Origin of the sequence: Collinsella phocaeensis, from assembly GCF_900119895.1 — a bacterium.
GTDB classification, from domain to species: Bacteria; Actinomycetota; Coriobacteriia; order Coriobacteriales; family Coriobacteriaceae; genus Collinsella; species Collinsella phocaeensis.
In genome coordinates, this window is the sequence record NZ_FQLR01000004.1 from 114,491 (window position 1) to 229,833 (window position 115,343).

Genomic DNA, 115,343 nt, shown 5'->3' on the forward strand with positions numbered 1-115,343 from the left:
CGACGGCGTGGTGGTCACGCTCGGCGGCCAGACGCCGCTCAAGCTCGCCCGCATGCTGCAGGAGTCCGGCGTGCGCATCATGGGCACGCAGCCCGGTGCCATCGATCTGGCCGAGGACCGCGAGCGCTTCAGCGCGGTGCTCGACCGCCTGGGCATCATGTACCCGCCCGCGGGCATGGCGACCTCGTTCGAGGAGGCCCAGGACGTGGCCGCGCGCATCGGGTATCCGCTGCTCGTCCGTCCGAGCTACGTGCTGGGCGGCCGCGGCATGATGATCGCCTACGACGCCGAGCATCTGCGCGAGTACATGGCAGAGGCCGCGCGCGTCTCGCCCGACTACCCCGTCTACCTGGACCGCTTCCTTGAGGGGGCGATCGAGTCCGACGTCGACGCGCTCTGCGACGGCGAGGAGGTCTACATCGGCGGCATCCTGGAGCACATCGAGGAGGCGGGCATCCACTCCGGCGACTCGGCGACGTGCATCCCGCCGTTCTCCTTCTCCGCCGAGCTGCAGGGGCGGCTGCGCGACACCACGCGCCGCATCGCCCGGGCCCTCGGCGTGCGCGGTCTCGTGAACGTGCAGTACGCCATCAAGGGCGAGACGGTCTACGTGATCGAGGCCAACCCGCGCGCGAGCCGCACGGTGCCCTTCATCTCGAAGGCGACGGGCGTGCCGCTGGCGAAGATGGCGGCCCGCATCATGGCGGGCGAGAAGATCGGCGAGCTGGGGCTGCCCGACGACGCGCGCGAGCTCGACCGCTTCTGCATGAAGGAGGCCGTGATGCCCTGGGGCCGCTTCCCGGGCGCCGAGGTCATCCTGGGGCCCGAGATGAAATCGACCGGCGAGGTCATGGGCATCGCGAAGAGCTATCCGGAGGCGTACGCGAAGACGCAGCTCGCCATCGACTACCGCCTGCCCACGCCTGCGGACGGCAAGGTGTTCATCTCGGTGTGCGGCCGCGACAAGCGCCACATCCTGTCGCATGCGCGCATCCTGCGCCACCTGGGCTTCGATATCGTCTCGACCGAGGGCACCGCGCGCGTGCTCGCCGGCGGCAACGTGAAGTGCGAGGTCGTGGAGAAGATCAGCGGCCCGCATGGCGGGGAGCGCGAGAACGTCGGCGACATGATCGCGGAGGGAAAGATCGCGTTCGTGATCAACACGCCGTACGGACCGGGTTCGCGCAGCGACGGCTACCTGCTGCGCACGGAGGCCGTGCGGCGCGGCGTGACGTGCCTCACGGCGCTCTCGGCGGCCGGTGCCTTCATCGCGGCGGTCGAGGCCGCGCGCGAGGACGGCGAGGGCGCGGCAGCGCCGGGCGCGGGCATGGACGTGATCGCGCTGCAGGACCTGGCGTAAGCCGGCCGAAGAGAGGCTGCTTGGGGAGGGCGGGCGCGCACCCGCCCTTTCTCGTTTCGCGGCGGAGCCGCCGCGAGCGGGGAGCGCATGCGCGTGCCGCTCGCCCCCGCCGCAGAAATCATGATTGCTGGCAAAGGGAGCCCTACGGGGACCATGCGATCGTTTGTGCGCCGGAGAGTCATGATTTGCAGGCGGGGAGGGGCGGGCTACTGCACGCTTTATTAAGCTAATGTAAAGATATTTTAATACCAGTTGGTAAATCAAAAGGTATATCGAGTCAACAAGTAATCTGGTTACTACCAGTTGATGCCGTTTGTCGGAAAATCGCTACCGGTCACGGCACGCCGTCCGCCTTCTGCCGGGCTCTTCCCATATACCCACTATCCTTGGGTGGTTTGAAACGGAGGGCATATGCCGTGCGGCGCCGATCGCCGCACGGGGGATGGCTGCATCGGCCCTCCGCGATCGAAAGGAGGTGCGGATGAGAAGAGGAAGGCTCGCAGTGGCCGCGGCTGTCGCCATGGTCGGCGCGCTCGGATTCACGGCTCCCGTCTTCGCGGCGGGCTCCGGATACGGTGCGGTATCCGTGAAGCAGGACGCCGGAAGCGTCACTATCGGCAACAACGCATTGACTCGTACATTCAGCACTGCCGGGAAGAAACTGACGACGACCGAGATCAACAACGTGCTCGGCGGTTCCCGGTTCGTTCCGCAAGACGGTTCCGAGGAATTCTACATCGAGCAGCTTGTCGAGAGTTCGCGCGTGGAGCCGGGCGGCGCGCTCACCAGCGTGAGGCCCCAGGGAGCCTCCGTTGCGCCGAGTGCTACGGTTGAGGTCTCCTCCACGATGGATGAGTCCGGTAACAAGGCGGCAAACGCCATCGACGGCGACCCCTCGACGTATTGGTGCTCCGTCGACACCGCTGCCGACCAGTGGATCGTCATCGAGTTCGATGGCGAGAAGACGATCAAATCCTTCGAGTACACGCCGCGCGTGAGCAACGGCTCCTGGGACTGCACCGGTCGCATCAAGGCGTACGTCCTCGAGCGCAAGCAGGGCGACCAGTGGGTCGAGATCTCCCGGGGCGCGTTCGATCCTACCGGCACCACCGTGGTCGAGCTCAAGACCGAGGTGAAGGCCGCTGCGGTCCGTCTGCGCGCGACCGAGGCGTACCATTGGGACGCCGGAAAGGCGAACACAGCGATCAACGTCGCCGAGCTCGACGTCAAGGACGCCTCCGGCGCGAGCGTCCTTGCCTCCGCTCCTGCCGCCGGCTGGTCCATCTCGTCCACCTCCGTGCAGAACGGCGACGGCGGCGGAGCCGCCGCGCTGATCGACGGCAGCTTCGAGACCTACTTCCACTCGCGTTACAGCGAGAACGGTACGGGCAGTCAGGGCGAGATGCCCGTCGACATCACCATCGACCGCGGCGCGGGCGCCACGTCGTCCTTCCAGACGGTTGGCTACGCCGGCCGCAAGGGCAGCGCTACCTCGAACGGCAACGTCAAGAAGTTCGAGCTGTACGTGTCCAACAGCGAGGGAGACCTGTACGAGGAGGCCAACAAGAAGGGCTCCTTCAAGGTCGACTACGTCGAGGCGTACGACGGCGCGACCCCCAAGATGATCTACTTCGGTCTCGATAAGGCGCAGACGGGCCGCTACGTGGGCTTCCGCGTCATCGAGGGGGCCAACGGTGCCTTTGCCGCCGGCTCCGAGATCGACCTCTACAAGGAGAAGTTCACCTCGGTTCCCGAGACCGACGCCAAGGGCCTCAAGGCCAGCGAGCTCGAGCTCGTCAAGACCGAGGTTTCCGACACCACCGAGCCCGCGGGCAAGATGATCACCTTCACGTTCGCGCCCGCGCAGTTCGGCGGCGGCCAGGCCACCGTGGTGGAGAAGGTCGTCATGTACGACGGCGACCACTTCATGCGCAAGTTCTTGGAGGTCGAGCTCGAGGACAAGACCGCCCGCATCAACTTCATCGATGGCGAGCATCTCGTCACCGCGGAGGACGACACCACGTGGTCCGTGCCGAAGAAGTCCGGCGTCGTCGCCATGGACACCGCCAAGGCGACCCTCGGCCAGCCAATCTACGTGAACGGCCTGTTCGTAGGCTCCGAGTTCCCCGAGACCGACACCCAGATCGCGGACGGCCTCGGCCGCACCCGCTACTGGACCGGCAAGAACTTCGAGGACTTCGAGCGCGATAACCAGCTCACCACCGATGGCAAGTACGTCTCCTGGCAGACGGTCTGCGGCGCCACCCACTCCGACGGCTCCGACATGAACCTCGTCCAGAGCGACTTCTTCGCCTACATCACGAGCATCTCGAAGCCCAGCGAGTTCCGTATCCAGTACAACTCCTGGTTCGACAACATGATGTTCATCGATGACGAGAACATCATCGAGTCCTTCCAGGCCGTGGACAAGCATCTGTCCGAGACGGGCGTGCGTCCGCTCGAGTCCTATGTTGTGGACGACGGCTGGAACCAGTATCGCAAGACCGAGAACCAGTACACCACCGGCGATGACCTGCGCCGCAACGGCTCGCTCGGCGGCGACCTGGGTATCAACACCACCGGTTTCTGGCAGTTCAACAACAAGTTCCCCAACGGCCTCACGCCGTCCTCCGAGCTGGTGAACAAGCTCGGCTCCAACTTCGGCGTGTGGATCGGCCCCCGCGGTGGTTACAACTACTACGGTAACCTCGCCTCCATCATCCAGGAAGCGGGCAAGGGCTCCTCTGCCGGCGGCTCCATCGACGTCGCCGACCAGCGCTACGTCGACAACTTCACCGACATGGCCGTGAAGTGGATGGAAGACTACGGCGTGAACTACTGGAAGTGGGACGGCTTTGCCGACGGCGGCCAGTACGGCGACTTCGCCTCCGGCGAGGGCGTCGTGGGCTACGACGAGGACCACCAGCACATGTACGGTGGCCCCAACGGCTACTACCACGCCACCGACCTGTGGGAGAAGTGGATCGTCCTGTTCGAGCGCGTGTGGGAGACCGCCGACGCCGAGGACATCGAGGACCTCTGGATCTCGCTGACCTGCTACGTCAATCCCAGCCCCTGGTTCCTGCAGTGGTCCAACTCCGTGTGGATCCAGTGCGTCGCGGACCGCGGCGAGCGTTGGAACTCCGTCCTGAACAACAAGATGGACAACATGCTCACCTACCGCGACGGTTGCTACTACGATTTCGTCGAGCAGCATGAGTTCCAGTTCCCGCTGGCCAACCTCTACAACCATGACCCGATCTACGGTAAAGAGGGCACCGGCATCACCTCGACGTCCATGAACGGCGAGCAGTTCCGCAACTACCTGTTCATGCAGGGCACCCGCGGCACCGCCTTCTGGGAGCTCTACTACTCCGACTCGCTCTTCGACGAGGAGAAGTACCTCATCAACGCCGACTTCCTCGCATGGGAGGAAGAGAACTTCGACATGCTTCGCAACGCGAAGATGATCGGCGGCAACCCCGATACCACCGCGACCCTTTCGGGTGGCGTGAGCCAGGCCGCCGGCACGCAGGATGCGTACGGCTTCGCCGGCTTCGACACCGACGGCACCGAGGGCATCATCTCGATGCGCAACCCGGCCGCCGAGACCAAGACCATCACCTTCAAGCTGGACGATGCCATCGGCGCTAAGGCCAAGGGCACCTGGTACAAGGCGATCGATCACTCCTACACCGCCAATGGTGACGCCATCGCCGAGTCTGACGACTCCTACGCCGCCGGTGCCGAGGTGACCGTGACCCTCAAGCCGGGCGAGGTCCAGATCTGGCACCTCACCCAGAAGGCCGACACGACCGCTCCCGAGCTGTCGAACATCTCCTTCGTGGACGAGAGCACCGTTCGCGTCCAGACCTCCGAGCACGTCTCCGGCGCTGCCTTCGAGGTTACCGTGAACGGCGAGAAGGTCGAGCTGGGCGAGAGCGCTGTGACCGCCTACGCCGACCTCAAGACCTTCGACATCGCGCTGCCCGAGGCTCTGGCCGACGACGCGACCGTCGAGGTCAAGGCGACCGCCGGTACCGACTCGGTGAACAACAGGCTCGCCGGTACCGTGAGCGCCCAGCACTACACCGACGGCGTTGTCGCGCAGGACGACGCCATCGCCGCGGGCACCGAGCTCTCCTCTGCCAAGCGCAGCGTCGAGGGTGCCAACGGCTTCACCGTCACCGCTACGGTTGACGGCGCCCTGAAGAACGCCACCGTTCTGTCCCAGGGCGACCAGTGGTCGCTGTCCGTGAACGCCGAGGGCAAGGCCGTCTTCACCGTTGCCGGCGTCTCCGCCGTGTCCGATGACGCGCTCGTCGAGGGCGACAACGTCATCACCGGTGTTCGCGAGAACAACGGTATGGTGAAGATCTACGTCGACGGCGAGATCGCCGGTTCCGACTATGACGCCGACACGGTTGGAAAGGCTATGGAGGCCGACGCCGTCGTGGCCGGCGTCGATGCCACCAACGTCGCCGTGTACGACAACTCGCTGGGCTACGACGAGGTTCCGGCCTCTCCGCTGGCCGAGCTCATCGCCAAGATCGAGGCGGAGCAGGGCAACTTCACCGAGGAGTCCTGGACCGCTGCGAACATGGATGCCCTGCTCGAGGCCGGTAAGGCCGCGCTCGAGGGCGACGATGCCGCCGTGAAGCAGGAGGCTTACGACAACCTGCTCGACGCGCACGGCAAGCTGGTTCCCCGCACGGTGACCAACCTCGCCACCGGCGCGGACCTTTCCGCTGCCTGGGTCGACGGCACCACGGATACCCCGGTGACCAACAGCGGTCGCGCGCTCACCGTGGCAACCGATGGCAACATCGACACGAACAGCTACGCGATCTTCGGCAACGATGCCAAGGCCGACGGATCCTACATGCAGGTCGACCTCGGCGAGACGTGCCGCATCGACGCTGTGAACCTGTGGCGCTATTGGCAGGACGGCCGCACCTACAACGGCACCGCGCTCGTTGTGGCGAACAAGGCCGACTTCTCCGATGCCCAGGTGCTCTACTACTCTGGTGATCAGGACCTGTACGGTCTCGGTGAAAACGCGCTGACCGACGACGAGCTGTATGCCGAGTCCTCGAACGGCAAGGTCCTCTACGGCGACGCCGAGGGCGACCAGTCCGTCGCCGCGCGCTACGTGCGTCTCTACGGTCACGGCGTGAAGAACGGCGGCAAGGAGAACCATGTCGTGGAGCTCCAGGTCATGGGCGCCCGCCTTTCCGCCGATCCGTACGACCTGGCGGGCCTGAAGGCGCTTATCGCTCAGGCTGAGACAGCGCTGGAGAACAAGGACGACTACACAGCCGACTCCATCGAGGCGCTGAACGCCCCGCTGGCCGCTGCCAAGGAGGTCGTCGAGACCATCGAGGGCGGTGCGACCGACAAGCCCCTGAGCTACGTCATCAACGCTCGCGAGGCGCTGAAGGCCGCTATCGACGCGCTCGAGCTCGTCGAGCCCGAGCCCCAGCCGGTCGAGTACACCGTGACGTTCGATTACGGTTACGAGGGCGCCGAGGCTGCGACTGTGAAGGTCCTCGAGGGCCAGAAGGTCGCCAAGCCCGCTGATCCCGTCCGTGATGGCTACACCTTCAAGGGCTGGATGCTCGACGGCAAGGCGTACGACTTCGATGCCGAGGTGACGGGCGACATCACCCTCATCGCGGCATGGGAGAAGGTCGTGGATCCGGATACCGATCCCGAGAATCCGGGCACCGACCCCGAGAACCCCAACAGCAAGCCTGGCGGCCAGGGCGGCAAGCCCAACGGCAAGCCCGGCTCCGACGACGCGCTCGCCAAGACCGGTGACGCCTCCATGGCGATCGCCGGCGGTGTGGCCGCGATGTCGGCGGTGTCGCTTGCCGGCGCCGCCGCCGTGCGCCGCCGCCGCAAGTAGCGACGGAAGCTCGCGCGCGGCCGCGTGACGGTATGCGCGGTCGCGGGGCCCCGCGGCGGATGGGCGCTGAGCCATCCGCCCGGGATGCTCCCGGTGACAAACCGATCTGTAGGGAGGCGGGTGCCATGCGCTCGCCTCCCTTCGCCTGTTTGGCCGTCTGCGTCTGCGCCGTTCGCATGCGAATGCGCGGTTCGCGCGGCTCCGACCCCGTTGCTCGCCCGCCTGCCGCCCGCAGGCGCTCGGTCTCGGCCGGGCGCGTTTCGGCCGCCTGGCCGCCCGCGTTCGTCCCGCTGGCCGAATGGGGCGTGCGGGGCGCGCGCTTCCCGAGTAGCGTGGACGGGGTATCCATCGACCCGAAAGGCCCGACATGCCCCAAAGCACCGGTAACCCCTGGATGTTCATGATCATGATGGCCATCGCCGTCTTCCTCGGCGGAGGCGTCTACTGGCTGCGTCAGCGTCGCGAGCAGAAGCGTGCCGCGCAAGAGCGCGCCGCCTCGACCGCGCGCAAGAAGCGCCCGCACAAGAAGAAATAGCGAGGCCTCGGGCTCATCCCGATCGGCGTCCTCGCTGCGCGGCCGCATCGCTGCGCTCCACCCGTCGCCCTGCCCCCTGCCCGGACACGACAAGCAGACCAGTTCGCGCGATGTGAGCGCCCTGCCAGCGGCGCCTGCCGCCGACCGGCATGCAGGGCGTCACTGAAAAGTTGTATACCAACAATACCAGTATGAATATTGATCGAAAGGTGTAGACCAGTAAACCACCAGCTACTTGTATCAAATTGACGATACAAGTGTCTCGGTAAACGGTATATCGAAACCGTTCACCGTTTTCAGAATCTAACCAAGCCGGTGAGCTAATAGGATTCCCCGTTCCATTGATCGGATTGCTGGTAGTAACCAGTTACATTCCGGCAATACCAGTGCGCCTGCGCGCACGTGCACCAAGGGGGAAGAACCGAAAGGAGCTTGGATGCATAAGAGTTCGATTCTGAGCCATCGCTGGATAGGGGGCACCGCGGTCGTGGCCGCGACGGCGCTCTCCATCGCCATCGCGGCACCGGCCGCCGCCGCCCCGCTCGCGGGCGTCGAGTCCGCCGCGGTGAACGCCGAGCGCAACTACGTCGTCGACGTGAACTTCGCCGACGGCATCAAGGGCAAGATCACGTTCCTCGAGGACGGCATCTTCCGCTACAACATCGATCCCTCCGGCGAGTTCTCCGCGTACGCCGCTCCGCGCGACGAGGCCCACACGGCCCGCATCCAGGCCCAGCCGGATGCTTCCAAGAAGTACGCCCATCCGCAGGCGAACGTGTCCGAGAAGGACGGAGCAATCGTCATCACGGCCGGCACCACCACCATCTCCCTGGACAAGGCCACGGCGAAGATGACGGTCAAGTCCGGTGACAGCGTGGTCATGGAGGAGGCGGCCCCGGTCGATCTCTCCGACGGCTCCACCGTCCAGACGCTCGTGAAGCACGACGGCGAGGACTTCTTCGGCGGCGGCACCCAGAACGGCCGCTTCATCCACACCGGCAACTCGATCAACATCAAGAACGAGAGCGGCTGGGTCGACGGTGGCGTCGCCTCCCCCAACCCGTTCTACTGGTCGAGCGCGGGCTACGGCGTCCTGCGCAACACGTTCGCCGACGGCGTGTACGACTTCGGCAAGACCGAGGGCGCCCAGGCGGTCGCCTCGCACGGTGAGAACGAGCTCGACGCCTACTACTTCGTCGCGGACGCCGCGAGCGGAAAGTCCACGGCGCCCATCGCCCAGGAGCTGCTGCAGGCTTACTTCAAGGTGACGGGCAATCCCGTCCTGCTGCCCGAGTACGCCTTCTACGTCGGCCACCTCAACGCGTGGAACCGCGACATGTGGTCGGCGGAGCAGAAGGACGGCTACGGCGCCTGGAACATCAAGGGCGGCACGCCTGCCGCCGAGAACGGCGGGGAGACCAAGTACGAGAAGGGCGGCACGGGCACCTCGATGCAGGCCGGCTCGATCGTCGAGTCCCTCAACGGCCACGGCCCCACCGAGCAGACCGAGAACATCCCGGAGGGCGTGACCTTCTCCCGCGAGTTCTCCGCCCAGGACCGTCTCGACAGCTACCTCGAGAACGACATGCCGCTCGGCTACTTCCTGGCCAATGACGGCTACGGCGCCGGTTACGGGCAGAACGGCTTCGGCAAGACCGGCGGCGTGAACCCGGACGGCACGAGCTCGCCCGAGCGCCTGGCCGCGGTCGCCGCAAACGTCCAGAACCTCAAGGAGTTCACGGAGTACGCCAACAGCAAGGGCGTTGCCACGGGCCTGTGGACCCAGTCCTACCTGAGCCCCGACAGCAACCCCAACACGCAGTGGCAGCTGCTCCGCGACTTCTCCTCCGAGGTCAAGACCGGTGGCGTGACCACGCTGAAGACCGACGTCGCGTGGGTCGGCCCCGGCTACTCCATGGCGCTCGACGGCACCAAGACCGCGTACGACATCGTGACCGAGCAGGCCGGCTTCCGCCCCAACATCATCACCCTGGACGGCTGGGCGGGCACCCAGCGCTTCGGTGGCATCTGGACCGGCGACCAGACGGGCGGCAACTGGGAGTACATCCGCTTCCACATCCCCACGTTCATCGGCCAGTCGCTGTCCGGCAACCCCAACGTGGGCTCCGACAACGACGGCATCTTCGGCGGCCAGCCCGTCATCGCCACGCGCGACTACCAGTGGAAGTCCTTCGCCCCGCTCATGCTCGACATGGACGGATGGGGCAGCTACGTCAAGGCCCCGCAGACGCACGGCGACCCCTACACGGGCATCTCCCGCATGTACCTTAAGCTGAAGAGCCAGCTCATGCCGTACATCTACACCACCGCAGCCTCCGCCGCGAACATCGACACGGGCAACGGCGACGCCGGCATGCCCTTCGTCCGCGCGATCCTGCTGTCCGACGACTCCGCGTACGCCGCCAGCACGGCAACGCAGTACGAGTACACGATGGGCGAGGACTTCCTGGTGGCCCCGATCTACCAGAACACCGACGGCGACGACGCCAACAAGGGCATCGGCGACGGCGACGACGTCCGCAACGGCATCTACCTGCCCGGCACCGAGAAGGACATCTGGATCGACTACTTCACCGGCGACCAGTACCGTGGCGGCCAGGTCCTGAACAACTTCGAGGCTCCGCTCTGGAAGCTGCCGCTGTTCGTGCGCGCGAACGCCATCGTCCCCATGTACGAGCCCAACAATAGTCCCGACCAGGTGGACCGCACGGTTCACAACGTCGAGTTCTTCGCCACGCAGGGCGACAACGAGTACACGCTCTACGAGGACGACGGCACCTACGTCGAGAACAAGATCGACGAGTCCGATGAGGAGTACGGCCGCGAGGCGACCATCTCCTACGGCTCCAACGTCAAGACGAAGTTCACCTCCAGCGCGAAGGGCGATACCGCGACGTTCAAGGCGGGCAAGTCCGAAGGCGGCTACGACGGCTATGACAGCAATCGCAGCACCACCTTCGTGGTGAATGTCTCCGCGAAGCCCCAGGAGATCGTCGCGAAGAACGGCGACGAGCAGCTCAAGGTTACGACGGTGGCATCCCAGGAGGAGTTCGACGCCGCCAAGCCGGCAGCCGGCGAGGCCGTGTACTTCTACAACGAGAAGCCGAACCTCAACTACAACGCCACGGCCGAGAGCGAGTCCGTGCGCAAGGAGGGCTTCTCCAGCACCGAGATCGTCACCAACCCCAAGGTGTACGTGAAGTTCGCCAAGGCGGACGTGAACGCCGTCGAGCAGACGCTTGAGGTCACCGGCTTCGCCAACGAGGGGGCGCTCTCGGGCACCGAGCTCGATACCAGCCTCAAGGCGCCGGCAAATCTCGCCGCGCCCGCGGACGGACTCACCCCGACGAGCATCAAGCTCACCTGGGATGCGGTCGCGGGCGCCGAGGGCTACGACATCGAGATCGACGGCATGCTGAACAGCATCCCGAGCGGGAAGACCGGCGAGTTCACCGTGACGGACCTCGCCTACAACTCCGAGCACGAGTTCAAGATCCGCACCCGCGGCGGTAAGGGCTACTCCGAGTGGAGCGCCCCTCTCAAGGTCAAGACCCTCGAGGACCCGTGGCGCAACGCGCCCGCGCCCGTCGACGTCGCCTGGGAGGGCGGCGAGCACTGGGGCGCGCTCAAGCTCGCGTTCGACCATGACGACAAGAGCGGCAGCGCGTTCCACTCCACCAACGGCGGAGAGGCCATCGGCATGCCGATGACCATCGACTACGGCAAGGTCTACGCGCTCGACGAGTTCGTCTACACGCCGCGCCAGGACAACGGCGGCAACGGCAACGTCTCCAAGATGAAGATCGAGACGAGCGTCGACGGCGCCCACTGGCAGGACCACGGCGTCGCCGAGTGGGACAACAAGGGCGAGGGCAAGATGAAGCCCAAGACCGTGAAGCTCGAGGGCACCTCCGCGCGCTACCTGCGCCTCACCGTTCAGGAGTCCACGGGCGGCTTCTTCTCCGCGACCGAGCTCGCGCTCTACAAGGTCGACAAGACCGAGGGACAGGAGACCGGCTCGCTGAAGGCCCCGGCGACCGTGGGCAGCGAGGACGAGCAGCACATCGACAACTGCGTCGGCCGCGAGAACCGCGGTACCGGCGTGGCCGACTGGAACTCCCACGTCGCCCAGTCCTCCGCCGACTTCAACCTGAACGGCGCGTACGACGTCTACGACATGTCGTTCACGATGTCCAAGCTCGACGGCGGCACCAAGAAGGAGGGCAAGGTCGGCGGCTCCATCGCCGTCGCGCCCGAGAAGGCTTCCGTCAAGGCGGGCGAGACCGTCACGGTCGCCGTGCGCGTCGACGGCGCCAAGAACGTCAACGCCATGGGCGCGCTCGTCAAGTACCCGGTCGCCGACTTCGAGTTCGTCAAGGGCAGCATCCAAGTGACCGACGGCGCCAAGGGCATGGTCAACAAGTCCGGCAACTACACCTTCGGCGAGGAGCTGGACTCCGTGAACATCGCGCTCGCCAACAAGGGCGACCAGGAGCTGTACGCCGGCTCCGAGGACATCGCGACCTTCCAGCTCACCGCCAAGCGCGACTGCGAGGTGGCCCTCGACAGCCAGGCGTGGCTCATCGGCCCTGCGCAGGACTTCGTGACCGCCGGCGAGGGCGAGGTCGGTCCGCAGATGAAGGAGCTCGGCCAGGACGCGTTCAACATCAGCCTCACCAACGAGGGCTATCCCACCGATGACGGCACGAACGTCGAGAAGCTCGTCCAGCAGAACAGCTACGACGGCCTCTTCAACGACAAGGAGAGCGACCGCGAGTTCGAGTTCAAGTGGTTCATGGGTGCCGACCAGCCCTTCGACATGAAGGTCGGCCTGCCGGCGAACCTCACGTTCGAGCTCAAGGAGCCGCGTGCGCTCGCCAACGTGGAGCTGTTCAACGGCGCGGCGAACTCCAACGGATCCATCAACAGCCTCGAGGCGGTCATCACCTTCGAGGACGGCACGACGCAGGAGTTCAAGGGCGGCGACTTCGACACGAACCAGCCCCAGTACACCTTCGAGATCTCCGAGGCCAACAAGGCCAAGGCGGTCGCCAAGGTCGAGATTCGCCCGCTGACCTCCACGGGCGTGGCGACCGGCATCGAGAACCCCGAGAACCGCATGCTCACCATCGGCGAGATCAACTTCAACTACATCGAGGGCGACCAGAAGCCCGAGGCCGAGGCGGACAAGTCCGCGCTGGCGGCCAAGGTCGCCGAGCTCAAGGACCTCGCCAACGACGGCTACACGGACGAGTCCTGGGGCGCGTTCCAGAAGGCGCTCGAGGCGGCCCAGGCCGTGCTCGATAACGCCGAGGCGACGCAGCAGGATGTCGACGGCGCGCTCAAGGCGCTCACCGACGCCCACGCCGGTCTGGTGAAGCCCGAGGCGCCGCAGGTGGACAAGTCCGCGCTTGCGGCTAAGGTCGAGGAGCTGAAGGGCCTCGCCGGCGACGGCTACACGGCCGACTCCTGGAAGGCCTTCGCGGACGCGCTCGCTGCCGCCCAGGGCGTGCTCGATAGCGCCGACGCCACCCAGCAGCAGGTCGACGATGCCCTCAAGGCGCTCGAGGCCGCCCATGCCGGCCTCGTGAAGGACGAGGGCCAGGGCGGCACCGGCGGCCAGGGCGAAGGCCAGGGCCAGGGCGGTTCCGACAACACCGGTTCCGGTGACGCAGGCGCCCAGGGCAAGCCGAACGGCAAGCCCGGCACGAGCGGCGATCTTGCCCAGACCGGCGACGCGACCGCGATCGCCGTGGGTGCGACCGGCGTGCTCGGCGCCCTTTCCGCCGCGGTGGGCGCTCTGATCCATCGCCGCCGTCGCGACTAACGCGGCGACCTCGTCGATCCGACGGCTATGCGGGCGGTCTGCACAAGACGGCAGGCCGCCCGCCTTCCCCGTTCAAACCGGGGTCTCAAATTGGGGACAGGCACCGATTTGAGACCCCGATGCGGCGGCCCGCCGCATCCCGCGTTCCGGTTCGGGCGCGCGGGGCGAATATGTCGCCAGGTACCGCTGCGAGAGCCCGTGCGGCCATCCGTGCCGGCGCTTGGCAACCCCGCTTGCGCCGGGTCGCCCGGCCCCTCGCGCGTCCGCGCATATTCGCCCTGCCTGCCCGCACCGTCGCTCAAAAAGGGGACAGGCACCAATTTGAGGGCGCCGACCTGAGGACCCCTCATCGCGCGCCGGTGCGATGCCCCGCAACTCCCATGAACATCGCATGGGCCGGATGGCTCTTCCGGGCGCTCGGCTATACTGGGGGAGTCTATCGAGCATCTAGGAGGCAACCATGTCTGAGACGGAAAAGACCCCGCTTGTCGGCATCATCATGGGTTCCAAGTCCGACCTTCCGGTGATGGAGGGCTGCACGGCGGAGCTCGAGGCCCTTGGCGTCCCCTACGAGCTGGTCGTCGCCAGCGCGCACCGCAACCCCGCGAAGGTGCACGAGTGGGCCGAGACCGCTGCCGATCGCGGCATCAAGGTGATCGTCGCCGCGGCCGGCAAGGCCGCGCACCTCGGCGGCGTCGTCGCCGCGTTCACCCCGCTGCCGGTCATCGGCGTCCCCATGAAGACGAGCGATCTCGGCGGGCTCGACTCCCTGCTGTCCATGGTGCAGATGCCCTCCGGCGTGCCGGTGGCGTGCGTCGCCATCAACGGGGCGAAGAACGCCGCCATCTTCGCGACGCAGATTCTCGGCGCCACCATGCCCGAGTACCGCGACGCCATCGCGAAGCTCAAGCGGGAGATGGCCGAGGCCTAAGGGCAGATGAAGTCCCGCGGGCGCGCGCTCAGCCGCGCGCCCGCATTCTTTTGGCACGCATGAGCGGGTACGGCTCGGAGGGAGAGGCGTGACGATGTTGCATTCCGATCGGGAGGGATTGGTCGGGGGCCGCGGCCCCGCGCCGGCGCCGCGCGCCGCATCGAGTTTTGCGGACCGCACGGAATCCGATCTGTTCCCGGAGCTCTCCTCTCCTGGCCGTACCGCGCAGACGACCCCTGTCCCGGCGCCCCGCGTTCGCATGGTGTCGGCGGGGACGCATTTCGCGGCTCCCGTGGCCGATGGGCCCGGAGCGCGCGCTGCCGGGGAGGCTTCGGCGAGCGGGCGCCGCGCTCCCGCGCCCGCCGCGGTCTCGGATGACGACAACGCATGGGTTCCGCGGCCCGTCGGCGCCCGCTTCGCTCCGTCGAAGGCGGGGGCGGCGCCCGGATCCGCCGGCTCTTCCGCGCGCGAGCGCATTGAGCGCCAGGCGAGCGCCAACCCGTTCGATACGGCGCAGTTTCTCATCGCCGCCGGATGTGCCCCCGCCGTGCCGGTGCCGTCCGCTCCCGCTTCCTTCGCGCCGGCTTCCGCAGCGCCCGCTGCTCCGTCCGCGCCGGTGAAGCCGATGCCGGATGCGACGCCCGGACGGCTCCATCCCGCGGGTGGGACGGCGGCCTCACCGGCTCCGTCGCGCGCCGTCCCCGTTTCTCCCGCCCCCACCGCCGCCCCAGTCGCTGCGGGCGGGGCCTCCCCTCGATTCGCGAACAGCGCCGCGTCCAGCGCTGCCTATGCCATGACTCGTCATCCAGAATCCGTCCGTAACGCTGCGCCCGCCTCGCCGGACCCTGCTCGCTCGGTCCCTGTCGGCTCCGTCGCGAACATGCGCCCCGCCGCACCCGGCTTCGGTGCGCCCGGTCGTGACGTCCCGGCTCCCGCGCACCCGGCCGATGCGGCCTTCGATGCCGCCGCGACGGGCCGCATTCCCGTGCCCCGCGCGTCTGTCGCCCCCGCCGTCCAGGCGTCGGTTGCCGCACGGGCTGCAGCGGCGCCCGGGCGGGCATATTGCGCATCGGCTTCCGGCTCCGGTGCCGTTCCGCCGCGCGGGCCCGTGCCGTCCGGCTCCGCGTCCGGCTTCCAGCCGCCGGAGCCTCCGCGCAAGAAGAAGGGCGGTGCGCTCTCCATCGTGCTGATCGTCGTGGGCGTGGCGCTCCTGCTCGTTGCGGGCGGCCTGTTCATCAAGGCCCAGATCGGCTACAAGCAGGCGGAATCCACGTACGCCGGACTGCAGCAGTACGCGGTTTCGGCTGACAGCGGAGACGGCGTGCCCGATGTCGATTTCGACGGCCTTGCGGCCATCAACCCGGATATCGTCGGATGGATCTACGCCCCGGGGACCCCGATCAACTATCCCGTCGTGCAGACGGACGATAACACCACGTACCTCACCAAGCTGTTCGATCTTTCGGGCAACGGGTCGGGGACCATCTTCATGGATATGGACGACACGGCCCCCGGCATGGTGGACCAGCAGACCACGCTGTACGGGCACCACATGAACGACGGCAAGATGTTCAAGGTCGTGGACAACACGCTTGACCAGGCGTCGTTCGATGCGTTCCCCTTCGTGTACTACATCACCCCGAGCGCCACATACAAGCTGCGGCCGCTTATGACGGCGCAGGTCGAGGATACCTATGTGGACGCCCGAAAGACCAACTTCACCGGTGAGGGCGAGTCGCTCCGGGCCTATCTCGAGGACATGCTCGCGCACGCCAAGGCTCAAGCCGACGACGCCGCGGCGCGCATCGAGGATACGGATCAGGTGATGAGCCTCGTGACGTGCGCCGGCGAGATCATCCCGCGCACCACGCGCGCCGTCATGGTGCTTACGGTCGAGGAGGTCACGGCCCGCCAGTAGCCGCGGCTATATCGAGGGGCGGGCCGTGCCAAAGGGGACGTACCCTTTGGCACGGCCCGCTCTTTTGAGATGACGACGGTCGCCACCGGGGCGCACCTCCCCGGCACGGCATCGGGCGCTTTGGGCCTAAAGAGAAGCCCGGCACCGCACGGCGCGGCACCGGGCTGTGTCGTTGAGTGGGCGCTCCGGCCGGCCTTAGGTCTCGGGGCGGTCCATACGGCTGGAGACGTCCGGATGGATGCTCATGCTCTGGAAGCGATGGGCCATGTACGCGTTGTCGAAGTGGTCGGCGTAGAACTGCTCCACGGGCGAGGTGGGCGCAAGGCCGCTCGAGCGGGTGAACCAGCAGTCCAGCGCCTGGATGGTCATGCAGGCGTTGACGAGCATGAGCGCCGCGGCGATCGTGGTGAGCGAGTAGCGGAGCTTCCAGGGAATGAGGTTGATGAGCGCGAGCAGGCGCGGCAGGCACAGCTTGATCCAGAAGACGCCCAAGATGCCCCACATGATCATGAAGGGCGTGGAGGTGCGGCTCGCGAAGATGATCGCCATGGGGTCGGGCACGCCGGGCAGCAGCTCGTAGGAGTAGCTCCAGGCGATCGCGCCGAACGACGTCTGCATCCACCAGCTCACGCTGGCTTCGAACACGCCTCCCACAAAAGCGCTCACCAGGAAGATGAACAGGAAGTTCTTACGGTAGAAGCGGTTGAGGATGATGGTGAGCAGCACGGCGCCCACGCCGTAGATGGGGGAGAAGGGCCCGAAGAGCAGGCCCGCGCGGTCCTGGTACACGCCGGGGTCGACCCACACCATGTGGAAGATCACCTCGATGATGAGGCCGAGCACGCAGCACACCATGAAGACCCAGAACAAGTTGAAGAAGTTGAGCTTGATGTAGCCTTCCCCGGAGAGGTCGCGGCCGAGCATGCCCTCGGCGGCCGCCTCGCGGTCCTCGAGGTCGCGCAGACGGCGCTGGAGCTCGCGCTCCTCGCGGAGCGCCGGATCGACCGAGATGGAGATGGCGGCGAGAATGGCGAGCTGGATGGAAGGGCGAATAAGGTGCAGCCCGAAGCCCTGAAGCATCACGTCGACGATGATCTGCGCGATGCTCAGAAAGATGAGGACGTACGACCAGCGGGCCGCATCGCGGCGATAGCTCTTAAGCAGGGTCCAGCCGAAGATGATGGATCCGACTGCCGAGACGAACGAGATGACGAAGCCGATCGCGTTGACGGCCACGGTGAGGGTGAGGTTGGTGCCGATGATGGCGGCTTCGGGGTCGGTGAAGATGAGGTAGGCGCTGATGCCGAAGAAGGCGCCCAGCAGCGGCAAGGAGATGACGCCGCCCAGCAGGCAGATGACGCCGTAGACCTTCATGAAGAGGGGGACCTCGCGGCTATGGAGCGGGGTGGGGGTCTCCGGATCGAGGTCGTTGCCCGGAAGGTCGTAATCGATCCTGTTTCCGGTCTTGTCGTCAGCGGTGATGCGCACGGTCGCGGTGTCTGATGTGCTCAATGAACTCCCATTTCGCCTGCGAGGATAGATTTGAGACACTATACCGCATATGGGTGTTGCGTCGCTGAGCGGGTCGCGCCACCGCTTGCGGCTACGCACCCGGCAGGCGCGCCGCTCCATCGGGTGTACTGCCCTCTCGCTGGGTGCAAACGGTAGCACAAGTCGACAAAACTCCACCGATCCCGGTAGTTTTTCCGACTTGTGCTACCGTTTCCGGCCTCCCCGCGATTCCTTGCCTCAATTTGGGGACAGGCACTTTTTTGAGGTTCCCCGCCGTTTCCTCAGCTCCGCGCCCTTGCGGGTTCGAATCCATGCGCGTTCCACTAAAAAGCGAGCCCGAGGGACTCGCTGCACGACAGAACCTGGCGGAGAGAGGGGGATTCGAACCCCCGGGACGCTTGCGCGCCCAACGGTTTTCAAGACCGCCGCATTCAACCGCTCTGCCATCTCTCCGTGAGAGGTAATGATAGCATCGAATCATGTGTAACGGGCAGACGGGAGGGCATTGTGACGGCACGGGAGCATGATGAGCGCTATATGCGCGTCGCGCTGGAGGAGGCGCACACCGCCGCCGAGCTCGGCGAGGTGCCCATCGGTGCCGTAGTTGTCTACCAGGGGGAGATCGTATCCCGCGCGCACAACCTGCGCGAGCGCAACGAGGACCCTTCCGCCCATGCCGAGTTCACGGCGATGTGCGAGGCGGCGCGCACGCTGGGCCGTTGGCGCCTGACGGGGTGCACCGTGTACGTGACGCTGGAGCCTTGCTGCATGTGCGCGGGGCTGATGGTCAACGCCCGCATCGACCGGTGCGTGTTCGGCGCGCCGGATCCCAAGGGCGGCGCGACCGGGTCGCTGTTCAGGCTCCATGCGGACGCGCGCCTCAACCACGCGTTCGCGGTCACGCCCGGCGTGCTGGGGGACGAGTGCGCCGCCCTGCTGCGCGAGTTCTTCGGCGATGTCCGCCGGCGCCGCGCGCTCGAGGGCGATCGGACGGCGCCCGAGGACGTGCCGTCGGCGCCCGCCGTTCCACGGGAAACATCGGCTGCGTCCGCCCCCTCCGTGCTGCTCGCGGTCGACTCGTTCAAAGGGTCGGCGACGAGTGTGCAGGCGGAGGGCTGGATCGCGGAGGGTATTCGCCGGGCATGTCCCGATGCGAGCATCGTGCACCTGCCGTTCGCCGACGGCGGCGAGGGTACGCTCGACGCGCTCTCCTCGTCGCTCGGGGGCGAGGCGTGCACGTGCTCGGTGCCGGGTCCGTTTGGGGACGAGGTCGCCGCACGGTACCTGCTCGCGGACGTCGACGGCGTAGCCACCGCGGTCATCGAGTTGGCGCAGGCGGCGGGCATCGGGCACTCGCCCTGCACCCACGATGCCGCCTTGGTGGCGTCGACGTTCGGCGTGGGGCGCCTCGTGCGCGCCGCCGTCGAGCGCGGCGCCCGCCGGCTCTGCTTCGCTCTCGGCGGCAGCGCCACGACCGACGGCGGCGCCGGTATGCTCCGGGCCCTCGGCGCGAGGCTGCTCGACGAAGACGGCTCGGAGGTGCCTGCCGGCCTCGCCGGGCTCGAGCGCCTGGCCTCCATCGACCTCGCGCCCGCGCTCGGACTGCTGTCCGGCTGCGAGCTCGTGGTGCTGTCGGACGTGGACAATCCCCTCGCGGGCAAACGGGGCGCGGTGCGCGTCTTTGCGCCCCAGAAGGGTCTCGGGGCGGGAATGGACCCCGATGAGCGCGAGCGGGCGCTTGCGCAGGCGGACGCGTGGATGGTTCGCTACGGCAGGCTGCTCGACGCCGCCCGCGCCGCGCTGGAAGCGGCGTCTGGCGAGGACGGCGGCGCGGCGGCATCGGAGGCGTCGCGACCCCGCGCGTTCCGCTCGGTTATCGGCGTGCCCGGGGCGGGCGCGGCGGGGGGCGTGGGCGCGGCCCTGCTCGCGCTGTCCGCGCGCTTGGAGTCGGGTGCCGAGGCGGTGCTCGATCTCATCGGTTTCGACGAGAAGCTCGCCGATGCGGACCTGGTGGTGACGGGCGAGGGGTTCATGGATGAGCAGACGGCGGCGGGCAAGGCGCCGATCGCCGTGGCGCGCCGGGCGCACCGCGCGCACGTGCCGGTGGCCGCCGTGGCCGGCGGGCGTGCCGAACGCCTCGAGTCCGTGTATGCGCGCGGAGTCGATCTGGTCGTCGCCGGACCGCGCCGCCCCATGTCGCTCGCGGACGCCCTCTCCTCCAAGGAGGTCGAGGCGAACCTTGTTTGCGCGGGCGAGGAGGTCGCGCGCGCCTATCTGCTGGGGCGCTGAGAACCGTCCACGCCCCGCACCCCGGTCTCTTCTTCTGCCGCTCGCCGGTCGCCTGCCCGTCTCCGTCGTTCATGCGGGCGTCTTGTCGTGCGGCTGAGGGCGTGATAGGATGGCAAGACGCGCCGCGCGCGTTCGATGGGTTCGGGTGACGATATGTTCCGAATCTGGTCAGGTCCGGGAGGAAGCAGCCATAAGGAGCCTCTGCCGGGCACCCGTTCCCATCGAGCGCACGGGCGCTTTTTAATATGAGTTGAACATTGTCAAGTGGCAAAAAGGCCCTGCCCTCCGCGGAGCTACCGCGGAGGGCAGGGTCCATCTATCTTCACCCGGTGGCCGCGCCGCTTGAGGGCGTGTCTGCTCGACGCACGTTCGGCACTCTAATATCCGCGGGTCGGAACCGCATCTCGTTGCTACGGCTGGGGGCCTCCGGCTCGATCGCAGTCTTGAGGCGGGCGTGGCGGTCTCCCGCCGCCCAGAAAAAGGACTGGAACGGCCTCCCAACGGCCTCGAGCGCGGCGCGCCCCGGGGTCGGACTCCTATCTCACCGCGGGAGCTACCGGGCCATGAGCGCTATCGCCCACACCCAGCAGGCCATCTCGCGGGCCGTCGCGCAGTTCGCCACGCACGGCCTCTTGCCCGCCTCCGACATGGCGGCGCGCCTGTCCCGCAGGCGGCGGTTGCACTTCGCGGCGTGCCTCGACACGGCGGGCTCGACCCCGTGGCCCGGCCTCGGCCTCTTGGGGCGCCTCGTCGACATCGGGACGTGCCAGGACGCCTCGACCAGCGCGCGCCGCACGTGGGAGTTCCCCGCGCGGGTGATCCCGCCGCGCGACTCCGTCTCGCCGCTCGAGCGCTCCGGGGGGGCCAGGCCGCACCACGAGGCGAACGACGGCGCGGTCGGGAACCTCGAGAAGTCGCCGGCCTCGGCGGCGAGCAGGAAGGCACTCGCGACGTCGATGCCCTTCACCAGGCAGAGCGCGTCGACGACAGGCGCCCACCCGGGGCGCGCGGCGGCCTCCTCCACCTTGCGCTCGAGCTCCCTCTTGGCCTCGGCGCAGCGCTCCACGGCGTCCATGTAGTGCCCGTAGGCGGCCGCGTCGTCGGCCTCGCCGAACTCGATCGACCTCGCCCACCTCCAGTACGCCTCGGTCCAGTTCGACCTGCGGCGCCCGGCCGGCGTCGTCTCGTCGAACACCAGGCCGTGCCTGAGCAGGAACTTGGACATGCGCTGCCTGGCGCGCTGCAGGTCGTCGCGGGCGTCCTCGAGCGCGCGGGAGAGGTCCCGGGCGGCCTCGGTGCGGTCATCGGGCACCCACACCTCGACGACGTTGCGGCAGGCGAGGAGCCTGGCCAGCCACTCGGCGTCGCGCCGGTCGTTCTTGCGGCCCCGGTCGGCCGCGGGCCGGTGCATCTTGGAGACGGCGCCCACGGCGCAGTCGGGGCCGAGGGCGCGCAGGGCGCGGCACAGGTGGAAGCCGGTCGGGCCGCTCTCGTACACCGCCTTGGGCGACTCGAACCCCAGGACCCACTCGGCGACCGACGCCGGGTCGTAGCCGAACCTGGCCCGGACCACCTCGCCGGTCATGGGGTCGAAGGCGCATGCGGAGATGCTCCTCGCGTGGACGTCGAGACCGATGGCTGTGACATAATCGAACATGGCGGGCCCCTCTCCGTCGCATGTGGCGCGCGGCCACGGTTGGCGTTACGACCATTGTCGCCCGACCCACGATAGAGCTACAAGGGGAGGGGCTCCCAATGTTCAACTCATATCGTCTCATGCCGGTCGAGCCCGGAGCGCCCCGTACGTGCGGCCGCCCCGATCGGAATGCGCGGAACGGCCGCGCCCTCGATTGGCGCTCTCGATGGGACATGCGCTTCCGCCCGCGCCCCCGGTGCACAGGGCGCCTCGCCGGCCGCCGCCCGCGCATCACGCGTTCGTAACGCGCGCGCAAGGCCGCCGTCACATCTCCCCGTCCTCCTTCGCGCAGACGACGACCCGGAGTACAATGCGGGACGTTACTTTGATGCGCATGCGCTATGAGTCGCGGGGATATCTATGTTTCAACTGTTCAGGCGATTCGCCGGACCCTATTTGTTCCAGATCGTCGTCGGGCCTGCCTGCAAGCTGATCGAGGTGCTCTTCGATTTGCTCACGCCCCTGGTCATCGCGCGCATGATCGACGCCGCCGTGGCCGCGCGCGACGTCGACGCGCTGCTCCGCTACGGTGTCCTGCTCGCCGGCATGGCGGTGGTGGGCATCTGCTTCACGCTCGTCTGCCAGAAGATGGCGGCGCTCGCCTCTCAGGGCATGGGCACGGCCATCCGCGGCGCGCTGTTCGAGCACGTCAACGAGTTGTCCTACGCCGAGCTCGACCGCTTCGGCACCCCATCGCTCATCACGCGCATCACCAACGACGTCAACCAGGTCCAGCTTGCCATCGCGCTCGGTATCCGCCAGCTCATCCGCTGGCCGTTCCTGGCGGTGGGCTCCATGGTCGCCGCGCTGCTCATCGATGTCGAGCTGGGGGTGATCTTCTTGGAGGCGACGCCGCTCATCGGTTTCGTGTTCTGGTTCGTCATGGCGCGGTGCGTCCCCTATTTCCGGCAGATGCAGCAAAAGCTCGACCGCATCGGCCTGATCACGCGCGAAGGCCTGTCCGGCGTCCGCGTGGTGCGCGCCTTCGTACGGGAGGAGCACGAGCGCGAGCGTTTCGCCGAGGCCGCCCGCGAGCAGGCCGCGACGGCCATCGCCGCCGGCCGCCTGTCGAGCACGCTCAACCCGGTGACCTTCCTGGTGATGAATCTCGCGGTCTGCGCGATCCTATGGCGCGGCGGCGTGCGAGTCGACGCGGGCGGGTTCACGCAGGGCCAGGTGGTGGCCTTCGTCAACTACATGACGCAGACGCTGCTCTCGATCGTCTACGTGGCCAACCTGGTGGTGGTGTTCACGCGGGCCTCGGCGTCCGCCGCCCGCGTGAACGAGGTGCTGCGGTGCGTGCCCGGCATCGCGGACGAGGCGACCGCGCCGGTGGATTTGTCCGCCGTCGCGGCCGGGGCTGACGAGGCGCTGGCCCTGCGGCTCGACGGGGCGACGTTCTCGTACCCCGACGCCGCCGCCCCGGCGGTCGAGGACGTCTCGCTCGAGCTTCGCTGCGGCGGGACGCTCGGCGTCATCGGCGGTACCGGTTCGGGTAAATCCACGCTCGTCTCGCTGCTTCCCCGTCTGTACGATGCGACGGCGGGCGCGGTCGAGGTCATGGGCGTCGATGTCCGCTCCTGGCCCTTGGACCAGCTCCGTCGTGCCGTGAGCATCGTTCCGCAGAAGGCGGAGCTGGTGAGCGGGACGATTCGCTCCAACCTGCTGTGGAGGGACGTCGAGGCGGATGACGCCGAGCTTTGGAGCGCACTCGAGGCGGCGCAGGCCGGCGAGTTCGTGCGTGCGCTTCCCGACGGTCTCGATGCGCACGTCGAGGCGGGCGGCGCGAACTTCTCCGGCGGACAGCGCCAGCGCCTGACGATCGCGCGAGCGCTCGTGGGCGCGCCCGAGGTGCTGATCCTGGACGACTCGTCCTCCGCGCTCGACTTCAAGACCGACGCCGCCCTGCGCGCGGCCGTCCGCGGGCTTGCGCGCGCGGCCACGACGCGCTCGGGCCTGCCTCTGACGTGCGTGATCGTGAGTCAGCGCGTGTCGAGCGTGCGGGATGCGGACCGGATCTGCGTCATGTCGCACGGACGCGCCGTGGGCCTGGGGCCGCACGCGCAGCTGATGGAGGGGTGCGGCCTGTACCGCGAGATCTGCGCGTCCCAGCTGAGCGAGGCCGAGATGGCCGCCGTCGGCGCGGGCGCGCCCGCCGCGGAGCCCCGTCGACCTGGGTGCTGCGCAACGGAAGGGGATGAGTGCCGCGATGCCTAATCCGTATGCTTCCACCGGTTCGGTCGCAACGGTCGCCGCATCGGTGTCTGGAAACGACAGCCTGAACGATTTCGGCGGAGGGCCCGAGGGGTCCAGTCGCGACTCCCGCGTCCCGCGCATGGGCGCGCGGCAGGTGGTTCGCCGCCTTCTGGGCTATGTCGGCCCGCACCGCATATCGCTGGTCGTATCGTTTGCCGCATCCGTCGCCTCGATATGCCTGCAGCTCTACGTGCCGATTCTCATCGGGCGCGGCATCGACTGCATCCTGGGTCCTGGCGAGGTGGATTTCGATGCCCTGGCGGGCGTGCTCGCCATGCTCGCGGCTGTGGTCGTCGCGGCGGCGGTGACGCAGTGGCTGCAGGGCTACTGCGTCAACCGCCTTGCCTGCGAGACGGCGCGCGACCTGCGCCTGGCGGCGAGCGCCAAGCTCTCGCGGGTCCCGGTCTCGGTGATCGACGGGCATGCGCACGGAGACCTCATCTCCCGTGTGGTCAACGATGTGGACCAGGTGGGAGACGGCCTGCTGCAGGGTCTCACCCAGCTCTTCTCCGGCGTGGTGACCATCGTGGGGACGCTGGGGTTCATGCTCGCCACGAGCGCCCCCATGGCTCTTGTCGTGGTGCTTGTCACGCCGCTCTCGGTGTTCGCCGCCACGGCGATCGCCAAGTGCTCCAACAGGAGCTTCACCGAGCAGCAGCGCATCCAGGGCGGCCTGGGAGCCTACATCGAGGAGTACGTGGGCGTCCAGCGCCTCGTTGCGGCCTGCGCGTACGGCGAGCGCTCGCGTGCGGGGTTCGACGCCCTGAACGCCGAGCTCTACGCGGTCGGCGAGCGCGCTCAGTTCCTGAGCTCGCTGTCCAATCCGGGGACGCGCTTCATCAACAACATCATCTACGCCGTCGTGGCGGTCCTGGGATGCCTCGGGGTGATAACCGGGTTCCCGGCGCGGCTCACCGTGGGCGAGGTGCAGGTGTTCCTCTCCTATGCCAACCAGTACACCAAGCCGTTCAACGAGGTGACGGGCGTGATCGCGCAGATCCAGACCGCATTCGCCTCGGCGCGCCGCGTGTTCGCCCTGCTCGATGCGTCCGAGGTCGCCCCGGACGCCCCCGGTGCCCCGGAGCTCGCCGACCCGCGGGGCGCGGTGGCCTTCGAGCACGTCGACTTCTCCTACGTCGCGCACCGCCCGCTGCTGCGCGACATCTGCATCGAGGCGGAGCCCGGCGCGCGCGTAGCGCTCGTGGGCCCGACGGGGTGCGGCAAGACCACCCTCATCAACCTGCTGCTGAGGTTCTACGACGTCGACGCCGGCGTGCTGCGCGTCGACGGCCGCCCGGTCGGGGAGTACGCCCGCGCGAGCCTGCGTCGCTCGTTCGGCATGGTGTTGCAGGAGAGCTGGCTGTTCGAGGGGACGGTCCACGACAACATCGCGTACGGCAGGCCGGAGGCGACCCGCGCGCAGGTCGAGGAGGCCGCGCGCCGCGCACGCGCGGACGCGTTCATCCGCGCGCTGCCGCAGGGCTACGACACGGTGCTGCCCGAGGGCGGGGGCTCGCTGTCCCAGGGACAGCGCCAGCTGCTGTGCATCGCGCGCGTCATGCTCACCGACCCGGCGGTGCTGTTGCTGGACGAGGCGACCTCGAGCATCGACACGCGCACTGAGCTGCAGGTCCAGGCCGCCTTCGACGAGCTCATGCGCGACAGGACGAGCTTCGTGGTGGCGCATCGCCTCTCCACGGTGCGCGACGCGGACTGCATCCTGGTCATGCGCGACGGGCGCATCGTCGAGCGCGGCCGCCACGAAGAGCTGCTCGCCGCGGACGGTGCGTACGCCGCGCTCTACCGCTCGCAATTCGCCTGATTCGGCCGGCATCCGTCGGTGACGGCATGAGGCGCCCCCGCTCGGTGCGGCCGTTGGCCGCGGAGCGGGGGGCGCCTCGCATGTCTCAGCCGCGGACAGGCTAGTCCTGGGGCTTCTCGGGCAACGGCCCGGTGAAGGAGGGGCCGAGCGATGAGGCCAGGGTGTTCCGAATCGACTCGCCGTGCGCCTGGAGCGCGTCGTGCAGCTGCTGCTGGGCGCCGGCGTCGTCGAGGTGGATGGGCAGCACGTCGGACACCGCGTCTTCCACCAGGCCCACGTAGGTGGTCGCGGCATCGGCGGTGAGGTGCGTGCCGTCTCCGTCGAACAGCTCGCCGCGGCCCTCGCTGTAGCCGAACCAGTCGACGACGCGCACGTTGTCGTAGCGCTCGGCTGCGCGCTTGAGCGTGTCGTTCGTGGGTCCCACCCATTGGCGCGGGCTGCGCGTGGTGATGAAGACCACGGTCCGCTCGGTGCCCGCGATGCCCATGAGCTCGTCGATCTGCTCGTCGCTCATGGGGCCGTTCGTGCCCAGGGCGAACACGAGGATGCCGCCCGCCAGGCCGCGGTCCACGAGGTCGCGGTAGATGTCGATGCCCGTCGAGAACTGGCGGCTCACCTTGGCGTCGATGAGGCCGTGGGGGAAGGCCTGCGCGAACGCCTGCTCGGCGCGGACGGATACCGAGTCGCCGATCCAGACGATGTCGTACGAGCCCGCCGGCCAGGCGCCGTCTTCTTGCCCGGAGGGCGTCCCGGCGCTCTGCGCACCCGCCTCGTCGCCCGCTTCGCCCTGCCCCTCGTCGCCGTTGAGCAGGGCGGCGCCCTCCTCGGACATGGCGTCGGTCTTGGGCACGAAGACGAGGCCGGCCGCGGCGGTAAGGCAGATGACGGCGACGGCGGAGGCTAGGGCGATAGCCCTGGCGCCGGGCTTGCGCGCACGCAGGGTCTCGGGCCTGAAATCCCCTGCCTTGACGCGCGCGATGAGGGCTCCTGCCGCGCCGCGGCGGAAGGGCGTCTCGATGAAGCGGTACGAGAGCTCCGCCGCGCCCACGACGACAGCGATCTGCAGCAGATGGATCCACCACGGCTTCACCGTGATGTCGGAGACGGGGTTCATGAGCAGCAGCAGCGGGTAGTGCCACAGGTAGATGCCGTATGAGCGCTTGCCGAGCCAGACCAGGGGCTTCGCGGAGAAGAGCCGGGCGAGCGGGCTGCCGTCGCGCAGGCACGCGGCGATGAGGCCGCAGGCGAACAGCGATGCGAGCAGGGTGCCCCCGCGGTACTGGAAGGCGGTGTAGCCGTTGGTGAGCACCATGATGAGGCAGAGGCCCGCGAGGCTCGCGAGCCCCACGATGTCGAGCCCGTGCCCGCCGGGCACCGCGCCGTCGACGCGCTTCCGGGCGCGCTCGGGCACGAAGGCGAGCCAGGCGCCGAGCAGCAGGGAGAAGATGCGGGTGTCGGTGCCGTAGTAGACGCGGCTCGGGTCGGCGGCGGGGTCGTACAGCACGCTCATCGCCAGGGCGCTCGCGGCCGCCACGACGAGCACGCCGCGGCGCACTGCGCGCTTCCGGCAGCCGAGCCTGAAGGCGACGACGAGGGCGAGGGGCCAGATGAGGTAGAACTGCTCCTCGATGGCGAGCGACCAGAAGTGCGTGAGGGGAGACGGGTCGCCCAGGGCGTTGAAGTAGCTCACGTCGCGCAGGATCTGCCACCAGTTGTTGAAGAACAGCAGAGACGGGAGTATGTCGCCGCGCATCTTGGTGAGCATCACGTGGTTGAACAGGGTGCACAGCGCGGCGGTGACGACGATGACCGCGACGATCGCGGGCATGAGCCGGCGCAGGCGCCTTACCCAGAAGTCCTTGAGGTCGATGCGTCCCGTGCCGTCGTGCTCGACGAGCATCAGATGGGTGATCAGGTAGCCGGAGAGCACGAAGAACACCGTGACGCCCTGCAGTCCGCCCTGCGCCCAGGTCACGTTGAGGTGGTAGAGCACGACCGCGATGACGGCGAGCGCGCGGATGCCGTCGAGCGCGGGGATGTAGCGCGGTTTGGGGCGCGCGGCAGCGGTCGCCTGCCCGGCCCCCTCGCTGTGGCGCGATGGGGAGTGGAGGGGCTGCTCGGGCGCCGGGTGCCGATGCTGTTCGGTTCCGTCGTGAGTCATATGGGATGGGTCCAATCGGGGACGCTGGGTCTGTGGCAGAGATATTCTGCATTGTAGCCGTCTTGCCGGGTGCGCGCCCAGGGCTGCATCGGGCCTGCTATATACTCATATGGGTGATGTGCGGCCGTCGGAACGCGGCCGCTAGCCGCGCGTCCGCGCCCGTGCGCGGCGCGCCCGCCATCGGCAGGGAGGTTGGTATGTGGAGGTCCCCGGATACAGGCGACCGCAAGGTCTCGGTTGACGAGCGCCGCGCGCTGATCGTCGAGGAGGTCATGCGCCGCGCCTCGCTGCAGGTGTCCGATATCTGCGAGCGCTTCGGCGTCTCGGAGGTGACCGCGCGCAACGACCTCGACAAGCTCGAGAAGAGCGGCAAGCTGCGGCGCACGCACGGCGGCGCGGTTCCCATCGCCCGCGCGGTGACGGTCTCCTGTCCCGACCGCCGCATGAACGTCAACGTCGAGGCCAAGCGGGCGGTGGCGGAGTGCGCGGCGTCCCTTGTGTCCGATGGCGATACGCTGCTCGTGGACACGGGAACGACGACCTTCGAGTTCGTGCAGCTCCTCAACGACAAGAACGACCTCACCATCGTGACGAGCGACCTCTCCATCGCCTCGTTCGCCGATTCCAACCTGCCCCGTGCGCAGATTCTGCTGCTCGGCGGCATGCTGCGCAAAAACCATCGGTATGCGACGGGCGACATCACCACCGGCGTCATGGACAGCCTGTTCGTCGATCGCGCCTTTCTCGCGACCGACTCGTTCAGCCCCGAGGGCGGTTTCACCACGGACCACGTGGGGAACGCGAGCGTGAAGTCGCACATGCTGAGCCATGCCCGCGAGCGGATCATGCTCATGGATGCGAGCAAGGTGCGCGATCCCGGGCTCGTGCGGTTCGCGGGAATCGATGACTTCGATATCGTCGTGACCGACTACGACCCCGAGGGCGTGCTTTCCGACGCCGTGACGGAATCCGAGCGGTATGTGCGCCTTATCGTGACCGGTGCCGAATAGGGCCGTGGCCAGCGTACCTATCGCTTCGAGACCCTCGGGCCCATCGGTTCCCGCGCGGATGCGACGGGTCCTTCTCCGCCGCCCGAACCGGTGGCGTCGCGCGCGAGATGCAAGGAGGCGCCGCGACCATGGGCCGCGGCGCCTCTTCTGTGCGCTGATGCTGCGACGGGATCCCGGAGCGGGCGGTCCGGCTAGAACTTGACCTGCGGGACCTCGCGCGCGGCCTCGGCCGCCTCGAAGCCCGTGCGCTCCTTGAACTGGAAGATGCCGGCGAAGATGTTGCCGGGGAAGGTCTGGATGGCGTTGTTGTAGTTGAGGACGCAGTCGTTGTAGCTCTGGCGCGCGTAGGAGATCTTGTTCTCGGTGTCCTCGAGCGAAGTCTGGAGCTGCGAGAAGTTCGCGTTCGCCTTGAGGTCGGGATAGGCCTCGGCGACGGCGAAGAGCTGGCGGAGCGCGCCGGTGAGAAGGTTGTCGGCGTCCATCTTCGCGTCGGGGGTGGTGGCGGATGCGGCCGCGTTGCGGGCGGAGACGACCGCGTCGAGCGTCTCCTTCTCGTGCGCGGCGTAGCCCTTCACGGTCTCCACCAGGTTGGGGATCATGTCGTTGCGGCGCTGCAGCTGGGTGTCGATGTTCTGCCACGCGTTGTCGATGCGGTTGCGCAGCGTGACCATGTTGTTGTAGATGCCGGCGATCGCGATGGCGATGGCGACGACAACGACGATGCCGATGATGGCCGGGATCATTGAAGCTCCGTTCCCGGGGAGTCCCCGTGGGTTCGATGCGGCGTGGCCGCGGTGCAGATAGATGAAGTATACCCGGTTGAAGCTGGCTGGAGTCGTCGAGTTGGGGGGGCGCGCGATGTCGGCCGGGGCCCGCCGAGAGCACGCCGAGCTCGACCGTCGATGTTGTCGGGGTTGGCCGCGCGGCCTGGCTGGCGCCCGCTGCCGCGCGCGATCAAGTTCTGGGCCGGCTTTGCCGGCCGAGGGTCCCGCCGTGGGTGCCGCCGTGCGCCCCGATGCCGCCCGCGCCGCCCGCCGCCCCCGTGTCGCAGCCTGCCTGCAGCCGGTCGGCGATGCAGCCGGTCGGTGCCTGCGCGCCGCGGCTCATCATCCGCTGACGGACGCTTTCGCATCGGTCGGCGAGGGGGTGCGCTGTGAAGATGCTATTGTTATCAGATGTGTGATAAACGATAGATGTAACTTAACTGCCGTGTAACGAGACGGTGTAAATATAGGAAAAGGGGCGACCGATGGACCTTCGCATCGAAAAGACCTACAAGGCGCTGATCACCGCGTTCGGCGAGCTGCTCGAGGAGCGGCCGTACGAGCAGATCACGGTTGCGATGCTGTGCGAGCGCGCCATGATCCGACGGACCACGTTCTACAAGCATTTCGCCGACAAAGCGGAGTTCTTCGTCTTCTTCGCCGACAACATGCGCTTCGAGCTGATGAGGATCGGCGACGAGGGCGCCGAGAAGATGGGGGGCGTCGGCGGTCTCGACAAGCATGCCGCGGTGTTCCACCAGCTCGCCGACTACCTGCTGAAGCACGAGGCGGCGATGGACAACATCTTCGCGAGCTCCATGGTGGGCGCGATGACGATCGTGATCTGCGAGAAGGCGGCGGAGGTCCTGCGCGAGCGCTACGCCTCGCAGGCAGAAGACCCCGAGTCGGAGGAATTCCTCGCGGCATGCGAGTTCGCTGCGGGCGGCATCATCCGCCTGCTGCAGATGTGGTGGGAGTCCGAGGGCCGCGGCGAGAGCGAGGACCGCTTCGTCGAGGCGTCCGTGAAGCTCGTCGCGCGGACGCTCGCGGAGCCCGCTGCGGAGCGATAGCGGGCGGGAGCCTGGGCGGCGGGCGAGCAAGGAGGTTGCGCGCCGTTCGATTCTCGTACGGCATCTCTGGCCAGCGGTTTCGTTCCAAGGGCACGAAAAATCTCAAATCGGGGAAATTTTTCGCTTGCACTCATGTCTCGTTAGGGTACAATTTCCCCTGCATTACACGGAGAGTTGTCCGAGCGGCCGAAGGAGCACGATTGGAAATCGTGTAGGCGCCAAAAGCGTCTCCGGGGTTCAAATCCCCGACTCTCCGCCAGCATCTTCTTCATGGCGCGCCCTTTGGACGCGCCATGTTTCACTCCATGCGGAGGAGTGGCAGAGTGGTTGAATGCGGCGGTCTCGAAAACCGTTTACCCGGTGTTCCCGGGTACGAGGGTTCGAATCCCTCCTCCTCCGCCATCATCGATTGAGCGCAGCGAGCCCGAGCGGCTCGCTTTTTTGTGCCCCGTGCCCGGATTCGAACCCGGAAGGGCGCGGAGGCGGCCGCGCTTTGATGCCGCGCGACCTCGGGATGGCGCCCACCCCAATCCGAGGCCCTTCGCCCCGGGCCGTCTCAATGTAGGGACAGTCCCTACGTTGAGGCGGGGGCAGCGCAGGGGCGAGGGAAACGCTTAAAGGTCGCTTAATCCCGTGGCTGCCTGGTTGGCTGCGGCTCCATGCGGATACACTCAGGGCATGTGAAACCGAAGGAGTGACGATGTACGCACAGCAGCTTGGCTTCGCATCTTCGTGGAAGATGCTGACCCGTGACAAAGGGTGGATCAAACCGATGCTCGTCCTTACGATCGTGGGATGGATCCCCGTCGTCGGGCAGATGGCGATCTTCGGATACGCGCTCGAGTGGGCGCGCTTGACCGCTTGGGGCGTCGACGCCGCGCCCAAGCAGCGCGGCGTGGATGTCGGCAAGGTCATGCGCACCGGCTGCGTCGCGTTTATCATCTCGGTGCTCATGAGCGCCGCGGCCACTATCGTGGGCGCGGCTCTGTTCGGCTCGTGGGCGACGGCGTTCGCGCTGCCGATGGGCTCCGGGCTTCTGGCCATGCTCTACACCGGGATCATGAGCGGTGTCGGGGCGCTTGGAAGCCTGGGCGTGCTGGTGATCGGCCTCGTGCTCGAGGCCTTCATCATGGCGGCCATGCTGCGCGCCACGATCTACGATTCGTTCGGTGCCGCCTGGCGTGTTGACCGGATCTGCCAGATGGTCGCGCGCGACCCCGGCGGCTTCGCGCACGTCTACGCGGTCTCCCTGATCGGCGGATTCATCAATTGGGCCTATTCCGCGCTCGTCTCGCTCATCGGAACGGCGGTGATGGCTTTCGGGGCGGTCGGCATCGGGTTCGCGTTCGACCGGGGCGTGGAGCGCATGGTGCTCGGGACGGCTCCGGGGATAATCATGGTGGCCGTCGTCTGCGCGATCGCCCTGCTCTTCGTGGGTTCCGTTATCGCGACCGTCATGCAGCTCCTCGCGGTCAACGCGATGGGCCAGTGGTTCTGTCGGTTCAGCGTCGATCGCTGGGGCGTCTCGTCCGCCCCGCTTCCGGACGGGGTTCCCGCAGCGATGGGCGACGCCTCCTCCTCGACACCCCGTCGACCGGAGGAATCCGATGCGGTCGGTGCGGAGCAGGCACAGGGCGAACCGGCGCGGCAGGCGCAGGACCAGGAACAGGATGTCCCGATGCATGCCGTGCCGGTCCAGGAAGCCCCGGTGACGTGCGGGCAGGCTCGGGAAGATGCCGCTCCGGACGCCTGTGAGGCGGATGGCGCGGACCCTTCGCAGCCCGATGCGGGGCAGCCCGAGGATGCTGTCCGTGCGGAGGCGAATCAGGGACGGGACGCGTAGTTCCGTGTCAACCGATCTGCCGGCGACGTGTCGGCGGGACGATGCGAAATCGGATGCAGGCGCCCCGGCGGGACGGTCCGCCGGGGCACAGTTGTGAAAAGCGGATGAGGTTCACGTGCGGATGCGGACCAGATACGTGAAGCCCACGCGCAAGCTCGCTCGTTCGCGACCTCGTCGGGCGGGGGCGTTTTGCGTGGCGTTCGATGCGTGTCGGGACTGTTTCCCGAGCGGTTGGGGGAATGGGAGAAAAACGTCCGGGCGCCATGCGATGCTGAGGGGGCGCGACGCGGTCGGGGCTGCGACCGGCTCCCTGATTGTGTGGAGGTCATGAGGTTGTACCTGCGGTTAGTTGAGGGCAGAGGCCGGTTGGTCTAAAGTATCCTAGTCCTTTCCTGCTTCGGGCGCACCTTCACGACCCGAAGCCTTATGCCCAGAGGAGGTGACCAAATGAAGGCCTATGAACTGCTGTTCTTTGTTGACCCCGCTCTCGATCCCGAGACTCGTCTCGCCGTGATGAAGCGTATCGATACCACGATCGCCGAGGGTAACGGTAAGGTCGACAACGTTGACGAGTGGGGCAAGCGCAAGCTCGCCTACGAGATCAACAAGCTCACCGAAGGTGATTACACCCTCATCAACTTCCATGCAGACCCTGCTCAGATCGCCGAGCTCGATCGCGTCCTGCGCATCACCGATGCCGTGGTTCGTCACATGATCGTCCGTCGCGACGACCAGGAGTAAGCATCGCTTTGGAAGATGGATCGCCGGCGCCGTCGCCGGCATCCGCGCATGAGAGGTAGTGAAAGCATGAGCATCAACCGAGTCAACATCTCCGGTAATCTCACCCGCGACCCCGAGCTGCGCGCCACCGCGAGCGGCACCCAGGTGCTCTCGTTCGGCGTCGCGGTCAACGACCGTCGCCGCAACCCGCAGACCGGTGAGTGGGAGGATTACCCCAACTTCGTGGACTGCACGATGTTCGGGACGCGTGCCGAAGCCGTGAGCCGCTATCTCTCGAAGGGGTCGAAGGTCGCGATCGAAGGGAAGCTGCGCTACAGCTCCTGGGAGCGCGACGGCCAGCGCCGCAGCAAGCTCGAGGTCATCGTCGATGAGATCGAGTTCATGAGCCGCGGCGGCGGCCAGGGCGGTCAGGGCGACTACGGCAATGCCGGCGGTGGCTCCTATGGCGGCGGTTACGCCGCGCCCGTTCCGCAGGCGGCTCCTGCACCCGTGCAGGCGCCCCCGGCGGTCGACGTCTACGATGATGACATTCCGTTCTAAGGTCCTTCGGGAATCTTGGTAACGGCGTGACTCGCCAAACGTAAGTGAGCGGCGCTCGCGGAACATGTGGGCTGCGCGCGCCAAACGAAAGGTATTTTGACATGGCTAATGATTATTCTGCACGTCAGCCGCGTCGTAAGTACTGCCAGTTCTGCAAGGAGAACACCGAGTATATCGACTACAAGGATACTCAGCTTCTCCGTAAGTACATGACCGACCGCGGCAAGATCAAGCCCCGTCGCGTCACTGGCGCTTGCACGCAGCATCAGCACGACATCGCGAACGCCATCAAGCGCGCTCGCGAGATGGCTCTCCTGCCGTACGCTGTGCCCGTGGTCTCTTCCCGCGGCAACCGCGACCGCGGCTAGGTTTTCGAGGTCTGACTGAGTAGATGATGGACCAGGACCAGGCGCCCATGCAGATCGCCCCGTTTCCGCCTTCCCGTGGGCCCAGGCCCGCGAACATGGCGGGCTCTGCGGCCTTCATGCTCGCCGGCGCTTTTGCCGCCACGGTCATGCCGGTGCTCGGCGTCGCCCTGATGGGCTACGGTGCGCGCGGCATGTACGAGGCGGGCGGCACGAAGGGTTTCGCCCTGGCCGCCCTCGTCGGCGCGGCGGCGGTCGCCGGCATGGTCGCGTTCGAACCGCTGCTCGCGACCGGCACGCTTTCGGGCGTGCTCGCGGCGCTGGGCGCCGTGTGGTGCATGCGGCATCGCGCGGCGACCACGTTGAGCGTGAGCCTCGTTATCGCGGCTTGCGCTGGCGTGGGTCTTGGCGTCGACGCCTTCCTGCTTATGCAGGCCGGAGCCTCCTCCGTGGGCGCGGAGTATACCGCGCTCATCATGGAGACGGCCCGCGCGACCTTGGGTCAAGGCATCGAGGCCGATATGGTCCTGAGGCAGGCCGAACCCGTCTTCCAGGCGATCTGGCCCGTGCTCTACGTCGTGAGCGCGACCATGAACGTCTTGTCGGCGGCGATCGGTTCGCACCTTATGGCGGCGCGCGCGTACGGGGATCCCCGTATGCCTTCGATCGCTCGCTACGACGCGCCTATGTGGGCGGTCGGCGTGCTCGCGATCTCCGTCGCCGGGCTCGGGGTGTCGTTCTCGCCCGTCCCGTACGCAGAGGTTCTGCGCACGGTCTGTGCGACGGCGCTCCTTAGCGTGAGGATGATATTCACCCTGCAGGGGTTCGGCGTGGTCCTGTACCGCCTGAACGCCCGCCGGGCGGGATGCTTCTTCAGGGTGATCCTGCTTACGCTGCTCATTCAACTCGAAGCGACGCTCTTTGTCGTGAGCGTCGTCGGCCTGATCGACGTGTGGGCCAATTTCCGCAAGCTTTCGCGGAGCGGCTCGCACGCAAGGGCACAACAGTAATCATTGCACTGCGGGAGCGGTGCTATCTGCAAGGAGATCTCATGAAAGTCGTTCTTCTGGGTGAGATCAAGGGCAAGGGTGGCGAGGGTGACGTCGTCGACGTCGCTCAGGGCTATGCCGAGAACTACCTGTTCCCTAAGAAGCTCGCCGTTGCGGCTACCAAGGGCAACCTGAAGCAGCTCGAGGAGCGTCGCAACAACATCGCGAAGCGCGAGGCCGTTCGTCTTGAGAACGCCAACGCGCTCAAGAGCGCCCTGGACGGCAAGTCCGTCACCGTCGACGCCAAGGTCGGCGACGAGGGCGTCCTGTTCGGTTCAGTGACCAGCTCCATGATCGCCGACGCGATCAAGGCCCAGCTGGACATCGAGGTCGATCGCAAGCGCGTCGAGCTCGGTAAGCCCATCAAGGTCGCGGGCACCCACGCCGTCACCATCTCGCTCTACCGCGAGATCAGCGCCGTGGTGAACGTCCTCGTCGGCGTTTCCGCCGAGGAGGAGGCCGAGGGGGTCGAGGCCGAGGCCGAGGCCGCTGAGGTCGCTGAGGCCGTCGAGACCGAGGCTGCCGCTGAGTAGCCTGCGTCTCTTCGTCGCATTGAAACGGCTCGGATGCTTGCGCGTCCGAGCCGTTTTTTCATGTGCCGGCAACGCTTGGCGCGCCCTGCGGGTCGCTAGAGCTCGATCTTCAGGGTGACCGGACAGTGGTCGGATCCGAAGACATCGCTCCGGATGCCTGCTGCCTGGACCCGATCGGCGATGGAGTCGCTCACCAGGAAATAGTCGATACGCCATCCCGCGTTGTTCTTGCGCGCGTTGAACCGGTAGCTCCACCAGCTGTAGGCGCCCTCGAGCCCGGGGTTGGCCGCGCGGAAGGTATCGGTGTACCCCGCATCGAGCAGGTCGGTGAATTTCGCGCGCTCTTCGTCGGAGAAGCCGGCGTTGCCGCGGTTGCTCTTGGGGTTCTTGAGGTCGATTTCGTTGTGGGCGACGTTGAAATCCCCGCAGGTGACTACCGGCTTGCCGGTCTCCTGCTCGAGGGAACGTAGGAAGGCGCGGAAGGCGTCGTCCCAGGCCATGCGCGTGTCGAGCCGCGCGAGTTCCCCCTGTGCGTTGGGGGTGTACACGTCGACGAACCAGAACCGGTCGAATTCGAGGGCGCAGACGCGACCCTCGGTCGCGGCGACGGCGACCAGCTCGAGCTCGTCGTCGGATAGCCCGGCGGCGCGGCCGGCCTCGAGCACGGCGTCGGCGTGCCGGACGGCGAGTGGCTCCTCGTGCGTGAACACCGCGGTGCCTGAGTAGCCCTTGCGCTCGGCGTAGCTCCAGACCTGGTGGTAGCCGGGCAGATCGAGCTCGACCTGGCCTTCTTGCAGTTTCGTTTCCTGCAGCGCGAGGATGTCGGCATCGAGCTCGGCGACGATGTCGGTGAAGCTGGGGTCTTTCTTGAGCACGGCGCGCAGGCCGTTGACGTTCCAAGACGCAAGCGAGTAGGTGCGCGGGGCATCGTGGGCGGTGTCCATGTCGGTCCTTTCGATATGGTTGCGAGGGCGCCGTTTTGCGTCCTCGGCGTGCAGAGATGGGATTGAACGCGGGCGGCGTCCCTGGCCGTCGCGGTCGAACCTATAATAGGGGAATATGTGCTCGGTTGATGCCGGGCGCGCGTGCAGCGATCTGTATGGAAGCAGTCCGAAAGGCGGAGTACCGACCGTGTCGAATATCATGAGCCCCGCGGAGGAGCGCCTCGAGCGCTCGTTCCGCCACGTCCGCACCTGGTCCGTCCTGCTGTGCCTAGCGGCCATCGCATGCCTGCTCGTCGCGGGCGTTTTGGCGGCGGTCGTCGGGGCGGTCTTCATCGAGGAAGAGCGCCAGGCGACGGTATCCCTCATCGCGATATCGGTGGGCGCCGGCGTGGGCGGCCTCGCCGTGACGGTCGTGTCGGCGCTCTCGATGGGAGGCAAACTCCCGCTCATGCTGTCTGCCGCGCTTTCGATCGTGCTGTCCGCCGTCTCCCTGGCCCTTGCCGCGCTGGTGGCCGTTCGCGGCCTCGAGGGCGTGTTCGGCCTGACGGTGTCCTGCGGCACGCTGGGAGTCATGGCGCTTGCCGCCCTCGTGCTCGCTATCGTGCTGATCCTTGCCAACGGGACGAAGAAGCGGCTCCTCGCTTCTGGGGCCATGCCGTATGAGGGCTATGGCTCGGAGCAGCGGGAGGACGCGTACGATGCGGATCCGGATGCCGCATACGGAGCCGTGGAAAGCGGTTCCTACGGGGACGCCTATGAATCGCCCGAGCCCTATCGCCCCTCATCCTATGCGCAGGGCCCGTCCGCATACGGCGCCGCCCAGGTCGAGCGGGCGACACCCGTCGCGGATTCCGCGTACGGCGAGCCGGCGTACGCCCCTGCACCTTCGACTCCGGTCTCCGCGGTGCCGTCTGCGCCCGCGCCCGCCGTCGATGCGGCTGCGACCCGCATGTGGACTCCGTCGGAGGCTCCTGCTTCCCAGCCCGCCCCGGCGGCTGCCTCTTTTGGGGATGAGCCGGAGGCCGCGGCCGATCCGTTTGCGTTCAACCCGGATTACTCGGCGCCCGGCGCGCTCGGCTCCTTCGATGCGTTCGATTTGGACGACGGCGATGAGGAATGGGCGCCCGTCGTGGCCCGCAACCGGCGTCAGGCGGACGACGAGGACGACTGGGCGTTCTAGCGAACGCAGCTGCGCCCAAGATGAAGGGACGGGAAGATGGCTCGAGCAATCACGGATCCCGCGGAGGCCTCTTCGGCCCTCGCCAAACTGTTCGAAGCGCACGACCATGCGGTCTTCTTCGGCGGTGCGGGCGTGTCCACCGCGAGCGGTATTCCGGACTTCCGGAGTGTGGACGGCCTCTATCGCCAGCATTTCGCCTATCCGCCCGAGACGATGCTCTCGCACTCCTTCTACGCTTCTCACACGGCGGAGTTCTACGAGTTCTACCGTGAGCGCATGATCGCGCTCGACGCCCGGCCCAACCGGTGCCACACGAAGCTCGCCGAGCTCGAGGCGGCAGGCAAGCTCGATGCCGTGGTGACGCAGAACATCGACGGCTTGCACCAGGCCGCCGGCTCGCAGGTCGTCTGGGAGCTGCACGGGTCGGTCCACCGCAACGTGTGTCAGCGCTGCGGGCAGACCTACGATGCGGCGTGGGTCTGCGCGCGCGAGCACGAGGACGTGCGCGGCGTGCCGGAGTGCCCGCTGTGCCGCGGCGAGATCAAGCCCGACGTCGTGCTCTACGAGGAGCCGCTCGACGAGCGCGTGATGGCCGGGGCGATCGATGCGATCTCGCGGGCGGACCTGCTCGTGATCGGCGGGACCTCGCTCGTCGTCTACCCGGCGGCGGGACTCACGCGATTTTTCAACGGGGATACCCTCGTCATCGTGAACCGCGACTGCACGCCGCAGGATGGTGACGCCGACGTGCTGATCGCCTGCGACATCGCCCAGGCATTCGATTTCTAGGGAGACTGCTGCCCCTCATCATGCGGCGGATACAATAGGGACGGCAAATCCGGCGCCCTTCCGGCGCCTTGTGAAAGGACCTTCATGGCACACGACACCAAGATCTGGCGCTGCGGCAAGTACGAGCTCAAGTTCGACCGACCGCGCATCATGGGCGTCCTCAACGTCACCCCGGATTCATTCAGCGACGGTGGCGAGCACCTGGACACCGATGCCGCGATCGCGCACGGCATCGCGATGCTGGATGCCGGCGCCGACATCATCGACGTCGGCGGCGAGTCCACGCGTCCGGGCTTCACGCCCGTCTCCCCGGACGAGGAGGCGCGTCGCGTGCTGCCCGTTATCCGCGCGCTCGCGCAGCGCGGGGCGATCGTATCGGTGGACACGCGCCACGTGGAGGTGGCGAAGGCCGCCGTGCGCGTGGGTGCGTCCATCGTCAACGATGTCACGGGATTCACCGACCCCAAGATGGTCGAGTTCGTCACATCGAGCACCTGCGGCGTCGTCGTGATGCACGCGGGCGAGGTTTCGGAGCCGATCGCGCGAACCCATAAGGCCGTGCAGCTCGATACCTCCGCCGCCGCCTTCGTGGCCGAGAAGGCCCGCGCTGCCGCGGCCGCCGCGGCCGCGCCTTCGAATGGCAAGAAGTCCAGGGCCAAGTCCGGGGTGGGCTCCGTGACCCGCCTTGCCGGCGGGCTCGTGCAGCCTCAACTGCCGTTCGGCGACGCTGCGGAGGCGAAGGAGGACGAGGGTCGCGAAGAGGCCGAAGCGCCAACGGCCGAGACGCCCGCTGCGGCCCCCGAGGTCGCCGAGGCCCCCGATGCCGCGGAGCAGGTCGACCGCCTCGCCGCGGTGATGGCTCGGTCCGCGCGCCGCGAGGAAGCCTATGTGGGCACCTCGCAGCTGCGCCGCTTCACGCTTCCGGATTCCGCGCCCATCATGCGCCGCGTCATGGGCTTCCTGTCCGACCAGGCCCGTGCGCTCGTCCATGCGGGTGTCGCGCGCGAGCGCATCTGCATCGACCCGGGCGCCGGATTCGGCAAGACCGCGAACGAGGACATCATCATCCAGCGCGAGACCGCGAAGATGGCTTCGCTGGGGTATCCGCTGCTCTGCGCCGTGTCGCGCAAGCGCTTCGTGGGGGCGGTCTCTGGCGTGACCGTGGCCGCCGACCGTGACGCCGCCACCTACGGCGTATGCCTTGCCGCGATCCAGGCTGGCGCGAACGTCGTGCGCGTGCACGATGTCGCCGGATTCGCTCAGTTCCTCAACGGCTATTGGGCCGTCGCCCGCCCTCATCCCCGCCGTGCCTTCGTGGCGCTCGGTTCCAACCTGGGCCATCGCCTGGACAACATACGCGCCGCCAAGGACCTCATCGCCGAGATCCCGCTCACCTGCGTTTCCAACTGCTCTCGCATTTACGAGAGCGAGCCTGCCTACGAGGAGCACCAGGAACCCTTCGCCAACGCCGTGGTCGAGGTCCGTTCCGAGCTCGCGCCGATCATACTGCTCGACGAGCTGCTGAAGATCGAGGACAAGCTCGGCCGCGACCGCACGGCCGCCGCGAAGGCGAACGGCCCGCGCACCCTCGATTGCGACCTGCTGTGGATGGAGGGGGAGGTGCACGGCGGCGAGAAGCTCGTGCTGCCGCATCCCAAGATCGGCGAGCGCGATTTCGTGCTCGTCCCGCTCGAGGACCTCATGCACGACCCGGCGCGGTTCTTCCGCTACGAGGGCGTCGACGTGAAGGAGCCCGAGGAGCGCGTCGGGCACGTGGTCCGCGAGCTGGGGGTGCTGTAGATGGGCGCCGCGTGCGAGCGGGACGCGGTGCGCGCGTCGTGGGAGGGCGGCTCGACGCTCTGCGTCCTGCCGTCGGTGGGCTCGACGAACGATGTTGCCATCGGGGCGGCTCGCGATGGGGCGCCGCACGGATGGGCGGTCTGCGCCGAGCGCCAGGTCGCGGGCCGGGGCCGTCGCGGCCATGCCTGGGCATCCCCGAAGGGAAGCCTGTACCTCTCGTGCGTGCTGCGCCCGCGGGTGTCCATGGCACAGTTCATCGCCTTGCCGGCGGTGTGCGCCCTGGGGGTCATGGACACCCTGCACGAGCTCGGCCTTGCGGGGCGTGTGGGCATCAAGTGGCCGAACGACATCGTTGCGCGCCGCTGCGCGGACGCCGGCGCCGGGGACTACTCGCTGCCTGCGGGGGAGGTCGCTGCCAATGCCCTGAGCGTCGGCGCGCCGTTCGATTCGAAGCTCGTCGGCATTCTTGTCGAAGCGAAATCTGCGGCCGAAGGACCGTTTGCCGTGGTGGGGATGGGTATGAACGTGGTGCCCGTCGAGGTCGATCCGAATATGGACGATCGGCCGGCGACGGGCCCGCGCCCGCTGGCGCCCATTTCCCTCGAAGAGCTGCTCGCATTTTCCGACGATCGACCCGGCGGATCCGTGCCCTCGGTTCCGGAGATTGCTGAGACCCTGCGGGCCGCCGTGGTCGCCCGCGTTGATGCCTGGGCCGCCGAGCTTGCGGCATCCGATGCGGCCGCCGGCCCGTTCGCGCCGATCCTCTCCGAGTACTTCGACCTTGTGCCCATGTTGGGCCATCAGGTGGTTGCGCTCACCCCGGACGGACATCCTCTTGCGGTCGGGGTGTTTACGGGGCTCGACGTCTGGGGCCGCGCGACGCTTGCTGCACCGGATGGGGCCGAGCAGGCGTTTCCCTCTGAGGCGGTAAGCCTGCGCGAAGTGTGACCGCATTTGCCGGTGCAGCCGGGCTGGTTGGCGGCCCCGCCGCCCGCTATGCGCCGGGGCACCAGGCCGCGTACGATGCGGTGCGGCCTGGTGCCCCGGCACTCCTTTGTGTGCGGTAGGGGGTCAGACTAGTAATAATAATGAATAACACCCTAAGTTTTTGGACAAAAGTGGCAAATATATAAGTCAATAAGGCGTCGAAAGGGCTTATTGCGGCACGAAGGCTTCAATCCTTGCGAAATCCGACATTTCTCATGCCCATTTAATGAACATCTGTCGTCTAAAAGGGCCGAGTATGGACCGAAAGACTGGATTGGACGTATATATTTGCCACTTTTTGCCCATGCTGCCAGGGGGTTAAGTAAAAACAAGAGGACTTGCTGGAGAAGCGTGGATTCGACTGAATATGCGCGCCGGGACGCGCCGTTCTGCCTGGTGCGAGCGGGTGACGAGGATCCATGCAGCGCCCGCAATATCCCTACAGCTCGCGCGCGTGCAGGCGGCGGTGGATTTCGCGGATGCCGCGCAGGGTGAGCTGGCCGTCGATGATATCGAAGAGATCGGTGCATTCCGCAACGATCCCGGCGAGTCCGCCCGTCGCGATGACGATCGCATCGGGGGCACCGAGCTCGGCCTTGATGCGGGCGACGAGGCCTTCTGCCATGGCTGCGGTGCCCACGACCAGGCCGTTCTGGACGGCTTCGACGGTGTTGCGGCCGATTGCATGGGCAGGCGACTCGAGGGGAACGCTGGCGAGCCGCGCGGCGCGCGCGGTGAGCGCATCCATGGAGATGCGCAGTCCCGGAGCGATGGCGCCGCCGATGTAGGCCCCGTCGGCGTTGACGACATCGATGTTGGTTGCGGTTCCGAAGTCGACGACGATCGCTGGTGCACCGTGGAACGCGGCGGCGGCGACGGAATTGGCGATGCGGTCGGCCCCGACTTCGGAGGGGTTGTCGGCGACGATGGGCGTGACGGCGGCGGTGTCGCGTCCGACAGCGAGGAATTCCGCGTCGATTTGCGCGGCGACGGCTTCCCATTCGCGCACGAGCTGGGGGACGACGCCGGCGAAGGCAATCGCCTCGACCGAGGAGAGGTCGTGGCCGTACATGCGGAAGAAACCGAGCAGGCGGACATGGATCTCGTCCTTCGTATGCGCGCGGTCGGTGGGCATGCGCCACGAGCTGAGGAGCTGGTCGTCACGGAACAGGCCGATCGCGGTCTGCGTGTTGCCCATATCGACAGCGAGGATCATGGTGCCTCCAAGATGCATGACGGGCCGAGCCCGGTGTGACTGTTGTCCTAAGACATTGTATAGAAGCATGGGCGGGTGCGTTGTTCGCGGTGTGCGCCTTGGGGAATTCGGGCACAAGCGCCCCGGCGACGGCTCTGGTCCGTGTGTGGCCCGGTAACGACCTGCTCGTTTTCGATATATGTTGAACATGTGAAGAAAAGGCATATATCGATCGGGCTATTGTCAGGAATGGTTGCGCTACGTAATATATCTTCTTGCGCACGAGATGCGCCCAGACATTGCGGGGTGGAGCAGTCTGGTAGCTCGCCGGGCTCATAACCCGGAGGTCGTAGGTTCAAATCCTGCCCCCGCGACCAAGAACTTAGAGGTCAGCTGCTTAGTCGGCTGGCCTTTTTTCTTGTTGTGGCAGCCTGTTTTGGGGCTTGTGGCAGGGTTGTGGCAGTAAACCATGGCAAACACTGAGAATCAGGCAGCGGGAAGAAGGCCGAAGACGTCCTTCGGCAGCTCGGCTAAGTCGCCCCATTTCTCCGAGGAGCCTCCGTCGTCTCCCGGTAGGAAGTGCGCATAGATCTTGTACGTAATCTCAATGCTTTCATGGCCGAGCCTGCTGGACACGTACTGAATCGGAACGCCTTTCTTTAGAAGCAAGGAGGCATGGGTATGACGAGTTCCATGCAGCGTGATGTTGAATGACTTGTGCTGGGCGAAGCGGCTGAAGTCGCTCGTGAATTTCGACGGGCGGTAGAGCTCGCCGAGGTCGCTGCAGAACACGGGGGTGTCCTCGCCCTGCTCGATGTCGTTGTACATCAGGCGATAGAGCTGCATTTGCTTGTGACGGCGCAGGAACTCGACCGTCCCCTCGGGAATGGTGACGTCCCTGTACGAGCGGTTGCTCTTGGGCAGCTTCTCCTCCAGGGTCTCACCGCAGTAGGTGTCCGTCGCGCGTGCCTCGGCGAGTGCGCGGCGGACGCGTATGACGCCCTCATCGAGGCTGACATCGCGCCACCTGAGTGCGCACAGCTCGCCGCGCCTCATGCCCGTGTCGAGCGCGAGGTTTGTGGCGGCGGCGAAGCGGTAGTCCGGGCATCCGAGCAGGGCGACCTTCATGCGGCACACCTCGTTTTCATCGATGACCCGAACCTCCTTCGTCTCCTTGGATGGAACGTCCACGAGCTCGCAGGGGTTGGACTCGATGTATTCGAGGCGGCGGGCGCGCTTGAGCGCGGTCTTCAGGAAAGACAGGGCCTTCTGGCAGGTGTTGCCAGAAAGGGGCTTGCCGTTGAGGCCGCCGCTTTGGCGCATCCACGCCAGCTGGTCCTCGATCATGTAAGGCTTCAAGTCTTTCAGCAGGGTCGTGCCGAGTCTCGGTGCCCAGCGCGTCTCGACGATGTCGCGGTAGCCGCGAATCGTGTTGGCGCTCAGGTGCTTCACGTCGTGCAGGTAGGCGACGTGGTCGCGCAGGAACTCCTCAAGGGTGATGTTGCTGCGGTCCACGCGGGTGCGGGCCGTCATGAGCTCTACGCGCCACTCGTCCAGCAGGCGCTTTGCCTCGGTCTTGGTGCGGCAGTGGACGGTCTTACTCAGGCGCTTGGAGGGCTTGCCGTCCTCGCTCACGCTAACTCTGAGCAGCCAAGAGTCCTTGCCGCGCTTCACGGGTGCGTAGCCTTCGCTGACTGTTCTCATATCTGTTCACCTCCTTCAAGTGCGTTGAGGGCGGATAGATCTATCTCAAACCGATTACTCGGTAATGAGCCCTTGGGACTTCTTCTTGCTATAGGAATTGGCGCAGCTGCGTTTGCAGAAGCGGGTCTTCTGGATCACCTTGCCTGGCTTCTCCTCGCGGTACTTCTTGAAGATTCGTCCGCAGTTGTCACAGATGCGCCATTCGGCGGGGTCGTCATAGAGGAGGCCAAACTGGGAGATGATTGCCTCGGAGAGGCATCCGTAGGAATGCGTGCTCGCCGGTCTACGGTGGGTCTTTTTTCGCGCATGGGACCAAGCGGCGAGGGGTCCACCGTTGTCATCTTCGGCTTCGTCGGGAGTTCCACCTGTTCCATCAAAGCGGTAAGAGAGAAGAGAGTTCGCTAGGAAGGAGATTGCGGTATTTGATGCGATTACCAGTCCATCCGCAAGGGTTGATGTATAGCTCTCCCGCGTGTTGAAGCCCGCATTTTCACCTTGTTGCACCATCGACTTGAATTCTGAACTCTCGAGAATGAGCGTATCGTATGACTTAAGGCGAGTATTTTTCAATAGAGTGTCGGTGTTGGAGAGAAGGAAAAAGCTAATGCCGTTCTGTGCCATGTGCGAGCGGTCGCAAAGGTAATCGGCAACTTCGTTGGCACCCCAGGTGTCGGTGTTTTCCAAGCCATATGCGACGGCGGTAATCAGGGCAGTCGATACCTGAAGGGCACGTATTGTCTGAATTACCTCCGCCTCGGAAATGGCTCCCACGACCGAGCGGTCATTTAGATGGATGCGGCGAGCTTCCTCGGAGAGAAAGTATGGTCTGCGCCCCAGTAACGTTTTGTCGTCTTCCGAGTAAGCGCTACTGAACAAGGGGATGCCTGCGGCGGATGCGCTCTCGCTGGCCAGAATGTCCCATTCGCTCTTGAGCGGCTGAAAATCTGTCTTGAAAAGCTTGAAACGGCTGCGGAAAAGAGTGAGGCGTTGAGCGCCATCGTAGCCGCTGGAAACGGGAAAGCCGTAACGCTCGCAGAAGCGAACGATGCTTTCGGTGCGATCAACGTTGACCTTCTGGAGGCTGCTTGCAAAAAACTCGTTTTCCAGATGCTCGAATTGCATGACAGTGGGCTCGCCATGCTCAACATAGTATGCGAAACGCTCGCCGTCGGCGCTGGTTCCCCACAGGCGATCAAAGCTGTAGCGCAGCCACGGTTTTACTGTCTTGATGTCGAGCTTGATGGGCTGGCGGACCGATAGGGGTAAGCGCTCATAGTTAACTAATGGACTCAAAACCTAATCCAATCCAACTATTGACTTTAGTTCCAAGTGTATGATACCACAGAATGGATTCGAAACACATATAAGTCCATAATTTGGAGGATAAATGGAAAAGGTAGAACATAAGGGACCTTGTCTCCCCGACGTGCTCCATGTGGCCGACGTCGCCAAGTTCCTCGGCTTGCACGAAAAAACCGTTTACACGTATGTTCGCGAAGGCAAGATTCGTGCGATCCGCTGTGGGCGCAGTTATCGCATCCGTCGCGAGTGGGTCTATGACTTTCTCGATTCCGAGAGCGCTTTCAAGGGCTAGGTCCTTTATGGGCGGGGCGTGGACGAGAAATTATGAAACCGAAGCAGATGTCGTTGCACCGATTCTGGCGAAATGCGGAGGTGCCGCTGGCGCTCTGTATCTCTGGCTTCATTCGCGCGTTTTTGCGTGCAGAAACAACATCGGGATAAGCATGGAGAAGCTTGCTGAGGCAATCGGAGTGAGTCGCAAGACGCTGTGGAGCGCAGCAAATGCCCTCAAGGACCACGGGGTTATAACTTTTGAGACGAGGCGGGGAAATGGCGGCGGAACGGTGTTTCACCTAACCAGTCTTTCGGAGTTCAAATGTGAAGCAAGAGATCCGTTAAAGGTGGAGGGCGCTACACGTTGCAGGGGCTCAAATGGGAATGAGGCTACGCATCAAACTGGAAGTCCGGGACGCCTAACTAAGAGCGGAGACTTTTATTTAGACACCAACAAAGAGGGGCCCAAATATGACCCGTTGATTTCTCTGCTGGACCGCGTGGATGGGGAGATGCCATGAACGAGAAGCTTGTCGTCGTGAAGAACACAATCTCCAGCGAAGACTTCGTCGCCCAAATGAAGAAGATGGGATGTGCGGGCAATGGCGGTGGGGCGAAGGAGTTTGACCTCGAAGAAAAGCTCGTGAAAGCGGGCGTGCCCGAGGTGGTTATCAAGGTCATGGCGTCCGAGGGCTTTGACGAGTGTCGCATTCCTCTGGCAGTGAAAAAATGGGTAGAGGGATACTCTGGAAAGGGGACTTCCTCGTTGTGGCTTAGCGGCGGGAGCGGCGCAGGCAAGAGCACTGCGGCGGCATGGGTGGTTAAAGGGATTGTTGAAGCGTCGGGGGAGCCCGAATCATTGGCCGACGGTTGCATATTCGTGGCTGTTTCCGATTTGGTCCACGGGACGTGGATGGGTTCAGGTCTTTACGGCGAGGGGAATAAGTGGAGGCTCATCGAGCCGCTGACGACCTGCCCCCTTCTCGTCCTAGACGATTTGGGCTCGTGCGTAAGGCAGGGAAGGGAAGAATGCTCGGTCGTCCGCGAGGTGGTTGATAAGCGTTGGGGCCATATGCTGCCTACCATCTATACCACCCAATATGGACTTGAGGAGTATTGCAACTCGCTCGTGAAGGCGGGCGCAGACATTCACGATACAACTTCAATGGCCAACAGGATCATTGCTTCTCTTGGCAATTACGTGGGAAGAGACGACAGGCTGGTTAAACAACACTTCGTCCCGATTCATTGGCCCGGGTAAGAGGACGTGATGCGCGCTTCCTGCCTTAGAATTGGGGGAGATCAGTTCTACGGAGGTATCCATGGCAGGGACTAAAGCCGACGCCGAGGCGTTCGCCAAGCGCTGGGCCAACAGGGGCGACGAGACGCAGGAGGGTCGCTCCTACTGGATCGACCTGTTCCAGAACGTGCTGGGCGTCGAGGATGCTATCGAGCGCCTGAAGTTCGAGGTTCCCGTGCACACGGACTCCGGTTCATCCCACGCGGGTTACATCGACGTCCTCATCCCGAGCGCGAGCGCACTCGTCGAGATGAAGGGCAGGGACGTGGACCTCGACAAGAAGGAGGTCCGTCAGGGCCGCGAGGTTACGCCTGCCGAGCAGGGCAGGGGCTACGCCGTGGGCCTGCCTCTCAACCAGCAGCCCCGCTACGTCATCGCCTGCAACTTCCGCGAGATCCGCGTGTACGACCGTAACGTCAACCCGCTGTGCGTGGGAGACGAGTACCTGTCCTTAGAGTTGGGCGACCTGCCCAAGAACCTCCCCGCGCTTCAGTTCCTCAAGGGGTCCGGAGAGGCCCCGAAGAGCGTCCAGCGCGCCGTCTCCATCGAGGCGGGCCGCATCATGGGGCAGATCCACAACGAGATCTCCGGCCTCTACCACGACCCCGACAGCGAGGAGAGCCACCATGCGCTGTCGGTGCTGTGCACCCGCATCATGTTCCTCATGTTCTGCGAGGACGCGGGCCTGATCGAGCCCGGCCTCTTTCGCGACTACGTGGCCTCCGTGGACGGCGCGCACTTGCGCGGTGCGCTCATCGAGTTGTTCCAATGGCTGGACACCGACGATGAGGCCCGCAAGCAGGAGTACCCCAGCGAACTGCTGGCGCGCTTCCCCTACATGAACGGCGGCCTGTTCCGCGAGCGCGTCCAGATACCGCAGCTGAACGACAAGGTCCACTACGAGATCCTCGTCTCCGGTTGTCAGGAGTTCGACTGGTCTGGAGTGGACCCCACCGTCTTCGGCTCCATCTTCGAGGGCGCACTCAGCCACGACACGCGCCGCAGCGGCGGCATGCACTACACGAGCCCTGAGAACATCCACAAGGTCATCGACCCGCTGTTCCTCGACGGGCTGAAGGAGGAGCTCGATGGCATCCTGTCCGAGCAGAGCCCCAACACCCGCGAGCGGCAGCTCCGCTCCTTCAACGAGAAGCTGGGCTCGCTGACGTTCCTCGACCCCGCGTGCGGGTCGGGAAACTTCCTCACCGAGACCTACGTGTGCCTGCGCAGGCTGGAGAACACGGTCCTCATGGAGCTGCAGCGCCTCGAGGCGGCCAGAAGCAAGAAGGTCGCCGAGGGCCAGGTCGGCATCGACTTCGCAGAGGAAGGGACGGGGGAGGACCCCGTCAAGGTGACGCTCTCCAACTTCCACGGCATCGAGATCAACGACTTCGCCTGCTGCGTGGCGCGCACGGCACTCTGGATCGCCGAGAAGCAGGCCGACATCAACACCGCCAAGGTGACCAAGCGCGTCTACGATGAGCTTCCGCTCAAGGAATATGGGACCATCGTGAAGGCCAACGCCCTCCAGCTCGACTGGAGCGAGGTTGTCCCGGCGAGCGACTGCGACTACATCATGGGAAACCCGCCGTTTCTCGGGCATCAAGAGATGTCTGAGGCACAGCACGCCGACATGGATAATGTTCTTGGCCAGTGCAAGAAGCATGGCAAGTTGGACTATGTCGCGGGTTGGTACGCGAAAGCAGCGGAGTACAAAGCCGAAGGCGGTTTGCGAGCTGCGTTTGTATCCACGAATTCAATCTGTCAGGGAGAGCAGGTTTCCATCCTTTGGGACTATCTCTTTGGGCTCGGGATGCGCATCTCCTTTGCACACAAGAGCTTTATCTGGAATAGCGAAGCTACGGATCAAGCGCACGTTCACTGCGTAATCGTCGGGTTCGGCAATGATGAACCAGCGGCCCCAACCCTGTTCTCGCGGGCTGGCGCTAGGTCTGTGTCCCAGATCAACGGTTATTTGTTCGAGGGCCCCTTGCAATCCGTTGCCTCTAGGTCTAAAAACGTCAATGACGAGTACGCCGGAACGAAGCTGGTAAAGGGAAGCCAGCCCACCGACGGCCAGAACCTCTTGTTCGGCAGGGAGGAGGGCGAGGCGTTCTTGGCGCGCAACCCAGACTGCGTGGATCTTCTCCGCAAGTACATAGGGGCGGATGAGTTTATAAAGGGCAACTACCGGTATTGCCTCTGGCTTAAAGACGTTCCCCCGACGCGATATGTCAACAACAGTGAGATAATGGACAGGCTGGCTGCCGTGAGAGAAATGAGGCTCAAAAGCAAGACGGCTTCTGTCAGGAGAGATGCCGACACACCTTTCCTGTTCACCCAGATTCGTCAGCCCGATACCGACTACCTGCTATTCCCAAGGCATTCGACGGGGCGACGGATTTATCTTCCTATTGGCTTCGTGTCTGCGGATGTCATAGCAAGCGATGCCGCCTCCTTTATCCCCAATGCCGATCTATATCAATTCGGGATTCTGTCATCCCTTTTTCACAACGCTTGGATGAGAGTGGTTTGCGGGCGTCTAAAGTCCGACTACCGTTATTCACCCGCCGTATACAACAGCTTCGTATTCCCGGAGTGCGGGGAGGCGCAGCGGGAGTACATCTCTAGCTGCGCTCAGGCTGTGCTGGATGCGCGGGAGCAGGCGGGGGAGTCTTTGGAGACGCTCTATAACCCGGACAACTCCATTGTGTTCCCCGATTTGATGCGTGCCCATCGCGAGCTCGACGCCGCTGTTGAAGCCGCCTACGGCGTCGATTTCAACGGCGATGAGGAGAAGATCGTCGCGCACCTGTTCAAGTTGTACTCGGAAAAGGTATCCGCCAATGAAGGATGACAATCCTGAGGAGAGCGTGGCATGGAGGAATGTCGGGATCCCATCATGCCACGAGGCCTTTCAGTGGTTCCCAAAATGTCAGTGGCACGCTTCGTTGCCCGGAGCAAGCCAAGCAATGTCGGCTTTTCGAGAGGCGATGCAGCCGCTGCCCAAGGTTGCATATCAGGATCTCATCCCTTCGTCGTTGCATGAAACGATGAGGTCAATTCGTGGCGTTTACAGCGAAGCGCTATCTGGTGCGCTTTCCGATTTCGTGGCTTCCACGCGTTTGGCGTTAGATACGTCGTCGATTCTGCGGTCAATTTCCGAATCGCTCAATCCTCTTTATGAGCGACTGTCGTCGTTAGACCTTGCGCTTGACTTGCAGGGGCTGAGAGATGGGTACATTGGTTGGGGGAACCTTGGTTGGATCGTTGCGGACGCCATGACCTTTTCAGAAATACGCGCAGTTCCGCAGACGCTGGTGGAAGCCGATAGGCTATGCATGCGTTATTTTGATCATGGGGGCTTGAATCAGCTGTTCGACCGCCTGCAACTTAACTCCAATAAAAGGAAAGATTTGGACGAGGCCATTAGTCTGTTTACTGACCGTCGTTACAAGCCTTGCGCAATGATGTTGTGCTCCCTAATTGAGGGAGAGTTAATCAAACTTGGCGGTCGCGCCCAGGGAAAGAATCGAAGGAGCGGACGAGTCACCATCGATAAGGTGGCTAGGCAGATTTCCAAAGAAGAGACCCTCCTTGCATTCGAGTTCGAGAACTACTCAAGAGTTTGGGCATACTTTTTTCGATCGGGAAACGACTTTGATCGAAGCCGAGAAGGTGAGCTCAACCGCAATTTCCTCATGCATGGGATGATGTACAAGCCTGTCCGAAGAAAGACGTGCGTGAAGTTGTTCAGCCTGCTGGATTCGACGACTTGTGTGCTGCCGTTAATCGCTGGCGTGTAGTCGCGCCCCATGACGGTGGCATCCTCGGAAGACAGGCGGTTACTCATCACCGCTTAGACCCCATTGAGGAGGGTGCTGGGTCTGTATTATCTGCTGGTCGTTCGAAGTGCTTGTGGCGATTCGGTTTGGAGGTTCGAGTGCTGGGCTTTCCCACGAACCAGCGCCCGTCCTGACGCCATATCGTCTTGAGCTCGCTCGTGTGGCCCATGAACACGTCGAACCTCTCCACGAGGTTGCCGAACACCACCCGCCCGTGCGTCACGTGGCGGGCGGTTGACTTTATTGGCCAGCTCCTTCCGTCTGGCCATATGAGCCTTTTGGGCACATCGACATCGTCGTTGAGGCCCTTCGGCGGACACTCGACCCCCACGTAGACGCGGTCGCATTCGCGCGGTATCCCGCATGTGCCTGACAGGTCCTTTCCCTTGAACAACCCAATCACTTCCCTTCGGGGCGATTGTAGGCCCTCGTCCGGACGCGGCTGAGACATGCGGCCCGCAGGGGAGGCCGTGCCAGAGGGCGCACCCGGTGGAGCTTCCGCCCGCGCGCGTCAAGGGGCCGCACGGAACCCCGCACAAACCTGCGCTTCGCTTCGGTTGGTGGAGGTTGCCGTGCAGCTCCCTTGACCCGCGCGGGCTCCAGCTCGCGGCTTCAGGAAAGAAGCCATAGGCGCGGCAAGCAGCGCCTACGGCTTCTGCCTGCGAGGCGGAGAGGATTGGCCGACATGGCCGGAAAGGAGACCGATATGCAGGAGCTCATGCCGAAGGGGGTGGCGGAGACGGTGCCGCCGCTGTACGCGACCGAGCACGAGGACGACCCCGTCGCGCGCGTGAAGCTGTTCGGCCGCGCGTGGACGTGGTACGTGACCGAGTACGACCCGGCCACGGGCGAGGCGTTCGGCCTCGTCGAGGGCTTAGCCGACGAGTGGGGGTACTTCTCCATCCGCGAGATGGAGGCCCTGAACCGCGCCAAGGGCTTCGGCGTTATCGAGCGCGACGAGCATTTCGAGCCCGCGCCCGTGCGCGAGGTCAGGCGCTAGCCAAAAGACGGAGGGGCCGAGGAGGCCCCGCCCATCGCTGCGGAAAGGATGAACGGGAATGAAGTTAGAAGAGCGGAAGGGCCGCTACGTCGTCTACGAGAGGAGCCTGCTCCACTCGTACAGGAGCGCCCTGCGCGACGGCATCGCCTACGGGGCGAGCGACGACCCTGACGAGGCCATGGGGCTGCTGGACACGGTGTTGGAATACGGCCTCAGCGGATTCGTCTACGACACGGAGAGGAACGCGGTGCGCGACCCTCTGCGCTCGGAAGGGTGGATTTCGCTGTGACCGCCACGGGGTGCCGCGCCTCCCGGCGCGGTGCTCCGGGCCCGCAAGGGGCCCTGCGCCCGCTCGGCCTGCGCTCGGATGCGGGAATCCATCGCTTCGGCCTCGCTCTCGCTGCGCGGCGCGGGGACGCTCCCAGAGGTCGCCTCCCCACGCCGCTCCGCTCACGCCGCCGACGGCCCGCGAACGGCTGCATTGGGTGGCTCCCAGAGGTCTCCACCATTTCGCCGCGTCGCGCGCCGTCGGCTCTCGCTGCGGGCTCCCGAACGCTCCCTCAGGGTCGCCTTCGGAAGCCCTCCGCTCGCCATCCCTATGGGCTGGCAAGATATGCATTGCGACGTACAAACCGTCGTTCCTCCGGTTTGCCCGCCGCAATGATCTTGCCCTGCGCACGGGCGCAGGGGAGGGCGAACCGCTCGCTACGGCTCGCTCCCGCCGGGTGATGGACCGCTCGCTACGGCTCGCTCCCATCAGCTCAGCACGACACCGTCTTTGCTTTCCCGATGTGTGAGAGAATTCGAAAAGTGGCTGATTTGGGAGGTTCCAGTGGGGCTTAAGCGATTGAGTGTTTCTCCTTACGATTATGTCGTTGTTGACGTTGAGACGAATGGGTTTAGGAGCAAGGAGCACGACCTGCTGTCTATCTCTCTGTATAAACCCGATGACGGTCTCGAATATGATCGGTTCCTGCCCCTTGATTTGAACGAAGCCGTTTACACGACCGAGGTAAACGGCATCACGAAGAGCAAGCTGGAGGGGAGAACCCATCTAACGCAAGACGAGCTGGATGGCCTCTTCGAGAGGTTCGAGCTCGGTTCAAGGACCCTTCTTCACTACGGGAACATAGACGAGAAGTTCATCCGCGAATACTTCAAGCGGCAAGGTCTGAGAGGCTTCGAGAGGCTGCGCTTTTACAATTTCAAGAGGATGGTGTGTTCCAGTAAGTTCTCCGACGGGAGCCTCACTAAAGACAGGCTCTGTGGCGCTTTCGGCATCGATGGGGTTACGGAGGTTCACACCGGCATCAACGACTGCAAGCTGGAGTGGAGACTGTTCGAAGCCTTTGGCGGGAATTACATCCTTGCCACAATGCGTGCCTTCCACTGGCAGTTCAGCGTTTTGAGCCCGGACTACATCATTCCGGTTAGCTACCTTTCCGCCATTCCCAATCTCTCCCGGCTATACGAAAGGCCATACATCGCCTACGAGGCGGAGGAGGTTTTCCGCCTCCATGTCGCGGGTGAACACGTCAGGCGTTTCGGCTCCAATTTCTCGGGAAATACCGTTGAACATCTGATCAACGTCATGTCGGGGGCTGAGGTCCAAGACAACCGCGAGTTTTTGAAGGAGAACTACTGCAAGAACAGGCGCATAGGCGAGATGGAGCACGACACTCGCCCAGTATTTATGCGCATGAACCAAGACGGTACGGTGACCGCAGTGGATGAAAGCCATAAGGAGCGAGAATCTGAGCTCAATGCCTGCCTGGCCGACATGAGGGCTCAAATCGAGCCCATGATTGACTTCATCAAGAAGTCGGTTTTCAACGACGGTCCCATCATGTCGCAGGAGCTGATCGTTTGCCGCGACCTCGGAATCATGGCCATGTGCGACCTGTCTTCGAAAGATGCCGTTTTGGAGATCAAGACGACATCCTGGCATCCCGAGAGCTATGCGGAGCAGCTGTATTACGAGGCGAATGGCAGGTCGGCGTACCTCCTCACAATGGAATGGGGAGACGGTGAGGTGGATTTCGTCGTCAACTCGGTTCGCGTGGGACCGGGGGAGAAGCCGAACGACAAAAGAGCGGCGGCGATCGACCGTCTGGGCAAGTCGCTTAAGGATAGCGGTCTTGAAGTTGCGGAGTACCGCTCGTCGGTTAAGCCTATTCGCGTGCGATGCAGGTCGTGTGGCAAGGAATGGGACGAGAGCCGCTACAGAATCGTCAACGGGAAAAGCTTCTGCTCCGTTTGCCATCCCGAGATGGCGGCTGTGCGGAGTGGCGGGCGGGGGCGCGACGACGCGCAGCGACGGCAGCGATTGACCAAGGAGGAGGCCCTATCAATCCGGGCACGAAGGTATGCCGAAAAAGTCTCCTCCCGCAGCGGAGGGGGGCTTCGCGTGGTGGAGTCAAGCTATGTTGGCAGTAAGGACCCTGTGACAGTCGAGTGCCTGTCTTGCGGCAGACTCTGGCAGCCCCGCGCGGACCATCTGCTGTCGAAATGCTATTGCTCAAAGTGCCTCAGGCCCAATCGGGGCTGCACAAAATAATGGCAGGCGAGCGGCGGTCGCCTCCCTCGGGGCAAACCGCCGCCTTCTTTAACCCGGGCGCATAGATTTAGCACATTTAACCCGGGCGCATAGATTTAGCACATGTCCCGCGTGATGTAGTCCATGGTGCGGTACAGCTGCATGCACAGCTTTATCGCGCGCATCACCCCGTGGTAGGTGAACCGGATCGTGCGCCCCGTCCTGCGGTGCGTGACGTAGCCGAGCCTCGCCCCGTTCACCTTGCGCTCGCCGCCCAGCGACTTCGAGTGGAATCGGTACTGGAGGTCTCCTCCCCTCGAGCGCTTGAGCTTGATGCCGTCCTGTGCGAGGCGGCGCGACAGCTCCGCCATGCGGTCGGGGCAGTCGGGGATGCGCCCGACCTCCTCGATGCGCTTGGCGACCGCGCGCCGCACGCGTTCGTTCTCGGAGCGCCCGGCCTGCCCCTTGCGGGCCATGTCGCGCTCCGCTGCCCCGGGCTGCCTTCCGTGCACGCGGGAGTTCGCCTTGCCGCGTTCGAGCTGTTTCAGGCCGTATTTCTCATCGAGGGCCCTCACGGTTTCGGCGCGCGACTTCGCTGCCACTCGAGCAGGGCCCTCGTTGAGGCGCAGCCCGGTGGCTAGGTCGCTCCTGTTTACGGCCAAGTGTGCGGAGAACCTGTCCGTGCCGTCGGAACTGCAGTGCTCCCTATGCAGGACGACGAGGCATTCGTGGGTGCCGTACCGCGTCTGGATGTAATCGCGGGCGTAGTCCATGCAGAGCTCGGGCGTCATCTTGCCGCCGTTGCAGCTGCATTCGTCCGGGTTGAAGTTGAGGGTAATATGCTGAAGGTAGGTGCAGCGCGCGCCTGCCTTGCCCGGCGCATTGTGGCCGAACTGCTCGCGCGTGGCGTGCATTTCCTCGAACCACCTATCCTCGTCGATGATGTTCTGGGTGTCGTGTGCCAGTACCTTCTCTCGGTTCCAATCGAGGTACGACCTGATGTTTCTAAGGTGGCGCTCGCTGCAGACTGACACTTGCTTCACGGCTGTCATCTTCCTCCTTCCCCGGGGCTATAACGCGCCCCACTCGTCTTCGTCGGCGGCGTCGGCGTTTGTTTCGGGGAAGTCTGGGCACCAGGTGGGGACGCATTCGTTTTTGCGGCGCTCCGCTCGCCCATCGAGCATCTGCTGGTATGCCAGCCTCCTCGCGCGTTCGTGTTCGCGCGTACCAAGGTCGAAGTGGCCTTTGGTCGGTGTCTTGGTGCAGTCTGTCAGGGGCGCGCGGAACGTGCCCGACCGCTCCGCCGGGATGCCGTTCTCGCCCATCTTGACCACGATCGCACCGTCCCGGTCGGGGTTCATCTCCGTCCATTCCCAAGGGTGGATAAGGTCGTCGGCGTGTTCGGAGAAGCTGGTCGATCCAGTGCTCCCGCCCGCGCCCCGGCTCGTGCTCGTTCCGCGTGTGTGGCGTGTGGTCTTTCCGACGAGCTCCGAGAAGAAGTTGCGATCGTCGGCGTCGCCGAGCTTCATGGCGACCTTCACGCCGCAGTTCGACAGGATGGCGGGCCGCCCGCTCCTCTCGCCGTACTTCTCACCCAGGAGGCTCAGCGACTGCACAGCCCCGATCCAGAACGCCCCGTAGGAGCGGCCCAGGGTGAGCAGCTTCACAAGCGGCTCGACGCGATCCATGGCGCACCATTCGTCCCCGACGAACGTAATGGGGCGCAGCTTGCCGCCGGAGCGGTCTCCGATGGAGAAGATGGAGGTGATGAGCTGGGTAACGAAGATGGTGCAGATGGCGTTGTACGGGCTGCCCGACTCCAGGACGTGGAGGAAGACCGCCGTCTTCTCCGTGAGAGTGCGCTCGGGGTCGATGTCGTCCCCGGAAGTCATCCACGCCACGGGGGCGGAGGAGAAGATGCGCAGGCGGACCTTCATGGTCGAGATGATGCTGCGCAGCTCGTTGCCGCCGGAGGACAGCAGCTGCGAGGCGCGGCTGCGGGCGGGGTGCCCGTCGGGCAGCTGGCGCAGAAATGCCTTGAGAGGAGCCGTCGGATCGGCCCCCTCGCCCTCGGTGCCCCGGCAGAGGACCTCGTTGACGGTCGCGAGGTGCTTCGCCCCGGCGGGGCACTCCTCCGAGCATGCGACCAGCAGTATCAACGCGGAGCAGCCGCTTCGCGCCGACTCCGTCCAGTGCGAGGAGCCCTGCCCGCGCTCCTCCGGGAAGAGCGCCATGGCGATGGCGTCCGCCGCCTGCTCCGCCCCTTGGGAATCACCTTTCTCGGCGAGTTTGACCACGAGGCTCATGGGGTTGAAACGGTGGCCGCGATAGGGGTTCTGGGTGTCGAGCAGCAGCACGTCGTAGCCGCGCCGCTCCAGCTCGGGCCCCGTGATCTCGATGAGCTCGTTCTTCACGTCGGTGACGGCGATGGAGACCGGCTCGGAGCCGTTGGCCCCGTCGCCGTAGGTGAGCAGGTCGATGGTCGGAATGAGGCAGAAGCGCGTCTTGCCCGAGCCCGTGGAACCGTCGAGCAGCACGTGGCGCTCAGGCTCGAATAGGTACTTGCCCTTGGCGAAGCCGTATACGAAGCCGCGCGCTTTGGGGCTTGCCTTGCCGTCCCATGTGACGGAGCCCTTGATGAGCTCGGCTCCCGTCTTGATACGGGCGCTGCCGAGGACGCCTCCGTCCTCGCCGCGCCCCTTCGCCTGCTCCATCGAGAAGAAGAGCAGCGAGATGAGGAAGAGCAGCGCGAGCGTGGCTGCGGTGCCCGCCGGATGGGCGGCGAAGCCGCCCGACAGCCACCAGTCGGGAACGGCGGTGAGATCGAAAGTGGGGATGGTGGTGACGGTGCCTCCGCTCAGAAGGTAATCCGCTGGCTGGGCAAGTGCAGGGCAGCAAAACGCCCCGAGTGCCAGAGCGCTAATGAGGGAGGGGATGAGGATTTCCATTTCTCCCCCTAACCGCGCGCTGCGGAGATAAGCGCGCAGATGTTGTCCGCCGCTACGGAGACGCGGCGCACCGCGCGATCGGTGCTGGCAGCGGAGTCCCCGTCTGCCCCGAAGGTATTGAGCGCGCGAGCGCACTGGTTCAAGTTCGACCCGGCGTGCTTCAGATCTGCGAATGCCTTGCGGAGCTCGGCGATGTCGATGTCCAGCGTGGGACGGGCCTCGGCGTCGCCAAGCAATCTCATCCGCGCGAAGGCGGAAATGCTCATGCCCGCCTTGCGCGCACGTGAGCGGATACGGGTGAGCTCGTTCTCGGTGACGCGGACGTAAATCCGCCTACGGCGTCCGATTGCATTGCGGTGCTTGTCGCCTTTTCGGGCGATGCTCGACTTGTCGTTCATGGAAGTAATCCTTACGTCGGTTGTGGCAGAGCCTGTGGCAGGATTTGTGGCAGCAGGTCCGCTCCCACGGACTACCACAGGCTCCCTAGAATTACTTCCCGTTGCCGTCTTACGAGGTAGATACCCCTAATCAACTCTCATGCGTTTGCATGGCCTACGTAGAAAATGCCCCTCATAACCCGGAGGTCGTAGGTTCAAATCCTGCCCCCGCGACCAAAATCCCAGCTCGGAGGCATTTTCCTCCGAGCTTTTTTCTTTAGAAAACACCAAAATGGTCTTTGAAATGGTCTAACTCGCCGGACGCCCCGACGGCGCCTGCGCGGGCTCGGGGCGCACCATCCCCGCGAGCACGGACAGGTCGATGTCCGCCGTGTAATACTGTCTGTTGACCTCGACCGAGTGGCCGAAGTACGCCGAGCGCACCTCGGCCGGCACCCCGCGGTCGCGCCACTCGCTGTTGAGCGTGGCCCTCCATACATGGGACGCCACGTTGCGGAGCAGCGGGATGCCGAGGTCGTCCGCCAGCTCGTCGTACAGGGCGCGCACCGCCTTCTGCGCGTTCGAGCTGTCCCACATCGCGCCGGGGGCAGCGGGGGCGCCGAACACGTAGGGGTCGCCGTCGGCGGGGAGCCTGCGGACGCGCTCCCTGATGCGCTCGGCGACGCGCTCGTCGTCCACGAAGCACATGCGCCCCCGGCGCGTCTTCGAGGCCTCGTCGGTGATCTCGAGCAGGAGCATCCCGTTTGCCTCCGCGACGCACGAGCGCGTCAGCCTCCTGATCTCGACGATGCGGAGTCCGCATGTCGCCTGGGTGAGGGTCGCGTCGATGACCAGGAGGCGCTTCGCCGTCCGCTCTTCGGCAGTGTAGCGCCCGCGGGCGCCCCTGGGCATCGTCGGGTCGATCGAAAGCAGATGGTCGACGACCCTGAGCCGCTGGTCGCGGGTGAGCGCCTGGCCGCCCTTGGGCTTGCTGCCCTTTCGCTGGTCCCCCGTGTAGTCGGGATTGAGCCCGATGGCCTCGTTGACGGAGATGACATGGTCGGACTTCAGCTCGGCGACGACGTACTTTCTGACGACCTTCTGAACCTGCTTCGCCGTCGCGGTGCCGTGCCCGCGCTCTATGCTGAGGAGGGCCTCCTCGAGGGCGTCGGAGGTGGCGGCGTCGGCGATCGGGTAGCGCCGCGCCGCCTCGGCGTACAGCCGCAGGAGCTCGACGTACTTCTTCCTGGTCCGTGGCCTGAGCTTCGAGTCGGGCTTCGCCTCGATGGCGGGGATTGTCTCCTTCAGGACGTAGTCCCGCATGCCGTCGCTGCTTCGCCACAGGCTCGTGCGCGGCCGGCCGTGCGTTGCCAGGAACTCCTCGGTCTTCGCATGGGCCCGCCGCCTGAGCTCCGCCTGCGAGCAGCTGCCTTGAACCGTGAGTTTGGCGGGCCTCTCGCCGTTGAGCGGCCGGACCCGCCATTGAAGGACGTAGCCGCCCTGCGGCCTTTGCCGGCACGAGCACGAGTCGATCGTGCTCTGCCCCGGCTCGAGCGCCATGCTTCTCATCAGGAACCCCTCCTAGCGACGCGGATGCGACGGGGCTCCCGTGCGGCGGCCGGACCGGGCGCCGCGTGATGTGGCCGCCAGACCGGTCGCGCAGTCGACGGTGCGGGAGTCGATCCACGAGATGACGTCCTCGCGGCGGTACCCCACGGGGGAGCGCTTCGCGCCGAGGCGCACGTAGTCGGGTCCCTTGCCCGCCGCGCGCCAGTTCGCGAGCGTGCTCGCGGAGATCCCCAGCATCGCGGCCGCCTCCGCTGAGCTGAGCAGGCGGCAAGGGTCGTCCTGATTCGAGATGGCGTTATCGTGCGTTTTCATTCCTGGCCTCCCCGGCAGCGCGTTCGTGCGCCGGGCAGCGGTTCCATGCGGGCGCCATCCGGGCGCCCCCGCCCCCGGCCGGGGAGGTTGTCGAGAAGCCTTGCTGCCCCCACCGGGCGTCGCTTCCGACGTGGCTCCGACCTCTTTTCTAGAACCCCGGCCGAGCCCGCGATTCTGTCTCACGCGCGAACAGGGCTGGCGCCGATACAATGCGTCAAGGGAGGCCGTAACCTCGGGGTACAGTTGCGCCGGCCCCTGAGCGGGGCTGCGGCTGACCGGTGTGCTTGGAAGGGCCCCGCCGGTCCACGGCAAAACGGAATACCCTCAGCGGGCTTCAAAGTCAAACCGCGGGAGGCTTAGGGGGCCTGTCGTTTTTTCGTTTCGGAAGGCTTCCGGCGGGGCGGGATGAGGCGCATCGGCCCCGTTCGGCCGCCCGTCCACGGCGGGCTTACCGGAGGGCGATTTTTCGCCATCGCCCGACAGGCGTCCATAAAACGAACACAAACTTCGAATATCAGCTGCTAGGGACCGGTGCGCGCGACGTCTCGAGCGGCTGCTGATTCGGTTTTGCAGGGAAAAAATTCCATAACCGCAGGTCAACTCTCTATCAACGATGAAAACCGCGCAAATAGTCAACTGTAAACAGGGCTATACACAAAATAAACACAACATGCATAAATGCGGGTCAGCGTTCGATTCCGCGCCCCGTCTCGGCCCCGCGGCGCGAGGGCCCATGGAAACCTCTGTTCGATGGGGGTACTGTCTGGCGCAACGACGACAAGACGCCCGTCGGCGCACCGACGGGCCCGAGACGGATGGGAGGCGACGGAGATGGACATCGAGGAGAGCAAGGGCTGCGGCTCGCGTTTGCGGACGCGGAGGAGCGGAGGCCGCGCCCCCGAGCTCCCCGGTTGCCCCGTCGCGTTTCAAAACCCCGCTCGCCACATCGGGCCTAATTGTCGCAAGGTGCCTGTCGCTACCGCGTTCGAGGTTTTCTGCGCGCGGGCGGCCCAGGGCTTGTCTTTGGGCCGCCCCGCGGCGATTTTCCCAGCTACTGCCCCATGCCCTGTCCGCCGCCGTGCCGTCGGCGGAACGTCGCCCGAAAACCCTGCCCGCCTGCCGGTCGATCGGCGCGGCAAATGGCGCGTCAATTACGCGACAATTTGTCAAATTGCCGCGCGCCGTCGGCTAATTGCCGCGCCCACAGGGGGTGAGCGGCATGCCTGAGACCCCAGGGGCTCCAGAAAAGGAGGGCTTCGAGCGCTTCATCAAGGAGGCGGACCGGCCTGCGTGCCCGACGTACTTCGTCAAGCTAACCGATAATTTCGTCGCCATGACGATGCTCGAGGACGAGGCCCCGCACCTCGACGTGAGGGGCGGCGGCAGGTCGAACATATTCGGGGAGCTCAGCCGCGCCGACCAGGAGGAGATCATCAGCCAGCCGGGGTTCCCCGCCGACGAGGGGGAGAACATCCGGAAGCACTGGCGCACCTGGGACGAGTACGCCCGCAAGGACGAGGACGGCAAGTTCCACGGGGTGAAGCTCGTTCCGGGCGGCAGGGAGGCGGTAGACCGGTTCGCCGAGGAGTGGCGAGCGAAGCATCCCGGCGGGAAGGCGCGCCGGGCGGGAGGCGCGCGCGGGCGGAGGAAGGGCGGTCGCGGCGGCGACCAGCGGTCGACAATCCTGATGTTCTCCATGCGCCCGCCATCGAAGCTCGAGGACCCCTCGTCCGCCTACATCGGCTGGACGGACGAGGAGAAGGCGGCGGCGGAGGCGGCCCTCGACCCCGCGGGCGGCGACGCCCGTCCGCTCGCGGAGATCTTCTTCTCGAAGGTCGGAGACGGGGACGACTGCGAGGTGGCCGACTGCTACGCGATCAGGCACGACCGCGACATGCATCCCCCCCATCTGGGACTCGGAGACCGAGAAGTACATCCTCGACGCCCCGAAGGACCCGCACCTGCACGTCTACATCCGCTTCAAGGGCAGGGAATCGGGCCTCACCGCCGCAGGCCTCGCGAAGCGGCTGGGGATCCCGGAATCCCAGGTGGAGAAGGGGAAGACCAGGGGCCGCTACGCATGGTCGACGCAGTGCGCCTACGCGATACACGCGCTCGACGGCGACGACAACCCCGAGAAGCACCACTACGAGCCCGAAGACGTCATCACGCTCAAGGGGAAGCCCTACCCGGAGGTTTACTCCGAGAACAGGTTCTCGTGGGAAAGGAAGCGCGCGCAAAACGTCGAGTCATCCGCAGTCGACGAGCAGTCGCTGTCCGCGCTGCGCGCCGGCATCGCCGACGGCACCATCTCCAGGGAGGACATCATGATCAAGGAGGAGTGCTTCCGCGCCTACGCGACCCCGAAGGGGCGCGCCTCGGTCGAGTGCGCGTTCCAGGCGCGAAGCGAGCGCCGCATGTTCCTCGCGGCGCGGGCGCTGAGGAAGGGGGAGTTCACGAAGACCGTCGTCTACGTCCAGGGCGCCGCGGGCACGGGCAAGACGGAGATGGCGCACGGGTGGTGCGATTTCCTGGAGGCCCGCTTCGGCTGGGACACGTACCGCGCGGCGGCGAAGAACGCCCTCGACGACTACGCCGGCGAGGAGGTGATGCTGCTCGACGACGTCCGCGCACAGGCGATGACGGCGGAGGACTGGCTCAAGCTCCTCGACCCGTACCACGCCAGCCCCGCCTCGGCCCGCTACAGGAACAAGGCGAGCATCGCCCCGCGGGCGATCATCATCACCTGCTCGAAGCCGCCGGAGGAGTTCTTCTGCGCCTGCGCGGCGCGCGCGGACGGCGGCAGCGCGAACGAGGCGATGGACCAGTTCTTCCGCCGCCTCCTCTGGCGCCTCCTGGTCTTCGACCCGTCGACGTACGGCTACTACAACATCGAGGCCTCCCATCCGAAGCTCGCGGCGCACCCCGCGAAGGTGAGCCTGGAGATCACCAAGCCGAACGGGGACTTCGAGATCCTCGATTTCGAGAACCTCAACCACACGCTGAACCCGGCCCCCGGCATGCTCTCGCCCTACGCCGCGACGGAAGGGGTCATCCGCGACGTGGCGGTGAAGTCATCCGGCAAGGGCCTCTCGGAGGACGAGGCCAGCGAGCTTTGCGCGGAGGCGGCCCGCTACGTGCACAGGCGCTTCTTGAAGCTCATGGACTCGGGCGCCATCCCGAGCCTGCCCGGCCCGGACGAGGGCTGCGCCCTCGAGCTGCCGGAGGCGACCGCCTCCCGGCCGACCCGCCACGGGCTGCCCGACGGGCCGCCCGTCCCCCGCGCGGCGGAGGGCGACGGAGGGGAGGAGCCATGACCGGGCGCGGGCCGAACCGCGGCACCCGGACAGCGCGGCCGCCACCGGGCCCCGCGGCCCGGACGGCCGCAAGGCGACGACCACGGCGAAGCCGAAAAAAAGAAAGGGCGCACGGACCATGAACAAAAGACTCTCGATGGCGGGCATAGGGCACTTGATACATCCGAGCGACCGGCCCATCGACTGGGATCAGCTGCTCGACTTCCACCGGCTCAAGCGCGAGCGAGGCATCAAGGTGACCGCGGCGTGCGAGCCCTTGAACATTTTCGAACGATTCACGCTCGATTGCCTGATCTACGCGGAGGAGTTCGACGAGCGGACGAGCTGCATGCCGCGTTACCGCTCGACCTCGAGTAACCGAGGAAGATCTGCCGAGTGGTGCATCAAGGCTCTCGTGACCGCCATCCACCTCACGAACGATCCCTACAGGAGGGAAGCGTACAGCGCCAAACTCCGGACGATCAAGAAGCATGCGGACGAGGAATGGGCCTCGAGGACCGCGCGCAAGGCTCTCGATTACGCCGAGCGCGGCGACAAGCTCCTCTTCTATGAGGAGCATTTTGACTGGAGGGAGGCCGAGGCCACACTCGAGGGCTTTCCCCTCGCGCTTCGCATGGCGGGGAGCGAGGGGGAGCGCGAGAAGCTCGTCGAGGCGCGCAGGAGGCTCCGGGCCCTCCTCAACGAGCAGGCTCGCGAGGCCCGGCGCTACAAAGCGCGCATGCGCCGCCCTCGTTAGGAGGCACGGTCCATCAGGCAATCCGGCACGGATGAAAGGGGAAGGAAATGAAATCCACGACCGACTCGCCCAAGAAGCCCGGCGACATCGGGTACGGGCCCGACGGGGGCCTCATCCTCTACGGCTACATGCCCGAGGGCTACATCAGCGCTCCCGAGGAACCGATCCCGCCCGAACACCTCGGCGACGTGTTCGGGCCCTACGGGTTCTACGACGACCCCTACGATCTCTACGGTCCCGACTATATCGACGACCCCGACTATCTCGACGATCCCTACGGTCTCGGCGACCCGCAGCCCGGCGTCGGGGACGTGTCCGAGGGCTTCGGCGAGAACCGCCCCGGTCGTCAGGCCTAGGCGGCCGGCCGCCCCGCCCCTCTCCGGGGGGGGGCGGGGCCCGGTGCCGCGACACCATGAAAGGAGGCCATCGTTATGGCGAAGAAGACCGACGACGAGCTCATCGAGCTCTACGCGAGGAGGCTCTCGGAGGCGCGCAGGCGCAAGGCGGAGGCCGTGCGCCGCGCGGCGGAGCGCCGGGCGCGCGACATCGCGGCCGCGGCCGACCGCATGACGGTCGGCGCGTTCGACCGCCTCTGCCGTGAGGCGCACGCGAGCCCCGACGCCCCACTGGCGGAGGTGCTGCTCGAGGCCCGCGAGGGCCGGGGCGCGGACGGACCCGAGGCTCCCGCCGAGCGCCCTCCGGGACCCGGCCCGGCGTGAGGCCGGCCGGCCCGGGGAGCCCCGCTCCCCGGCCCTCCCCGTCCGCGAGGCGGACGGGCGCGGCGCCCGCCCCGTGCGGGCGGCAGCGTTGCCACGGCAACGCTGCGTACTGCGTTACGTGGCGTGGGCACGCCACGGGGGACCCCCGCGCCGCCGCCCTGTGGCGGCGCGCGCGGGGGAGTTGGCGGACGAGTTATCAAGGAGGACGCCATGAAGACATCTCTTCACAACCAGCGCGGCGCTCTGGGCGCCGCGAGCGGCCGCCGGCCGCAACACAACGACGCCCTGATGTACCTCTGGGGCGTCGAGCGGTTCCATGCCGACGCGCTGCGTCGTGAGCGCCTAGACCGCGCGGCACCCGAGGACGGGCGCCCGGTGGACGACGGGACGCGGGCGGAGAAGGCGGACGAGCTCTAGGGAGGACGCCATGAAGGCATCTCTTCACGCCCAGCGCGGCCCCCGGGGCGGCAAGGGCGGCTACCAGCCGCAGCACAACGACGGCTCGATGTACCTCTGGGACGGAGCGCGGTTCGGTGCCGGCAGGCCGCTCAACTTGCACTGGGACGAGACCATGCCCGAGGGCGAGTGGCTGACGGGCGGCGAGCAGGCCGGGCGGACCGGCGCCGCCGTCGACTCGTTCTACGAGTCGACCCTGCGCGCCGAGTACGCGAGGAAGCTCGCCAGCGCCGGCTGGCGCAAGAACCCGTCCCGCGTCAAGGAGTTCGGCGACTACTGCAACGACGCGCGCCACCGCCTGTTCGAGACGATAATCCAGGTCGGCGACGCGGAGGAGTCGCCCGGGGAGGGCTGCCTCGAGGCCGCCCTCGACGGCGCGCTCGGGCGGATGCGCGAGCTCGGCGCCCGGATCGTCGCCGTCGACGTCCACCTGGACGAGGCGACGCCCCACGCGCACGTCCTCTGGGCGCTCATCGACTCCGAGGGCGAGTTCAACGTCGACCGCACCCTCCGCGAGCACGGCGTCGAGCCCGCCGAGGCGGCCTCGGGCGGCAAGCGCGACGCGAGGCGCGCGACGCGTCTCGCGGCGTTCACCGCGAGCGTGCGCGAGGCGATGGAGGACGCGGCCGACGAGTGGCTCGCCGAGCACGGGATGGAGGCGCTCGACCGCGAGCGCGACCCTCGGCGCAAGGGCGAGACCCTCCCCGAGTACAAGGGGCGCAAGCGCCGCGAGCGCGCGCAGCGCGAGAAGATCGAGCGGATGCGCGAGGATGCGGAGGCCGTGCTCGACGGCGCGATCGAGAAGGCGGACGAGATCGTCCTCAAGGCGTGGGAGGAGGCCTGCGAGATCAAGGCGGGGGCGCTCTCGGACCGGAGGCTGGCGCGGGGGGAGGCCGAGTCCGCCCGGGCCGCCGCCCGCGAGCTCTCCCGGCGGGAGGCGCGGGCGAGCGTCCTGCTCGACGGGTACGAGCCGCCCGCCTTCGCGCACCTCGTGAGGCCCGAGCAGATGCCGCCCGACATGCACGCCCTATGGCTCTACCTCTACGGGCCGAGGCTCGAGGGCTACGAGCCCGACGACTCCGAGGTCCCCGACCGCTACTGCACCTGCGTCCTGCCGGGCTCCGACGCCCCGGCCGTCGACCCCGACGCCGTCGAGGACGACTTCGACGGGCTGCTCGACGGGCTCTACGGCGACCGCGACGCCTGCGCGAAGGCCTGCGGGGAGGAGGGCGTCTGGCTCTTCGACGCCATCCCGGAGGACTACGAGCTGGGCGAGTGGTTCCTCGACGAGGAGGGCCGCGTGGACCCGGACGTCTGGGGCGACGCCCTCGACAGCTACGCCTCGGACGCGATGGACGCGATCGGCGTCCCGCTCCGCCTCGGGCTCGACCCCGAGCTCCCGCACCCCGGCCTCGCCGAGCGGGAGGCCGCCGTCGAGTCCCGCGAGCGGGAGGTCGCCGAGCGCGACCGCGCGGCCGCCGAGGAGGAGGCGCGTGCCCGCGACGCCCGCGAGCGCGCCGAGGCCGAGCTCCGGGAGGCGGAGCGCCTCCGGGCGCTGGCGGGCAGCGCCTGCGACGTCCTCCGGCGGGGCCTCATCTTTCTCGCCGACCGCTTCGGGCGCGACCGGCTCACCGGCGGGCAGAACGAGGTCGGGCGCGTGCTGTCCGGGCTCGTGAGGAGGATGGGCACGCGGGAGTTCGAGGGCGCCTCCCGCGAGTTCGAGGAGCTGGTGTTCCCGCCTCGCGCGCCCTCGGCGCCCGCCCCCTCGGCCCCGTGCGCCGAGCCGCAGGACTCGCCGGAGCTCTAGGGCGCCCGTTTTGGCCCCTCACGCCGCACTGGCGGCCCGCCGACCCGGGGCGCCTGCGGGCGCACCCGCGCACCCCCCGGGCGCGCCGCCGGCGGGGCGTGAGGGCCCTTAAAACGGAAACGGCAGCTCAGGGCACCCGAAATGCGGTGCAGCGCCGCCGGCGCCGACCGGGGCCCGCCCCGCCGAGGCGCAAAACCCCGGGTCAAACGCGTGTTCGCGAATGTCGCCGGGCCGACCCCTCCGGCGGGGGGACAATGTCAGCGAGAAAGCCAGCGAGGGAGACGAAGGGAGGTGACAAAGATGCGCAAATACGATTTGGAGACGGTCGCCGACAAGTACCCGCGCCTGGCGTACGCGCTCAGCACGGCGAGCCGCGACCGGCTGGCGGAGCTCTGCATGGACCTCATCACCTACATCGGGCAACCGGCGCCCGAGCTCATCGTCAGCTTCATCCTGGAGTGCTACCTCAGCGAGGACTCCCTGGCGGAACGCCTCGAGCGGCAGGAGAAGCGTTGCGCGAGGCTCTTGGAGGAGAACGAGCGGCTCAGCGATCAGCCGGGCGGCGAGTGCGCCTAGCGGGCTGGGGGCGGGGCCGCTTCGTACCGGTCCCGCCCCCAGCATCGGGCCTCGAGCTTGTGAGCCGAAGACTCCCCTGGGCGATACGCCCGACGAACGCGCCGGCTTTTGGCTCGCGGCACGGACAGCATCGCGCCTGATAAAAAATGGAGCGGGCCCCGCGCTGCGGGACGCGCCGACGCGCGCAAGAAAAAGCGGGGCCGATAATCGACCCCGCCTATTCCGCTCAGCCCGCGCCCCTACTCGGGGGCGGTATAGGCGTAGATGCTGCGGGCGGGCGTGCCGTCCTCCCAGCACAGAGCGGAGGCGACCGGCTCGCCATTTTGATAGAACTCGATGAAGGGGAGGTACTTCCCCTCCGCCTCCCACAGGAACGGGCCGTCCACGGAGTACGTGATGGACGGGTCGTCGGGCACGCTGAGCCCGGAGCGAGCCTTGGCGACGAAGGCCTCGTCGACGGACGGTGCGCCGGAATCCTCCGCCTCGGCGGTCTTGAGCGCGATGGTCGCAAGGTCGGGGTCGGTCACGCCGTTGACGATGGTGACGAAGTCGTCCCCTTCGAAGCGGCCGTCCGTGGCGAAGAAGGGCGCGCCGACGCCGAAGAGGTACACCGCAGTCCCGTCCGGCGCGGGACCGACGTCCGTGCTGTACTGCTCCAGCCGGGGGCCGCCCACGATCACGGTGTCGCCGCCAACGTTGCCGTCCGCACCGACGTTCGCGCCGGTCACATGGAAGCGGTACTCGACGGCCCCGTCGTCCGCCTCCGTCGGGCCCTCGACGAACCACGTGTTCGGGCCGCCGTCCTCGCTGTAGGTCCAGCCGTCGGGCACGTCCACGTAGAACCATTCGGTCTCGTAGTCGTGCTCGGCGACGGGCTCGGCCTCCTCTTTCGGAGCCGCCTCCTGCCTGGCCGCCGATCCCTCCGCCGGCCCCGATCCCTGCGAGCCGCTCCCCGCGGCGCCCGGCGCGCACCCGGCGAGCCCCAGTACCGCGACGAGCCCGAGCGCCGCCGCCCTCCTGCTCCCTGTCATGATTTGCTCCTTTCTGCCCTTGTCGACAAAAAAGGGGCCGACGATAGAGCGTCGGCCCCGCGCCCCGTCCCTCAGCCGGCAACGGCCGGGGCGAGCGGATTCTCGGCATACCGCCGCGCACGGCGGCATCGTCGTTCGCCGCGACCACGTCGTGCTGGGGCGTGGCGGCTAGACGTCCTTCTCCACGAGGACGTATATCGCCTCGGCTCGCGGCGCCTCGCTTCTTGCCCCGACCTCCGATACGAGGTCGACGGTGGCCCCCGGCTTCACGTACTCCGCGTAGACGTCGGCGTAGCTGAACGACGTCCACAAGTCGTCGCTCCCCATTTTCAGAAGGGCTCCGCCCGGGCCGCCGTTCCCGTCCTCCGCGCGCAGGAAGACCTCGGCTTTGCGCCACCTGTCCTCGGTGTTGTTCGTGATAGTCCCGCTCAGCTTCCCGTCCGGCGCGATGTCGATGGTGAGGTCGCACTCCTCCGGGGTGAGGATGTCGTAGTTCTGCTCGAGCTGCTCCCAGCCGCCGGTCTCAATCTCGATGTCGCTTGCATCCTCGAGGCCGAACTTCTGCTCGTCACCGTTTTCGGGCGTGTAGGAAGCCACCGTGCCGTCCCCTTTCTCGGCGAGCAGCACGACCTCGTTCTCGCCCGGCATCAGGTAGGCGATGGTCCCGTTCGTGCCGTAACCTGGCGACCAGCAGGAGAGCTTCATCTCGAGTTGCGTCTTGTCCTTGTCGCCGTACTCGTCGACGATCTCGAAATCGCCCGTCGCCGTGATCTCGACGTTCCGCGCGATTTCGTCGGTGTTGTTGGTGACGGTGAGCTTCACGCAGCGGCCGAGGCCCTCCTCGTCGTCGGCCTTGATCCCGCTCACCTCGAGGTCCTCGTACGCTTCCTCCTCGACGCCCGATTCGGCCTGCTTGGTGACATGGGGGTCCTCCTTGGGTGCCGCGAGCGCGCGGATGCACATGAAGCCGCCCACCGCGACGAGCGCGATGGCGACTGCCGCGATGAGCGGCCTCTTCGATCGCTTTTTCTTCATGGGAGCGGGTGCGAGACTGGGCTCCGATGAATCGTCCGGCGTGGATTCCACGTTGACGGTCGACTCCTTCTCGGTGAGGGGCGAGCCGCAAGACGGGCAGAACGAGGAGCCTTCCGGGGCCTTCTTTCCGCATTTGGGACAGAACATACTGCCTCCTTTCAAGTTGGTAAGGGGCCCGGCGCATGGGCGGGCCCCTCGGAATCGGATGTCTTTACAGTTGGTTCCTGCGACGGAAGTGCGCGCCCGCGCCCATCGCGGCCATGCCCGCGAGCACGACGCCCGCGATCATGGCGCCCGCCGCGTCGCCCGTCTGCGGCAGGTCGTCGCCGGACTGCGCGGCCTTGGCCGTGGCCTCGGGCGCGGCCACGTCGTAGCCGGCCTGTGTCATGCCGCCCTGCTCCGTGCCCTGCTCGGGCTTGCCGGGCGTGACCTCGGGCTGCTCGGGCTTCTTTTCGGGCAGCAGCGCCACGAGCTCGTCGTAGGCGGCCTGCGCGTCGGCGAGCGCCGCCTTCTTCTCGGCGAGCTCGGCTGCGGTGGCGTCCTTGTCCTTGAGCGCGGCCTCGTAGGCGGCCTTCGCCTCCGCGAGGCGGTCGGCGGCCATCTCGGCGAGCACGGCCTTCTCCTCGTAGGCGAGGTGCGCCGCATCGAGCGCGGCCTTCACGTCCGCGTCGTCGGAGGTGCCGCCGTTCAGGACGGCGTCCTTCACCGCGTCGGCGTCCGGCAGCGCGGCAGCCCACGCGTCGGCCTTGGCCTGGGCTTGCGGAAGCGCGGCCTCGGCGGCCTGCTTGATGCCCGTCTGCTCCTCGATGTCGGCCATGATGGCGTCCACGAGGGCGTCGACCTCGGCCTTGGCCGCCGCGGCCTCATCGGCCGTGTTCTTTGCCGCGTCGCGGTCGCGCTCGAGCTGGGCGACCTGCTGCCTCTTGGCCTCGAGTGCGGCCTCGGCGTCGTTCAACGCCTCGGTCTGCTCCGTGGTGGGGCCGGCGGCCTCTGCTGCGGCCTTCTTCTGGTCGTAGTCGGCCTCGGCGGCCTCGATCTGGGTGTTCAGGGCCTCGATCTGGGTGTTGAGGTCGTCCACGAGCGCGTTCGCCTTGTCGTAGGCGTCGTCCGCCTCGGCCGCATTGGCCTGGGCGGCATCGAGCGCCGTGGCGGCGTCGGTGAGGCTCTTGTAGGAGGCCTTCGTCTCCTCGAGCTCGCGCGCGGCGGTCTCGGAGGCGTCGCGCAGGCCCTCGAGCTGGCCCTGGGCCTGGGTAAGCTGGCCCTCGAGCTCGGACTTCCGGCCGTTGAGCTCCTCGACCTTCTGGTTCACCTCGGAGGTGACGTTGGTCAGGTTCTCCTGGGCGTCGGACTTGGCCTGCTTGGCCGCGTTCAGCTCCTGCTCGGCCTTGTCGTAGGCGGCTTGCAGGCCGTCCTCGGTCGGGCGCGCGCCGATGGCGGCAAGGTTGTCGTTCGCCTGCGTAAGAGTCTCATTGGCAGACGTGACGCCGTTCTGGGCATCAGCCACCTCGCCCTCGGCCGCGGCCTTCTGCTGCTCGAGCTCGGCGAGCTTGGCCTGGAGCTTCTGAAGCGTCTCGTCGGACGCCCCGCCGTTCTCGGCGGTTTCTTGGATGGCCTCGTCGATGAGCGCGAGGATGTCCTCGGGGTAGAACTCGAACTCACCCTTGAACAGCAGGTCGGTGAGTTTGCTATAGCCACCTTCGGTTATTCCTGGCCAGCCGGCATAGATCTGGTTGTCGGTGTCGTACACCTGACCGTAGGTGCTGCCGTACCGGTTGCCACCGGGCACGGTGTTGATGGCCGCGCCGGTCATGCGGTAATCGGGGTTCATGAGGTTCAGGTAGTGACCGACCTTGGAGTAGGTGTCATTGTCGACTTCGGATTGGTGCTGCATGTAGACCGACCAGGCGGTGGCGTCGGTGGTCGTCCAGCCCTTCTCGGCGCAGAACTTCTCCCAGATGGATTTCTCGGAGTACCAGCTGTCGACGGCACCCTTGCCGTTGGCATGGCCCCAGGCGAGGTTCTCCGCGATGCCGAAACCGTATGGGTTTTCAACGTAGCCGTCGGGAGTCTTCTCGGCCATGTGATTTTGGACGTGGTCGATGTGAGATGCCGACCAGTTGGCCTGGAGCATCGAGGCGGCCATGAGGTTGATCGAGATCTGGATGGGCTTGAGGCCCGCGGCCTCGCGCAGCTCGTTCGTGTGCTGGATGATCTCGAGCGACGCCTTGACGTTGTCGAGGTCGGTCGCATCGCCCTCCTTGCCCACATGGGTGTAGTCGGAGAGCAGCGTGCCGTCATCGAGCTCGTAGTCGTAGAAAGGACCGCCCGTGCCGGTGAGGAGGTGATAGGCGTCGGCCAGATAGCCACGTTCGATATCGACGGGCTTCCCGCTGCTGGTGGTGAACTTGGCGTTGTACCACTCGAGGAAGTCGACGAAGTCATCCATCATGGCCTCGGTGCCCTGGTCGATGCCCCCGGTGATCTCGTCGATCTGCTTCTGGACGCCGTCGATCTGGCTCTTGAGGTCGGCGACCTTCTGTTGCGCCTCGGTGAGCGTCTGCTTGGCGGCCTCGACGCCCTGCTTGGCCGTCTCGACGGCCTCCTGGAGGGGCTTGGCCTTCTCGTCCCACTGGCGCTGGGCCTCGGCGAGGTCCTCGAGCGCAGCCGCGGCGATATCGAACGCCTCCTGCTTCTGGTTCACGAGGCCGTTCGCGGCATCGAGCGCGTCCTGCGCCTCGGCCACCTTGGCCTGCTCGGACGCGATCTGGGCGTCGATGCCCTCGATCTGGCCGGGGAGCGTGGCGATCTTGTTCTCGGCCTCGGCGAGCGCGGCCGCGGCGGCGTCGGCGGCCTGCTGCTTCTCTTGGATCGCCGATGCGGCCTCGGCCTCGGCTTGCGTGCCGGCGCCGGCGACGGCCGTATCGTAGGCCGTCTGGGCTGCGCTCAGCTTCTCGTTGGCGGCGTCGAGCGCGGCCTTGGCGCTCGCGATGGCCCCCTCGTCCTCGCCGTCCTTGACGGCGTCGTAGGCGGCCTGGGCGTTCGCCTGCTCGCCGGTCGCGGCCTCGAGCGCGGCCTTCTCGTCGGCGACGAGCTCGCCCTTGATGGCCTCGACGGTGGCGGCGTAGTTCGCCTTCGCGCTCGCGAGCGCCTCGTCGGCCTGTGTCTTCGCGGCCTGCTTGCCCGCGAGATCGCTCTGGGCTGCTGCCAGCTCGCCCTGCTTGGAGGCCAGCTTGGCGTTGAGCTGATCGAGCGCGGCCTTCGCCTCGTCGGCGGCCTGCTGCTTGGCCTGCTGGTCCGCGACGGCCTCGTCGTAGGCCTTCTTCGCCTCGTCGTAGGCGGCCTGCTCGTCGGCGGTCGGGTTCTCGCCGAGCGCGTCGAGGGCCGCTTGCGCCTCCTTCAGCGCCTCGTTGGCCTCATCGAGCGCGGTCTGCGCTTGCGTCTGGTTCTTCTCGGCCGCTACCTTGTCGGTCTCGAGGCCCTCGAGCGCGGCGCTCGCATCTGAGGACTGGCGGTTCAGGTCCTCGACCTTCTGCTGGGCGGCGGCGAGCTCGGCGTTGAGCGCCTCGATCTGGCGCTCGAGCTCGGCGACCTTCGCGGCGTCGGCCTGGCTCGCGGCGGCAGAGGCGCCGTCGTAGGACTGCTTCGCGTTCGCGACGACCGTTGCCTGCTGGGCGTCGGCGCCCTCGGCGCGGGCGGCGTCGGCCTTTGCCGCATCAAGGGCCTTCGCGGCCTCATCGATCGCGGCCTTGAGCTCCTCTGCCGTCATGCGGCCCTCGCCCTTGATGATGCGCTGGGCGGCGCTACTGAAGCTCGTGTCGACGGTGACGCGCTCGATCGCGGGCGCCTCAGCCGCCACCGCCTGCGAGATGGGCGCGAGCGCGCTCGGCGCCACCATCGCGACGGTCAGCGCGCCTACGAGGGCGCGGCTCCCCAGCTTGTTCATATCGACTCCTCTCTGCGCCTTGGGCGCCATGTGTCTCGGTTGGTACTTTCCCATCCGGCTTTCTCTCCCTCGCTTGTGGTTCGCTATAGCGAACCTAATAGTACATGGTTAATGATAGCGAACCGGTGGACTGTTTCAAGCGGTTACGCTCGGGAAATGGAAAAGAAGGAGCGCCGCCTGAGGCTCGGCAGGAACATCAAGGCGAGGCGCATCGAGGCCGGACACTCGATGCGCCAGTTCGCCGCTATGGTTGGGACCTCGCACAACTATCTATGGGAGATCGAGACCGGTCGCGTGAGCGTCGGCTTCGACATCTTGTGCGTCATCGCGGACTCCCTTGGCGTGAGGGTGCGCGACCTCGTCGACTTCTAACCCGCCTCGTCCTCGAGCTCGAGCGCGATCTTCGCCGCGTTCGCGATCCCGGCGACATACCCCCGCACCCATGCGGGGTCGCTCGAGTCGTCCGAGGCGACCGCCGCCAGCTCCTCGAGGAGCGCCCGGGCGAGGCGCTTTCCCGCTTCCGCTTCCATCACAGCTCTCCCTTCTCGTCGGCCTCGGTGTAGAAGGCCACCTCGGGCTCGAACGCCGGGTCGCCGTAGGCCGCCTCGATCTCCTCCGGGGACATCGCCGCGACCTCGGCCGCCGACCACCGCCCGTTGTCCGCGAGCATCCACGCCTTCTCGTGCCATGCCGGGCGTCCGCCCCAGACCTCGCGCCAGTCGTCCTCGGAGACGTACTCGCCGAGGTCGTCGATCCGGTAGACGCCCTCGAACGGCTCGAAGGCCCGCCGCACGCGCGCCCTCAGCTCGCCCGTCACCGCCAGGATGCCGTCCATGGTGTCGCGGCCTATGGGCCCCGCCTTCCCGTCTTCCAGCACAGCTGTCGGCCTCCTCCCTAGATCGCGCGGACCGGCACCCTGCGCACCGTCGGCGTGAGCAGGTAGTTGTTGATGTTGCCCGACCAGCCGGCGTCGTCGGCCCCGTACATCGCCACGTAGGGCACGCCCGAAGTGTCGAGCCCGTTCACGACGCGGCCGTCGCCGACGCCGGCCACCGGGTACGCCTCGAAGCGCCCGTCGACCCGCCGCATGAACACCTCGTCGCCCGGGACGACCCCGGAGGCGGGCACCTCCTCGGCGTCGAGGTAGGCCCCGAGCCTCTGGTCCTCGGGCTGGGCGGCGTCGATGTCGCGCAGCATCTCGGCGCGGGGGTACACGTCCTGCTCCTCCTCGGGGCGGACCTCCCGCATCCCCGCCGGCTCCCAGCCGGGGCCGTACTCCGTCGTCAGGCGGCGGGCGATGCGCCACCCCTCGATGACGTAGATGCCGTTGTCGCCGGGGTCCATGCGCGCGTCGCCCTCGTAGCGCGAGATGCCCACGGAGAGCCCCTCGGCGCCCATGTAGTTGCAGATGACCTGGCAGAGCCTCGCCCAGCCGTAGGTGTCGCTGTCCGGTGCGCGGAAGCCCCTCAGCTCGCAGTACTCGAGGAACGCCCCGACGGAGTCCCTGCCCCCGTTCCAGTGCAGGTAGACGCCCAGGTCTCGCTTCTTGGTTGTGATGATCGCTCGGTTTCCCATCAGGCAGCCCCCTCCGCCTCGTCGTCGAACCAGACTCCCGCCCTGCGCGAGACCGCCGCCGTCGAGGCGCCGGTGAACTCGACCGTGACCGCGTCCGCGCTCACGGTGTGGGGCGGGGTGCGGAACTCCGCGCAGAAGAGGCGGGCGAGGGCCCGCGCCCTCCCCTCGGCCCGGGCCTCGGCGAGCCCGTCGCCGCGCTCCTCCTCGACCGCCGCGACGGTCCACGGCGTCGAGGCGCCCCTGACGATGATGGCGGCGCCCAGCGCCCCGGTCGCGGCCGGGCGGTACGCCCTCGGGCTCACGTCGAGTCCTCCCATGGCGAGCGCCGTCGCGGCGACCTGCTCCGCCGCCGTCGCCGCGCGCAGCGTGATCGCCCTTGCTCCCCTCCGCATGATCTTCTCCCTCCGTCGGATCGCGGGGCTTCCGCCCCCTGTCGGGAGGGTGTCCGTGAGCGCGGCGGGGCGCAGCGCTCAGATGATGAAGGCTGCAGGATTAAGGCGACGCAAGCTCATTGGTTCCAGGCTAACCGATCAAAAGTGTCTAATTTTAGTTAGACATCTCCCTTCGTCGGATCACGGGACCTCCGCCCGGGGCCAGAGCGGAGGCGCAGCCCATGGGAACGGGCCAGCATGATGAAAATATGTATACTGTTTTCATCAACGAGAGGGGGCGGATTATCAACGGAAGCAGGAAGGGTTGGAGAGGGCCAGGGAAACTGACCCTTGCAGAGTTTCGATGGCATTCGGATGGCGACGGGGTCGAAAGAATGGTCTCCAAAATGGTCTAACTCGCCATGATTTTCAGTGATCCAGCGTGATACGGCGTGAGACTAGTTTGATGAATCTCAGCAGGTAAACAGCGGTGTTAAGCGTGATACCTCGGGATACTTAATTATGTTCTGCATTGCCCGGAGGTCGTAGGTTCAAATCCTGCCCCCGCGACCAAGAATGTGCAGCTCGGGAGCCGAAAGGCTCCCGAGCTTTTTTGTTACCGTTCCTCGACCCATGCGGGTGATTCGCGGCTTTGGTCGGCCGCTGTTGGCCTCATGAGGCATGTGCGCCCCCGGATCGCTGCCTGCGTTCGACGCGTGCTCCCACGAGGCGCTATGCTCAATCCTGCGGAATGAGGCTCTCCGCTCGGGGCGTACTCCCCGAAAACCGCCCTGTTGGCTGATGGCTTCTGCTTGTGTGGACCCACGTCTTCGGGAGGCCATCCATGTCGTCTGCGCGCACCGCGGCTTTGGGCCGCTTCATTTCCAGCCTGATCGTCCCGTGCGCCATCGCCCTGCCGATGGGCGTCGCCGTCGGCGCCGTCGATGCGCTGTTCGGTAGGACGCTGCTGCCGGCACTGCTGGGCGCGAGCGCGACGTCGGGCGCACTGGGTCTCGAGAAGTTCGCGGTGGCGTTTTCCCTTCCGGGCGCGATCGACGCTGCGCTGCTGGCGAGTACGCTCGGGCTCGGTGCCGTGTTCGGGCTGGTGGGCGCGGGGTTCGCATGGCTGCTTGCCCGTGCCAAGGCGTGGTCTGCATCGATGTTCATGAGCCCGTTCTCGCGCGTCGCCGCGATGGGGTCCGCTGTCGCCGTCGCGACCCTGCTGTTGTTCGGAGGCAGGTACGCGGGGCTGGGCACGAACCTGATCTCCGCTGGGGTCGCGGGGGAGGGCGTCTTGCCGCTCGACTGGCTCGCCAAGCTGCTGCTCGCCGTGGCGACGTTGGTCGCGGGCTACCAGGGCGGCGAGGTCACCCCGCTGTTCTCCATCGGCGCGAGCCTGGGGTGCGTCCTTGCCGTCCCCTTTGGGATCGATGCGGCCCTTGCCGCCGCCCTGGGCTATGCGGCGGTGTTCGGCGGAGCGACCAACGCGCTGCTCGCGCCGGCGCTCGTCGGGGCCGAGGTGTTCGGCTACGAAGCGCTTCGGCTGTTCTCCATCGCATGCGCCGTGGCGTGCGCGGTCAATTTCAATCAGACGATCTACTCGGGTCAGCAGCGATAGCTCCAGGTGTGCGCCCGGGTATCGGGACCTCGGCCTCTGGCGCCTCCGTGTTATCCGATTGCGGCCCCGCTCGCCGGCCGGCCTCCCGACACGCAGGGGTCCCATACCGGCGATGCCGTCCCCGCGTTGCCGCCCGCCGAGACCCGTCTCGCCGCAGGCAGAATCTCCGTTGCAGCGCATTCGTCAGCACGATACGGTGCAGTGCGATTGTGGTCGAGAGAGAAAGGAAGCCACATGAATCGTCTTGAGGGCAAAGTCGCCGTCGTCACCGGTGCTAACTCCGGCGTGGGCGCCGCTATCGCCAAGCTGTTCGCCGCCGAGGGCGCGAAGGTCGTCATGAGCGCCCGTCGCGTCGCGGCGCTCGAGGAGGTCTCCGCCGAGATCGAGGCGGCCGGCGGCGAGACGCTCGTCGTCCCCACCGACATCTCCAAGCCCGAGGATCCCGAGAACCTGATGGCCGCCGCCGTCGAGAAGTTCGGCAAGATCGATATCCTCGTCAACAACGCCGGCGTGCTCGAGAAGGGCCTCAAGCCCATCGACCGCTTCACCGACGAGGACCTCGACTGGATCGTCGAGACCAACCAGAAGGGCACCATGCGCTGCATGCGCGCCGCCACCAAGCGCATGGAGGCCGGCGCCTCCGTGGTGAACATCGCCTCCGTCGCCGGCGAGAAGGGCTGCGGCGGCGCCGTGTACGTCTCCACCAAGGCCGCCGTCATCGGCGTCACCAAGCACACCGCGCTGCGCTTCCAGTCGGCGGGCATCCGCTGCAACGCCATCTGCCCGGGTAACATCATCACGCCGATGACCATGGGCACCAACCCGGCCGACCTCGATCCCGACATGATCGGCGCCATGATGACCCACAGCAACATGAAGACCCCGTCCTGCACCGCCGAGGACGTCGCCAACATCGCGCTGTTCCTCGCTTCCGACGAGTCCCGTGCCCTGACCGGCCAGATCATCGTGAGCGATTTCGGCTCCATGCTGTAAGGGGTTTCGCGCGCCCGCGCAAAGCGCACGCTCGATAGAGGCTGCCCAGTCGCCCTGGAGGAAACGACCTCCGGGGCGATTTTCATGCGGGCGGGCACGCGGCACGGCAATCCGATCGGCGGCGTGCGCCTCCCTGCTTGGCGTTAGCGCACGGGACGAGGAGTTTCCGCCCGCCGGGCCGGATTCCGATGCGCCCTGCGGATCCGTCGCGCCGTCATGCGTCTCCCTTGGGGGCGTTGCTCTCCGCCGGGCCGGCGCCGTTCATCGCCCCGTGTCGATAGGGGATGGCAAGGGGGCGCACCTCGCGCGCCCCGAGCTCCATGAGGATGCGGACGATCACGGGGGGCAGGGCCACGGCACCCGGTTCCGGGAGCGCGTCGGACACGGCGTGCGCCTCGGTCGCCGGGAGGTCGCTTGCGGCCCTGCGGGAATCGACGGCCGCCGGGCGCGGCGGCTCCGCGCCCCCGAGCCCTTCGATGCGTGCCAGCCCGTCCCGGTTCGCCTCGACCTGGGCGACGCCGTCCGCAAGGCGGACGCGGACATCGGGGAGGCCGAGGCGGTGCAGGTAGTCCTCGCAGGCCCGCACCGTTTCGAGCTTCGTGGCCGTAAGGGCCTCGCCGCAGGGGACGCGCGTCGCGAGGCAGGCCCCCGCCGGCAGGTCCCAGACCTCGTGTCCCCAGGCGCGCAGCACGGAACGCTCCTCCGCTTTGGTCCAGCCGGTATCCATGAGCGGCGAGCGAATGCCAAGCTCGCGCACGGCCCGCATACCCGGCCGGTAGTCGCCCGCGTCGTCGGCGTTGCTGCCGTCGAGCACGACGTCGCAGCCGTGGGCCCGCGCCGCCTCGAGCACGGAGCCCATCAGCAGGCGCTTGCAGCGGTAGCAGCGGTCAGAGGGGTTCGCGGCGACTTCGGGGGCGGAGAGCGGGTCGAGCTCGATGTGCATGATGGGCAGGCCCAGACGCGTCGCCTCGCGTGCGCAGCTTTCGAGCTCCGGGGTCCCGACGAAGGGCGTGACGGCGTGGATGAGGAGCGTGCGGTCGGGCACGGTCCGCGCGCAGGCGGCCGCGAGGAAGGTGCTGTCCACGCCGCCGGAGAACGCGATCGCGATATGCCCCAGCGAGGCGAGCTCGCGCGCGAGGCGGGTAAGCTTGCCGTCGGTCTCGCTGTGGGCGCGTCCGTTCCGCTCGGAGTCGGTGCCGCCCTCGGCTGCGAACGGTTTCGCGTGCATCTGGGTCCCCGTGTATTCCATGCCCGTCCTCTCCATGAAGCTAAGGACACGATACCCGTTCTGGAGTCCGCGTGCACCGTCGTCCTTTGAAGTCTGGAGGGCCCGCACGAGAGCTCCCGCACGTCGTAGGGAGGCGCCGCAAGGGGGCGGGCGTCCGGGGTGCGCAAGGGGCACGCCGGAAAGGCGCGTCCCTTGCGGCGCGGTCGGGTCTTACGCCCGGCACCTGCGCCGGGGGCCGTGCACGGCGGCTTGGTATTTGCCATAATCGGGAGGGAGGGGGCGCAGGGCCGGTCGCTGTGCGCGCCGTCGCCTTGTGCGCCGTTTGACCGCATCGAATCGGGGGAAGCCATGTCGGATCTGCGTTCGTTCGAGCCCGCGCGGTCTTTCGATGGCATCGCCGGCACGGTGCACGCGGCGCTCGATGCGTATTACCACAAGAACTACCTGCCCCTGTTGCGCACGGCCGATGACGACGTGATGTTTATCGGGGCGGGACCGGATGTCGTGCGCGGCAAGCGCGAGCTCACCTGGGCATGCGGACAGGATATCCCCACGCCGAGCTTCCATATGAAGAACGCGTATTTCGACGTGCGGCCGATGCCGGCTGGAGTCGACCCCGACGAGGCGGAGCTCGCGGTGGTCACGGGGTTCTACGACCTGTTCTCCGAAGGGGACAAGCCCATGCTTACCGCGGTTCATCAGAGGCTGACGGTGCTCCTACGCCGAAAGGAGGGCGTGTGGATGTCGTTCTACGTGCACTCCTCCAACGAGTGGAGCGAGCTTGTGGACGACGAGGTGTTTCCGGTTCAGATCAGCTCCCAGACGTATCAGTACGTGCGGAGAATCATCGAGCAAAGCGAGTACGGCCTGGTGTCGGGGCCGCGCCCCGGTCCGGTGGTCATCGAAAGCAAGGGGACGGTGCAGACCGTGGACCCGGGCGAGCTGATCTACGTGCGCGCGACGGCGAAGACGTGCGAGGCGCATATGGCGGGTCGCACGGTGCCGCTTCCGTGTTCGATCTCCAAGATGGCGGCGGAGCTCGAGGGCTCGCAGTTCATGCGCGTACACCGGTCGTACCTGGTGAATGCCGATTACGTGCGCGGGCTCGAGGGCGACGAGCTGGCGCTCAAAGACGGGGAGCGCATTCCGGTGCCGGTCCGTCGCCGTGCGGAGGTGCGCGACTGGGTGATCGCGACGGCCGTGGGCCGCGAGGCGGGCTCGCGCGACTAGCGGAGGCAAAGGTGGCCTGCCGCGGGCGATCTCGGTGCGGGCAGTTTTGGGCATGGCTCGAGTTGGAGCAGGCTGCTCTCGTGTGCATGGATTCCTATGTAAGTGAGGGGTATGTCACTTGTAGGACTTGCTGTCCATTCAGTTTGAAGAAACGACATGCGCCATGAAAGCGTCTCCGAGAATTGCGGGACGTTTTGCGCTCCGGCGCGGTATGTAGACGGGGGGCGGTGTAAAGACGACGGCTCATGAGGTTCGTCGATGGCGCATGGAAGGTGAGCGAGGAGCCGACCTGTACCGAGGCGGGTCGCGAGGAGCGCACGTGCTCCACGTGCGGCGAGAAGGAGTCTCGCAAGATCCCGGCCCTCGGCCACGAGCTCGAGGCCGTCACCGAGGTTGCGGCGACCATTGACGCCGTGGGCACTAAGGCGCACTACAGGTGTTCCGCGTGCGACGAGCTTTTCCTCGATGCCGAGGGCAAGCAGGGCGTGGACGCGGCGGACCTCGTGATCGAGAGGCTCGAGGCCGTGACGGTTACGTTCGATGACTGCATCGATCCCAAGGACGACCACGTCGTGGTGCGTATCGCCAAGGGCGGTGTCGTTTCCGCCGAGGATCTGCCGGAAGACCCGCAGCTTGCGGGCTACGAGTTCTCCGGTTGGTTCCTTTACGATGCGGCGGCTGGCACCTGGGGCGACGCATTCGATCCGACGGAGCCCGTGACTTCCGATCTGCTGGTCGGCGCTCAGTGGAGGAAGCTCGATGACGGCTCCGGCGAAGGCGGATCTACCGAGAAGCCTGCGGACAAGCCGACGAAGCCTACGAACAAGCTCGGCTCCAAGCCCGGATCGGGCGACAAGGACGCGCTTGTCCAGACCGGCGATAACGCCTTCGCGCTGATCGCCGCGGCGTTCTCGGCCGGAGTCGCTGCGATCGGTGCTGGGCTGTTCTCGCACCGTCGCCGCAGCGAGTAGGGGGCGCGGCGTAGCGGCGCGCCCGTGACGCCGCTTTGCGCTCCTGCTTGGGCGGGCGCAAAACCCAGGAGATTTCTCGAGGGCCGTCGCCTGAGGGCGACGGCCCTCATTCGTTTCTGGATCACAACGTCATCCGGTACTGAAGCGCATGGGAATCTCTCGCGATGGCGCGAGGCTTCTTGGCATGACGACTCGTTCACGCGCAACTAGCCGGATGTCGAAGGGCGGAGTTTTGCGCCCGCTGCCCGCTGTCCAATACGACCCTTCCTGCCAGGCAGCTGCCGCGAACGTTGGCGACGCATGATTACACCAATATGCAAAATATAGGCGTACTTCGATTCATATATGCATTATATATACAAGTTACTGAAAGCAGAGGGTTAAAGCTAAGGTGTGCCTCCCGACATGTGGTCAAAAACCTCGTCGAGTCGGTATTGCTAGTGATTTTATAACATTCTGTGGTGCGCCGACGGGGGCTCTGGACGCCCGACGGACGACGAAATCAGCCTTCAGTTTCGCGCGGAGGTGCGGAATTAGGCAAAAATCCGGCATGTATTGGCGTTTCGTCTTAGATTGGGTACCGACTCGACGAGGTTTCGTGCCACCCTCACCGAAATGCGTGCGATCGCGTGCGATTGAACGGGCGATGCGCCTCTGTGGGCTGCGCTTTTGCGGTGACGAGCACTCGTGCCCCCCGCTCGCTGCTGTCTTGTGGGCGTTTTGCGCATGTGCACACCTTTCTAGCTGCTGTGATGCCGCTCCCGTTGCCGGCTTGCCCCACACTTGGTTATCATGTCATCCGGTGAAAGGGGATTCTACCGTGCGTTTTGCTTTCGACATGCTCTAGCTGGGCCGAACAGGTCCCGTCTCGCGCAGCGCGCGAGCGCATCGTCATGTCCGCACGCCACCGCCGCGCGTCTCGCGGCGCCACCGCCCTACAAAAGGAGATATATCATGCGCGATAAGCTCGAGAAGATCATCATCGCCTACCAGGAGCTCGAGAAGAAGCTCTCCGATCCGTCCGTCGCCGGCAACATCAAGGAGTTCACGCGCCTCAACAAGGAGTACGCGCACCAGACCGACCTCGTGAACGCCGCGCGCGAGTACATCGCCGCGCTCGACGACATCGACGTCGCCAAGGAGATGCTGCGCGAGGCCGCCGACGCCGAGGAGAAGGAGATGCTCCAGATGGAGATCTCCGAGAACGAGGCGAAGCTCCCGCAGCTCGAAGAGGACATCAAGTTCATGCTCATCCCGAGCGACCCCAACGACGAGAAGAACACCATCGTCGAGATCCGCTCCGCCGCCGGCGGCGACGAGGCTGCCATCTTCGCGGGCGACCTTTTCAAGATGTATCAGCGCTTCATCGAGTCCAAGAAGTGGAAGATGACCGTGCTCGATTCCAGCCCCAGCGAGGCAGGCGGCTTCAAGAGCATCGAATTCAAGATCGAGGGCGACAAGGTCTACTCCGTCATGAAGTATGAGTCGGGCGTCCACCGTGTCCAGCGCGTCCCCAAGACCGAGAGCCAGGGCCGTATCCAGACCTCCACGGCGACGGTCGCCGTGCTGCCCGAGGCGGAGGAGATCGACGTCCAGATCAACCAGTCCGACCTGCGCATCGACACCTACTGCGCTTCCGGCCCCGGCGGTCAGTGCGTCAACACCACCTACTCGGCGGTGCGCATCACCCACCTGCCCACCAATACCGTGGTCCAGTCCCAGGAGCAGCGTTCCCAGATTCAGAACCGCGAGGTCTGCATGCAGATGCTGCGTGCCCGCCTGTACGAGATGGAGCTCGAGCGCCAGCAGGCCGAGCTGGGCGCCGAGCGCTCCAGCCAGATCGGCCACGGCAATCGTTCCGAGAAGATCCGCACGTACAACCAGCCGCAGGACCGCGTGACCGACCACCGTGTGGGCTACAACTCCACCTATAACGGCGTGCTGCTGGGCGATGGCCTGTCCGACGTGATCGAGGCCCTGGCCGCCGCGGACCGCGCCGAGAAGCTGGCGCAGGCGGTCTGACGTCCCGCTGCGCCCCTGCGGACCTCATCCGGGGCTGCTGACACGCTCAAAAAGGGGACAGGCACCTTTTTGAGGACGGCGCGAGGCCGCTGCAACTCGAAGTCTCGAAGCCCTTCCGGCGCATGTGCCGCGGAAGGGCTTCGTCATACGTCAACCGCCTCTCAAATAAGTGCCTGTCCCCAATTTGAGGGGTTCGACCGGGTGGGCGGTCTCAGGTTTGCAGGCAATTTCCTGCTCAAAAAAGTGCCTGCCCCCCCTTTTGAGCGCTGGCGTGCGGTTCGAATGTGTGTCGATTGCTAATCAAATCGGTGCTCGCCCCCACATTGAGCGGGCCGGTTGGCGGCCCCGTGCCGTTTATCCTACTGATACGGGGAGTTTTGGCGCGAGGGGCATCAGCAATCGGGCTACACGCTATCATGGGAATGTTGCGACCGTGCGGACGTGAGCCTACGGAGCGACGCCCTGCCATACGTTCCCGATGGCGTATGCGCGCCGCCGCCGACGGCGCGCCTGTGACGATTGCCCAGCAACGCCCCTCCTGCGCGGGGGTGCAGAACCAAGAAGGGTCTACCCTATGCCTCAAAAGAAGAACATGCGCATCAAGCGTGAAGCCCCGGAGGCAAAGCCTCAAACCAAGGCGGAGCGCCGCGCGGAGCACAAGGAGAAGATGTCCAAGGGCGCGAAGATCGTGCTCGTGGCCATCGGCTGCGCCGCGATGCTCCTGTCCGTCTCCGCTGCCGCCTGCTCGGGCGTGCTCAACCAGGCGCAGACCAAGGAGGAGTACACCCTCACCGGCGGCGTCGCCGCAACGGTGAACGGCGTCAACATCAAGGAGGACACGGTCACCAAGCAGATCATGGCGGTGCGCACCTCGCTCGGCTACGACAAGGATGATGACTGGGCCCAGTACCTGGTCGATAACAGCATGACTCCGGAGTCCTACCGCGAGCAGGTCATCGATTCCTATGTCGAGAGCTATCTCAAGCAGCAGGCCGAGAAGGAGTACGACATCACCGTAACCGACGAGGATCTCGAGAAGTCCTGGCAGGAGGCCGCCGAGGCCTCGGGCGGCGAGGAGGCCTTCACCGAGCAGATCGAGACCTACGGCTTCACCAAGGACAGCTACAAGGAGAGCCTGCGCAGCAACCTGGCGAGCCAGAAGCTCAAGGAGGCCGTCGCCGGCACCGAGGATCCCACCGATGACGAGATCGTGGCGTACCTCAACGAGAGCCTGGACGTCTACAACGACGCGCGCCGCTCCTCCAACATCCTGATCAAGGTCGCCGAGGACGCGAGCGAGGAAGAGGACGCCGAGGCCAAGGCCAAGGCGCAGGAGGTGCTCGACAAGATCGAGTCGGGCGACATGTCCTTCGCCGATGCCGCCAAGGAGTACTCCGAGGACACGGGCTCGGCGCAGGACGGCGGCGATGTGGGCTGGGATAAGCTCACCACCTTCGTCACCGAGTATCAGGACGCCCTGTCCGGCCTGTCCAAGGGCCAGGTGAGCGGCTTGGTCAAGACCACGTACGGCTACCACATCATCGAGTGCACCGATGTCTTCAAGGTTGATGGTGAGGTGGAGAAGGCCAAGGAGGTCCCGGAGGAGATCCGTACCTACATCTCCAATATCTTGAAGACGCAGGCTGAGAGCACCGCGTACAGCAAGTGGTGGACCGAGTACAAGGAGAAGGCGGACATCGTTATCAACGAGATGCCCGAGAACGTTCCGTACAACGTGAGCCTGAAGGGCGTCGAGCCCACAGCCGAGGGTTCCTCTAACTAGCAGATAGGCACAACGATGGGTGAGCCGGACCCGGACCTGCCTCGCAAGTCCGGGTCCGGCCTCCTGACGATGCGGAGGCGAGCTTTCGTTTTCGCGAGCGAGAGAAGGGATGAGACCATGACGAACGAAGAGCTGCACGAGCAGATGGTCGCGGCCATGAAGGCCAAGGACAAGACGCGCCTTTCCATCATCCGCCAGGTGATGGCCGAAGTGAAAAACGTCGAGGTCAACGAGCGTCGCGATGCCACCGAGGAAGACGTGAACGGTATGATCAAGCGTCTCATCAAGCAGACCGGCGAGACGCTGGAGATGTCCATCAAGGCCGGCACCAACGCCGAGCGCACCGAGACCCTTACCGAGCAGGTCAAGATCCTCGAGAGCCTGCTGCCCGCCCAGCTTTCCGGCGACGAGCTCGTCGCTCTCATCGAGTCCACGATCGCCGAGCTCGGGGCGACGTCCAAGAAGGACATGGGCCGCGTGATGGACGCGCTCACCAAGGCGACCGGCGGTAATTTCGATAAGCCGCTGGCGGCCCGCGAGGTGGGTTCCCGCCTGGCGTAGGACGCCGCTTTCGAGGCGAATCCCTGCGCGTTGCATAGATACGCACGAGGGCGCGGGGCACCCGGACGGTGCCCCGCGCCCTTTTTGGGCAGATGTGACGGGCTCGGTTCTCGTTTCGGCGGGTTGCCAGGCAGCGGGGCTGTCTGCGCGCCCCCGTACGGCGTCTCAAGGGCCTTGCAGAACCTCTCCCCCTCGAAGTGAGTGGTTTTTCTCGACAGGCCCGTGTACACTCCGCCTAGGGAAAGTGCCCAACTGCGGATATCTTGGCCCAAGAAGGCTTCAGGAGTCGTCGCGCCGACGGGTTCGGGAAAATCCACTCACTTCGGGGGGGGGACGTCGCAGGGGCAAAGTCCGGCCCTCAGAATGCCCCGAATTCGTGGCACCCATGCGCCGCGTGGGCCCCATGCGACGTGCATTTTGCGCTCCGCATGGTTGTGTGGAGTTGGCTCCACAAGAACTTCCCAGCAAACACTCCACTACGCTAATGTGTATAATCAACAGCGCTATGGGTATAAAACGGAGACGTTCGTAAAGTTCGGAGTATTTTTTATCGGATAAAACCGCAGCTGGTATCCTTATCCGAGCGTGTAACAACTCGATTTCCGAACCGTTGCGGGGTCCCTTCGGGCACAACCCCGCCCAACGCGACCGTACAATGTATTCCACCGCGCCGCACTCCGCTGCTCGCGCAGCGGCGGATTCGTCTACCGAAGCGGCCGGAGAGTCAGGAAGGAACGCCATATGGCCGATATGATCGAGATTCGGGGTCTCAACAAATACTTCGGCGACCTGCACGTGCTGAAGGACATCGACCTCACCGTCAAAGCGGGCGAGAAGCTTGTCATCATCGGGCCGTCCGGCTCCGGCAAGTCCACGCTCATCCGTTGCGTCGACTATCTCGAGGAACCCACGAGCGGCGAGGTCATCATCGACGGCACGACCCTCACCAAGAAGAACCATCTGGAGATGGCCCGCAAGTACAGCTCCATGGTCTTCCAGCAGTTCAACCTGTATCCGAACATGACGGTCCTGGGCAACCTCACGCTCGCTCCCATCAAGCTGCAGAAGAAGTCCAAGGAGGAGGCCACCGAGGCGGCCATGAACGCGCTCAAGCGCGTCGGCCTCGCCCAGAAGGCGGGGGAGTACCCGCAGAACCTCTCCGGCGGCCAGCAGCAGCGCGTCGCCATCGCCCGCGCCATGTGCACCAAGCAGCCGATCATCCTGTTCGACGAGCCCACCTCCGCGCTCGACCCCGAGATGGTCCAGGAGGTCCTCGACGTCATGATCGAGCTCGCGCAGGAGAACATCACCATGATCTGCGTGACGCACGAGATGGGGTTCGCGCGCCAGGTCGCCGATCGCGTCGTCTTCATGGACGACGGCCAGATCCTGGAAGAGGGCACGCCCGACCACTTCTTCGAGAACCCGCAGAACCCGCGTTGCCGCGAGTTCCTCGCGAAGATCCTGCACTAGGCGTTCGGGTCCTTCTGTCGACAACCGCATCGCCGGGGCATCGACGCCAAGGCGCTCGCGGGAGGTCCGTCTGCCGCGTGCCGGGCTCGCCCGTCCGCACCAACCTTTCGATCCTCTGCCGATCCCGCCGGATGGGACGGAGAGATAACAGGCACCCAAGGGAAGGGGTACATCATGAACATGTCTCGTCGCCAGTTTGTGCAGGTCTGTGGCCTCGGCACGCTGACCGTCGCTGCCTCCGGCGCCCTCGTGGGCTGCGGTGGCGGCTCCGGTGACAAGGGCTCCGCCGCTTCCGATTCCAAGCTCGAGGCCATCAAGAGCCGCGGCAAGCTCAAGGCCGGCGTCAAGAAGGATGTTATCGGCTACGGCTACCTCAACACCTCCACCAACGAGTACGAGGGCCTCGAGATCGACCTGTGCTACCAGGTCGCGGCGGCCGTCCTCGGCGTCTCCTACGACGAGGCCAAGGAGAAGAAGCTCGTCGAGTTCACCGACGTCACGCCCAAGACCCGCGGCCCGCTCATCGACAACGACCAGCTCGACATCATCTGCGCCACCTACACCATCACCGACGAGCGCAAGAAGAGCTGGGACTTCTCCGAGCCCTACCGTGTCGACCACGTGGGCATCCTGATCAAGAAGGGCTCCATGTCCTCCATGGCCGACCTCGACGGCAAGGTCATCGGCGTGTCCCAGGGTTCCACCACCAAGGACATGGTCACCCAGATGCTCGCCGACGAGGGCTTCGACGCCACCCCGACCTTCCAGGAGTTCCCCGACTACCCGTCCATCAAGAGCGCCCTGGACGCCGGCAACGTCGACGCGTTCGCCATGGACCGCTCCACCCTCAAGGGCTACACCACCGATAAGGAGGAGCTGCTCCAGCCCGAGATCGAGTTCGGCGCCCAGGAGTACGGCATCGCCACCAAGAAGGGCTCCGACCTCTCCGCGACCGTCGACGACACCGTCAAGAGCCTGCTCGACGACGGCTGGCTCGACGAGGAGATCGAGACCTGGGGTCTGCTCTAAGGCCACATGACCGAGCCGCGCCGGCGCACGCGAGCCGGTGCGGCCCCTCAAGCCCGGGCGGCCGCCTTGCCGCCCGGGCGTTCGTACGTATAGGCAAACGGAAGGATTGGCATGCTAGAAGGACTTCTCGATCCCCTGCGCTGGGAGATGACCTTCAGCGAGATGGATACCCTTTGGAACGGGTTCTTCTTCACGCTGCAGGTCGTCGTCGCGGGCCTCGCCCTCTCCCTCGTCCTGGGTACCATCCTCGGCGTGTTCTCGACCACGCGCTCGCGCGTGCTGCGCGCCATCAGCCGCATCTACGTCGAGTTCTACCAGAACACGCCGCTGCCGGTGCAGGTGTTCTTCATGTACATGGCCGGCCCGCAGCTGCTCCAGCAGATCACCGGTGCGCCGAGCCCGGTCCGCATCTCGTCGTTCGTGCTCGGCTTCGTGGGCGTCGGCCTGTACCATGCCGCCTACATCTCCGAGGTCATCCGCACGGGCATCGAGGCGGTGCCGCGCGGCCAGATGGAGGCGGCGCTGTCGCAGGGCTTCACGCGCGTGCAGGCATATGCGTACATCATCCTTCCGCAGACCTTCAAGGTCATCCTCCCGCCGCTGTGCAACCAGGCGCTCAACCTGGTGAAGAACACCTCGGTGCTCGCGCTCATCGCCGGCGGCGACCTCATGTACAACGCGGACAACTTCGTGTCCTCCTACGGGTACCTGCAGGGTTACATCATGGCGTGCCTGCTGTACTTCATCATCTGCTTCCCGCTCGCGATCCTCGTGCAATGGCTGGAGAAGCGCTCCAAGGAGCGTCCGCGCGCCAAGAACATCCCCGGCGTGACCGACATCGCCCAGGCCGCCTCGACCGCGAAGGAGGCCTAAACCATGGAGATCTTCAACCAAGCGAACGTGAGCTTCATCCTCGGCGGTTTCGCCAACACCATCGAGATCTCGGTGCTCGCTATCATCTTCTCCCTGCTCTTCGGCACCATCCTCGCCATGGTGAAGCAGTACGGCCCCAAGCCGCTCTCGCTGCTGGTGAGCGCTTACATCGAGCTGTTCCGCTGCACCCCCAACCTGCTGTGGATTCTCTTCATCTACTTCACGGTGAAGGGCGACTACGTGTTCACCTCGGTGCTCTCGTTCACGATCTTCACCTCCGCCGTCATGGCCGAGATCGTGCGCGGCGGCTTCAACTCGATCCCCAAGAGCCAGTTCGAGGCGGCGCGCTCGCAGGGCTTCGGGTTCTTCGGGACCATGTGGTACATCATCCTGCCCCAGACGTTCATGGTGATCATTCCCGCCCTGTTCTCGCAGTGCACGACGGTCATCAAGGACTCCTCCTACCTGGCCGGCGTCAACGTCATGGAGTTCATGTACACCACGAAGGTCGTCATGGCGCAGGCTGCCGATCTTTCGCAGGTGCTGATGCTCTACGGATTCATGTTCGCCCTATACTTCGTATTGAACTTCGGCATCTCTCTGATCGTCCGCGCCTACCAGCGCCGCGTGGTCGCCGCCGCCTAGCGCGCCGCCGGGCTTCGCGGCCCAGCGTGCTGCGCCATGGGGCGAAAGGGCTCCGCGGCATGCGGGGAGGAGAGCCCCGCGGACGGTCGGCGGCACCCGTTTCGGGTGCGAGGACGCAGCTGTCCACGGGCGCCTCGCGCCGACGATGACAGGAAAGCTATCGAGCCGTCGGGCGCGCCCGACAGAAGCGGATGGTGTGATATGGGAAACGCAGGCAGCAGGAAGATCGCGAGCAAGCACTCCAAGAAGCTTGCGAGCGCGCTGTACGATAACGAGAACATGGGCGCGCCGACGCTCGAGGCCGATCCGGACTACCCGGTCGTCATCACGCTGGCGCGCGATTACGGCGCCGATGCGCACGAGATCGGCATCGCGCTCCAGGAGCGCCTGGGTATCCCGCTGTACGACAACGAGCTGCTCATCCGCGCCGCGCAGCGTTCGGAGACGGTGGTGGACAAGGTCGCCGTCTACGACGAGCGCATTTCCGCCGAGATGATGGCGTTCTTGCCGGACCGCTTCGATTCGCGCACGGTGGGCGACCAGCTGTACGGCGCACTCAAGCAGGTCATTCAGGACGTGGGCTTCACCGAGTCCTGCATCATCATCGGCCGCCTGTCCGACTACATCCTGCGCGATAACCCCAACTGCATCAACGTGCTCGTCACGGCGCCGCTTGAGGAGCGCGTCGCCCTCGTGGCGAAGCGTCGCGGCATCGACAGGCGCCGCGCGCAAAAGGTCGTGAAGGGCATGCAGAAGAACCGCGAGCTGTTCTACAAGCGCTATTCCGCGGGCAAGGCCAAGCTGCACGGCGGCAAGGACCTGGTGGTCAACCGCGCGCTGTTCGGCTGCGAGGGCTGCTCCGACATCATCGCGCGCGCCTACGAGGTCAAGATGCGCGAGCTCGGCCGCGCGTAGGATTCAATCGCCGCGCATGCAGCGTCGTCGCGGCCGCCTCGCAGCGCCGCTTCAGACGATAGGGAAGACCCCGAAGGGTATCGAGTCGTTCGGGGTCTTGTTGTGCGCGCGGCGCGGTGGCGCGATGCGATTGGGTCGCGATGCCCGGCGCGCGCCCGTGCGCAGGCGCCGTGCTGGCCGCAACGCATGGAACCTCCCCTTCTCTGGACGACACAGTGCGCTCAGGGGAGGGGAGGCTTCTTTGCCTGTGCCGCGCATCGGCGCGAGCCAAGGTCCCGCGTCGATCAGTAGTGCGCGACGTCGCCGGCGGCCTTGATGCGCTCGATGACGGGCGCGGCCTCTTCGCTGGTGAAGTAGCGGTACGTGGTGTCCGGAACGAGCGCGCGCAGCGCATCGAGGTCGCCGACTTGAAGCGCGCGGCGAACGTTCGAGGCGCTGATCGGCGTATCTCCCTGGGCGAGGCGGGGAATCACGGTGCATGCGACGCCGGCGCGCGGCAGCTCCTCGCACAGCACGCGGTTGTAGATGGACGTCACCTGGCTCGTGGGCTCCTCGCCCACGAAGCGCTCGGTGATGCCCAGCGCCTCGGCGATGCGGCAGAAGACCGCGGCGTCCAGGCGTGCATGGCCCTCGTTGACGGTCGCGGCGTCTTTGAGGAAGTAGCTGGGAAACGTGGCGGACGAGATGATGTAGGGTCCCGAGGCGTGCACGACCGCTCCGGGGAGGTCGGCGCAGCCCTCGCACACAAGGCGCTTGCGAACGGAGAAGGGAACGAGGCTGGCGTCCTCGCTCACCACGAACACGTGGAGCGTGTCGCACGAGGCCATGGCGGTCTCGATGAGGTGCCGGTGCCCGCGCGTGAACGGGTTGGCGTTCATCACCACGGCGGCAGAGCGGCCGTCGCGCCGCGTCTTGGCGAGCGCAGAGAGGTACGAGGCGAACCCGTCGTGGCGGTTCTCGAGGAATACGAGCGTGCCGTCGACGCGCGCGATCTCGTAGAACCCGAGGTCCAGGAAGAACTTCGCCGCCGTGACCTTCGTGTAGACGAACAGGTGCATGTTGCCGCGCTCGTACTGCTTCTCGATGAGATGGCCGACCAGCTCGTTCATGAGGCCCTCGCCCTGATGGGCGGAGCTCACCGCCATGCACCGCAGCGTGTTGCCGAAGCAGCTGCCCGTGGCCACGACGCGGTAGTCCTCGTCGACGATGGCGCACGTGTAGTCGAGGTTCCCGTCGCGCTCGATGCCTTCGGCTTCAAGCAGCTCGTCGACGCGCGCGATCATGCAGGCGTCGCTCGGGTAGACCTGGGTGATGGTGTAGTCGGACATGAAACTCCTTAGCAATCGGGGGCGTATGCCTTCAGCAGGCCGCATCCGTGCGCCATGGGGCATACCATGAGGGGCGCGCTCCGTTGGCGCGCGACGCGCGCGGGCGCATGGACCTAGGCGCGGCATGCGCCAAGAGGGTGCGTCCCTCATGGCGCGCAACTCGTGTCGGCGCGGCTACGCGCGGACGGGCCGGTACTGCTCCTTGATGAGGTCGACGAGGAGGCGTACCTGGGGCAGGCGCTCGGCCTCCTTCTGGCAGTCGATGTACATGCGGCGGACGAACGGCTCGCCGTTGGCAAAGGTGCAGGGTGTCACCGCGCCGTCGAGGTCGTCGAGGATGATGTCGGGCAGCATGGCCCAGCCGACGCGGCGGCGCACGAGGTCGGCGCAGATGGTGAGGCTGTCGACCCGTATGTGGTTGGTGGAATTCGCGAGGTCGTTCTCGTGAAGCCAGCGTGTCATGAGGGTCATCTGCGCCGAGTCTGTGGAGTGGCTGATGTGGAGTAGCTCGGAGAGCGGCGTGTCGGCGTGCTCGCGCGCGCGGGCGACGCAGATGCGCTCCTGCGCGAGCAGGTACTGCATGCCGTCCCAGGGCAGGTCCCCGCGAAGGACAGCGAGATCGAGCTCGCCGCTCTGCAGGTTGCTGTAGAGCTTGTAGCTCTGACCCGTGCGCACATCGAGGTTTACTCGCGGGTAGCGGCGATGGTACTCGGTGAGTATGGACGCGAGGTGCACCGATGCATAGTTGATCGAGAAGCCGGCGCGGAGCGATCCGCAGACCTCGTCCTGCGCGGCGTCGAGTTCGCGGCGCAGGGTGGAGAGCTCATCGCTTGCGCGCTTGGTGCGCTCGAGCACGACCTCCCCCTCGGGGGTGAAGCGCACGCCCTTGCGCGTGCGGATGATGATATCGCAGCCGAGCTCGCGCTCGATGGCCTTGATGCGCTTGGAAAGGGCGGATTGCGTGAGGTAGAGCTGATCGGCGGCACGCGTGATGTTCTGGCAGTCTTTAAGGACGTTCAGCAGCGCGAAGTCTTTCTCGTCCATGATGCGACCTTTCTGCAAAGAGAACAGCAAAAGAACAGTTCATGAAAAACTGTGTTCGATATCAGGCAAATTACATTCCTGTAACGCATGGTCATAGTATCGAATCATAGAAATTCAGATATGAGATAGATTCATGTCAATGGATGAATAGAAGGAATAAAAGCATATAGATACAACAGAAATACAGTTAAATGGTCGAGCAGGTGATGTAAACGGCATATTTTGAGAAAAATCAAAACAGTAGAAGAACATGCCAATATGGAATGCACAAGCATGAAGTAGTGGAAATTATAGAACGCCACGAGAAGCCTATGATGGTCCCCGAAGATACCGCGCGGACATACTGCGCGCGTGCGAGAGAACTCGTCAGAAAGGAGTGCGGATGGTTATCGAGAAGAGCGCCATGGCGGGCACGCTTGAGTCCAGCGACGCCCAGGTAACCGTGGAGCCTGCAGACGACCTGCAGATCAGCGTCTCGAGCAGCGTCCTCAACCAGTACGGCCGTCAGATCAAGGCGACCGTCGAGGCAACCCTGGAGCGCTTGGAGGTCACGAGCGGTCACGTCACCGTCGTGGACAAGGGGGCGCTTGACTGCACCCTCAAGGCGCGCGTCGAGTGCGCCGTCTTCCGCAGCTGCGATATCTCTGCTTCCGATGTCCCCTGGGGAGGTGTCATCCGCTAATGACCCAGCACGTCACTCGCCCGAAGCCGGAGAAGAACCGCCTGCGTCGCACCATGATGTTCATGAACGCGCAGAAGCCCGGCCTCATCAAGGATGCCTACATCTACGGCGCCGACACCATCATGCTCGACCTGGAGGACGCCGTCGCGGAGAGCCAGAAGGACGCCGCCCGCTTCAGCCTCTACCATGCGCTGACCACCATCGACTACGGCGACACCGAGGTCCTGGTCCGTATCAACGGCCTTGATACGCCTCATTGGCAGGAGGACATCCGCGTGGCCGTCGCCGGCGGTGCCGACGGCATCCGCATCGCCAAGTGCGAGAGCGCCCAGGACGTCAAGACCGTCGAGGAGCACATCCTCATGGCCGAGCGCGAGTTCGGCATCGAGGAGGGCCGCACCCTCATCATGGCCGCACTCGAGAGCGCCAGGGGCGTCGTCAACGCGTACGAGATCTGCACCGCTTCCGACCGTCTCTTCGGCGTCGCGCTGGCTGGCGGCGACTTCCGCAAGGACATGCGCGTCAAGGTGACCGAGTCCGGCATCGATATCATGGTCGCTCGCGGCATGATGCTGCTCGCCGCCCGCGCCGCCGGCGTGCAGTGCTTCGACACCAACTTCGCCGACTTCAAGAACATGGAGGGCTTCGAGAACGAGGTTCGTCAGAACCATCAGATGGGCTTCGACGGCAAGTCCATCATCAACCCGCGTCAGATCCGCCTGGTGCATCAGGTCTTCACGCCCAGCGCCAAAGAGGTCGATCACGCCGAGCGCCTGGTCCGCGCCTACAACGAGCAGGCTTCCGCCGGCGTCGGCGTCTTCACCTTCGAGGGCAAGATGGTCGACATCGCCCACGTGCGCGACGCGCAGGACCTGCTCAAGCTGGCCAAGGCTTCGGGCGTCTACCACGGCGATCTGTAAGAAGGAGTGAGTAGAGTTGATTAACGCAGTAGGCAGGGATATCCCTGAGGAGCTGCTGGCAGACGGCAAGGAAGTCTACCAGGGCAAGAACCACTTCGATGGCACCTATGTGCAGAAGGTCGCTCCCAAGACGCGCCGATGCGAGACCCCGCAGGACGGCAAGCTGTGCGCGACCATCCGCGAGGCGTGCGAGCGCTGCGGCGCCCATGACGGCATGACCGTCTCCTTCCATCACCACTTCCGCAACGGCGACAAGACCGCTGCGGCCGTGATGAAGGTCCTCGTCGAGGACATGGGCCTCAAGGACATCACCATCGCCGCCACCTCGCTCGGCGACGCCCATAACAACGTGGCGGACTACATTGAGCAGGGTAAGGTCATCGGCATCCAGTCCTCCGGCGTCCGCGGCCGCATCGGCGAGGTCATTTCCGCCGGTAAGCTCAAGACCCCGGCGATTATCCGCTCGCACGGCGGCCGCCCGCGCGCCATCGAGGCCGGCGAGGTGCACATCGATATCGCCTTCCTCGCCGCCGCCACCGCCGACGAGTGCGGCAACGCCTCCGGTACGGGCGGAAAGTCTAACTGCGGCTCCCTCGGCTATGCGATCGGCGACTCCCGCTGGGCCGACAAAGTCGTGGTGATTACCGACACGCTGGTCGATTACCCGAACCAGCCGGCCTCCATCTCCCAGATCGACGTCGACGCCGTCGTCGTCGTGGACGAGATCGGCGATCCGGCCAAGATCGGTTCCAAGGAGGCCCGTGTCTCCCAGGACCCGCGCGAGCTGAAGATGGCCGAGGCCGTTGCCGACGTCATCGCGGCGACCCCGTACTTCAAGGACGGCTTCTCCTTCCAGACCGGCGTCGGCGGTCCCTCCCTGGCCGCCAACCAGTTCATCGAGAAGCACATGGAGGAGCGCGGCATCAAGATGGGCTTCTCGCTGGGCGGCATCACCGGCCTGGTGTGCAACCTGCAGAAGAAGGGTCTCATCAAGAAGATCGTCGACGTCCAGGACTTCGACAACAACGCCGTCGCTGACATGGGCGAGAACCCGCAGCACTTCGAGATCAGTGCGTCCGAGTACGCGAACCCTGCGAACAAGGGCGCGTACGTCAACAAGCTCGACTTCGTCGTGCTTGCTGCGCTCGAGGTCGACACGGACTTCAACGTCAACGTCATCACCGGCTCCGACGGCGTGGTCCGCGGTGCGCCGGGTGGTCACCCCGATACCGCCGCAGCTTCCAAGTGCAGCATCATCGTCACGCCGTTGACCCGCGGCCGCATGGCCACCGTCTGCGAGAAGGTCGTTACCGTCACGACCCCGGGCGACTGCGTGGACGTCGTCGTTACCGATTACGGCATCGCTGTGAACCCGTTGCGCCCCGACCTGATCGAGTGCCTCGACAATGCCGGCATCCCGCATGTCACCATCGAGGAGCTCAAGGATAAGGCGTATCAGCTGGTGGGCGAGCCTGATCCGCTGCAGTGGGACGACCAGGTTGTCGCCGTGGTCGAGGCCCGCGACGGCTCGATCCTCGACGTGATCCGCAAGATCAAGCCCTACACCTTCGAGTAGTCTAGGCAAGACGCTGCGCGTTCACGTGGCGCGCAGATGTAACGTCTCCCCATGGCCCCTCGCGGCGCTTCGCGCCGCGAGGGGCTTGTTGCGTTCAGGCGCGACGCTTCAGGCAGCTGCGCGGGCCGTCTTGGCAGTTTTTAGTCTGAAAGACGTCGGATTCGAGCCGAAAGGGGGTTGTTGAAAGGAAAAGAAAAGGTAACCCCCTGCAGTTCTGGACAAATCTGCCAGATAGTGACGATTGCAGGGTGTCACTCTAAGAAGGAGTTCTGGCCTGAGGCTTTGGATTGGCGGGAATCCCTTGCTGTAAGGACGAGTTAACGTACAAATGATGTATTAATTCGCGCCGCAAGCGTGAGACGGGCGGATGGGCAATGTGCTCGTCGTCATTATCTGGCAGATTTGTCCAAAAAAAAGAGGGTGGTATTTAAAAAACGGTCGCAAGGGCCCCTGCGGTCTTCGAAATCGCGCCTTCCGGGAGTCGGAAAGCGCGCTCCCTCTGAATCTGGGTGCAAGCGTCCTCGCGGGATCCGGTCGGGATGCTGGGGCTCTAGGCATCGAGCGTGAGCGACCCCGCGTGTTCCGGTGACAGATCGAGTCGCTTCTGAAGGGATTCCGACTAAGATCGCATGCGGCCAGGCGATGCGCATGTTGCGCTGCGGACGAAGGCTATGAGAGGTACCTCAAGGCGTCGAGGCCGAACAGGCCTTCCATCAGAGAGAAGAAAATACCGAGCGACAGTAAGTCGGCAGCGCCGCCGGGGCTGACGTTTAGCGCGATGAGCTCGTCGTCATACCGTTCGAGCGCTGCGCGTAGCTCCTCGTTGGGCAGCGACCGTTCGTCGAGCTCGGTGCAGAAGGAACGGTGCGCGGCGAGCGCATCGATACCCCCACGGTGGACGACGTTGGTGTCCTCGAGCCGTGCCATCAATTTGACGAGCGCTCTTAGCAGGGTATCGGCGACGTCGCGCTCGGAGCCGCCCCGCGAGCATGGCGCAGGGCATTCGCGGCGCAGGTAGGGAAGCAGCTCGTGTTCCAGCAGCGGGTACCCTTGTGCCGCCTCGCCGCGGGCTCCCGAAAGGCCGTTGCGCAGGTAGATGCGCTCACCATGAGAAAGGGCGCCTTCTTGTGCAGGGCCGCCGTGCGCCCCGTTCCCGATGGGGGATGAAGGATCGTTTGGACGGCCGTCCCGCTGCGACCGCGCGAGCAGGATGCGGATGTCGGTATCGAGCAGGCAGGCGCCCATGGATCGCACGAGCTCCAGCACGCGTTCGGTATCTCGAGGTCCGCTTGGCAGCGAGCCGTTCTCAGAGAGGAAGGCTCCGCAGGATCCGAGGATGAGAGCGAACGCGAAGTTTGCGCCTTTGTGCGTGTTGATGCCGTGCGTTGCGGAGAACATCGCGCGCTCGGCTTCTATGCCAAGCTCGCGCAGCGCGTGGGCGAGATCGGCAGGGACGCGCCCATCCCATCGGGTTCCGGCGGAAGCGTATGCATGGAAGCAGGGCTCGAGTGCCGTCGCGCTCGCGAGGAACGTATCGAGATCCATATCGCGATGTGCGCCGGTGTTGCGCCGGTCGACGAGGCCGGGCTTGGGCGTCAGGCGGGCTTCTCCGACCAGCGAGGCTGCGGCCCAGCGGGCAAGGCGCTCGCACGGGGGCAGGCTGTGGACCGCGCCGGATCGGGCGGCCCGTTTTGCTGCATAGGGGGCCCCATGTGGTACGGGCGATCCCTCCGCGGAGGTATAGTCAGGCGAGTGACGGGGCCGCGAGGCCCGATCGGGTGTCGCGTGAAATTGGGGTTCGGGGCCGATGGGCTCGTCGCCGGGATGGGAGCTAGTCAATGCCCAGGGCCCTCATCTCGCTGATGACGAACTGATGTGAGTTTTTAAGATGCGTGCGCACGGCCTGCTCGATCTTCTTGTCGGGCCCAAACCGCATGGCGAGGTAGATGCTCCAGTGCTCCTCGAGCGCGATGTTGCGGCGCGCATCGGGAGAGAGGGAGACGTTGCGGAAATACTTGGTGTACACCTGCAACGTGTTGATGATGTCACGCAGGCGCGGGCTGTGCGCATGGGAGTAGACGTAGTTGTTGAAGGTGTTGGCATTGCGGATGACGGCCTCGGTGTCGTCTGCGGCGTTGGCGCGCTGGCCCTCTTCGAGCAGGGCGCGGAGCTCGTCGAAATCGGACTCGCTCATATTGTGGGCCGCTTTGGTGGTGGCAAGCGCCTCGAGGACGCTTCTGATCTCGAACAGCTCGTTTGCGTCGCGGATGCTGATGCCGCGCACGATCACGCCGACGCCGGGCTTACGGTCGACGAGCTGCTCGTCGGCAAGCTGGTTGAGCGCGGCGCGGATGGGCGTGCGGCTGATGTGCAAGGCGTCTGCAAGCTGCTTTTCGTTGATGTTTGTTCCGGCCGGCACGGTTCCCAGAATGATGGCCTTCTTGAACGCGTCGAACAGGTTGTCTTTCAGTGGGGCGTTTTTGGCCAGGTCGAGATATTCGCAAAGCGTGGGCATGACCGATTCGGTGTCCATGCGCAGTGCCCCTTTCATAAATACGCGTCATCCATACCAGTCTACTCGATAAATAGCAAGTGCGCTGGTTCTTTCTTGCAAGATGCAAGAGGGGTCGGTAGACGGATTCGAAATATGACAAACATAGAAAGGTTGGTGCAGTTAGAAACTAGAATCATGCGAAGTCCGTGTTGCAAAAACAGGGGATGCGTATGGTATTTAGATCTCTATATTTCGATAAACCCGCACATTAAAAAGAAAAGATGCCGCATGAAGAGCGGGATACCCGGTCGGATGAGGTTTGGGAATGAGCGGCTTTCGGCACATCGGGCCGTACTCGGAAGCTGGCGTCGAGTGCCGCGCATACTAAAACCGCGGCCACCCGAAGGTGACCGCGGCGAAGGGGAGAGCGTATAAGCCGAATACGGCAGATGCGCGTGCTGGCGCTAGGCCTGCGGGATGTAGAACGGCAGGGCTCCGGTGGCCATGATCGTGACGACGAAGATCACGAAGATGCACGCGGCCCACTTGCCCGCGGCGCGCTGCCACTCGCCCAGGTCCTGCTCGGTGAGGCGCAGGAGCAGGTAGATGAAGGCGGTCAGCGGGGACAGCAGGTGGAAGGCCTGGCCCATGAGGGAGGCGAGAGCCATCTGCAGGTTGGTGAAACCGTAGACGTAGCCGGCCTCGGCGAGCGCCGGCATGACGCCGAAGTAGAAGCCGTCGTTGGAGATGAAGAACGTGCCGGGGGCGGAGACGAGGGCGACGATGAGGCCCCAGAAGCCCGCAAGCTGCTTCGGGATGATGGTGATGAGGCTCTGGGCGAGGGCATCAGCCATGCCGGAGCCCTGGAAGAGGCCCATGAAGATGCCGGCGCCGAAGATCAGGATGACAACCTGGACGGCGTCGCCGCCGTTCTCGCCGATGCGCTTGGACTGGTCCTTGAGGTTCGGGTAGTTCACGAGGAGCGCAAGGACGGTGCCGACCATAAAGAGCATCTGGTTGGGCAGGGAGATGGCCTCGATGAAGGAGCCGGCGACGAGCCAGGCGATGAGGACCACGGTCATGATGGCGTTGAACCACCAGTTCTGCGGACGACGGATGGCGAGGACCTCCTCGTCCGTCACGTTGGTGAGCTCATCGATCTCGGCCTGGGTGAACTCGTGAACGCCGAGGCGAGCACGCTCCTGCTTGCCCATGTGGCGAGCGACGACGAAGATGTTGAAGAGCACAGAGATGATCATGCCGGGCATGAGGTAGCTCAGGATGTCGCCGCCGACCTCGGTAACGGCCATGGCGCGCGCGGTGGGGCCGCCCCAGGGCAGGAGGTTCATGACGGTGTTCTGAAGGATGACGAGAACAGCGAGGTTCATCTTCTTCATGCCGAGCTTCTCATAGATCGGCAGGAACGCGGCGCAGCACACAAGCGTCGTGGTGGTGCCATCACCGTTCATGGAGATGGCGGCGGCGACAACCGCGGTCGCGATGAGGACCTTCATGGGGTCGCCCTTCGCGAACTCGATCATCTTCTTGGTGATGGGGTCGAAGAGGCCCGCATCGAGCATGATGGAGAAGTACAGGATCGCGAACAGGAGCAGGATGCCCGTGTTGGCCGTCGTGCCGAGGCCGTCCATGACCCAGGTACCCAGGTCGGTCCAGCTTTCAGCCGGGCTGCCCGGGATGAAGAGGCTGATCGCCGCGAAGACGAGCGGAATCGCGCACAGTGCCGTAAGCGGCGAGAGCTTTTTGGTCATGACCACGAACATGAAGACCGCGATCATGAGCCAGGCGAGAATGGTCATTGCCATTACATATCACCTTCCCATTTACTAATACGTACAGCTTCTCAAACGAAATAACCGCGCTGTGTGCAGGGCACGGCATGACGTTTACGGCATGAAAGATAGCGCTCAGGAATGGTCGGACATGAGCGACATGGTGATTAAGTACACGAGAAAGACAACCGTACCTGCGGTTTTGCCGAAAACTGCAGGTTGGCCGCGGCAAAACGGCGCGCGTCCGGGCGTTTTAGCGTCCCGCTGACCGTTCACCGGCAATTTCTGACCGTTTAGGTGCAAACCGCCTTCAGCATTTAGGGGCAGGTTCGTGGTCAAAATGCCTGAAAACGTGTGCGCATAACAGAGAAAGCGCTGGTAAAAGATGTTGCTATACCCAAATACCCCAGCGGTACACCCTGAAACAGAAAAAGTGCAGTCAGTCCATATAGTGCAAATATACAGTTATAGCCATGAATTGTAGGCAATGCTGCAGAAGGCCCCGAAGTTCCGAAAGGGAGTGAGTGAATGGGATTGTTCGATTGGTTCCGCCGCCGCGGAGCCGATGCGGATGAGGCTCCCGCCCCGGTGTCCGCGCAGGCCGCAGATGCCGCCCGCGCGCAGGCGGAGGCGGACGAGTGGGAAGAGGTCCCCGCGTACCTGCCCGTGGACGCCGCCGAGCACCGTACGGTCGTTGTGGCCGCTACGGCCATCGCCGCAGGCGACCGTCCTGAGAGCAAGCTCGTCGTCCGCCGCGTGAGCGTGGCGAACCCGGAGCACCGGCTCGTGACCTGCATCGCGTCGAGCATCGCCGCCGGCGCGCTGGAGAAAAGCCAGTTCGTAGTCAAGAAGGTCTATAAGAAGAAGGTTATGGAGGACAACCATGCTGCGTAAGTTCAAGATCGCCATCGACGGCACCCAGTACATGGTCGAGATGGAGGAGATCGGTGCGCCCGTGGCCACCCCGGCCGACGCCGTCGCCGCCCCGGCTGGCCCCGATGCCCGGCACCATCCTCGACATCCACGTCAAGGTGGGCGACGTCGTGAAGGCCAACCAGCCCGTCATGGTGCTCGAGGCCATGAAGATGGAGAACGAGGTCGTCGCCGACCAGGACGGCACCATCGCTTCCATCGCCGTGACCAAGGGCGAGATGGTCAACCCCGGCGCTGAGCTCTTCAGCATCGCCTAGCACGGAGCTCGTGCCCAGCACGGAACTTGTCGACGGCACCGCCGCAAGAGTGCCGTTTCGCGCTTCGGCGCATCCCGGCCGCGCGCAGCGGGCCGGAACCGTTTTCCCACGGATGAGAGGTATGACTCTTGGAAACTCTGATTGAAGGTGTGATCGCCCTCGGCGCCGAGCCCGGCCGCATCGTGATGATGGTCATCGGCTGCATCCTTATGTACCTGGGCATCAAGAAGGAATACGAGCCCACGCTGCTCGTGCCCATGGGTCTCGGCACCATTCTGGTCAACATCCCGGCTTCCGGCGTCCTCATGACCGGTGACGCCGCGGGTCCGTTCCAGATCCTGTTCGACGCCGGCATCGAGACCGAGCTCTTCCCGCTGCTGCTCTTCATCGGCATCGGCGCGATGATCGACTTCGGCCCGCTGCTCGCCAACCCGTTCCTGCTGCTGTTCGGCGCTGCCGCGCAGTTCGGCATCTTCTTCGTCATCATCGTGGCCGCGCTGCTCGGCTTCCACATCAACGACGCCGCATCCATCGGCATCATCGCCGCAGCCGACGGCCCGACCTCGATCTTCGTCGCGAACACGCTGGGGTCGAAGTACATGGGTGCCATCATGGTCGCCGCATACTCCTACATGGCGCTCGTGCCCATCATCCAGCCCGTCGCCATCAAGGCCGTGACCACCAAGAAGGAGCGCCGCATCCGCATGAACTATCATCCGGGCCAGGTCTCCAAGACGGCTAAGATCCTCTTCCCGATCATCATCTGCGTCGTGGCCGGCCTCATCGCCCCCGTGTCGCTGCCCCTCGTCGGCTTCCTGATGTTCGGCAACCTGCTGCGCGAGTGCGGCGTGCTCGACCGACTCTCCGTCTCCGCCCAGAACGAGCTCGTGAACCTCATCTCCATCCTGCTCGGCCTCTGCGTCTCCGTGAAGATGGTCTACACCGACTTCCTGCAGTTCGACACCCTGCTCGTCATGGGCCTCGGCCTGCTCGGCTTCGTGATGGACTCCGTGGGCGGCGTCATGTTCGCCAAGTTCCTCAATCTCTTCCGCAAGGAGAAGATCAACCCGATGGTGGGCGCTGCGGGCATCTCCGCGTTCCCGATGAGCTCTCGCGTCATCCAGAAGATGGCCACCGAGGAGGATCCCGGCAACTTCATCCTCATGCAGGCTGCCGGCGCCAACGTCGCTGGCCAGATCGCCTCGGTTGTTGCCGGCGGTCTCGTGCTCGGCCTGCTGCTCTAAGGGAAAGGTGCGTGTAGCTCTATGACTATCGATATGAATGCCCTGGAGCAGGGCCTGGAGATCCTCGGCCTCGGTTGGGGCGGCATCTTCGTCGTCATGATCATCATCTACCTGGTGTCCATGGGTCTCTGCAAGATGTTCCCGCCGTCGAAGGACGCCTAGCGAACCGATGGCGGTCGACGGGGCGCGTCCGGTGGGACTGCCGGCGCGCCCCGTATGGTAGGGACCCACAAGGCGGGGAGGAGCCGAGTATGAGCGATATGCATGCGTGCGATGCGGGCGCGAAAGCGATGGCTTCCGGCGCGCCGACGGCGGATGCGGCGTTCGTGGCCTCGGTCTTCGATGGGCCCGAGGTCGAGCTGGCCGAGATGCTTGACGCGCGGGAGAACCGCGCGCGCATCCAGCGCGACCTTCTCGCCGAGGCGCTGCCGGGGGAGACCCTGCTCTCGGCGACCCTCTCCATCCCGGGTCCCCATAAGACCTCGGCGGTGCTCGAGTCCGCGTTTCGCGAGCTGGTCCGCGCGCTCGAGTCCGGTTTCTCTGGAGCTCGGGTGCGCTCGCGGACTCGAATCTCGGACGCGTCTGGCCCCGAGCTGCTCATGCTCGTGAAGATGCCGGCGCTCGAGCTCAAGCGCCTGGCGATCGACGTCGAGGAGCACCATCCCCTGGGCCGACTCGCGGATTTCGATGTGGTCGAGCTAACGGACGGCATGCCGCGCCCGGTCTCTCGGATCGAGCTGGGCCTTGCTCCCCGCAGGTGTCTCATCTGCGGCGGCGAGGCGAAGGCGTGCGCCCGTTCGCGCGCTCACACCGTGAAAGATATGCAGGTAGCGATAGCGGAAATCATCCGACAAGGAGGGTGCTGCAACAATGGATAAGCAGATCAAGTTCACCGAGACCGTTCTTCGCGATGGCCAGCAGAGCCAGATCGCGACGCGCATGCCTATCGAGGACATGCTTCCCATCCTGGAGACCATGGACCAGGCCGGCTACCACGCCCTCGAGGTGTGGGGCGGCGCCACGTTCGACTCCTGTCTGCGCTACCTGGGCGAGGACCCCTGGGAGCGCCTGCGCACGATCCGCGCGCACGTGAAGGACACGAAGCTGCAGATGCTGCTCCGCGGCCAGAACCTCCTGGGCTATCGCAACTACGCCGACGACGTCGTCGAGGCCGTGGTGAAGAAGTCGATCGAGAACGGCATCGACGTCCTGCGCATCTTCGACGCCCTGAATGACGTCCGCAACCTTCAGACCTCCATCCGCGCTGCCAAGGAGGCCGGCGGCGAGGTCCAGGCCGCCATCTGCTACACCACGAGCGAGGTGCACACCGTCGCGTACTTCGTCGACCTGTCCCGCAAGATGGCTGCCGCCGGCGCGGACTCCATCTGCATCAAGGATATGGCCGGCGTGCTCGAGCCTGCCGTCGCCACCGAGCTGGTGGGCCAGATCAAGGCCGCCGTCGACCTGCCGCTCGAGCTGCACACGCACGCCACCGCGGGCATCGGCGAGATGACCCTCATGCGCGCGGTCGAGGCGGGCGTCGACATCATCGATACCTGCATCTCGTCCTTCTCCGGCGGCACGAGCCAGCCCTGCACCGAGTCCATGGCCATCGCGCTCGAGGGTCTCGGCTACAAGACCGGTCTCGACATGGATAAGCTCGAGGCGGAGGCCAAGCACTTCGCTCCCGTGCGTGCCAAGTTCAAGGAGAACGGTACGCTCAACCCCAAGGTCATGGAGACGGAGCCCAAGGCGCTGCTCTACAAGGTTCCGGGCGGCATGCTGTCCAACCTCATCTCCAACCTGGCCGACCTCGGCGTGTCCGACAAGTACTCCGAGGTCCTTGCCGAGGTTCCGCGCGTCCGTGCCGACCTTGGCTTCCCGCCGCTCGTCACCCCGCTGTCCCAGATGGTCGGCTCCCAGGCGCTCATGAACGTCGTCTCCGGCGAGCGGTACAAGGTCGTGCCGTCCGAGATCAAGGACTACGTCCGCGGTCTGTACGGCGCTTCTCCCGCGCCGATCGACGCGGATGTCAAGCAGCTCATCATCGGCGATGAGGAGCCGGTCACCTGCCGTCCCGCCGACCTGATCGAGCCGCAGCTTCCGCGCCTGCGCGAGGAGATCTCGCAGTACGCGAAGTGTGACGAGGACGTGCTGTCTTACGCGCTGTTCCCCGAGCAGGCGCGCGACTTCCTCGGCCGTCGCGAGGACCCCTTCTACGACGTGCCCGTCCAGGAGGTCGAGGTCTCCGTCGAGGCGTAGGGCACCTGCGACCTCGTTGCCGCCGGGCGCATGTTCCCTCGGCGGCGCCCCCATCGTGTCTTCTCCGGATCGTCTCCGGTCACAGGCTAACCACCGTAAAGAGCCGCCCCGCACCGTGGGCGGCTTTTTGCGTTTCCACCTTCGCGCCCCCTGGCTCTTGTGGAGACGTATGCCTGTCAACGATGCGCGACTGCGGCGATATCGCACGGGTCGCGCGGATGGTCGTGCGTTAAGGTTGGTACATGCTGCGTGCGCCAGGGGGCGTTCCGGCTGATTCATGCCGTGTACTCGGGCGCCTTTCGATTGGAATCATGGCCGGAAGGTCGGCGGCACGCTGCTTTGCATGCGGACGCGGTGTTGTGGGCGTTAGCCCGTGCGCGTGCGGTAGCGCGACGACGCCGAAAAGCGCAGCGCCGTCGCGTCGCGGCGCCTGGGAAGGTGGCAGTGGTCAAAAACCGCGTCGAGTCGGTATTCGTGGCGCGTATGCATAGCGCTCATGTCCATCGGCTCAGGCGACAATGCCTCGTTCGGAAACATATGTATCGGTATCTGCTGGCGACGTAGCTCTCGATTGCCTTGGAAGGACCCTTTGGGGGACCTTCTGGTCTCGCTTTGCGCGTCTGCAATCGATAGCGGTACCGACTCGACGCGCTTTTTGGCCATCTTCGTCGAAAGGCGTCGTAACATGTGAATATCAAACGCATAAACGCTTATGAATATGCAAAACCATAGATATTGGATTCATGTGGTTTAAGGACGGTCTTGATGGATGCTGCAAGGGGAGCAAATTGAGGCTGGAGCATGTTCGTTGGGAACCGGGAGCGCGGATGGGGCGTCTACGGCCAAGCTCAATCGTGTAGTGAGGTACGGAAGAATTGAATATAAAAAACTTCTTGACCGTATGATGGCGAAGTGACAATATATCTCTTGCGTTGCGGCGTTACCTCAGCTGGATAGAGGGTCTGACTACGAATCAGAACGTCACAGGTTCGAATCCTGTACGCCGCACCAGTTGAATCTTTGGGCCCCGCAAGGGGCCTTTTTAATATGAGTTGAACATTGTCAAGTGGCAAAAAGGCCCTGCCCTCCGCGGAGCTACCGCGGAGGGCAGGGTCCATCTATCTTCACCCGGTGGCCGCGCCGCTTGAGGGCGTGTCTGCTCGACGCACGTTCGGCACTCTAATATCCGCGGGTCGGAACCGCATCTCGTTGCTACGGCTGGGGGCCTCCGCTCGGTCGCAGTCTCGTGGCGGGCGTGGCGGTCTCCCGCCGCCCAGAAAAAGGACTGGAACGGCCTCCCAACGGCCTCGAGCGCGGCGAGCCCCCGGGGTCGGACTCCTATGGGGCCGCGGGCGCTACCGGGCCATGAGCGCTATCGCCCAGACCCAGCAGGCCATCTCGCGGGCCGTCGCGCAGTTCGCCACGCACGGCCTCTTCCCCGCCTGGGACATGGCGTCCCGCCTGTCCTGCAGGCGGCGGTTGCACTTCGCGGCGTGCCTCGACACGGCCGGCGCGACCCCGTGGCCCGGCCTCGGCTTCTTGGGGTGCCTCGTCGACATCGGGACGTGCCAGGACGCCTCGACCAGCGCGCGCCGGACGTGGCCGTTACCGGCGCGGGTGATCCCGCCGCGCGACTCCGTCTCGCCGCTCGAGCGCTCCGAGGGGGCCAGGCCGCACCACGAGGCGAACGACGGCGCGGTCGGGAACCTCGAGAAGTCGCCGGCCTCGGCGGCGAGCAGGAAGGCACTCGCGACGTCGATGCCCTTCACCAGGCAGAGCGCGTCGACGACAGGCGCCCACCCGGGGCGCGCGGCGGCCTCCTCCACCTTGCGCTCGAGCTCCCTCTTGGCCTCGGCGCAGCGCTCCACGGCGTCCATGTAGTGCTCGTAGGCGGCCGCGTCGTCGGCCTCGCCGAACTCGATCGACCTCGCCCACCTCCAGTACGCCTCGGTCCAGTTCGACCTGCGGCGCCCGGCCGGCGTCGTCTCGTCGAACACCAGGCCGTGCCTGAGCAGGAACTTGGACATGCGCTGCCTGGCGCGCTGCAGGTCGTCGCGGGCGTCCTCGAGCGCGCGGGAGAGGTCCCGGGCGGCCTCGGTGCGGTCATCGGGCACCCACACCTCGACGACGTTGCGGCAGGCGAGGAGCCTGGCCAGCCACTCGGCGTCGCGCCGGTCGTTCTTGCGGCCCCGGTCGGCCGCGGGCCGGTGCATCTTGGAGACGGCGCCCACGGCGCAGTCGACGCCGAGGGCGCGCAGGGCGCGGCACAGGTGGAAGCCGGTCGGGCCGCTCTCGTACACCGCCTTGGGCGACTCGAACCCCAGGACCCACTCGGCGACCGACGCCGGGTCGTAGCCGAACCTGGCCCGGACCACCTCGCCGGTCATGGGGTCGAAGGCGCATGCGGAGATGCTCCTCGCGTGGACGTCGAGACCGATGGCTGTGACATAATTGGACATGGCGGGCCCCTCTCCGTCGCATGTGGCGCGCGGCCACGGTTGGCGTTACGACCATTGTCGCCCGACCCACGATAGAGCTACAAGGGGAGGGGCTCCCAATGTTCAACTCATATCGTCTCATTTTGAAGCGAGCAATCGAATAGCGAAGGCTTCTCGTGCGTACGGGTGCCGCGAGGGCCGGGAGGCGGATCCCGGTCGGTGGGCGCCCGGGAAGGAAGGGCCTTTTTCCGTCCGGCACCGTAATGAAACGGAAACGTTCGAGAAGTCGCTTGCGCACTCCACTTTAGTAAAATAAAGTAAGTGACCGTAGAAAGAATCGCTGCATCTTGCGGCGCCGTCAAGAAGGAGAACCCCATGAAGAAGCAGAAGCGCAGCCGCTTGCTTACCGGAGCGGTCGCGGCGCTCGCCGTCGTTGCCGCCCTTGCTCTCGCCGCGTGCGGTCAGTCCAAGGCGGACGGCAAGGACGCCGGATCCGCCGCGGCATCCAGCGACGCCTCGGCGTCCGCGACGGGCAAGCTCGTCGTCGGATTCGACAAGGCCTATCCTCCCTACGGTTTCGAGGGCGATGACGGCGAGTATACCGGCTTCGACCTCGATCTTGCGCAGGCCGTCGCCGACAAGCTCGGTTGGGAGGTCCAGCTCGAGGCCATCGACTGGGACGCCAAGGATACGCTGCTCGACTCCGGCGCCATCAACTGCATCTGGAACGGCTTCACCATGGAGGGCCGCGAGGACGACTACACCTTCTCCGATCCCTACATGCTCAACGCGCAGGTCGTCGTCGTGAAGAAGGACAGCGGCATCGCGTCTCTGGTCGACCTCGCCGGCAAGAACGTCATCACCCAGACCGACTCCGCGGCGCAGAGCATCCTTGAGGGGGACCAGGCCGACCTCGCCGCAACGTTCGCCGGGCTCGAGACGATCGGGGATTACAACACCGCGTTCATGCAGCTTGAGACCGGTGCTGTCGACGCCGTCGCCTGCGATCTCTCCATCGCGCAGTACCAGCTCGCCGCTAAGCCTGATGTCTACGTGATGCTCGACGAGGCCCTCTCCGAGGAGCACTACGCCGTGGGCTTCAAGAAGGGCGACACCGACACCGCCAAGGCGGTCACCGATGCCCTGAAGGAGCTCGACGAAGACGGCACCATTAAAGAGCTGTGCGATAAGTACGCCGACTACGGGCTGAGCTACGATAGCTGGGTTCTGTAAGACGGTTCGTGCCGCACGCTTCGCCCGTGATCGTATCGGCTGAGGGGCCGGCTCCGCGCCGGCCCTTCGTGCGCTAGAAAGTGAGCATCCGTGTCCATCGCAACTATGGTTCAGGTTTTGGGCGAAGGGTTCCTCGTCAGCCTGCAGATATTCTTCATCACGCTGCTCGGCGCGCTGCCGCTCGGCGTTCCGGTCGCGCTGCTGCGCATGAGCCGCCTGGCTCCCGTTCGTGCCGTCACGCGCTTCTACATCTCGGTGATGCGCGGCACCCCGTTGATGCTCCAGATGTTCGCCATCTACTTCGCGCCGTACTACGTGTTCGGCATGCCGCTCAGCACGGATTCCAAATGGCATGCGACCATCGTGGCGTTCATCATCAACTACGCCGCGTACTTTGCCGAGATCTACCGCAGCGGCCTGCAGTCGATCCCGCGCGGCCAGTACGAGGCGGCGGAGGTCCTGGGCTACTCGAAGGCGCAGACGTTTTTCGTCATCGTGCTGCCCCAGGTGGTCAAGCGCATCATGCCATCGCTCGGCAACGAGGTCATCACGTTGGTCAAGGACACATCGCTTGCGTTCGCGATCGGCGTGGGCGAGATGTTCTCGGAGGCCAAGGCGCTCGTCGCCGCGCAGGTGAGCATGGTCCCGTTCGCGATCGCGGCGGTGATCTACTGGGTCTTCAACTTCTTGGTCGAGATCGGGCTCGGCCGCATCGAGAAGCGTCTCGACTACTATCACGACTAGTGCGACGGCGGGCCGCCTTGATGGGCGGCGAGGCGTCCTCGCGTCAAGTCGGGAAGGGCCCGGCCGCCGGATGCGCCGCGTCGCGGGCGATGCGCATGGCCCGGCACGCGTCATCGCGCGTACGCCCGGCATGGGATATATCGAACGGCAGGGATGGTTATGACTGCAGTTGTTTCAATCAAGGACGCGCGCAAGGCCTTCGGGGATACCGAGGTCCTGCGCGGCATATCGCTCGAGGTGGAGCGCGGCGAGGTCGTCGCGGTGATCGGTCCCTCCGGTGGAGGCAAATCGACACTGCTGCGCTGCATGACGCTGCTCGAGACGCTTGACGGCGGAAGCCTTGCGTACGGCGGGCTCGAGGTCGCGGGACCCGATGGCGCCGGTGCGGTGCGCTACGTGAAGGGCGATGCCCTCAAGGAGGCCCGCGGCCGGTTCGGCCTGGTGTTCCAGAGCTACAACCTGTTTCCCCATATGACGGTGATGCGCAACATCGCCGACGCGCCACTGCGCGTGCAGAAGCGCCCGCGCCCCGAGGTCGAGGCCCGCGCGCGCGAGCTCATCGAGAAGATGGGGCTCTCCGGTTGCGAGGGCAAGGTTCCCTGTCAGCTGTCCGGCGGCCAGCAGCAGCGCGTCAGCATCGCGCGCGCGTTGGCGCTCGATCCTCAGATCCTGTATTTCGACGAGCCCACCTCGGCGCTCGATCCCGAGCTCACGGCAGGGGTGCTGAGCGTCATCAAGGGGCTCGCCGCCGAGCACATGACCATGGTCATCGTGACGCATGAGATGTCGTTCGCGCGCGACGTCGCGGACCGGATCGTCTTCATGGACGGCGGCGTGATCGTGGAGCAGGGAAGCCCCGAGCAGGTGCTCGGCGCGGCCAAGCAGGAGCGCACGCGCGCGTTTCTCGCCGGGTATCGGACGTAGCGGGAGGGCGTGCGGGCGCGGTCCCGTGCGACGTCGCGTCGCGATGCGGGCGTCTTCCCGCGGCCCCTCCGACGGCGAGTCGGCGGCTCCTGTGGGCGGGCGCGTCATGACAAAGGAGCGAAGGGCGCGCGGACGCCCGGCAAAGGCGGCCGCGCGTTTTCGTCGTGAGGCCCGGCGAACGGTGTGCGCGGGGCATGGGAGGGCATGGCGCGGTGCGTCGCGGCGTCGCAGATGACGGGCCGCGCAAGCGAAAAGCGTGGGAGCGCCCGGTCGGACCCCGTGCTCATGCGACGGACGGATGCGGTCCCCGTCGGGCATCCGGCATGGAGGCGCGGCCTCCTACATCATGCCTTCGGTGTCCTCTTTAATCATCGAGATGGCGTTGCGAATCTTGCCCAGCGAGTCGGAGCTTCCGGGAAGGCGGAACATCATCGCGGTGTAGAGGGAGTCGATGATGGCGAGCTGCGCGTAGCGGCACGCGAGCGACTCGGAGCGGTAGCCGATCTCTTCGGCGGTGGAGACGAGCGTGATGTCGGCGTACCGTGAGATCTTCTGCGAGGGGTAGCTCGTGATGGCGATCACTTTGGCGCCGCACTGCTTGGCGAGCCGGGCGACGGCGCACATCTCGTGGGTGGCGCCGGTGTGCGAGATCACGATGGCCACGTCGTCGGGGCGCAGCAGCGACGCCTGCATGACCTGCATATGCGAATCCATGATGTAATGGCAGACCTTGGGCGACCGCAGGAACTTCTGGTAGGCGTCGAGTGCGATGACGGCGCTCTCCCCGCAGCCGTAAAACGAGATGCGGCCGGCGCCCATGAGCAGATCCAGCGCGGCTTCGAGGTCCTTGGCGTTAAGCAGGGCAAGGGTATCGGTCAGCGACTTGGCGCTCGAGCTGAATACCTTCTTGGCGACGGTAAGGGACTCGTCGGTCGGCGTCACGTCTTCGTGGATCGAGATCTGCGGGTCGAACTCCTCCGCCAACAGGTTGTTGCGGAAATCGCGATACCCGCGATAGCCGAGTTTCTTGGTGAACTTGAAGACCGTCGAGTCCGCGATGCCGAGATTTGAAGAGATCTCGACGATGGTCATGCGGGAGACGGTCTTAGGGTCGTTGAGGATGAAGTCCGCGATGCGCTTCTCCTTGGCGGAGAGCGAGGGCATGAGCGACTTGATCTTCAGGAGTACAGCGTTGCGAGCCATGGTGCCTCCGAAGCTGCTGAGATGGTACAGATATATGTAAAATAGCCGAGTACGTCATTTAACGCATTCAAGAACCGGCCAACAGTAAAAAAATTTCTGTCAATTGGGCGCGCATCGACCAAGAATTCGAATCTGATCCAGTGGCATATCGAGTCGACCAGCGGTGTAAAACTGGTATGAAACCAGTGTACCAGTGCTTAAAAATGCTAGGAGATTTTAACAATATATCTCATGTTTGCGCACGGTAAACAACGGGAGGTTGGATGACGGCCCATAAAAAGCGCAGGCAATAGGTTTGTAAGGTGTATACAAGTCATACGATGGGGTTCATGAGCAGCGAATAGCACAATATTAAGATAAGAGCAATACCACATCGGCAAACGACAAATTACGACCGTTTATAGAATAGAAAAAAAAATTTCTATAAGTACACGCGAAGAACAAATATCATTTCTGGCATAGGGGCCCTGCGCCCACGTTCTCCAGGCTGTGAGAGAAGGCGGTTCGGAGGATGAAAGGGAGACGCGGGAGCGTGTGCCCGTGCCTCAGAGGAGAGAAAGGAAAGGCATAATGAGTGTAATGCAGGCACTGCTGATCGCGTTGTTCGTGGCAGCAGTCGAATCGCGAGCCCTCGGCTATGCAACCCTGACCATGCGCTTCTCCCCGCTCATGGCAGGCTTCGTGGTTGGCCTGGTCCTCGGCAACATGCCGCTGGCCATGACGACCGTCGCTACGATCCAGCTCATCTACATGGGTGTCGTCGCCCCCGGTGGCGCTATGCCCTCCGAGCCGTGCATCGCTTCGGCCATGGCCGTCTCCACGGTTATCGTCGGCAACCTCGAGCCCGAGGCCGCCGTCGCCATCGCCGTGCCCGTCGGCCTGCTCGGCAGCTATCTCTATCAGCTCCGTTTCTTCCTTAACACGTTCGCGATCACCAAGATGGACGCGTGCGCGGTCAAGGCTGACTCCAAGGGCCTCGCCTTCTGGATCGGCTTCATGCCCACGCTCTTCTCCTTCGTCCTGTTCGTGCCCCTGATGTTCGTCGCCCTGTACCTCGGCGCCCCCGTCGTCTCCGGCTTCATGGACACGATCTCCAACGGCCCCGTGCTGCACGTGCTCTCCACCGTCGGCGGCGGCCTCGCTGCCCTCGGTATCGCGATCACCATGCACGTCATCGGCAACCGCAAGCTGCTGGTCTTCTTCTTCCTGGCCTACTTCCTGCAGGTCATCACCGCTCAGGCTGGCATCACGATGATCACCTGGGCCATCTTCGGCGTCATCATCGCCCTGTGCTACGGCATGTTCACCGAGAAGGCTGCTGAGTAGCAGCGCATCCCACGACTTCAGAAAGGAAGGGTTATCCAATGAGCGAGATCGAGACCACCGAGACCGTCGCCACCGAGGCGCTCTCTCAGGATTATCACGATTACCTCGACGAGGACGGCATGATTCAGGCCGACCCGCGTCTGATGCTGGGCGAGGAGAACAAGCCCGAGGAGATCACCACGAAGGACCTCATGAAGGTCTGGTTCCGCTGGTGGTGGTGCAACGAGGTGCCGCACTCCTTCGACCGCATGGTTGCTCCGTCCCTGTGCTTCGGCCTCATGCCGGTGCTCAAGAAGCTCTACAAGAACCCGATCATGCTCGGTGAGGCCTATCAGCGTCACCTGCAGTTCTTCAACACCCAGGCCGTCTGGGGCGGCGGTATCATCTCCGGTATCACCGTCTCCCTCGAGGAGGAGCGCGCGAAGGCGCTCAACGCCGGCGAGGACGCCATCGACGCCTCGATGATCCAGAACACCAAGATCGGCCTCATGGGCCCGCTGGCCGGCATCGGCGACTCCATCGACTCCGGTACCGTCCAGTACATCTTCATCGCCCTCTTCCTGGGTATGGCCCAGGAGGGCAGCTGGCTCGGCGCCGTCCTGCCGTTCGTGTGCTTCGCCACCGCCACCTTCATCTACGGCTTCCTGTTCACCCGTATGGGCTACACCATGGGCCGTCGCGCCGCGCTCGAGGTCATGAAGGGCGGCAAGATCAAGTCCGTCATCAGCGCCCTCGGCGTCCTCGGCCTGTTCATGATGGGCATCATGGCCGGTCGCTACGTCACCATCAGCACCCCGATCGCCTTCACCATGTCCGGCAAGGAGTTCGTCCTCCAGCAGACCCTCGACGGCATCCTGCCCGGCATCCTGCCCCTGTGCGCCGTCCTCGGCCTGTTCTTCTTCTTCCAGAAGAAGGGTATGAAGGTTACGCAGGCCATGCTCGGCTTCACCGCGATCCTCGTGGTTCTCGGTGCGCTCGGCATCCTGTAGCAGGCATCCGCAAGTTCGAGAGTTAGAGAGGTCGTACGTATGAAGAACAAGGTCCTTATCATCACCCATGGTCTCTTCGGCGTCGAGCTGAAGAAGAGCGCCGAGATGATCATGGGCGAGCAGGAGAGCGTCGATGCGCTCGGTCTCGTCCCCGGTCAGTCTGTGGACGATCTGCGCGAGAAGGCGTTCGAGATCGTCGAGAAGAACGATGCCGAGGGCGTGCACACCATCATCATGTGCGACCTCATGGGCGGATCGCCCTCCAACGTGGCGCTCGCATGCGTCGGCAAGGCCGACTGCGACGTCCTGCTCGGCGTGTCCATGCCGATGCTGCTCGAGGCCATCCAGGCCATCGACTTCGATCACGAGGGCTCCGCTCTCGCCGAGACCGCGCTCGCTGCCGGCCAGGCCGGCGCGTGCCTGATCAACCGTTCCACCCTCAAGAAGAACGACTAGCATCCGCTCGGCGTTCAAACGTTTGAACTTCTAAGGAGATTCACCATGGCAGAGATTACGCTCGCTCGCGTCGACGACCGTCTGGTTCACGGCCAGGTCATGCAGGTCTGGACCAAGGGCAAGGGCACCAACGCCGCCTACGTCATCGACGACGCCACCGCCGCCGACGACTTCATGAAGGAGATCTACGAGTCCACCCAGTCCACGGGCGGCCTCAAGATCAAGGTCTTCTCCTCCGACTCCATCATCGACGAGTGGAACGCCAACCAGTTCGGCAGCGACAAGGTCGCTCTGATCTTCAAGTCCATCGCGTACGCCAAGAAGGCCGTCGACGGCGGCGTGCCCCTGGGTGAGCTGAACGTCGGTGGCATCGCCATCAAG

93 protein-coding genes, 5 tRNA genes, 1 other RNA gene and 1 riboswitch (2 of these 100 running past the window's edge) are annotated in these 115,343 nt (G+C 65.4%); of the genes, 69 read left to right on the forward strand and 30 right to left on the reverse strand.

What is annotated here, in order from left to right; all coding sequences use genetic code 11:
- The 6 genes from carB to BQ7355_RS09315 form a co-directional block, all read left to right on the forward strand.
- On the forward strand, positions 1-1,360 hold the end of the coding sequence (gene carB, locus BQ7355_RS02665; RefSeq protein WP_072414819.1) for a carbamoyl-phosphate synthase large subunit. Its footprint begins 1,940 nt before the window's first position; the window shows 1,360 of its 3,300 coding nt (coding positions 1,941-3,300); its start codon lies off the left edge, out of view; it ends in the stop codon at positions 1,358-1,360.
- A gap of 481 nt (positions 1,361-1,841) precedes the next feature.
- On the forward strand, positions 1,842-7,268 hold the full coding sequence (locus tag BQ7355_RS02670) for a discoidin domain-containing protein (RefSeq protein ID WP_159430431.1): 5,427 nt from the start codon (positions 1,842-1,844) through the stop codon (positions 7,266-7,268).
- A gap of 367 nt (positions 7,269-7,635) precedes the next feature.
- Entirely contained in the window at positions 7,636-7,803 is a 168-nt protein-coding gene (locus tag BQ7355_RS09030; protein WP_143761690.1) for an LPXTG cell wall anchor domain-containing protein, read from the forward strand.
- Positions 7,804-8,239: 436 nt separating this feature from the next.
- Positions 8,240-13,651: a TIM-barrel domain-containing protein gene (locus BQ7355_RS02675; RefSeq protein WP_072414821.1), complete on the forward strand. Its 5,412-nt coding sequence runs from the start codon at positions 8,240-8,242 to the stop codon at positions 13,649-13,651.
- 460 nt (positions 13,652-14,111) lie between these two features.
- Positions 14,112-14,582 carry a 5-(carboxyamino)imidazole ribonucleotide mutase gene (purE, locus tag BQ7355_RS02680; protein ID WP_072414822.1) on the forward strand — a complete coding sequence of 157 codons (471 nt, stop codon included), beginning with the start codon at positions 14,112-14,114 and terminating at the stop codon, positions 14,580-14,582.
- An 88-nt stretch (positions 14,583-14,670) separates the two neighbouring features.
- Positions 14,671-16,500, forward strand: a complete 1,830-nt coding sequence (locus tag BQ7355_RS09315; protein WP_420806546.1) for a class B sortase — start codon at positions 14,671-14,673, stop codon at positions 16,498-16,500.
- 195 nt (positions 16,501-16,695) lie between these two features.
- Here BQ7355_RS09315 and BQ7355_RS02690 read toward each other — a convergent pair whose 3' ends face one another.
- Positions 16,696-18,012: a putative ABC transporter permease gene (locus BQ7355_RS02690; RefSeq protein WP_240307296.1), complete on the reverse strand. Its 1,317-nt coding sequence runs from the start codon at positions 18,010-18,012 to the stop codon at positions 16,696-16,698.
- 363 nt (positions 18,013-18,375) lie between these two features.
- Positions 18,376-18,465 (reverse strand) — tRNA-Ser (locus BQ7355_RS02695).
- Positions 18,466-18,519: 54 nt separating this feature from the next.
- Here BQ7355_RS02695 and BQ7355_RS02700 point away from each other — a divergent pair.
- Positions 18,520-20,301, forward strand: coding sequence for a glycerate kinase (locus tag BQ7355_RS02700; protein WP_072414823.1), 1,782 nt, complete (start codon positions 18,520-18,522; stop codon positions 20,299-20,301).
- A 132-nt stretch (positions 20,302-20,433) separates the two neighbouring features.
- An RNA gene (gene ffs / locus BQ7355_RS02705) (signal recognition particle sRNA small type) lies at positions 20,434-20,529 on the forward strand.
- Between the two features lie 325 nt (positions 20,530-20,854).
- On the opposite strand, the gene BQ7355_RS02710 is transcribed toward ffs, so the two are convergent.
- Complete coding sequence (locus BQ7355_RS02710; protein WP_072414622.1) at positions 20,855-21,958, reverse strand: IS110 family RNA-guided transposase; 1,104 nt, start codon at positions 21,956-21,958, stop codon at positions 20,855-20,857.
- 399 nt (positions 21,959-22,357) lie between these two features.
- Here BQ7355_RS02710 and BQ7355_RS02715 point away from each other — a divergent pair, with 399 nt between their 5' ends.
- Positions 22,358-24,214, forward strand: a complete 1,857-nt coding sequence (locus BQ7355_RS02715; protein ID WP_072414824.1) for an ABC transporter ATP-binding protein — start codon at positions 22,358-22,360, stop codon at positions 24,212-24,214.
- The gene (locus tag BQ7355_RS02720) at positions 24,207-26,075 is read left to right on the forward strand and encodes an ABC transporter ATP-binding protein (RefSeq protein ID WP_072414825.1); all 1,869 of its coding nucleotides are present in this window, start codon (positions 24,207-24,209) and stop codon (positions 26,073-26,075) included. Before BQ7355_RS02715 ends, BQ7355_RS02720 begins: the two co-directional genes overlap by 8 nt.
- A gap of 100 nt (positions 26,076-26,175) precedes the next feature.
- Here BQ7355_RS02720 and BQ7355_RS02725 read toward each other — a convergent pair whose 3' ends face one another.
- Positions 26,176-28,236 carry an acyltransferase family protein gene (locus BQ7355_RS02725; protein ID WP_083581498.1) on the reverse strand — a complete coding sequence of 687 codons (2,061 nt, stop codon included), beginning with the start codon at positions 28,234-28,236 and terminating at the stop codon, positions 26,176-26,178.
- Between the two features lie 197 nt (positions 28,237-28,433).
- On the opposite strand from BQ7355_RS02725, the gene BQ7355_RS02730 reads away from it, so the two are divergent.
- The gene (locus tag BQ7355_RS02730) at positions 28,434-29,246 is read left to right on the forward strand and encodes a DeoR/GlpR family DNA-binding transcription regulator (RefSeq protein WP_072414826.1); all 813 of its coding nucleotides are present in this window, start codon (positions 28,434-28,436) and stop codon (positions 29,244-29,246) included.
- Between the two features lie 191 nt (positions 29,247-29,437).
- On the opposite strand, the gene BQ7355_RS02735 is transcribed toward BQ7355_RS02730, so the two are convergent.
- Positions 29,438-29,989 carry a LemA family protein gene (locus tag BQ7355_RS02735; protein WP_072414827.1) on the reverse strand — a complete coding sequence of 184 codons (552 nt, stop codon included), beginning with the start codon at positions 29,987-29,989 and terminating at the stop codon, positions 29,438-29,440.
- 506 nt (positions 29,990-30,495) lie between these two features.
- Here BQ7355_RS02735 and BQ7355_RS02740 point away from each other — a divergent pair.
- From BQ7355_RS02740 to rplI, 9 genes are all read left to right on the forward strand, one after another.
- Complete coding sequence (locus tag BQ7355_RS02740) at positions 30,496-31,080, forward strand: TetR/AcrR family transcriptional regulator (RefSeq protein ID WP_072414828.1); 585 nt, start codon at positions 30,496-30,498, stop codon at positions 31,078-31,080.
- Positions 31,081-31,248: 168 nt separating this feature from the next.
- Positions 31,249-31,339 (forward strand) — tRNA-Ser (locus BQ7355_RS02745).
- 50 nt (positions 31,340-31,389) lie between these two features.
- Positions 31,390-31,482, forward strand: a tRNA-Ser gene (locus BQ7355_RS02750).
- Between the two features lie 298 nt (positions 31,483-31,780).
- Positions 31,781-32,923: a DUF4013 domain-containing protein gene (locus BQ7355_RS02755; RefSeq protein ID WP_072414829.1), complete on the forward strand. Its 1,143-nt coding sequence runs from the start codon at positions 31,781-31,783 to the stop codon at positions 32,921-32,923.
- A 447-nt stretch (positions 32,924-33,370) separates the two neighbouring features.
- Positions 33,371-33,664, forward strand: a complete 294-nt coding sequence (rpsF, locus tag BQ7355_RS02760) for a 30S ribosomal protein S6 (RefSeq protein ID WP_072414830.1) — start codon at positions 33,371-33,373, stop codon at positions 33,662-33,664.
- Between the two features lie 66 nt (positions 33,665-33,730).
- Positions 33,731-34,204, forward strand: a complete 474-nt coding sequence (locus BQ7355_RS02765; RefSeq protein WP_072414831.1) for a single-stranded DNA-binding protein — start codon at positions 33,731-33,733, stop codon at positions 34,202-34,204.
- 101 nt (positions 34,205-34,305) lie between these two features.
- Entirely contained in the window at positions 34,306-34,572 is a 267-nt protein-coding gene (gene rpsR / locus BQ7355_RS02770; protein ID WP_072414832.1) for a 30S ribosomal protein S18, read from the forward strand.
- A gap of 26 nt (positions 34,573-34,598) precedes the next feature.
- Complete coding sequence (locus BQ7355_RS02775) at positions 34,599-35,579, forward strand: DUF2232 domain-containing protein (RefSeq protein WP_159430432.1); 981 nt, start codon at positions 34,599-34,601, stop codon at positions 35,577-35,579.
- 41 nt (positions 35,580-35,620) lie between these two features.
- Positions 35,621-36,151: a 50S ribosomal protein L9 gene (gene rplI, locus BQ7355_RS02780; protein WP_072414834.1), complete on the forward strand. Its 531-nt coding sequence runs from the start codon at positions 35,621-35,623 to the stop codon at positions 36,149-36,151.
- A gap of 95 nt (positions 36,152-36,246) precedes the next feature.
- On the opposite strand, the gene BQ7355_RS02785 is transcribed toward rplI, so the two are convergent.
- Entirely contained in the window at positions 36,247-37,095 is an 849-nt protein-coding gene (locus tag BQ7355_RS02785) for an exodeoxyribonuclease III (RefSeq protein ID WP_072414835.1), read from the reverse strand.
- Between the two features lie 187 nt (positions 37,096-37,282).
- Here BQ7355_RS02785 and BQ7355_RS02790 point away from each other — a divergent pair, with 187 nt between their 5' ends.
- The 4 genes from BQ7355_RS02790 (at position 37,283) to BQ7355_RS02805 (ending at position 41,812) form a co-directional block, all read left to right on the forward strand.
- On the forward strand, positions 37,283-38,275 hold the full coding sequence (locus BQ7355_RS02790) for a hypothetical protein (RefSeq protein ID WP_072414836.1): 993 nt from the start codon (positions 37,283-37,285) through the stop codon (positions 38,273-38,275).
- Positions 38,276-38,311: 36 nt separating this feature from the next.
- A complete protein-coding gene (locus tag BQ7355_RS02795) occupies positions 38,312-39,064 on the forward strand; it encodes an NAD-dependent protein deacylase (protein ID WP_072414837.1) in 753 nt (250 codons plus the stop codon).
- Between the two features lie 84 nt (positions 39,065-39,148).
- Positions 39,149-40,864, forward strand: a complete 1,716-nt coding sequence (gene folP / locus BQ7355_RS02800) for a dihydropteroate synthase (RefSeq protein WP_072414838.1) — start codon at positions 39,149-39,151, stop codon at positions 40,862-40,864.
- Positions 40,865-41,812: a biotin--[acetyl-CoA-carboxylase] ligase gene (locus BQ7355_RS02805; protein WP_072414839.1), complete on the forward strand. Its 948-nt coding sequence runs from the start codon at positions 40,865-40,867 to the stop codon at positions 41,810-41,812. It abuts the gene before it with no gap.
- A gap of 478 nt (positions 41,813-42,290) precedes the next feature.
- Here BQ7355_RS02805 and BQ7355_RS02810 read toward each other — a convergent pair whose 3' ends face one another.
- A complete protein-coding gene (locus BQ7355_RS02810; protein WP_072414840.1) occupies positions 42,291-43,067 on the reverse strand; it encodes a type III pantothenate kinase in 777 nt (258 codons plus the stop codon).
- A gap of 279 nt (positions 43,068-43,346) precedes the next feature.
- Here BQ7355_RS02810 and BQ7355_RS02815 point away from each other — a divergent pair.
- Positions 43,347-43,423: transfer RNA gene (locus BQ7355_RS02815), tRNA-Met, on the forward strand.
- A 109-nt stretch (positions 43,424-43,532) separates the two neighbouring features.
- On the opposite strand, the gene BQ7355_RS02820 is transcribed toward BQ7355_RS02815, so the two are convergent.
- Positions 43,533-44,750, reverse strand: a complete 1,218-nt coding sequence (locus BQ7355_RS02820) for a tyrosine-type recombinase/integrase (RefSeq protein WP_072414841.1) — start codon at positions 44,748-44,750, stop codon at positions 43,533-43,535.
- Positions 44,751-44,804: 54 nt separating this feature from the next.
- Positions 44,805-46,043 carry a hypothetical protein gene (locus BQ7355_RS02825; RefSeq protein ID WP_072414842.1) on the reverse strand — a complete coding sequence of 413 codons (1,239 nt, stop codon included), beginning with the start codon at positions 46,041-46,043 and terminating at the stop codon, positions 44,805-44,807.
- Between the two features lie 94 nt (positions 46,044-46,137).
- On the opposite strand from BQ7355_RS02825, the gene BQ7355_RS02830 reads away from it, so the two are divergent.
- The 4 genes from BQ7355_RS02830 to BQ7355_RS02845 all read left to right on the forward strand — a co-directional run bounded on the left by BQ7355_RS02830 (position 46,138) and on the right by BQ7355_RS02845 (position 51,431).
- Complete coding sequence (locus BQ7355_RS02830; RefSeq protein ID WP_083581501.1) at positions 46,138-46,344, forward strand: helix-turn-helix domain-containing protein; 207 nt, start codon at positions 46,138-46,140, stop codon at positions 46,342-46,344.
- A gap of 498 nt (positions 46,345-46,842) precedes the next feature.
- Positions 46,843-47,586: a P-loop NTPase family protein gene (locus tag BQ7355_RS02835; protein ID WP_072414843.1), complete on the forward strand. Its 744-nt coding sequence runs from the start codon at positions 46,843-46,845 to the stop codon at positions 47,584-47,586.
- Between the two features lie 61 nt (positions 47,587-47,647).
- Positions 47,648-50,482: a DNA methyltransferase gene (locus BQ7355_RS09320; RefSeq protein ID WP_072414844.1), complete on the forward strand. Its 2,835-nt coding sequence runs from the start codon at positions 47,648-47,650 to the stop codon at positions 50,480-50,482.
- Positions 50,472-51,431 carry a hypothetical protein gene (locus tag BQ7355_RS02845; RefSeq protein ID WP_143761693.1) on the forward strand — a complete coding sequence of 320 codons (960 nt, stop codon included), beginning with the start codon at positions 50,472-50,474 and terminating at the stop codon, positions 51,429-51,431. The genes BQ7355_RS09320 and BQ7355_RS02845 overlap by 11 nt, the downstream gene beginning before the upstream one ends.
- A gap of 46 nt (positions 51,432-51,477) precedes the next feature.
- On the opposite strand, the gene BQ7355_RS09040 is transcribed toward BQ7355_RS02845, so the two are convergent.
- The gene (locus BQ7355_RS09040) at positions 51,478-51,864 is read right to left on the reverse strand and encodes a hypothetical protein (RefSeq protein ID WP_143761695.1); all 387 of its coding nucleotides are present in this window, start codon (positions 51,862-51,864) and stop codon (positions 51,478-51,480) included.
- Positions 51,865-52,155: 291 nt separating this feature from the next.
- Here BQ7355_RS09040 and BQ7355_RS02850 point away from each other — a divergent pair, with 291 nt between their 5' ends.
- From BQ7355_RS02850 to BQ7355_RS02860, 3 genes are all read left to right on the forward strand, one after another.
- Entirely contained in the window at positions 52,156-52,470 is a 315-nt protein-coding gene (locus BQ7355_RS02850; protein WP_083581504.1) for a DUF2958 domain-containing protein, read from the forward strand.
- 58 nt (positions 52,471-52,528) lie between these two features.
- A complete protein-coding gene (locus BQ7355_RS02855) occupies positions 52,529-52,759 on the forward strand; it encodes a hypothetical protein (protein WP_072414846.1) in 231 nt (76 codons plus the stop codon).
- 543 nt (positions 52,760-53,302) lie between these two features.
- The gene (locus BQ7355_RS02860) at positions 53,303-55,027 is read left to right on the forward strand and encodes a 3'-5' exonuclease (RefSeq protein ID WP_072414847.1); all 1,725 of its coding nucleotides are present in this window, start codon (positions 53,303-53,305) and stop codon (positions 55,025-55,027) included.
- A gap of 95 nt (positions 55,028-55,122) precedes the next feature.
- Here BQ7355_RS02860 and BQ7355_RS02865 read toward each other — a convergent pair whose 3' ends face one another.
- The 5 genes from BQ7355_RS02865 to BQ7355_RS02885 form a co-directional block, all read right to left on the reverse strand.
- Positions 55,123-56,049, reverse strand: a complete 927-nt coding sequence (locus BQ7355_RS02865) for a relaxase/mobilization nuclease domain-containing protein (RefSeq protein ID WP_159430434.1) — start codon at positions 56,047-56,049, stop codon at positions 55,123-55,125.
- Between the two features lie 27 nt (positions 56,050-56,076).
- Positions 56,077-57,954, reverse strand: coding sequence for a type IV secretory system conjugative DNA transfer family protein (locus BQ7355_RS02870; protein WP_072414849.1), 1,878 nt, complete (start codon positions 57,952-57,954; stop codon positions 56,077-56,079).
- Between the two features lie 8 nt (positions 57,955-57,962).
- Positions 57,963-58,352 (reverse strand): plasmid mobilization protein, encoded by a 390-nt coding sequence (locus tag BQ7355_RS02875; protein WP_072414850.1) that lies wholly within the window; start codon positions 58,350-58,352, stop codon positions 57,963-57,965.
- Positions 58,353-58,640: 288 nt separating this feature from the next.
- Positions 58,641-59,900 carry a site-specific integrase gene (locus BQ7355_RS02880; RefSeq protein WP_072414851.1) on the reverse strand — a complete coding sequence of 420 codons (1,260 nt, stop codon included), beginning with the start codon at positions 59,898-59,900 and terminating at the stop codon, positions 58,641-58,643.
- 12 nt (positions 59,901-59,912) lie between these two features.
- Positions 59,913-60,212: a helix-turn-helix transcriptional regulator gene (locus tag BQ7355_RS02885; RefSeq protein ID WP_072414852.1), complete on the reverse strand. Its 300-nt coding sequence runs from the start codon at positions 60,210-60,212 to the stop codon at positions 59,913-59,915.
- A gap of 2,048 nt (positions 60,213-62,260) precedes the next feature.
- On the opposite strand from BQ7355_RS02885, the gene BQ7355_RS02895 reads away from it, so the two are divergent.
- The 7 genes from BQ7355_RS02895 to BQ7355_RS02925 all read left to right on the forward strand — a co-directional run bounded on the left by BQ7355_RS02895 (position 62,261) and on the right by BQ7355_RS02925 (position 67,823).
- Positions 62,261-63,529 (forward strand): P-loop NTPase family protein, encoded by a 1,269-nt coding sequence (locus BQ7355_RS02895; RefSeq protein ID WP_072414854.1) that lies wholly within the window; start codon positions 62,261-62,263, stop codon positions 63,527-63,529.
- A gap of 118 nt (positions 63,530-63,647) precedes the next feature.
- Positions 63,648-64,265, forward strand: a complete 618-nt coding sequence (locus tag BQ7355_RS02900; protein ID WP_143761697.1) for a hypothetical protein — start codon at positions 63,648-63,650, stop codon at positions 64,263-64,265.
- A gap of 47 nt (positions 64,266-64,312) precedes the next feature.
- Positions 64,313-64,621, forward strand: coding sequence for a hypothetical protein (locus BQ7355_RS02905; RefSeq protein ID WP_072414856.1), 309 nt, complete (start codon positions 64,313-64,315; stop codon positions 64,619-64,621).
- Between the two features lie 75 nt (positions 64,622-64,696).
- Positions 64,697-64,984 carry a hypothetical protein gene (locus BQ7355_RS02910; protein WP_072414857.1) on the forward strand — a complete coding sequence of 96 codons (288 nt, stop codon included), beginning with the start codon at positions 64,697-64,699 and terminating at the stop codon, positions 64,982-64,984.
- 210 nt (positions 64,985-65,194) lie between these two features.
- On the forward strand, positions 65,195-65,401 hold the full coding sequence (locus BQ7355_RS02915) for a hypothetical protein (RefSeq protein ID WP_072414858.1): 207 nt from the start codon (positions 65,195-65,197) through the stop codon (positions 65,399-65,401).
- A gap of 10 nt (positions 65,402-65,411) precedes the next feature.
- Positions 65,412-67,247 (forward strand): hypothetical protein, encoded by a 1,836-nt coding sequence (locus tag BQ7355_RS02920; protein ID WP_072414859.1) that lies wholly within the window; start codon positions 65,412-65,414, stop codon positions 67,245-67,247.
- A 300-nt stretch (positions 67,248-67,547) separates the two neighbouring features.
- Positions 67,548-67,823: a hypothetical protein gene (locus BQ7355_RS02925; RefSeq protein ID WP_072414860.1), complete on the forward strand. Its 276-nt coding sequence runs from the start codon at positions 67,548-67,550 to the stop codon at positions 67,821-67,823.
- Positions 67,824-68,062: 239 nt separating this feature from the next.
- Here the strand turns inward: BQ7355_RS02925 and BQ7355_RS02930 are convergent, their stop codons facing one another.
- The 3 genes from BQ7355_RS02930 to BQ7355_RS02940 all read right to left on the reverse strand — a co-directional run bounded on the left by BQ7355_RS02930 (position 68,063) and on the right by BQ7355_RS02940 (position 73,832).
- Positions 68,063-68,854 (reverse strand): hypothetical protein, encoded by a 792-nt coding sequence (locus tag BQ7355_RS02930; RefSeq protein WP_072414861.1) that lies wholly within the window; start codon positions 68,852-68,854, stop codon positions 68,063-68,065.
- 168 nt (positions 68,855-69,022) lie between these two features.
- Complete coding sequence (locus BQ7355_RS02935; RefSeq protein WP_072414862.1) at positions 69,023-70,036, reverse strand: zinc-ribbon domain-containing protein; 1,014 nt, start codon at positions 70,034-70,036, stop codon at positions 69,023-69,025.
- A gap of 64 nt (positions 70,037-70,100) precedes the next feature.
- Entirely contained in the window at positions 70,101-73,832 is a 3,732-nt protein-coding gene (locus BQ7355_RS02940) for a CAP domain-containing protein (protein WP_072414863.1), read from the reverse strand.
- 156 nt (positions 73,833-73,988) lie between these two features.
- Here BQ7355_RS02940 and BQ7355_RS02945 point away from each other — a divergent pair, with 156 nt between their 5' ends.
- Positions 73,989-74,204 carry a helix-turn-helix domain-containing protein gene (locus tag BQ7355_RS02945; protein WP_006721946.1) on the forward strand — a complete coding sequence of 72 codons (216 nt, stop codon included), beginning with the start codon at positions 73,989-73,991 and terminating at the stop codon, positions 74,202-74,204.
- Here BQ7355_RS02945 and BQ7355_RS09145 read toward each other — a convergent pair.
- From BQ7355_RS09145 to BQ7355_RS02960, 4 genes are read right to left on the reverse strand one after another with little or no spacing between them, the layout of a single operon-like run.
- Positions 74,201-74,365, reverse strand: a complete 165-nt coding sequence (locus BQ7355_RS09145) for a hypothetical protein (RefSeq protein ID WP_156777694.1) — start codon at positions 74,363-74,365, stop codon at positions 74,201-74,203. The genes BQ7355_RS02945 and BQ7355_RS09145 overlap by 4 nt on opposite strands.
- Positions 74,362-74,709 carry a hypothetical protein gene (locus BQ7355_RS02950; RefSeq protein ID WP_083581508.1) on the reverse strand — a complete coding sequence of 116 codons (348 nt, stop codon included), beginning with the start codon at positions 74,707-74,709 and terminating at the stop codon, positions 74,362-74,364. The genes BQ7355_RS09145 and BQ7355_RS02950 overlap by 4 nt, the downstream gene beginning before the upstream one ends.
- A gap of 17 nt (positions 74,710-74,726) precedes the next feature.
- On the reverse strand, positions 74,727-75,407 hold the full coding sequence (locus tag BQ7355_RS02955; RefSeq protein WP_072414864.1) for a hypothetical protein: 681 nt from the start codon (positions 75,405-75,407) through the stop codon (positions 74,727-74,729).
- On the reverse strand, positions 75,407-75,799 hold the full coding sequence (locus tag BQ7355_RS02960; protein WP_072414865.1) for a hypothetical protein: 393 nt from the start codon (positions 75,797-75,799) through the stop codon (positions 75,407-75,409). The genes BQ7355_RS02955 and BQ7355_RS02960 overlap by 1 nt, the downstream gene beginning before the upstream one ends.
- Positions 75,800-76,516: 717 nt before the next feature.
- Positions 76,517-76,596: riboswitch (Fluoride riboswitch) on the forward strand.
- A gap of 26 nt (positions 76,597-76,622) precedes the next feature.
- Here BQ7355_RS02960 and BQ7355_RS02965 point away from each other — a divergent pair.
- Positions 76,623-77,396, forward strand: a complete 774-nt coding sequence (locus tag BQ7355_RS02965) for a chloride channel protein (protein ID WP_072414866.1) — start codon at positions 76,623-76,625, stop codon at positions 77,394-77,396.
- A 234-nt stretch (positions 77,397-77,630) separates the two neighbouring features.
- The gene (locus tag BQ7355_RS02970) at positions 77,631-78,389 is read left to right on the forward strand and encodes an SDR family NAD(P)-dependent oxidoreductase (protein ID WP_072414867.1); all 759 of its coding nucleotides are present in this window, start codon (positions 77,631-77,633) and stop codon (positions 78,387-78,389) included.
- A gap of 214 nt (positions 78,390-78,603) precedes the next feature.
- Here the strand turns inward: BQ7355_RS02970 and larE are convergent, their stop codons facing one another.
- Complete coding sequence (gene larE / locus BQ7355_RS02975; RefSeq protein WP_240307297.1) at positions 78,604-79,638, reverse strand: ATP-dependent sacrificial sulfur transferase LarE; 1,035 nt, start codon at positions 79,636-79,638, stop codon at positions 78,604-78,606.
- Positions 79,639-79,965: 327 nt separating this feature from the next.
- Between larE and BQ7355_RS02980 the strand changes: the two genes are divergently transcribed.
- From BQ7355_RS02980 to BQ7355_RS03025, 10 genes are all read left to right on the forward strand, one after another.
- On the forward strand, positions 79,966-80,847 hold the full coding sequence (locus BQ7355_RS02980) for a LytR/AlgR family response regulator transcription factor (protein ID WP_072414868.1): 882 nt from the start codon (positions 79,966-79,968) through the stop codon (positions 80,845-80,847).
- A 245-nt stretch (positions 80,848-81,092) separates the two neighbouring features.
- Positions 81,093-81,818 (forward strand): InlB B-repeat-containing protein, encoded by a 726-nt coding sequence (locus tag BQ7355_RS02985; protein WP_072414869.1) that lies wholly within the window; start codon positions 81,093-81,095, stop codon positions 81,816-81,818.
- A gap of 954 nt (positions 81,819-82,772) precedes the next feature.
- The gene (gene prfA, locus BQ7355_RS02990) at positions 82,773-83,840 is read left to right on the forward strand and encodes a peptide chain release factor 1 (RefSeq protein ID WP_072414870.1); all 1,068 of its coding nucleotides are present in this window, start codon (positions 82,773-82,775) and stop codon (positions 83,838-83,840) included.
- 574 nt (positions 83,841-84,414) lie between these two features.
- Complete coding sequence (locus BQ7355_RS02995; RefSeq protein WP_072414871.1) at positions 84,415-85,623, forward strand: peptidylprolyl isomerase; 1,209 nt, start codon at positions 84,415-84,417, stop codon at positions 85,621-85,623.
- Positions 85,624-85,740: 117 nt separating this feature from the next.
- Positions 85,741-86,184 carry a GatB/YqeY domain-containing protein gene (locus tag BQ7355_RS03000; protein ID WP_072414872.1) on the forward strand — a complete coding sequence of 148 codons (444 nt, stop codon included), beginning with the start codon at positions 85,741-85,743 and terminating at the stop codon, positions 86,182-86,184.
- A 741-nt stretch (positions 86,185-86,925) separates the two neighbouring features.
- Positions 86,926-87,657, forward strand: a complete 732-nt coding sequence (locus tag BQ7355_RS03005) for an amino acid ABC transporter ATP-binding protein (RefSeq protein WP_072414873.1) — start codon at positions 86,926-86,928, stop codon at positions 87,655-87,657.
- Between the two features lie 174 nt (positions 87,658-87,831).
- Positions 87,832-88,686 (forward strand): transporter substrate-binding domain-containing protein, encoded by an 855-nt coding sequence (locus BQ7355_RS03010; protein ID WP_072414874.1) that lies wholly within the window; start codon positions 87,832-87,834, stop codon positions 88,684-88,686.
- A 111-nt stretch (positions 88,687-88,797) separates the two neighbouring features.
- On the forward strand, positions 88,798-89,559 hold the full coding sequence (locus BQ7355_RS03015; protein ID WP_072414875.1) for an amino acid ABC transporter permease: 762 nt from the start codon (positions 88,798-88,800) through the stop codon (positions 89,557-89,559).
- 3 nt (positions 89,560-89,562) lie between these two features.
- Positions 89,563-90,204: an amino acid ABC transporter permease gene (locus tag BQ7355_RS03020; RefSeq protein WP_072414876.1), complete on the forward strand. Its 642-nt coding sequence runs from the start codon at positions 89,563-89,565 to the stop codon at positions 90,202-90,204.
- 201 nt (positions 90,205-90,405) lie between these two features.
- Positions 90,406-91,119, forward strand: a complete 714-nt coding sequence (locus BQ7355_RS03025) for a cytidylate kinase-like family protein (RefSeq protein WP_240307298.1) — start codon at positions 90,406-90,408, stop codon at positions 91,117-91,119.
- 284 nt (positions 91,120-91,403) lie between these two features.
- Here the strand turns inward: BQ7355_RS03025 and citC are convergent, their stop codons facing one another.
- Both citC and BQ7355_RS03035 read right to left on the reverse strand, forming a co-directional pair.
- Entirely contained in the window at positions 91,404-92,447 is a 1,044-nt protein-coding gene (gene citC / locus BQ7355_RS03030) for a [citrate (pro-3S)-lyase] ligase (protein WP_072414877.1), read from the reverse strand.
- A 174-nt stretch (positions 92,448-92,621) separates the two neighbouring features.
- Positions 92,622-93,491: a LysR family transcriptional regulator gene (locus tag BQ7355_RS03035; protein ID WP_072414878.1), complete on the reverse strand. Its 870-nt coding sequence runs from the start codon at positions 93,489-93,491 to the stop codon at positions 92,622-92,624.
- Positions 93,492-93,873: 382 nt separating this feature from the next.
- On the opposite strand from BQ7355_RS03035, the gene citD reads away from it, so the two are divergent.
- Genes citD through citF form a run of 3 tightly spaced genes read left to right on the forward strand, consistent with a single transcriptional unit; the run spans position 93,874 to position 96,669 of the window.
- Complete coding sequence (gene citD, locus BQ7355_RS03040) at positions 93,874-94,173, forward strand: citrate lyase acyl carrier protein (protein ID WP_072414879.1); 300 nt, start codon at positions 93,874-93,876, stop codon at positions 94,171-94,173.
- On the forward strand, positions 94,173-95,093 hold the full coding sequence (locus tag BQ7355_RS03045; protein WP_072414880.1) for an aldolase/citrate lyase family protein: 921 nt from the start codon (positions 94,173-94,175) through the stop codon (positions 95,091-95,093). Before citD ends, BQ7355_RS03045 begins: the two co-directional genes overlap by 1 nt.
- A gap of 16 nt (positions 95,094-95,109) precedes the next feature.
- A complete protein-coding gene (gene citF / locus BQ7355_RS03050) occupies positions 95,110-96,669 on the forward strand; it encodes a citrate lyase subunit alpha (protein WP_072414881.1) in 1,560 nt (519 codons plus the stop codon).
- Between the two features lie 669 nt (positions 96,670-97,338).
- Here citF and BQ7355_RS03055 read toward each other — a convergent pair.
- The 3 genes from BQ7355_RS03055 to BQ7355_RS03065 form a co-directional block, all read right to left on the reverse strand.
- Positions 97,339-98,508 carry a triphosphoribosyl-dephospho-CoA synthase gene (locus tag BQ7355_RS03055; RefSeq protein WP_083581511.1) on the reverse strand — a complete coding sequence of 390 codons (1,170 nt, stop codon included), beginning with the start codon at positions 98,506-98,508 and terminating at the stop codon, positions 97,339-97,341.
- Positions 98,501-99,202: a GntR family transcriptional regulator gene (locus tag BQ7355_RS03060; RefSeq protein ID WP_072414882.1), complete on the reverse strand. Its 702-nt coding sequence runs from the start codon at positions 99,200-99,202 to the stop codon at positions 98,501-98,503. Before BQ7355_RS03060 ends, BQ7355_RS03055 begins: the two co-directional genes overlap by 8 nt.
- Before the next feature lie 425 nt (positions 99,203-99,627).
- Positions 99,628-100,986 carry a CitMHS family transporter gene (locus tag BQ7355_RS03065; protein WP_072414883.1) on the reverse strand — a complete coding sequence of 453 codons (1,359 nt, stop codon included), beginning with the start codon at positions 100,984-100,986 and terminating at the stop codon, positions 99,628-99,630.
- A 495-nt stretch (positions 100,987-101,481) separates the two neighbouring features.
- Between BQ7355_RS03065 and BQ7355_RS03070 the strand changes: the two genes are divergently transcribed.
- From BQ7355_RS03070 to BQ7355_RS03095, 7 genes are all read left to right on the forward strand, one after another.
- Positions 101,482-101,847 carry a hypothetical protein gene (locus BQ7355_RS03070; RefSeq protein ID WP_072414884.1) on the forward strand — a complete coding sequence of 122 codons (366 nt, stop codon included), beginning with the start codon at positions 101,482-101,484 and terminating at the stop codon, positions 101,845-101,847.
- Between the two features lie 104 nt (positions 101,848-101,951).
- Positions 101,952-102,143 (forward strand): biotin/lipoyl-containing protein, encoded by a 192-nt coding sequence (locus BQ7355_RS09200; protein WP_205407553.1) that lies wholly within the window; start codon positions 101,952-101,954, stop codon positions 102,141-102,143.
- A gap of 128 nt (positions 102,144-102,271) precedes the next feature.
- A complete protein-coding gene (locus BQ7355_RS03080; protein WP_072414885.1) occupies positions 102,272-103,387 on the forward strand; it encodes a sodium ion-translocating decarboxylase subunit beta in 1,116 nt (371 codons plus the stop codon).
- A gap of 21 nt (positions 103,388-103,408) precedes the next feature.
- The gene (locus BQ7355_RS09150) at positions 103,409-103,549 is read left to right on the forward strand and encodes an OadG-related small transporter subunit (RefSeq protein ID WP_159430435.1); all 141 of its coding nucleotides are present in this window, start codon (positions 103,409-103,411) and stop codon (positions 103,547-103,549) included.
- Between the two features lie 89 nt (positions 103,550-103,638).
- Positions 103,639-104,265, forward strand: a complete 627-nt coding sequence (gene citX / locus BQ7355_RS03085) for a citrate lyase holo-[acyl-carrier protein] synthase (protein WP_083581513.1) — start codon at positions 103,639-103,641, stop codon at positions 104,263-104,265.
- Complete coding sequence (locus BQ7355_RS03090) at positions 104,258-105,649, forward strand: oxaloacetate decarboxylase subunit alpha (protein WP_072414886.1); 1,392 nt, start codon at positions 104,258-104,260, stop codon at positions 105,647-105,649. The genes citX and BQ7355_RS03090 overlap by 8 nt, the downstream gene beginning before the upstream one ends.
- Before the next feature lie 934 nt (positions 105,650-106,583).
- Positions 106,584-106,660, forward strand: a tRNA-Arg gene (locus BQ7355_RS03095).
- 344 nt (positions 106,661-107,004) lie between these two features.
- Here the strand turns inward: BQ7355_RS03095 and BQ7355_RS03100 are convergent.
- Complete coding sequence (locus BQ7355_RS03100; RefSeq protein ID WP_072414706.1) at positions 107,005-108,108, reverse strand: IS110 family RNA-guided transposase; 1,104 nt, start codon at positions 108,106-108,108, stop codon at positions 107,005-107,007.
- 354 nt (positions 108,109-108,462) lie between these two features.
- On the opposite strand from BQ7355_RS03100, the gene BQ7355_RS03105 reads away from it, so the two are divergent.
- From BQ7355_RS03105 to BQ7355_RS03115, 3 genes are all read left to right on the forward strand, one after another.
- Positions 108,463-109,320 carry a transporter substrate-binding domain-containing protein gene (locus BQ7355_RS03105; protein WP_072414887.1) on the forward strand — a complete coding sequence of 286 codons (858 nt, stop codon included), beginning with the start codon at positions 108,463-108,465 and terminating at the stop codon, positions 109,318-109,320.
- 90 nt (positions 109,321-109,410) lie between these two features.
- A complete protein-coding gene (locus BQ7355_RS03110; protein ID WP_143761699.1) occupies positions 109,411-110,064 on the forward strand; it encodes an amino acid ABC transporter permease in 654 nt (217 codons plus the stop codon).
- Between the two features lie 159 nt (positions 110,065-110,223).
- Positions 110,224-110,988 carry an amino acid ABC transporter ATP-binding protein gene (locus BQ7355_RS03115; protein ID WP_072415875.1) on the forward strand — a complete coding sequence of 255 codons (765 nt, stop codon included), beginning with the start codon at positions 110,224-110,226 and terminating at the stop codon, positions 110,986-110,988.
- A 339-nt stretch (positions 110,989-111,327) separates the two neighbouring features.
- Here the strand turns inward: BQ7355_RS03115 and BQ7355_RS03120 are convergent, their stop codons facing one another.
- Positions 111,328-112,191 carry a MurR/RpiR family transcriptional regulator gene (locus BQ7355_RS03120; RefSeq protein ID WP_072414889.1) on the reverse strand — a complete coding sequence of 288 codons (864 nt, stop codon included), beginning with the start codon at positions 112,189-112,191 and terminating at the stop codon, positions 111,328-111,330.
- A gap of 570 nt (positions 112,192-112,761) precedes the next feature.
- Between BQ7355_RS03120 and BQ7355_RS03125 the strand changes: the two genes are divergently transcribed.
- The 4 genes in view from BQ7355_RS03125 to BQ7355_RS03140 are tightly spaced (at most 45 nt apart) and all read left to right on the forward strand, a layout consistent with a single transcriptional unit that may run on beyond the window.
- The gene (locus BQ7355_RS03125) at positions 112,762-113,517 is read left to right on the forward strand and encodes a PTS mannose/fructose/sorbose/N-acetylgalactosamine transporter subunit IIC (protein WP_072414890.1); all 756 of its coding nucleotides are present in this window, start codon (positions 112,762-112,764) and stop codon (positions 113,515-113,517) included.
- A gap of 38 nt (positions 113,518-113,555) precedes the next feature.
- A complete protein-coding gene (locus BQ7355_RS03130) occupies positions 113,556-114,506 on the forward strand; it encodes a PTS system mannose/fructose/sorbose family transporter subunit IID (protein ID WP_083581514.1) in 951 nt (316 codons plus the stop codon).
- Between the two features lie 39 nt (positions 114,507-114,545).
- Positions 114,546-114,962: a PTS sugar transporter subunit IIA gene (locus tag BQ7355_RS03135; RefSeq protein WP_072414891.1), complete on the forward strand. Its 417-nt coding sequence runs from the start codon at positions 114,546-114,548 to the stop codon at positions 114,960-114,962.
- Positions 114,963-115,007: 45 nt separating this feature from the next.
- Positions 115,008-115,343: the 5' portion of a PTS sugar transporter subunit IIB gene (locus BQ7355_RS03140; RefSeq protein ID WP_072414892.1), read on the forward strand. The gene runs 156 nt beyond the window's last position; only the first 336 of its 492 coding nucleotides appear in the window; its start codon is at positions 115,008-115,010; its stop codon lies beyond the right edge, outside the window.

Bases quoted from the DNA above. Each gene is read 5' to 3' on its own strand.
- BQ7355_RS02925 (WP_072414860.1), top strand. From the start codon at position 67,548: ATGCGCAAATACGATTTGGAGACGGTCGCCGACAAGTACCCGCGCCTG.
- BQ7355_RS02730 (WP_072414826.1), top strand. From the start codon at position 28,434: ATGTGGAGGTCCCCGGATACAGGCGACCGCAAGGTCTCGGTTGACGAG.
- BQ7355_RS03035 (WP_072414878.1), bottom strand. From the start codon at position 93,491: ATGGACGAGAAAGACTTCGCGCTGCTGAACGTCCTTAAAGACTGCCAG.
- BQ7355_RS02765 (WP_072414831.1), top strand. From the start codon at position 33,731: ATGAGCATCAACCGAGTCAACATCTCCGGTAATCTCACCCGCGACCCC.
- BQ7355_RS03090 (WP_072414886.1), top strand. From the start codon at position 104,258: ATGGATAAGCAGATCAAGTTCACCGAGACCGTTCTTCGCGATGGCCAG.
- citD (WP_072414879.1), top strand. From the start codon at position 93,874: ATGGTTATCGAGAAGAGCGCCATGGCGGGCACGCTTGAGTCCAGCGAC.
- BQ7355_RS02940 (WP_072414863.1), bottom strand. From the start codon at position 73,832: ATGAACAAGCTGGGGAGCCGCGCCCTCGTAGGCGCGCTGACCGTCGCG.
- BQ7355_RS02875 (WP_072414850.1), bottom strand. From the start codon at position 58,352: ATGAACGACAAGTCGAGCATCGCCCGAAAAGGCGACAAGCACCGCAAT.
- BQ7355_RS02755 (WP_072414829.1), top strand. From the start codon at position 31,781: ATGTACGCACAGCAGCTTGGCTTCGCATCTTCGTGGAAGATGCTGACC.
- citX (WP_083581513.1), top strand. From the start codon at position 103,639: ATGAGCGATATGCATGCGTGCGATGCGGGCGCGAAAGCGATGGCTTCC.
- BQ7355_RS02670 (WP_159430431.1), top strand. From the start codon at position 1,842: ATGAGAAGAGGAAGGCTCGCAGTGGCCGCGGCTGTCGCCATGGTCGGC.
- BQ7355_RS03020 (WP_072414876.1), top strand. From the start codon at position 89,563: ATGGAGATCTTCAACCAAGCGAACGTGAGCTTCATCCTCGGCGGTTTC.
- BQ7355_RS02785 (WP_072414835.1), bottom strand. From the start codon at position 37,095: ATGGACACCGCCCACGATGCCCCGCGCACCTACTCGCTTGCGTCTTGG.
- BQ7355_RS02805 (WP_072414839.1), top strand. From the start codon at position 40,865: ATGGGCGCCGCGTGCGAGCGGGACGCGGTGCGCGCGTCGTGGGAGGGC.
- BQ7355_RS03010 (WP_072414874.1), top strand. From the start codon at position 87,832: ATGAACATGTCTCGTCGCCAGTTTGTGCAGGTCTGTGGCCTCGGCACG.
- BQ7355_RS02855 (WP_072414846.1), top strand. From the start codon at position 52,529: ATGAAGTTAGAAGAGCGGAAGGGCCGCTACGTCGTCTACGAGAGGAGC.
- purE (WP_072414822.1), top strand. From the start codon at position 14,112: ATGTCTGAGACGGAAAAGACCCCGCTTGTCGGCATCATCATGGGTTCC.
- prfA (WP_072414870.1), top strand. From the start codon at position 82,773: ATGCGCGATAAGCTCGAGAAGATCATCATCGCCTACCAGGAGCTCGAG.
- rplI (WP_072414834.1), top strand. From the start codon at position 35,621: ATGAAAGTCGTTCTTCTGGGTGAGATCAAGGGCAAGGGTGGCGAGGGT.
- BQ7355_RS09200 (WP_205407553.1), top strand. From the start codon at position 101,952: ATGCCCGGCACCATCCTCGACATCCACGTCAAGGTGGGCGACGTCGTG.
- BQ7355_RS02905 (WP_072414856.1), top strand. From the start codon at position 64,313: ATGAAATCCACGACCGACTCGCCCAAGAAGCCCGGCGACATCGGGTAC.
- folP (WP_072414838.1), top strand. From the start codon at position 39,149: ATGGCACACGACACCAAGATCTGGCGCTGCGGCAAGTACGAGCTCAAG.
- BQ7355_RS02945 (WP_006721946.1), top strand. From the start codon at position 73,989: ATGGAAAAGAAGGAGCGCCGCCTGAGGCTCGGCAGGAACATCAAGGCG.
- BQ7355_RS02915 (WP_072414858.1), top strand. From the start codon at position 65,195: ATGAAGACATCTCTTCACAACCAGCGCGGCGCTCTGGGCGCCGCGAGC.
- BQ7355_RS03130 (WP_083581514.1), top strand. From the start codon at position 113,556: ATGAGCGAGATCGAGACCACCGAGACCGTCGCCACCGAGGCGCTCTCT.
- BQ7355_RS02810 (WP_072414840.1), bottom strand. From the start codon at position 43,067: ATGATCCTCGCTGTCGATATGGGCAACACGCAGACCGCGATCGGCCTG.
- BQ7355_RS02835 (WP_072414843.1), top strand. From the start codon at position 46,843: ATGAACGAGAAGCTTGTCGTCGTGAAGAACACAATCTCCAGCGAAGAC.
- BQ7355_RS02830 (WP_083581501.1), top strand. From the start codon at position 46,138: ATGGAAAAGGTAGAACATAAGGGACCTTGTCTCCCCGACGTGCTCCAT.
- BQ7355_RS03045 (WP_072414880.1), top strand. From the start codon at position 94,173: ATGACCCAGCACGTCACTCGCCCGAAGCCGGAGAAGAACCGCCTGCGT.
- BQ7355_RS02930 (WP_072414861.1), bottom strand. From the start codon at position 68,854: ATGACAGGGAGCAGGAGGGCGGCGGCGCTCGGGCTCGTCGCGGTACTG.
- BQ7355_RS02970 (WP_072414867.1), top strand. From the start codon at position 77,631: ATGAATCGTCTTGAGGGCAAAGTCGCCGTCGTCACCGGTGCTAACTCC.
- BQ7355_RS03120 (WP_072414889.1), bottom strand. From the start codon at position 112,191: ATGGCTCGCAACGCTGTACTCCTGAAGATCAAGTCGCTCATGCCCTCG.
- BQ7355_RS03125 (WP_072414890.1), top strand. From the start codon at position 112,762: ATGAGTGTAATGCAGGCACTGCTGATCGCGTTGTTCGTGGCAGCAGTC.
- BQ7355_RS02995 (WP_072414871.1), top strand. From the start codon at position 84,415: ATGCCTCAAAAGAAGAACATGCGCATCAAGCGTGAAGCCCCGGAGGCA.
- BQ7355_RS02935 (WP_072414862.1), bottom strand. From the start codon at position 70,036: ATGTTCTGTCCCAAATGCGGAAAGAAGGCCCCGGAAGGCTCCTCGTTC.
- BQ7355_RS02885 (WP_072414852.1), bottom strand. From the start codon at position 60,212: ATGAAAACGCACGATAACGCCATCTCGAATCAGGACGACCCTTGCCGC.
- BQ7355_RS02795 (WP_072414837.1), top strand. From the start codon at position 38,312: ATGGCTCGAGCAATCACGGATCCCGCGGAGGCCTCTTCGGCCCTCGCC.
- BQ7355_RS03065 (WP_072414883.1), bottom strand. From the start codon at position 100,986: ATGGCAATGACCATTCTCGCCTGGCTCATGATCGCGGTCTTCATGTTC.
- BQ7355_RS09030 (WP_143761690.1), top strand. From the start codon at position 7,636: ATGCCCCAAAGCACCGGTAACCCCTGGATGTTCATGATCATGATGGCC.
- citC (WP_072414877.1), bottom strand. From the start codon at position 92,447: ATGTCCGACTACACCATCACCCAGGTCTACCCGAGCGACGCCTGCATG.
- BQ7355_RS03070 (WP_072414884.1), top strand. From the start codon at position 101,482: ATGGGATTGTTCGATTGGTTCCGCCGCCGCGGAGCCGATGCGGATGAG.
- rpsR (WP_072414832.1), top strand. From the start codon at position 34,306: ATGGCTAATGATTATTCTGCACGTCAGCCGCGTCGTAAGTACTGCCAG.
- BQ7355_RS02900 (WP_143761697.1), top strand. From the start codon at position 63,648: ATGAACAAAAGACTCTCGATGGCGGGCATAGGGCACTTGATACATCCG.
- BQ7355_RS02985 (WP_072414869.1), top strand. From the start codon at position 81,093: ATGAGGTTCGTCGATGGCGCATGGAAGGTGAGCGAGGAGCCGACCTGT.
- BQ7355_RS02965 (WP_072414866.1), top strand. From the start codon at position 76,623: ATGTCGTCTGCGCGCACCGCGGCTTTGGGCCGCTTCATTTCCAGCCTG.
- BQ7355_RS03005 (WP_072414873.1), top strand. From the start codon at position 86,926: ATGGCCGATATGATCGAGATTCGGGGTCTCAACAAATACTTCGGCGAC.
- BQ7355_RS03105 (WP_072414887.1), top strand. From the start codon at position 108,463: ATGAAGAAGCAGAAGCGCAGCCGCTTGCTTACCGGAGCGGTCGCGGCG.
- BQ7355_RS02740 (WP_072414828.1), top strand. From the start codon at position 30,496: ATGGACCTTCGCATCGAAAAGACCTACAAGGCGCTGATCACCGCGTTC.
- BQ7355_RS02725 (WP_083581498.1), bottom strand. From the start codon at position 28,236: ATGACTCACGACGGAACCGAACAGCATCGGCACCCGGCGCCCGAGCAG.
- BQ7355_RS02850 (WP_083581504.1), top strand. From the start codon at position 52,156: ATGGCCGGAAAGGAGACCGATATGCAGGAGCTCATGCCGAAGGGGGTG.
- BQ7355_RS03000 (WP_072414872.1), top strand. From the start codon at position 85,741: ATGACGAACGAAGAGCTGCACGAGCAGATGGTCGCGGCCATGAAGGCC.
- BQ7355_RS02920 (WP_072414859.1), top strand. From the start codon at position 65,412: ATGAAGGCATCTCTTCACGCCCAGCGCGGCCCCCGGGGCGGCAAGGGC.
- BQ7355_RS02720 (WP_072414825.1), top strand. From the start codon at position 24,207: ATGCCTAATCCGTATGCTTCCACCGGTTCGGTCGCAACGGTCGCCGCA.
- BQ7355_RS02910 (WP_072414857.1), top strand. From the start codon at position 64,697: ATGGCGAAGAAGACCGACGACGAGCTCATCGAGCTCTACGCGAGGAGG.
- BQ7355_RS09150 (WP_159430435.1), top strand. From the start codon at position 103,409: ATGACTATCGATATGAATGCCCTGGAGCAGGGCCTGGAGATCCTCGGC.
- BQ7355_RS02880 (WP_072414851.1), bottom strand. From the start codon at position 59,900: ATGAGAAGCATGGCGCTCGAGCCGGGGCAGAGCACGATCGACTCGTGC.
- BQ7355_RS02980 (WP_072414868.1), top strand. From the start codon at position 79,966: ATGTCGGATCTGCGTTCGTTCGAGCCCGCGCGGTCTTTCGATGGCATC.
- BQ7355_RS02735 (WP_072414827.1), bottom strand. From the start codon at position 29,989: ATGATCCCGGCCATCATCGGCATCGTCGTTGTCGTCGCCATCGCCATC.
- BQ7355_RS02845 (WP_143761693.1), top strand. From the start codon at position 50,472: ATGAAGGATGACAATCCTGAGGAGAGCGTGGCATGGAGGAATGTCGGG.
- BQ7355_RS02870 (WP_072414849.1), bottom strand. From the start codon at position 57,954: ATGGAAATCCTCATCCCCTCCCTCATTAGCGCTCTGGCACTCGGGGCG.
- BQ7355_RS02820 (WP_072414841.1), bottom strand. From the start codon at position 44,750: ATGAGAACAGTCAGCGAAGGCTACGCACCCGTGAAGCGCGGCAAGGAC.
- BQ7355_RS09320 (WP_072414844.1), top strand. From the start codon at position 47,648: ATGGCAGGGACTAAAGCCGACGCCGAGGCGTTCGCCAAGCGCTGGGCC.
- BQ7355_RS03115 (WP_072415875.1), top strand. From the start codon at position 110,224: ATGACTGCAGTTGTTTCAATCAAGGACGCGCGCAAGGCCTTCGGGGAT.
- BQ7355_RS02715 (WP_072414824.1), top strand. From the start codon at position 22,358: ATGTTTCAACTGTTCAGGCGATTCGCCGGACCCTATTTGTTCCAGATC.
- BQ7355_RS02960 (WP_072414865.1), bottom strand. From the start codon at position 75,799: ATGCGGAGGGGAGCAAGGGCGATCACGCTGCGCGCGGCGACGGCGGCG.
- BQ7355_RS03100 (WP_072414706.1), bottom strand. From the start codon at position 108,108: ATGTCCAATTATGTCACAGCCATCGGTCTCGACGTCCACGCGAGGAGC.
- BQ7355_RS02955 (WP_072414864.1), bottom strand. From the start codon at position 75,407: ATGGGAAACCGAGCGATCATCACAACCAAGAAGCGAGACCTGGGCGTC.
- BQ7355_RS02675 (WP_072414821.1), top strand. From the start codon at position 8,240: ATGCATAAGAGTTCGATTCTGAGCCATCGCTGGATAGGGGGCACCGCG.
- BQ7355_RS02710 (WP_072414622.1), bottom strand. From the start codon at position 21,958: ATGTTCGATTATGTCACAGCCATCGGTCTCGACGTCCACGCGAGGAGC.
- BQ7355_RS03025 (WP_240307298.1), top strand. From the start codon at position 90,406: ATGGGAAACGCAGGCAGCAGGAAGATCGCGAGCAAGCACTCCAAGAAG.
- rpsF (WP_072414830.1), top strand. From the start codon at position 33,371: ATGAAGGCCTATGAACTGCTGTTCTTTGTTGACCCCGCTCTCGATCCC.
- BQ7355_RS02775 (WP_159430432.1), top strand. From the start codon at position 34,599: ATGGACCAGGACCAGGCGCCCATGCAGATCGCCCCGTTTCCGCCTTCC.
- BQ7355_RS03135 (WP_072414891.1), top strand. From the start codon at position 114,546: ATGAAGAACAAGGTCCTTATCATCACCCATGGTCTCTTCGGCGTCGAG.
- larE (WP_240307297.1), bottom strand. From the start codon at position 79,638: ATGGAATACACGGGGACCCAGATGCACGCGAAACCGTTCGCAGCCGAG.
- BQ7355_RS03015 (WP_072414875.1), top strand. From the start codon at position 88,798: ATGCTAGAAGGACTTCTCGATCCCCTGCGCTGGGAGATGACCTTCAGC.
- BQ7355_RS03060 (WP_072414882.1), bottom strand. From the start codon at position 99,202: ATGGACACCGAATCGGTCATGCCCACGCTTTGCGAATATCTCGACCTG.